Source organism: Mesorhizobium sp. (assembly GCF_004963255.1).
Lineage (GTDB): Bacteria > Pseudomonadota > Alphaproteobacteria > Rhizobiales > Rhizobiaceae > Mesorhizobium.
In genome coordinates this window covers 401,876-514,373 of record NZ_SUGA01000001.1, presented here as the reverse complement: position 1 = coordinate 514,373, position 112,498 = coordinate 401,876, and the positions used below count along the sequence as shown (strand labels likewise).

At 64.0% G+C, this 112,498-nt stretch carries 107 protein-coding genes (2 of these 107 cut by a window edge); 74 read left to right on the top strand and 33 right to left on the bottom strand.

Annotation, left to right across the window (positions count from 1 at the left end; all coding sequences use genetic code 11):
• The 5 genes from E5X34_RS02310 to E5X34_RS02290 all read left to right on the top strand — a co-directional run.
• Positions 1-500 carry the final stretch of a glycosyltransferase gene (locus E5X34_RS02310; RefSeq protein WP_292560466.1) on the top strand. 562 nt of this gene lie to the left of the window's left edge, so only the last 500 of its 1,062 coding nucleotides appear in the window; its start codon lies off the left edge, out of view; its stop codon occupies positions 498-500.
• The gene (locus tag E5X34_RS02305) at positions 500-1,492 is read left to right on the top strand and encodes a GNAT family N-acetyltransferase (protein ID WP_292560463.1); all 993 of its coding nucleotides are present in this window, start codon (positions 500-502) and stop codon (positions 1,490-1,492) included. The genes E5X34_RS02310 and E5X34_RS02305 overlap by 1 nt, the downstream gene beginning before the upstream one ends.
• Positions 1,489-2,403, top strand: coding sequence for a class I SAM-dependent methyltransferase (locus E5X34_RS02300; protein WP_292560460.1), 915 nt, complete (start codon positions 1,489-1,491; stop codon positions 2,401-2,403). Before E5X34_RS02305 ends, E5X34_RS02300 begins: the two co-directional genes overlap by 4 nt.
• A gap of 60 nt (positions 2,404-2,463) precedes the next feature.
• Positions 2,464-2,682 carry a hypothetical protein gene (locus E5X34_RS02295; protein WP_042647226.1) on the top strand — a complete coding sequence of 73 codons (219 nt, stop codon included), beginning with the start codon at positions 2,464-2,466 and terminating at the stop codon, positions 2,680-2,682.
• 464 nt (positions 2,683-3,146) lie between these two features.
• Positions 3,147-3,314 (top strand): hypothetical protein, encoded by a 168-nt coding sequence (locus E5X34_RS02290; RefSeq protein WP_292560458.1) that lies wholly within the window; start codon positions 3,147-3,149, stop codon positions 3,312-3,314.
• A 6-nt stretch (positions 3,315-3,320) separates the two neighbouring features.
• Here E5X34_RS02290 and E5X34_RS02285 read toward each other — a convergent pair whose 3' ends face one another.
• The 3 genes from E5X34_RS02285 to E5X34_RS02275 all read right to left on the bottom strand — a co-directional run bounded on the left by E5X34_RS02285 (position 3,321) and on the right by E5X34_RS02275 (position 5,723).
• A complete protein-coding gene (locus E5X34_RS02285) occupies positions 3,321-3,881 on the bottom strand; it encodes a sigma-70 family RNA polymerase sigma factor (protein WP_042647223.1) in 561 nt (186 codons plus the stop codon).
• Positions 3,882-4,212: 331 nt separating this feature from the next.
• Complete coding sequence (locus E5X34_RS02280; RefSeq protein WP_292560455.1) at positions 4,213-4,743, bottom strand: cytochrome b/b6 domain-containing protein; 531 nt, start codon at positions 4,741-4,743, stop codon at positions 4,213-4,215.
• A gap of 143 nt (positions 4,744-4,886) precedes the next feature.
• Positions 4,887-5,723, bottom strand: a complete 837-nt coding sequence (locus E5X34_RS02275) for a universal stress protein (RefSeq protein ID WP_292560452.1) — start codon at positions 5,721-5,723, stop codon at positions 4,887-4,889.
• 159 nt (positions 5,724-5,882) lie between these two features.
• Here E5X34_RS02275 and E5X34_RS02270 point away from each other — a divergent pair, with 159 nt between their 5' ends.
• Complete coding sequence (locus E5X34_RS02270; RefSeq protein WP_292560450.1) at positions 5,883-6,281, top strand: c-type cytochrome; 399 nt, start codon at positions 5,883-5,885, stop codon at positions 6,279-6,281.
• Between the two features lie 67 nt (positions 6,282-6,348).
• Positions 6,349-7,908: a bifunctional aminoglycoside phosphotransferase/ATP-binding protein gene (locus E5X34_RS02265; protein WP_292560447.1), complete on the top strand. Its 1,560-nt coding sequence runs from the start codon at positions 6,349-6,351 to the stop codon at positions 7,906-7,908.
• A 13-nt stretch (positions 7,909-7,921) separates the two neighbouring features.
• Here the strand turns inward: E5X34_RS02265 and E5X34_RS02260 are convergent, their stop codons facing one another.
• The gene (locus E5X34_RS02260) at positions 7,922-10,603 is read right to left on the bottom strand and encodes a bifunctional acetate--CoA ligase family protein/GNAT family N-acetyltransferase (RefSeq protein ID WP_292560445.1); all 2,682 of its coding nucleotides are present in this window, start codon (positions 10,601-10,603) and stop codon (positions 7,922-7,924) included.
• 141 nt (positions 10,604-10,744) lie between these two features.
• Between E5X34_RS02260 and E5X34_RS02255 the strand changes: the two genes are divergently transcribed.
• The 4 genes from E5X34_RS02255 to E5X34_RS02240 all read left to right on the top strand — a co-directional run bounded on the left by E5X34_RS02255 (position 10,745) and on the right by E5X34_RS02240 (position 13,928).
• Positions 10,745-11,131, top strand: a complete 387-nt coding sequence (locus E5X34_RS02255) for a DUF302 domain-containing protein (RefSeq protein WP_292560442.1) — start codon at positions 10,745-10,747, stop codon at positions 11,129-11,131.
• Positions 11,132-11,139: 8 nt separating this feature from the next.
• Positions 11,140-13,011 (top strand): heavy metal translocating P-type ATPase, encoded by a 1,872-nt coding sequence (locus tag E5X34_RS02250; RefSeq protein ID WP_292560439.1) that lies wholly within the window; start codon positions 11,140-11,142, stop codon positions 13,009-13,011.
• Positions 13,008-13,457, top strand: a complete 450-nt coding sequence (gene trxC / locus E5X34_RS02245; protein ID WP_292560436.1) for a thioredoxin TrxC — start codon at positions 13,008-13,010, stop codon at positions 13,455-13,457. Before E5X34_RS02250 ends, trxC begins: the two co-directional genes overlap by 4 nt.
• Positions 13,458-13,541: 84 nt before the next feature.
• Positions 13,542-13,928: a hypothetical protein gene (locus E5X34_RS02240; RefSeq protein ID WP_292073259.1), complete on the top strand. Its 387-nt coding sequence runs from the start codon at positions 13,542-13,544 to the stop codon at positions 13,926-13,928.
• A 150-nt stretch (positions 13,929-14,078) separates the two neighbouring features.
• On the opposite strand, the gene E5X34_RS02235 is transcribed toward E5X34_RS02240, so the two are convergent.
• Entirely contained in the window at positions 14,079-15,062 is a 984-nt protein-coding gene (locus E5X34_RS02235) for a zinc-dependent alcohol dehydrogenase family protein (RefSeq protein WP_292560432.1), read from the bottom strand.
• A 484-nt stretch (positions 15,063-15,546) separates the two neighbouring features.
• Here E5X34_RS02235 and E5X34_RS02230 point away from each other — a divergent pair, with 484 nt between their 5' ends.
• Both E5X34_RS02230 and E5X34_RS02225 read left to right on the top strand, forming a co-directional pair.
• Positions 15,547-16,191, top strand: a complete 645-nt coding sequence (locus tag E5X34_RS02230; protein ID WP_292560428.1) for a helix-turn-helix domain-containing protein — start codon at positions 15,547-15,549, stop codon at positions 16,189-16,191.
• A 46-nt stretch (positions 16,192-16,237) separates the two neighbouring features.
• Positions 16,238-16,753 (top strand): GNAT family N-acetyltransferase, encoded by a 516-nt coding sequence (locus tag E5X34_RS02225; protein WP_292560427.1) that lies wholly within the window; start codon positions 16,238-16,240, stop codon positions 16,751-16,753.
• A gap of 62 nt (positions 16,754-16,815) precedes the next feature.
• On the opposite strand, the gene E5X34_RS02220 is transcribed toward E5X34_RS02225, so the two are convergent.
• The gene (locus E5X34_RS02220; protein ID WP_292560425.1) at positions 16,816-17,994 is read right to left on the bottom strand and encodes an acetate/propionate family kinase; all 1,179 of its coding nucleotides are present in this window, start codon (positions 17,992-17,994) and stop codon (positions 16,816-16,818) included.
• A 55-nt stretch (positions 17,995-18,049) separates the two neighbouring features.
• Positions 18,050-20,437, bottom strand: coding sequence for a phosphoketolase (locus E5X34_RS02215; protein ID WP_292560423.1), 2,388 nt, complete (start codon positions 20,435-20,437; stop codon positions 18,050-18,052).
• Between the two features lie 290 nt (positions 20,438-20,727).
• Here E5X34_RS02215 and E5X34_RS02210 point away from each other — a divergent pair, with 290 nt between their 5' ends.
• Positions 20,728-20,943: a DUF1858 domain-containing protein gene (locus E5X34_RS02210; protein ID WP_292560772.1), complete on the top strand. Its 216-nt coding sequence runs from the start codon at positions 20,728-20,730 to the stop codon at positions 20,941-20,943.
• Here the strand turns inward: E5X34_RS02210 and E5X34_RS02205 are convergent.
• Complete coding sequence (locus E5X34_RS02205; protein WP_292560421.1) at positions 20,940-21,644, bottom strand: Crp/Fnr family transcriptional regulator; 705 nt, start codon at positions 21,642-21,644, stop codon at positions 20,940-20,942. The genes E5X34_RS02210 and E5X34_RS02205 overlap by 4 nt on opposite strands.
• Positions 21,645-21,849: 205 nt before the next feature.
• Between E5X34_RS02205 and E5X34_RS02200 the strand changes: the two genes are divergently transcribed.
• The 6 genes from E5X34_RS02200 to E5X34_RS02175 all read left to right on the top strand — a co-directional run bounded on the left by E5X34_RS02200 (position 21,850) and on the right by E5X34_RS02175 (position 27,032).
• Complete coding sequence (locus E5X34_RS02200) at positions 21,850-23,046, top strand: NnrS family protein (protein WP_292560420.1); 1,197 nt, start codon at positions 21,850-21,852, stop codon at positions 23,044-23,046.
• A 146-nt stretch (positions 23,047-23,192) separates the two neighbouring features.
• A complete protein-coding gene (locus E5X34_RS02195; RefSeq protein ID WP_126062654.1) occupies positions 23,193-23,639 on the top strand; it encodes a pseudoazurin in 447 nt (148 codons plus the stop codon).
• Positions 23,640-23,893: 254 nt separating this feature from the next.
• Positions 23,894-24,997 (top strand): copper-containing nitrite reductase, encoded by a 1,104-nt coding sequence (gene nirK, locus E5X34_RS02190; RefSeq protein ID WP_292560417.1) that lies wholly within the window; start codon positions 23,894-23,896, stop codon positions 24,995-24,997.
• 65 nt (positions 24,998-25,062) lie between these two features.
• Entirely contained in the window at positions 25,063-25,932 is an 870-nt protein-coding gene (locus E5X34_RS02185; RefSeq protein WP_292560415.1) for an SUMF1/EgtB/PvdO family nonheme iron enzyme, read from the top strand.
• 23 nt (positions 25,933-25,955) lie between these two features.
• Positions 25,956-26,411 (top strand): group III truncated hemoglobin, encoded by a 456-nt coding sequence (locus tag E5X34_RS02180; protein WP_292560413.1) that lies wholly within the window; start codon positions 25,956-25,958, stop codon positions 26,409-26,411.
• Positions 26,412-26,600: 189 nt separating this feature from the next.
• Positions 26,601-27,032 (top strand): ion channel, encoded by a 432-nt coding sequence (locus E5X34_RS02175; protein WP_126079227.1) that lies wholly within the window; start codon positions 26,601-26,603, stop codon positions 27,030-27,032.
• Positions 27,033-27,051: 19 nt separating this feature from the next.
• Here E5X34_RS02175 and hemN read toward each other — a convergent pair whose 3' ends face one another.
• The gene (hemN, locus tag E5X34_RS02170) at positions 27,052-28,431 is read right to left on the bottom strand and encodes an oxygen-independent coproporphyrinogen III oxidase (RefSeq protein ID WP_292560411.1); all 1,380 of its coding nucleotides are present in this window, start codon (positions 28,429-28,431) and stop codon (positions 27,052-27,054) included.
• A 107-nt stretch (positions 28,432-28,538) separates the two neighbouring features.
• Between hemN and E5X34_RS02165 the strand changes: the two genes are divergently transcribed.
• The 10 genes from E5X34_RS02165 (at position 28,539) to E5X34_RS02120 (ending at position 38,340) form a co-directional block, all read left to right on the top strand.
• The gene (locus E5X34_RS02165; RefSeq protein WP_292560769.1) at positions 28,539-29,252 is read left to right on the top strand and encodes a Crp/Fnr family transcriptional regulator; all 714 of its coding nucleotides are present in this window, start codon (positions 28,539-28,541) and stop codon (positions 29,250-29,252) included.
• A 249-nt stretch (positions 29,253-29,501) separates the two neighbouring features.
• Entirely contained in the window at positions 29,502-31,112 is a 1,611-nt protein-coding gene (gene ccoN / locus E5X34_RS02160; RefSeq protein WP_292560409.1) for a cytochrome-c oxidase, cbb3-type subunit I, read from the top strand.
• 10 nt (positions 31,113-31,122) lie between these two features.
• The gene (ccoO, locus tag E5X34_RS02155) at positions 31,123-31,854 is read left to right on the top strand and encodes a cytochrome-c oxidase, cbb3-type subunit II (protein WP_126079230.1); all 732 of its coding nucleotides are present in this window, start codon (positions 31,123-31,125) and stop codon (positions 31,852-31,854) included.
• 12 nt (positions 31,855-31,866) lie between these two features.
• Positions 31,867-32,016: a CcoQ/FixQ family Cbb3-type cytochrome c oxidase assembly chaperone gene (locus E5X34_RS02150; RefSeq protein ID WP_042647191.1), complete on the top strand. Its 150-nt coding sequence runs from the start codon at positions 31,867-31,869 to the stop codon at positions 32,014-32,016.
• A 2-nt stretch (positions 32,017-32,018) separates the two neighbouring features.
• Entirely contained in the window at positions 32,019-32,882 is an 864-nt protein-coding gene (gene ccoP, locus E5X34_RS02145; RefSeq protein ID WP_127875959.1) for a cytochrome-c oxidase, cbb3-type subunit III, read from the top strand.
• Between the two features lie 171 nt (positions 32,883-33,053).
• The gene (gene ccoG, locus E5X34_RS02140) at positions 33,054-34,613 is read left to right on the top strand and encodes a cytochrome c oxidase accessory protein CcoG (RefSeq protein WP_292560407.1); all 1,560 of its coding nucleotides are present in this window, start codon (positions 33,054-33,056) and stop codon (positions 34,611-34,613) included.
• The gene (locus tag E5X34_RS02135) at positions 34,610-35,125 is read left to right on the top strand and encodes a FixH family protein (protein WP_292560405.1); all 516 of its coding nucleotides are present in this window, start codon (positions 34,610-34,612) and stop codon (positions 35,123-35,125) included. Before ccoG ends, E5X34_RS02135 begins: the two co-directional genes overlap by 4 nt.
• On the top strand, positions 35,122-37,407 hold the full coding sequence (locus E5X34_RS02130) for a cation-translocating P-type ATPase (protein WP_292560403.1): 2,286 nt from the start codon (positions 35,122-35,124) through the stop codon (positions 37,405-37,407). Before E5X34_RS02135 ends, E5X34_RS02130 begins: the two co-directional genes overlap by 4 nt.
• On the top strand, positions 37,404-37,574 hold the full coding sequence (gene ccoS, locus E5X34_RS02125; RefSeq protein WP_292073281.1) for a cbb3-type cytochrome oxidase assembly protein CcoS: 171 nt from the start codon (positions 37,404-37,406) through the stop codon (positions 37,572-37,574). Before E5X34_RS02130 ends, ccoS begins: the two co-directional genes overlap by 4 nt.
• A 64-nt stretch (positions 37,575-37,638) precedes the next feature.
• Positions 37,639-38,340 carry a CBS domain-containing protein gene (locus E5X34_RS02120; protein WP_292560401.1) on the top strand — a complete coding sequence of 234 codons (702 nt, stop codon included), beginning with the start codon at positions 37,639-37,641 and terminating at the stop codon, positions 38,338-38,340.
• A 27-nt stretch (positions 38,341-38,367) separates the two neighbouring features.
• On the opposite strand, the gene E5X34_RS02115 is transcribed toward E5X34_RS02120, so the two are convergent.
• The 3 genes from E5X34_RS02115 to E5X34_RS02105 form a co-directional block, all read right to left on the bottom strand.
• Positions 38,368-38,979, bottom strand: a complete 612-nt coding sequence (locus E5X34_RS02115; RefSeq protein WP_292560398.1) for a hypothetical protein — start codon at positions 38,977-38,979, stop codon at positions 38,368-38,370.
• A gap of 103 nt (positions 38,980-39,082) precedes the next feature.
• Positions 39,083-39,343: a DUF6455 family protein gene (locus E5X34_RS02110; RefSeq protein ID WP_292560395.1), complete on the bottom strand. Its 261-nt coding sequence runs from the start codon at positions 39,341-39,343 to the stop codon at positions 39,083-39,085.
• 83 nt (positions 39,344-39,426) lie between these two features.
• On the bottom strand, positions 39,427-40,122 hold the full coding sequence (locus E5X34_RS02105) for a VIT family protein (protein WP_292560392.1): 696 nt from the start codon (positions 40,120-40,122) through the stop codon (positions 39,427-39,429).
• A gap of 257 nt (positions 40,123-40,379) precedes the next feature.
• Between E5X34_RS02105 and E5X34_RS02100 the strand changes: the two genes are divergently transcribed.
• From E5X34_RS02100 to E5X34_RS02090, 3 genes are read left to right on the top strand one after another with little or no spacing between them, the layout of a single operon-like run.
• Positions 40,380-41,168 (top strand): FMN-binding protein, encoded by a 789-nt coding sequence (locus E5X34_RS02100; RefSeq protein WP_292560389.1) that lies wholly within the window; start codon positions 40,380-40,382, stop codon positions 41,166-41,168.
• A gap of 22 nt (positions 41,169-41,190) precedes the next feature.
• Complete coding sequence (locus tag E5X34_RS02095; RefSeq protein ID WP_292560386.1) at positions 41,191-41,913, top strand: FAD:protein FMN transferase; 723 nt, start codon at positions 41,191-41,193, stop codon at positions 41,911-41,913.
• Positions 41,910-43,421, top strand: a complete 1,512-nt coding sequence (locus tag E5X34_RS02090; RefSeq protein WP_292560384.1) for an RnfABCDGE type electron transport complex subunit D — start codon at positions 41,910-41,912, stop codon at positions 43,419-43,421. Before E5X34_RS02095 ends, E5X34_RS02090 begins: the two co-directional genes overlap by 4 nt.
• A 7-nt stretch (positions 43,422-43,428) precedes the next feature.
• Here E5X34_RS02090 and E5X34_RS02085 read toward each other — a convergent pair whose 3' ends face one another.
• From E5X34_RS02085 to E5X34_RS02075, 3 genes are read right to left on the bottom strand one after another with little or no spacing between them, the layout of a single operon-like run.
• The gene (locus tag E5X34_RS02085; protein ID WP_292560382.1) at positions 43,429-44,769 is read right to left on the bottom strand and encodes a HAMP domain-containing sensor histidine kinase; all 1,341 of its coding nucleotides are present in this window, start codon (positions 44,767-44,769) and stop codon (positions 43,429-43,431) included.
• Entirely contained in the window at positions 44,769-45,434 is a 666-nt protein-coding gene (locus E5X34_RS02080) for a response regulator transcription factor (protein ID WP_292560379.1), read from the bottom strand. The genes E5X34_RS02085 and E5X34_RS02080 overlap by 1 nt, the downstream gene beginning before the upstream one ends.
• Positions 45,431-45,742 (bottom strand): PepSY domain-containing protein, encoded by a 312-nt coding sequence (locus E5X34_RS02075; RefSeq protein ID WP_292560376.1) that lies wholly within the window; start codon positions 45,740-45,742, stop codon positions 45,431-45,433. The genes E5X34_RS02080 and E5X34_RS02075 overlap by 4 nt, the downstream gene beginning before the upstream one ends.
• 142 nt (positions 45,743-45,884) lie before the next feature.
• Here E5X34_RS02075 and E5X34_RS02070 point away from each other — a divergent pair, with 142 nt between their 5' ends.
• Both E5X34_RS02070 and E5X34_RS02065 read left to right on the top strand, forming a co-directional pair.
• Positions 45,885-46,151 (top strand): hypothetical protein, encoded by a 267-nt coding sequence (locus tag E5X34_RS02070; protein ID WP_292560373.1) that lies wholly within the window; start codon positions 45,885-45,887, stop codon positions 46,149-46,151.
• A gap of 53 nt (positions 46,152-46,204) precedes the next feature.
• Positions 46,205-46,672: a DUF2231 domain-containing protein gene (locus E5X34_RS02065; RefSeq protein WP_126062676.1), complete on the top strand. Its 468-nt coding sequence runs from the start codon at positions 46,205-46,207 to the stop codon at positions 46,670-46,672.
• Between the two features lie 108 nt (positions 46,673-46,780).
• Here E5X34_RS02065 and mgtA read toward each other — a convergent pair whose 3' ends face one another.
• Positions 46,781-49,459, bottom strand: a complete 2,679-nt coding sequence (mgtA, locus tag E5X34_RS02060; protein ID WP_292560369.1) for a magnesium-translocating P-type ATPase — start codon at positions 49,457-49,459, stop codon at positions 46,781-46,783.
• 10 nt (positions 49,460-49,469) lie between these two features.
• Positions 49,470-50,279, bottom strand: a complete 810-nt coding sequence (locus E5X34_RS02055) for a universal stress protein (protein ID WP_292560366.1) — start codon at positions 50,277-50,279, stop codon at positions 49,470-49,472.
• A 256-nt stretch (positions 50,280-50,535) separates the two neighbouring features.
• On the opposite strand from E5X34_RS02055, the gene E5X34_RS02050 reads away from it, so the two are divergent.
• Both E5X34_RS02050 and fixJ read left to right on the top strand, forming a co-directional pair.
• Complete coding sequence (locus tag E5X34_RS02050) at positions 50,536-52,023, top strand: PAS domain-containing sensor histidine kinase (RefSeq protein WP_292560766.1); 1,488 nt, start codon at positions 50,536-50,538, stop codon at positions 52,021-52,023.
• Entirely contained in the window at positions 52,013-52,624 is a 612-nt protein-coding gene (gene fixJ / locus E5X34_RS02045; RefSeq protein ID WP_127867470.1) for a response regulator FixJ, read from the top strand. Before E5X34_RS02050 ends, fixJ begins: the two co-directional genes overlap by 11 nt.
• A gap of 60 nt (positions 52,625-52,684) precedes the next feature.
• Here the strand turns inward: fixJ and E5X34_RS02040 are convergent, their stop codons facing one another.
• Complete coding sequence (locus E5X34_RS02040; protein ID WP_292560362.1) at positions 52,685-52,900, bottom strand: hypothetical protein; 216 nt, start codon at positions 52,898-52,900, stop codon at positions 52,685-52,687.
• Between the two features lie 393 nt (positions 52,901-53,293).
• On the opposite strand from E5X34_RS02040, the gene E5X34_RS02035 reads away from it, so the two are divergent.
• Positions 53,294-53,830 (top strand): Hsp20/alpha crystallin family protein, encoded by a 537-nt coding sequence (locus tag E5X34_RS02035; RefSeq protein WP_127867472.1) that lies wholly within the window; start codon positions 53,294-53,296, stop codon positions 53,828-53,830.
• 51 nt (positions 53,831-53,881) lie between these two features.
• Here E5X34_RS02035 and E5X34_RS02030 read toward each other — a convergent pair whose 3' ends face one another.
• Positions 53,882-54,058, bottom strand: coding sequence for a hypothetical protein (locus E5X34_RS02030; RefSeq protein WP_189475880.1), 177 nt, complete (start codon positions 54,056-54,058; stop codon positions 53,882-53,884).
• A 235-nt stretch (positions 54,059-54,293) separates the two neighbouring features.
• Here E5X34_RS02030 and hemA point away from each other — a divergent pair, with 235 nt between their 5' ends.
• The 10 genes from hemA to E5X34_RS01980 all read left to right on the top strand — a co-directional run bounded on the left by hemA (position 54,294) and on the right by E5X34_RS01980 (position 64,673).
• On the top strand, positions 54,294-55,571 hold the full coding sequence (hemA, locus tag E5X34_RS02025) for a 5-aminolevulinate synthase (RefSeq protein ID WP_292560357.1): 1,278 nt from the start codon (positions 54,294-54,296) through the stop codon (positions 55,569-55,571).
• Positions 55,572-55,647: 76 nt separating this feature from the next.
• The gene (locus E5X34_RS02020; protein ID WP_292560354.1) at positions 55,648-56,076 is read left to right on the top strand and encodes a DUF2267 domain-containing protein; all 429 of its coding nucleotides are present in this window, start codon (positions 55,648-55,650) and stop codon (positions 56,074-56,076) included.
• Between the two features lie 2 nt (positions 56,077-56,078).
• The gene (locus E5X34_RS02015; protein ID WP_292560351.1) at positions 56,079-56,780 is read left to right on the top strand and encodes a phosphoribosyltransferase; all 702 of its coding nucleotides are present in this window, start codon (positions 56,079-56,081) and stop codon (positions 56,778-56,780) included.
• A gap of 11 nt (positions 56,781-56,791) precedes the next feature.
• Positions 56,792-57,241, top strand: coding sequence for a pyridoxamine 5'-phosphate oxidase family protein (locus tag E5X34_RS02010; RefSeq protein WP_292560348.1), 450 nt, complete (start codon positions 56,792-56,794; stop codon positions 57,239-57,241).
• Positions 57,242-57,332: 91 nt separating this feature from the next.
• Positions 57,333-58,577, top strand: coding sequence for an MgtC/SapB family protein (locus tag E5X34_RS02005; RefSeq protein WP_292560346.1), 1,245 nt, complete (start codon positions 57,333-57,335; stop codon positions 58,575-58,577).
• A 114-nt stretch (positions 58,578-58,691) separates the two neighbouring features.
• Positions 58,692-60,161, top strand: coding sequence for an arginine-ornithine antiporter (gene arcD, locus E5X34_RS02000; protein ID WP_292560343.1), 1,470 nt, complete (start codon positions 58,692-58,694; stop codon positions 60,159-60,161).
• 11 nt (positions 60,162-60,172) lie between these two features.
• On the top strand, positions 60,173-61,387 hold the full coding sequence (locus E5X34_RS01995) for an arginine deiminase (RefSeq protein ID WP_292560340.1): 1,215 nt from the start codon (positions 60,173-60,175) through the stop codon (positions 61,385-61,387).
• An 11-nt stretch (positions 61,388-61,398) separates the two neighbouring features.
• Positions 61,399-62,400, top strand: coding sequence for an ornithine carbamoyltransferase (gene argF / locus E5X34_RS01990; RefSeq protein WP_292560337.1), 1,002 nt, complete (start codon positions 61,399-61,401; stop codon positions 62,398-62,400).
• 1 nt (position 62,401) lies between these two features.
• Positions 62,402-63,328: a carbamate kinase gene (gene arcC / locus E5X34_RS01985; protein ID WP_292560334.1), complete on the top strand. Its 927-nt coding sequence runs from the start codon at positions 62,402-62,404 to the stop codon at positions 63,326-63,328.
• 70 nt (positions 63,329-63,398) lie between these two features.
• Entirely contained in the window at positions 63,399-64,673 is a 1,275-nt protein-coding gene (locus E5X34_RS01980) for an MFS transporter (protein WP_292560331.1), read from the top strand.
• Between the two features lie 101 nt (positions 64,674-64,774).
• Here the strand turns inward: E5X34_RS01980 and E5X34_RS01975 are convergent, their stop codons facing one another.
• Both E5X34_RS01975 and E5X34_RS01970 read right to left on the bottom strand, forming a co-directional pair.
• On the bottom strand, positions 64,775-65,746 hold the full coding sequence (locus E5X34_RS01975) for an alpha/beta hydrolase (protein ID WP_292560327.1): 972 nt from the start codon (positions 65,744-65,746) through the stop codon (positions 64,775-64,777).
• Positions 65,747-65,836: 90 nt separating this feature from the next.
• Complete coding sequence (locus E5X34_RS01970; RefSeq protein ID WP_292560325.1) at positions 65,837-66,346, bottom strand: hydrolase; 510 nt, start codon at positions 66,344-66,346, stop codon at positions 65,837-65,839.
• A 155-nt stretch (positions 66,347-66,501) separates the two neighbouring features.
• On the opposite strand from E5X34_RS01970, the gene groL reads away from it, so the two are divergent.
• A complete protein-coding gene (gene groL, locus E5X34_RS01965; RefSeq protein WP_292560323.1) occupies positions 66,502-68,124 on the top strand; it encodes a chaperonin GroEL in 1,623 nt (540 codons plus the stop codon).
• A 454-nt stretch (positions 68,125-68,578) separates the two neighbouring features.
• On the opposite strand, the gene E5X34_RS01960 is transcribed toward groL, so the two are convergent.
• The 7 genes from E5X34_RS01960 to E5X34_RS01930 all read right to left on the bottom strand — a co-directional run bounded on the left by E5X34_RS01960 (position 68,579) and on the right by E5X34_RS01930 (position 76,275).
• Complete coding sequence (locus E5X34_RS01960; RefSeq protein ID WP_292560321.1) at positions 68,579-71,161, bottom strand: cation-translocating P-type ATPase; 2,583 nt, start codon at positions 71,159-71,161, stop codon at positions 68,579-68,581.
• A gap of 139 nt (positions 71,162-71,300) precedes the next feature.
• Positions 71,301-72,137, bottom strand: coding sequence for a universal stress protein (locus E5X34_RS01955; RefSeq protein WP_292560318.1), 837 nt, complete (start codon positions 72,135-72,137; stop codon positions 71,301-71,303).
• Positions 72,138-72,192: 55 nt separating this feature from the next.
• The gene (locus E5X34_RS01950; protein WP_292560315.1) at positions 72,193-73,020 is read right to left on the bottom strand and encodes a universal stress protein; all 828 of its coding nucleotides are present in this window, start codon (positions 73,018-73,020) and stop codon (positions 72,193-72,195) included.
• Between the two features lie 73 nt (positions 73,021-73,093).
• A complete protein-coding gene (locus E5X34_RS01945; protein WP_292560312.1) occupies positions 73,094-73,519 on the bottom strand; it encodes a DUF3775 domain-containing protein in 426 nt (141 codons plus the stop codon).
• Between the two features lie 37 nt (positions 73,520-73,556).
• A complete protein-coding gene (locus E5X34_RS01940) occupies positions 73,557-73,931 on the bottom strand; it encodes a cytochrome c (RefSeq protein WP_292560309.1) in 375 nt (124 codons plus the stop codon).
• A gap of 15 nt (positions 73,932-73,946) precedes the next feature.
• Positions 73,947-75,755, bottom strand: coding sequence for an alpha/beta fold hydrolase (locus tag E5X34_RS01935; RefSeq protein WP_292560307.1), 1,809 nt, complete (start codon positions 75,753-75,755; stop codon positions 73,947-73,949).
• Positions 75,756-75,822: 67 nt separating this feature from the next.
• On the bottom strand, positions 75,823-76,275 hold the full coding sequence (locus E5X34_RS01930) for a phasin family protein (protein WP_292560304.1): 453 nt from the start codon (positions 76,273-76,275) through the stop codon (positions 75,823-75,825).
• Between the two features lie 309 nt (positions 76,276-76,584).
• Between E5X34_RS01930 and E5X34_RS01925 the strand changes: the two genes are divergently transcribed.
• The 5 genes from E5X34_RS01925 to E5X34_RS01905 all read left to right on the top strand — a co-directional run bounded on the left by E5X34_RS01925 (position 76,585) and on the right by E5X34_RS01905 (position 79,792).
• On the top strand, positions 76,585-77,118 hold the full coding sequence (locus E5X34_RS01925) for a flavin reductase family protein (protein WP_292560301.1): 534 nt from the start codon (positions 76,585-76,587) through the stop codon (positions 77,116-77,118).
• 106 nt (positions 77,119-77,224) lie between these two features.
• Positions 77,225-78,052, top strand: coding sequence for a universal stress protein (locus tag E5X34_RS01920; RefSeq protein ID WP_292560298.1), 828 nt, complete (start codon positions 77,225-77,227; stop codon positions 78,050-78,052).
• A gap of 149 nt (positions 78,053-78,201) precedes the next feature.
• Positions 78,202-78,417 (top strand): hypothetical protein, encoded by a 216-nt coding sequence (locus E5X34_RS01915; protein WP_292560293.1) that lies wholly within the window; start codon positions 78,202-78,204, stop codon positions 78,415-78,417.
• 120 nt (positions 78,418-78,537) lie between these two features.
• Positions 78,538-79,158: a hypothetical protein gene (locus tag E5X34_RS01910; RefSeq protein WP_292560290.1), complete on the top strand. Its 621-nt coding sequence runs from the start codon at positions 78,538-78,540 to the stop codon at positions 79,156-79,158.
• A gap of 157 nt (positions 79,159-79,315) precedes the next feature.
• A complete protein-coding gene (locus tag E5X34_RS01905; RefSeq protein WP_245463186.1) occupies positions 79,316-79,792 on the top strand; it encodes a plastocyanin/azurin family copper-binding protein in 477 nt (158 codons plus the stop codon).
• A 92-nt stretch (positions 79,793-79,884) separates the two neighbouring features.
• Here E5X34_RS01905 and E5X34_RS01900 read toward each other — a convergent pair whose 3' ends face one another.
• The gene (locus tag E5X34_RS01900) at positions 79,885-80,289 is read right to left on the bottom strand and encodes a host attachment protein (protein ID WP_127885326.1); all 405 of its coding nucleotides are present in this window, start codon (positions 80,287-80,289) and stop codon (positions 79,885-79,887) included.
• A 324-nt stretch (positions 80,290-80,613) separates the two neighbouring features.
• A complete protein-coding gene (tssH, locus tag E5X34_RS01895) occupies positions 80,614-83,445 on the bottom strand; it encodes a type VI secretion system ATPase TssH (protein ID WP_292560287.1) in 2,832 nt (943 codons plus the stop codon).
• 331 nt (positions 83,446-83,776) lie between these two features.
• Between tssH and tssA the strand changes: the two genes are divergently transcribed.
• The 17 genes from tssA to E5X34_RS01810 are packed head-to-tail and all read left to right on the top strand — an operon-like array spanning position 83,777 to position 103,842.
• The gene (gene tssA / locus E5X34_RS01890; protein WP_292560764.1) at positions 83,777-84,952 is read left to right on the top strand and encodes a type VI secretion system protein TssA; all 1,176 of its coding nucleotides are present in this window, start codon (positions 83,777-83,779) and stop codon (positions 84,950-84,952) included.
• A gap of 5 nt (positions 84,953-84,957) precedes the next feature.
• Complete coding sequence (gene tssB, locus E5X34_RS01885) at positions 84,958-85,494, top strand: type VI secretion system contractile sheath small subunit (RefSeq protein ID WP_040985731.1); 537 nt, start codon at positions 84,958-84,960, stop codon at positions 85,492-85,494.
• 3 nt (positions 85,495-85,497) lie between these two features.
• Positions 85,498-87,003 carry a type VI secretion system contractile sheath large subunit gene (gene tssC / locus E5X34_RS01880; protein WP_010910844.1) on the top strand — a complete coding sequence of 502 codons (1,506 nt, stop codon included), beginning with the start codon at positions 85,498-85,500 and terminating at the stop codon, positions 87,001-87,003.
• Positions 87,004-87,049: 46 nt separating this feature from the next.
• Complete coding sequence (locus tag E5X34_RS01875) at positions 87,050-87,526, top strand: Hcp family type VI secretion system effector (RefSeq protein WP_126062707.1); 477 nt, start codon at positions 87,050-87,052, stop codon at positions 87,524-87,526.
• A complete protein-coding gene (gene tssE, locus E5X34_RS01870; RefSeq protein WP_292560285.1) occupies positions 87,513-88,265 on the top strand; it encodes a type VI secretion system baseplate subunit TssE in 753 nt (250 codons plus the stop codon). Before E5X34_RS01875 ends, tssE begins: the two co-directional genes overlap by 14 nt.
• A 1-nt stretch (position 88,266) precedes the next feature.
• Positions 88,267-90,141: a type VI secretion system baseplate subunit TssF gene (gene tssF, locus E5X34_RS01865; RefSeq protein ID WP_292560282.1), complete on the top strand. Its 1,875-nt coding sequence runs from the start codon at positions 88,267-88,269 to the stop codon at positions 90,139-90,141.
• Complete coding sequence (tssG, locus tag E5X34_RS01860; RefSeq protein WP_292560280.1) at positions 90,105-91,172, top strand: type VI secretion system baseplate subunit TssG; 1,068 nt, start codon at positions 90,105-90,107, stop codon at positions 91,170-91,172. Before tssF ends, tssG begins: the two co-directional genes overlap by 37 nt.
• Complete coding sequence (tagH, locus tag E5X34_RS01855) at positions 91,169-92,623, top strand: type VI secretion system-associated FHA domain protein TagH (protein WP_292560277.1); 1,455 nt, start codon at positions 91,169-91,171, stop codon at positions 92,621-92,623. Before tssG ends, tagH (E5X34_RS01855) begins: the two co-directional genes overlap by 4 nt.
• 3 nt (positions 92,624-92,626) lie before the next feature.
• Positions 92,627-93,079: a type VI secretion system lipoprotein TssJ gene (gene tssJ / locus E5X34_RS01850; protein WP_292560274.1), complete on the top strand. Its 453-nt coding sequence runs from the start codon at positions 92,627-92,629 to the stop codon at positions 93,077-93,079.
• A gap of 35 nt (positions 93,080-93,114) precedes the next feature.
• A complete protein-coding gene (gene tssK / locus E5X34_RS01845; protein WP_292560272.1) occupies positions 93,115-94,449 on the top strand; it encodes a type VI secretion system baseplate subunit TssK in 1,335 nt (444 codons plus the stop codon).
• A gap of 4 nt (positions 94,450-94,453) precedes the next feature.
• Positions 94,454-95,782, top strand: a complete 1,329-nt coding sequence (gene icmH / locus E5X34_RS01840; protein ID WP_292560270.1) for a type IVB secretion system protein IcmH/DotU — start codon at positions 94,454-94,456, stop codon at positions 95,780-95,782.
• 1 nt (position 95,783) lies between these two features.
• The gene (gene tssM, locus E5X34_RS01835; RefSeq protein WP_292560267.1) at positions 95,784-99,326 is read left to right on the top strand and encodes a type VI secretion system membrane subunit TssM; all 3,543 of its coding nucleotides are present in this window, start codon (positions 95,784-95,786) and stop codon (positions 99,324-99,326) included.
• Positions 99,308-99,850, top strand: coding sequence for a type VI secretion system-associated protein TagF (gene tagF, locus E5X34_RS01830; protein WP_292560264.1), 543 nt, complete (start codon positions 99,308-99,310; stop codon positions 99,848-99,850). The genes tssM (E5X34_RS01835) and tagF overlap by 19 nt, the downstream gene beginning before the upstream one ends.
• Positions 99,850-100,935, top strand: a complete 1,086-nt coding sequence (locus E5X34_RS01825) for a DUF2169 domain-containing protein (protein ID WP_292560260.1) — start codon at positions 99,850-99,852, stop codon at positions 100,933-100,935. The genes tagF and E5X34_RS01825 overlap by 1 nt, the downstream gene beginning before the upstream one ends.
• Positions 100,932-101,942, top strand: coding sequence for a hypothetical protein (locus tag E5X34_RS01820; protein WP_292560257.1), 1,011 nt, complete (start codon positions 100,932-100,934; stop codon positions 101,940-101,942). Before E5X34_RS01825 ends, E5X34_RS01820 begins: the two co-directional genes overlap by 4 nt.
• Positions 101,943-101,953: 11 nt before the next feature.
• Entirely contained in the window at positions 101,954-102,982 is a 1,029-nt protein-coding gene (locus tag E5X34_RS01815) for a PAAR-like domain-containing protein (protein ID WP_224632822.1), read from the top strand.
• Positions 102,983-103,011: 29 nt separating this feature from the next.
• Positions 103,012-103,842: a hypothetical protein gene (locus E5X34_RS01810; RefSeq protein WP_292560252.1), complete on the top strand. Its 831-nt coding sequence runs from the start codon at positions 103,012-103,014 to the stop codon at positions 103,840-103,842.
• 99 nt (positions 103,843-103,941) lie between these two features.
• Here the strand turns inward: E5X34_RS01810 and E5X34_RS01805 are convergent, their stop codons facing one another.
• The 3 genes from E5X34_RS01805 to tssI are packed head-to-tail and all read right to left on the bottom strand — an operon-like array spanning position 103,942 to position 107,782.
• Positions 103,942-105,012 (bottom strand): HEAT repeat domain-containing protein, encoded by a 1,071-nt coding sequence (locus E5X34_RS01805; protein WP_292560249.1) that lies wholly within the window; start codon positions 105,010-105,012, stop codon positions 103,942-103,944.
• Positions 105,013-105,023: 11 nt separating this feature from the next.
• Positions 105,024-105,449 (bottom strand): DUF6484 domain-containing protein, encoded by a 426-nt coding sequence (locus tag E5X34_RS01800; protein ID WP_292560246.1) that lies wholly within the window; start codon positions 105,447-105,449, stop codon positions 105,024-105,026.
• A gap of 8 nt (positions 105,450-105,457) precedes the next feature.
• Positions 105,458-107,782 carry a type VI secretion system tip protein TssI/VgrG gene (tssI, locus tag E5X34_RS01795; protein WP_292560243.1) on the bottom strand — a complete coding sequence of 775 codons (2,325 nt, stop codon included), beginning with the start codon at positions 107,780-107,782 and terminating at the stop codon, positions 105,458-105,460.
• A gap of 308 nt (positions 107,783-108,090) precedes the next feature.
• Between tssI and tagH (E5X34_RS01790) the strand changes: the two genes are divergently transcribed.
• The 3 genes from tagH (E5X34_RS01790) to tssM (E5X34_RS01780) form a co-directional block, all read left to right on the top strand.
• Complete coding sequence (gene tagH / locus E5X34_RS01790; RefSeq protein WP_292560240.1) at positions 108,091-109,173, top strand: type VI secretion system-associated FHA domain protein TagH; 1,083 nt, start codon at positions 108,091-108,093, stop codon at positions 109,171-109,173.
• 398 nt (positions 109,174-109,571) lie between these two features.
• Positions 109,572-111,104: a type VI secretion system protein TssL, long form gene (tssL, locus tag E5X34_RS01785; protein ID WP_292560237.1), complete on the top strand. Its 1,533-nt coding sequence runs from the start codon at positions 109,572-109,574 to the stop codon at positions 111,102-111,104.
• A protein-coding gene (tssM, locus tag E5X34_RS01780) for a type VI secretion system membrane subunit TssM (protein ID WP_292560234.1) crosses the window boundary here: on the top strand, positions 111,104-112,498 show its beginning. Its footprint extends 2,136 nt past the window's final position; 1,395 of the gene's 3,531 nt are visible here — the first part of the coding sequence; the start codon lies at positions 111,104-111,106; its stop codon lies beyond the right edge, outside the window. Before tssL ends, tssM (E5X34_RS01780) begins: the two co-directional genes overlap by 1 nt.

Sequence of the window (112,498 nt, the reverse complement as noted above, 5' to 3'; positions counted from 1 at the left end):
ATCTCGCGCTGGAGGCAGCCAAGCGCGCCGGCGTGTCCTTAGCGATCGCCGGCCAGGTCTATCCCTATGAGACCCATCTGCGCTATTTCGCCGACGAGGTTCGCCCCCGGCTCGACCGCCAGCGGCGCTTCCTCGGGCCACTCGGCTTCTGTGCCAAGCGGCGGCTGCTCAACACCGCACGCTGCCTGGTCATTCCCAGCCTTGCCCCCGAAACAAGCTCACTTGTCGCGATGGAGGCGCTGGCCTGCGGCACGCCTGTCGTCGCGTTCCCGAACGGCGCCCTTCCCGATGTCGTCCAGAACGGCAGGACCGGTTTCCTGGTCAATGACGTCGAGGAGATGGCGAAGGCCATTATCGCTTCCGGAGCCCTGGACCACGAGGCATGCCAGGCCGAGGCGCGCCGCCGCTTCTCGCTCGAACGTATGGTCACATCCTACATGGATGCTTACGAAGCGCTGGCGAAGCTTGGCACCCGTCGCGCCTTGCTGGGAACCGGCTGATGGGCGGTCTGTGCACCGAGATCATTCGTGACGCGAGGGCATTCGAGGACCTGGAGCCGCATTGGTGGCGGCTCTGGCGGCGGAGCATCTCGGCCACGCCGTTCCAGTCTCCTGCCTGGCTCATTCCGTGGTGGCGGACATTCGCGCCCGGCGACCTTGCGGCCATTGCAGTGTGGAGTGGAGACGCCCTCACTGGCCTGGCACCGCTCTATGTCGAAAGGCATGATCGCGGTCAGCGCCTGCTGCCCATCGGCATTTCTCTAAGCGACTACCTCGACATCTTGTGCGTGCCGGAACTGGCGGCGAAGGCTGGCGCTGCCATTGCCGGCGCGGTGCTCTCGCTCGAATGGTCGCAATGGATCCTGCCCGACCTCCCGGCTGATGCCGTGTCGCTGGGCCTTGAGCTGCCGAATGCGCAAGAGTGCCGTTCGATGGCGCACGCCGCCTGTCCCGTGCTGCCGCTCGATGGCGATCGAACCCTGGCCTACTCGGTTCCGGCGAGACGAAGGCGTCAGTTGCGCCGCGCCGAGCGAGCTGCCCGGCGAAGGGGGGCCGTTGTCGTCAGCCGCGGCGAGTCCGATCCGCAGATATTTCTCGACAGGCTGACCCGGCTGCATGGCGCGCGCTGGGCGGGTCATGGCGGGGGCGTGCTGTCCGCCGCGGCTGTGGAATTCCACCGCAGGGCCCTGCCGCGGCTTGCCGATAACGGCCTGGCGCGATGCCTGACGATCGAGATCGGCGATGCCGTCGTCGGCGCCTATTACGGATTTCATCACCGCGACCGGGCCTATGCCTATCTCGGCGGTTTCGATCCAGCCTATGCCGAGGAAAGCCCCGGCGCGATCCTGATCGGCCATGCCATCGCGGAAGCCGCCAATGAAGGCGCGCGCGAGTTCGATTTCCTGCGCGGCCGTGAAGGCTACAAATATGGCTGGGGCGCGAACGACCGCTGGACATCGCAAAAGGTGTGGACGCGGGGCGCGCCGCCGTGACCCCCGCGAGGCAAACCGGCGCGATCGCCAGGCGCCTGCTGGAGGACTACATGGCGGACGGCCTTTCGGTCGACAACGCACTGGCCAGACTGGCCGTCTCTGTCGACAAGACGACCAGCGCGGCGCAACTGGCAGATGTCGCCCTGGACATGCGCCCGAGCCATGTCCCCCGGCGATGCTGGCTGGAAGGCATCGCCACGATGCTGCGTGACAAGGCCGACGCCTTCGACGCCGTCCGCAGGGTCGCCGCCTGCGTGTCGCATGACCCTGCCAACGGCGAAACGGCCGCCATGACCGTCGAGCGGCTGGCCGGCGGATTTGATCGGGCCGCCGCCATATCTCCGGCCGCCAGCGTGCAGCTGTCGTCGCTGGGCGATGAGGACAGGCTCTCGGCCACAACCGGCGAGATTGCCCTGTGGCTGGAACGGCAAGGCATGCTCGCCACCCGCAACCGCATATTGGACATCGGCTGCGGCATCGGCCGCCTCGAACATGCGCTTGGCGCCATGGCGGGACGTATCGTCGGCATCGATATCTCGCCCCGGATGATCGCCATCGCGCGCCGGCGATGCGCCGGTGTCGCCAATGTGGAATTCCGCCTGACCTCGGGCCTCGATCTCGGTGACTTTGCCGATCAAAGCTTCGACGGCGTGCTGGCTCTCGACAGTTTTCCGTACCTGGTGCTTGCCGGTGTTGCCGAGCGGCATTTCGGCGAGATCGCACGCGTGCTGCGGCCAGGAGGAATGGCGGCAATCCTCAACTATTCCTATCGGGCGTCGCCGGACATCGATTCCCGCGATATCAACCGTCTTGCCCATTCATTTTGCATGGACGTCTTGGTCGATGGCGAAATGCCTTTCGGCATTTGGGACGGCACGGTCTTCCTTATCCGCTGTGGCGGCGGAACATAACGCGCGGGCGGCAGTTCGGTCGCCGAACAGTTTTCACGCAGGCAGACCAGGGAGACGAACATGGCGACCGGCGGTAAGAAGCATATGGGCCGCGGCAGCCAGGGCAAGGGCTCCGGAACCGGAGCGAAGACGACGCTCGCAAAGGACATGGTCGGCGAGAACGAGGTTCTGTCCAACCGGGACAAGAAGCAGCATACGGAGCAACGCGGCCTCGACGGCAACCGGATCAAATCCGATCAGTACCAGGACCACGCGGCGAACCGTCTGCCTAAGGAATGAGTGCATGCTCGCGGATCGCGTTTGCCCCGAAATCCGAAGACTGCGATCTCGAAATCCCAGAGCTTGCGTCGAGCGCCTTGCAAAGGCCGGTCGGGTATGCCTCAGTGAGATCTGAAGGGGCCTCTATTGTTAAGAGAATGCGATGTCTCGCCGGAGCCAGCGCGATCTATGCGCCCAGGCAATCCAAAGCTTGGACCAGGAGATCGCGTCCCTGTTGACCGCCATCGAGCGGGAGAAGGTCCCTGACCGGCTGACCAGGCTTGCACTCGAATTGCAGAACGCGCTGATCGAAAAGCGCAAAGGCGAAATGACGGCTGAGCGCGGTTGAAGACGTCGCAGCAAGGATGCGGCATTCCTTCGAGACCGGGCCGAAGGACATTGGCTGTGCCTGCTGTCGCCGTGCCAGGATGATCGGTGGAACATTAACATAAGTGAATCGTTATAGCCGGTTAGGAGTCATCCCGATGGCGCAGGATGGCAGAACTCCGGAAGTGGACGAACTCGTTCGGCGGCTGGTCGCAACGACTGGCATCACCGAAATGCAGGCGCTTGAACTTGTTTCCCTGCTCGGTCTGAATTGGGCCTCGCTGATGAGAGAGGCGAAAGTCCTGAAAGCAACTCAGCGCCGGTAGGCTGCTTTAGCGTCTTGCGCCTTCAGTATCCCAATGGTCGTCCGAAAATTGACGTCGTCGCTCGATCAGCGCCTGCGGCGAGCTTTCCCCGAGGAACTCCAGAACACCGGCACGGGCACGATTGAGACGGCTTTTGACGGTGCCGACAGCGCAACCGCATATCTCAGCGGTTTCTTCGTAACTTACGCCCAGCACGCCGATCAGCACCAGAACCTCACGCTGATGCGACGGCAGTTTCTGGATGGCTCGATGCACTTCCTTGCTTTGAACGGACCAATCCTGCGACGGCTCTGAGATCGGCCGGCTGGAGGCGCAGTCAAGCAGCCCGGGCGCCTCCCTGGCCGCTGCCTTGACACGCGTGTAATGCGTGTTGCGCATGATCGTGAAGAGCCAGGACTTCAGCCGCGTGCCCGGCTCGAACTTGTCCAGGTTGGCAAGCCCCTTGGTCAGCGTCTCCTGCACGAGATCGTCGGCGTCGTCGGGTACCCGACAGAACGTTCGCGCAAAAGCACGCAAGGCAGGAATAAGATCGACGACGGAGACCTCACCGGCGTCAGGGTTCGACAAATGATGCTCTCTGGGTGACAATTTTCCGGGCCCAGCAACAGGAGTGGATGAGATGCAGACTAGGGAAAATGCCTGAGGAAAAGGAACGTTCCTGTTTTCCGTCGCTCGGCCGAAACTTTTGGCCAAGGGCCCCACCCGCTCGCCCTTCCAGACGGTAAAGCTACAGCGTGCAGGGGTGCACCAAAGCGACTGGATGCGCACAGCGGTCGTGAATCGAAGCGATCCACATATCTGATGAGCGGGATCGCTCAATCGCTTGGCCCAATCCAGAGGTCCCCCAAAATCTGGAGGATATTGGACGGATATGGATCCGATAAGCGATCCGAAGCTGTCAGCCGTCTTGAGTCAAATCGGACGGCGCCAGCGGATTCATGCGTTCGAGCGTCCGGTCCTTCAAGGCGAACTGATGCCAGATCGCGATCAGAGCATGCAGGCCCGCCAGCCATAGAATCAGCGTTCCACCGGTTTCGTGCAAATCTGCAATCTCGCCTGGCGCGCCTTGCACCGGGGCCGCCAGGCTCGGCAGGCTGATGCCAAGGAAAGAGACCGGAACGCCCAGCCTGGAGGCGGCATACCAGCCGGTCAATGGCAGCGCGACGAGGAGAAGGTAAAGGACGGCGTGCCCTGCACGCGCCGCGAGATCGAGCCAGCGTCTTTGAGGGTCTTCGACGCGCGGCGCGGCGGCCCATCGGGCAAGCAGACGAGGAACCACCAGCAGCAGCACGGCGAGCCCCACTGTGAAATGAACGTAGGAGGGATCGGTCCGCGCGTCAGGACCGCTCACGGCCGTGAACCACGCGACGATCACGAGCACTGCCGTCAGCCAATGAATTGCGATCGTGACCTGCGAGTAACGATGCATAATGTTGCCTTCGATTTCCTTTCGCGCCCACACTCGCGCGAGCGCTTATATGTTGCCGGCACCGGTACCGCGGCGCCGCTCCAAAAGTAGCTCTGGCGGGCAAGGCTTGTGGGTTCAATCTGGCCTTTCGGTGAATGCGCCTTTCAACGCGCCATAAGAACCGTCAGCCCCGGATCCTCGATCATGGACTTGGTCACGCCGCCGAAAATCCGCTCGCGCAGCCGGGAATGGCCGTAAGCCCCCATGACCACGAGCTCGGCGCCAGTGTCGGTGGCATGCTGGCGAAGAACGTCGGCGACGGAATGGCCCGAACTCGGCAGGCGATCGACCGCGACCTTCGCGCCATGCCGGGAGAGATAGGCCGCCAGATCCGCTCCCGGCTCCGCGCCATGATGCCGTTCGTCTTCGATCGGATCGATCATGGCGATGCGGACCTCGTCGGCGGACGACAGGATATCGAGCGCCTCCCGCACGGCGCGCGAGGCTTCCAGGCTGGCGTCCCAGGCGACAAGGACGCGTTTCGGTTTCAATGTCGCGCGCGCTCCCTGCGGGACCAGCAGGATCGGCTTTCCCGACGAAAACAAGGCGCCTGCAATGACTTTGTCCTTGAGCAAACCGCTTGCGAGCATCTCCGGTCCGACGATGGTCAGATCGGCATAGCGGGCCCGCCGGCCGATGATCTCATCCGTCCAGGATTGCTCCGGGTATTCGCTGCCGAGGTCGGCCGACACGGGGCTTTCCGACAGCATCTTGGATACAACCGAGCTACGCTTCTCCAGGGTTTCCATTTCGGCTTCGCGCTCCGCGAGCCAGGCCGGCGAGACAACCGCTGCGTATTCTCCGCCAGACGGAGGCGCCGCAATGACCATGACGAGCACGGAAAGATGCGCGTCGATTTCCTCGCACAGACCGGCGGCGAGCCTCAGATCACCGTCTCCATGATCAGGCCCTGTAACCGTGAGCAATGTCTTGAATGGCATGGGGGCCGCTCCTTGTTCGAGAACACGGAATGCAGCCTTAGCGAGCCGGTTGGGATCCTTCCTTGCGCTGAATCAAATCGTCCCTCGCAAGATTGATCCCGGTCAACGTGCGTGCGCGTCGCATGGCTTAGCCTGACACCGATGGCTGGAGGCAGATCAATGAGATTACGGACGACGATTGGTCTTTTCGCGCTGACGCTGAGCGCCGCGGCGGCGCAGCAGATGAGCAACGGACAGCAGGAATATCTGAATTCCTGCGCGGTCTGCCACGGCGTGGAAGGCAAGGGCGACGGGCCGATGGCCGATGAACTGCGCAAGCGCCCCGCCGATCTGACGACGCTGACGAAGCGCAACGGCGGGGAATTTCCCTACTGGCGGGTCTACGCGACGATCGACGGTCGCGGTCTCGTCCCGGCGCATGGTGAGCGCGACATGCCGGTGTGGGGCAACCAGTTCCTGCCTGACGACGTGAAGAAGTACGGTCCCTATGGTGGAGAGGCCGTGACCACGGAACGCATCCATAACCTCGCCGGTTACGTCCAGACGCTTCAGCGCTAGCGAATCCCGCGAGACTTCAGTCGGCGGGCCGAATGAGGATGCAAGCAAAGGCCAAGGACACACCCCAATGATCACCGAGAACCAGGATGTCGTGGTCGAGATGCTGAAGAACCCTGCCAGCCATGGCGAGGTTAGTCCGGTCGAGACGATCGAAACACATATTTCCCGGATCTTCCTCGTCGGGCGGCGCGCGTTCAAGATGAAGCGAGCGGTCAAGCTGCCCTATGTCGACTTTTCGACGCCGGCGTTGCGGCTCGCCGCGTGCGAGAGGGAAGTGGAGCTGAACTCCACAACTGCGCCCGGCCTCTATCTCGATGTCCACCGCGTCACGCGCGCGGGCGACCGGCTTGCCCTGGACGAGCCGGGAGAACTGGTCGACGCCGTCATCGAGATGGTCCGCTTCGACCAGTCCAAGCTCCTGGATCGCATGGCCGCGGCGGGGGAGTTGACACCCGCTCTGATGACAGGCGTGGCGCGCATGATCGCGCACTATCACCGCGGCGCCGAAGTGATCCATGCCGGCAGCGGGTCGGCGAATATCGGCGGCGTCCTCGAAATCAATTCGGCCGGATTTGCGACAAGCCATGTGTTCGACCGAAAGGAGATCGAAACGCTCAACGAGGCGTTTCGCGACGTCCTTTCCCGCCACGCCGGCCTGCTCGACCGGCGCGAGGCGGCAGGTCGGGTCCGCCGCTGCCATGGCGACCTGCATCTGCGCAACATATGCGTCTTCGATGGCGAGCCTCGCCTGTTCGACTGCATCGAGTTCAATGATCAGATCGCCACCGTCGATGTCCTCTACGATCTCGCATTCCTGCTGATGGATCTGTGGCATCGCGGTTTTCCGCAATTCGCCAACCTGGTGATGAACCGCTATCTCGACGATGCCGATGACGAGGACGGATTCGTTCTCCTGCCTTTCCTCATGGCGGTGCGGGCGGCGGTGCGGGCGCACGTGACCGCGACGCAGGTCGAGGAAGCCAGCCAGGATTCGACAAAGCTGATTGCCGAAGCGCGATCCTATTTCCAACTCGCGCAAGCCCTGCTTGCCGACACGCCGCCTCGGCTCGTGGCAATCGGCGGCTTGAGCGGCTCGGGCAAGACGACGGTCGCCGAGGCGCTCGCCGCTCAGATCGGCGCGCCGCCCGGCGCCCGGATCGTCGAGAGCGACCGCATCCGCAAGGCCATGCATGGCGTGGCGGCCGAAACAAGGCTGCCGGCCAAGGCCTACCGGCCCGGCGTATCGGAACGCGTCTACCGCCAGATAGCCTGGCTGGCGGAGCTTATCCTTGCCGAAGGCGGCTGTGTCGTCGCCGACGCGGTCTTCGACAGGCCGGAGGATCGCGACAGGATCGAGCGCGCAGCGACCGGGACAAACGTCCCGTTTGCGGGATTTTGGCTGTCGGCGGATCCGTCGGTGCTTTGGCGCCGTGTCAGCGAGCGCAAGGGCAGCCCCTCCGATGCCACGATCGACATCCTTTCGCGGCAATTGCAGCGCGATGCCGGTCCGATGACCTGGCGCAAGATCGAGGCCGACCGCAAAGTGGCCGAAATCACGGCCGAGATGGTGGCCTCGGTCGAGGGCGCTGTTTCATCCGCGGCCGGCTTCAGGAAGACCGGATCATAAAGCTGACCGGCGCTTAACTGATCTCAAGGGTCGCCACGGATAGGCCCGCCTCGCTGGGGTGGCGTGCTATCGAGAAGCCGAACTCCCGGCACATCGCGAGCATCTTGCTGTTTTCGTTGAGGATCGTACCTTCGATGCGGCCGATGCGTTCGGCCCTCGCATAGTCGATGACCTGTTTCAGCAGATCCCATCCCAGGCCATGGCCTTGCAGGTCCGACCGCACGAGCAGCGCATATTCACCGCTCCTGTGATCGGGGTCGCAGGAAAGCCGGCCGATTCCCGCCAGCGCTCCCGTGTCCTTTTCAAGCGCGACGAAGGCGATGTCGCGGTCGTAGTCGAGCTGTGTGAGCCGCTTCAGCATCTGGTCGGGGAAGTTCTTCCGCGGCGACAGGAAGCGCAGTCTGAGGTCGTCGGGAGAAATCCTCGCCAGGAACGCGGGATAAAGCGCCAGGTCCGCCGGCATGATTGGCCGGATATGAAAGGTCATGCCGTCCGACTGGAAATCACGGCTCCATCCCGACGGATAGGGCCTTATGGCAAGCGCCGGGTTGGGTGCCGACTCATCCACCCGCCGCGGGTCGATCTCGATACGCGCATCGAGCGCAACCACGCCTTCGGCATCGGCCAGCAGCGGGTTGATGTCGAGGGAGACCAGGCAGGGGAAGTCGACGATCATTTGCGACAGGCCGTTCAGCGCGGCGATGATCGCGCCGCGGTTGGCCGGCTTGCGATCGCGATAGCCGGCAAGCAGGCGGCCTATCCTGGTCGCGTCGATCGCGTCTCCGGCCAGCACGTCGTCAAGCGGCGGCAGGGCGATCGCGGTGTCGTTCACGACCTCGACCGCCGTGCCGCCGGCGCCAAACAGAATGACCGGGCCGAACATCGGGTCGAGGTTCATGCCCAGGATGAGTTCCTGAGCATGCTTGCGCGCGACCATGGCTTGCACCGTGTAGCCGTCCGCCTTCACCTGCGGCGACCGCGCGCGCAGGCGCGTCTCGATCGACCGGGCGGCCTCCGCGGCCTTGTCCGCGGTCGCGATGTCGAGGACCACGCCGCCAACATCCGACTTGTGCGAGACCACCTTCGACAGCAATTTGACGACCACTGCTTCAGAGCTTTCGAGAAGCTCGCCGGCGGCCTGCGCCACGTCCGCGACGGATCCGGCGACGATGGTTCGCGGCACGGGGATTCCGTAGGCTTCTATCGCCGCCTTTGCTTCCGGCTCCGTGAGCATGCGCCGCCCTTCGGCGGCCACCTTCCGGAAGATGGCGTGCGCCGATGCCTTGCCATCGGCCTGGTTGCCATCCCGGCTCGGGGGAGTCCGCAGCAGCGCCCGCTGGGCGCGCGACCATTCGCCGAGATAGGACGCCGCGATCGCCGCGTCCTCGGGCGTCTCGAAGCTCGCTATGCCGGCTTCCGTCAGGACGCGTCGGCCTTCGCGCGCGGTATGCTCGCCGAGCCAGCAGGCGAGAAGCGGTTTTCCGCCGATCTCGCCGTCGTCGCCAAGCTCGGCGACCTTCCTGGCCGCGTCCGGCGAGGAACCGAGCCCGGTGGGGCAATTCATGACCAGGATAACGTCCGTCCCCGGATCCGCCGCCAGGGCTTCGAGCGCCGCCCCGTAGCGCTCCGGCGCGGCGTCACCGACGATGTCGATCGGATTCGCATGCGACCAGGTCGGCGGCAGCGCGCGGTCGAGCCGCTCGATCGTCGCGGGCGCAAGTTCAGCCAGCTCGCCGCCACGGTCGACGAGCTTGTCGACGGCAAGCACGCCGGCCCCGCCGCCATTGGTGACGATGCCGACCCGTGCCCGCTCGAGGGGAGCGTGACGGGCGACAGTCTCGGCGGCATCGAGCAGCTCGGCGAGATCATCCACACGCAGCACGCCTGCCCTGCGTAAGGCGGCGTCCACTACCCTGTCGGCGCCCGAAAGCGCGCCGGTATGCGTCGCGGCCGCCCTGGCCGCCTGCTCGTGCCGCCCGGGCTTGATCGCGATAACCGGCTTGAGGCGCGCCGCCGCCCGCGCGGCTGACATGAACTTGCGCGGATTGGGTATGGTTTCGAGATACATCACGATGGCGCGCGTGTGGAAATCGCCCGCCAGCATGTCGAGGCAGTCGCCGACATCGACGTCCGCCATGTCGCCGAGAGAGATGATCCGGGAAAAGCCGACATTGTTCTCGGCCGCCCAGTCGATCAGCGACGTGGCGATGGCGCCGGACTGCGAGATCAGCGCAATGTTCCCGGGCCGCGCAGCCATATGGGCGAAACCGGCGTTGAGCTTCGCCGGGGGAACCATCAGCCCGACAGTGTTCGGGCCAATGATGCGCATGAGCGAGGGCTTAGCCGCATCGAGCATCGCCTGGCGCAGACCATTGGCGTGATTGAGCCCCGCGGTGATGACGACGGCAGCTCGCGTCCCCTTCTCGCCCAGTTCCCGCACGATATCGGGCACAGTCTCGGGAGGGGTCACGATCACGGCCAGATCGGGAACCCCCGGCAGATCGGCGACCCTGCCGTAGCAGCGGTGGCCGGCCACCTGCGCATGTTTGGGATTGACCGGCCAGATCTCCCCCTCGAAGCCGCCGCCGACGATGTTGTCGAAGACAACGCGCCCGACCGAGCCAACGCGCTCGGTCGCGCCGACGACAACGACGGATTTCGGAGAGACCGCGTATTCAAGATTTCGGATTGTCATTCTGGAGAACTCCTTGCCGCCACATTCACCGAAGGCGGCTGGCATTCATTGCGCTGGATCAAAGCGTCATCCGACCCCCGCGGCTAGCTACTGCCCTCAAGCTGTCCCTGCTGGCGAAGATCGCCATGGAAGGAGGATCCGATGAGCTATTACTTCAGCAAGAGCCTCGACATGCCGTTCGCGGCGGCGATCGAACACGTCACCAAAAAGCTTGCCGGCAAGGGCTTCGGCATCCTGACGAGGATCGATGTCCAGCACACGATGAAGGTCAAGCTGGGCGTCGACTTCAAGCCATATATGATCCTCGGCGCCTGCAATCCGCATTTCGCATGGCGCGCGCTGCAGGCCGAGGACAAGATCGGCGCGATGCTGCCCTGCAACGTGATCGTGACCGAGACCGCCCCCGGCAAGACCGAGGTGGCGGCGGTCGATCCGACGGTGGCGATGGGAGCGATCGACAACCCGCAACTTGCCGCGACGGCAAAGGATGTCCGGCTTTTGCTGCGGGAAATGATCGACGAGCTTTGACGGCCGTCATGAACGAATCCGTGCTGCGGCGCGCGCTGCTGATCATAGCCGTTCTCGGCCTGGCGCTCGGACTGGGCGTCTGGCGAAACGGTATCGACATCGCCTCGCCCGATATGATCTGGACAGCGGCAACGCTGCCCGTCGTGGCGGCGCTTGCCATCTCCATCCTGCGGGATTTCTGGATCGGCCGGATCGGCGTCGACGCCATCGCGCTGGTTTCGATGTCGGCGGCGCTGCTGCTTGGGCAGGCCTTGGCGGCGGTGGTCGTCGCCATCATGTATGCCGGCGGCACCGTGCTTGAAGATCTGGCGCGCGGCCGGGCGGAGCGGAATCTCAGGGCTCTGACCGACAGGGCGCCGCGTGTGGCGCACCGGAAATCCGCACATGGCACCGAGACCGTCGCGATCGACCAGGTGGCGGTCGGTGACGAGCTTCTGGTGCGCGCCGGCGAATTGCTGCCCGTGGACGGCATCCTGATCGACGCCTCGGCCCAGCTCGATGAGTCAACCGTCACCGGAGAGCCCCTGCCGGAGCGGCGCGGCGCCGGCGACGCGTTGCGCAGCGGCACCGTCAATGCCGGCGAGGCCTTTGTCATGCGGGCCTCGGCTATCGCCGACAAAAGCACCTACGCCGCGATCGTGCGCATGGTCGCCGCCGCGCAAACCGCCAAGGCGCCGTTCATACGCATTGCCGACCGTTTTGCCCTGCTCTTGCTCCCGGCCACGCTGCTGATCGCCGCCATCGCCTGGTATCTTTCCGGTGATCCGATCCGCGCTCTCGCCGTTTTGGTGGTCGCGACGCCCTGCCCGCTGATCCTCGCGGCGCCCGTCGCATTCATCGGCGGCGTGTCGCGTGCCGCCCGCGCCGGCATCCTCATGAAGGGCAGCGCGGCGCTGGAGGCGCTCGCCCAGATACGCACCGCGATCTTCGACAAGACAGGGACCCTGACGCTCGGCGGCGCCGAGCTGATCGAGATCGACGTCGCTCCAGGCCAGGGAACCGATGAACCGCTGCGGCTGCTCGCCTCGCTTGAACAGGCTTCGCACCACGTCCTCGCGGATTCGATTGTCCGCATTGCCCGCCATGGGAACCTTTTGTTTTCCCAACCCTGTGATGTCCGCGAGCATCGGGGAGAAGGCCTCGAGGGTCAGGTGGATGGGATATCGGTCGTGGCCGGGTCGAGGCCGCTTGTTCTTGGAAGCGGATCATTGCCCAGCTGGGCGGAGAGCGGAGAGAGTCGGTATCGCGACACGCAGGTGCTCAGGGTGTTTCTGGCCATCGATGGCCGGCTTGCCGCTGTTTTCACATTCGGAGACGCCATACGCGAGGATGCTCCCGGCACTGTCGAGGCTTTGCGTTCGGCAGGCGTCACCCGGATAGTCATGCTGACTGGCGATGACGGCGCGGCGGCCGAAAAGGTCTCCGCTTCGCTCGATCTCGATGCGGTCTTCGCCAACGCCACGCCGGCCGACAAGGTTGGAACAGTGGAGGCCGAAAAGGCTGCGGCGCCGACGATGATGGTAGGCGATGGCATCAACGATGCTCCCGCCCTTGCCGCGGCGACCGTAGGCATTGCCATGGGAGCCCGCGGCGGGACAGCTTCGTCGGAGGCGGCGGACGTGGTCGTGCTGACCGACAGGCTGGAACCTGTCGCGAACGCATTGCGCATCGCCAGGCGCACGCGCACGATCGCCCTGCAGAGCATCGTCGTCGGGCTGGGGCTCTCGGGCGCGGCGATGATCGCGGCCGCCATGGGGCATATAACGCCGGTGGCGGGAGCACTGCTGCAAGAGGGCATAGACGTCGCCGTCATCCTTAATGCGCTGCGGGCCCTTGGCGATGGGCGTCTCGAACACGATCGAAACGGGAGAAGGTCATGACCCAGGAGAATCTGGTGGTTTGCACCAAATGCGGCGTGGTCAACCGCCTGCCGCCGAACCGAAACAGCGCCGAAGCGCAATGCGGAAAATGCGGCGCCCGGCTGTTTTCCGGAGTTCCGCAGGACATCGACGCGGCGAATTTCGATCGTCAGATCGGGCGCGGCAGCCTGCCCGTCCTCGTCGACGTCTGGGCCCCATGGTGCGGTCCCTGCAAGATGATGGCGCCAGCCTATGAGGCTGCCGCCAAGGCGCTGGAGCCGCACATCCGGCTGGTCAAGCTGAATTCCGACAAGGAGGAGGCCATCGCGGCGAGGCTGGGCATTCGCGGCATCCCCACCATGATCCTGTTTCACCGCCAGCGGGAAATCGCGCGCGTATCGGGGGCGATGAGCGCCGGCCAGATCGTCAACTGGGTTCGCGGCCATGTGCCGACAGGCACCAGTTGAGCCCGCGGCAAGCCGAAGCCCGTTTGACTCTGATCAAGGTGACCCCAGGCCGCCGCGATAGGAATGGCCTCGAAGGAGTTTGCCATGACCAGCTTGCACGACCTCACCCCGAAATTCAGGAACATCCGCCTGCTTCTGGCTCGCGAGAAGGGTCATCCCGAAGGAGAGCGCGAAGAAGGCTATGATGTGTTGGCGCCGCTCACCAACGAGGGACGGCTGGACGCGGAGGAATGGAAATCGCACAAGGCCTTTTGCCGCGTCCGCCGCTTCCGCACCGGCGAGGACGATCTTGTCGGCCGCCTGCGGCGCAAGCCGGGCGGCCAATGGTATTTCGACTACGCCGAGGGCGATCGTGACGATGAGGTCGGCTTTCATCTCGGCGAGGAGCGCTTCGTCACCGGCGAGTACGTCTCGATCAAGCGCAACGGGGCCATGCACACCTACCAGGTGGCCCGGGTCGAGCAGCCATAGCGCAGCTCGGCAAGCCGTCCGAGAGAAGAATGTCGCCCTGCGTGCCTGTTTTTATCGGCCATCCCGACCCATCCTGAGCGACTCTGCCGGCCAGGAACGAACCCGGCTGAAGCAGATAAGACGGCCGTGCGAGCGCGCGCTTCACGACCGTCACGGCTTAAGGACGGCGGCGCCGCTCAGCCGGCCCATGCGCAAATCATCCAGCGCCTGGTTCGCCCGCTCCAGCGGATAGACCTTTGTGTGCGTGCGCACCCTGGCGTCCCTCGCGATCGGAAAGAACTCCTCGGCGTCCCGGCGGGTCAGGTTGGCGACCGACACCAATTCCCGTTCTTGCCACAGAAGCCTGTAGGGCATCGATGGAATGTCGCTCATATGGATGCCGCCGCAGACCACCCGGCCGCCCTTGCGGACAGCCCGCAATGCTGCCGGCACCAGGTCGCCGACCGGTGCGAAAATGATCGCGGCGTCAAGCTCGGCGGGGGGCAATTCGTCGGAGGCGCCTGCCCAGGCAACGCCCAATGAGCGCGCGAATTCCTGTGCCTGGATGTCGCCAGGCCGCGTGAAGGCAAAGATCTCACGTCCCTGCCAGATTGCGACCTGCGTGATGATATGCGCGGCGGCGCCGAAGCCAAAGATGCCCAGCCGGCGGCCATCGCCGGCCTTCTTGAGGCAGCGCCAGCCGATCAGGCCAGCGCACAGGAGCGGCGCCAGCGACACCGGATCGGCGGCGGCATCGAGCTCGAAGGCGAAATGCTCGTCGGCAACGACATGACTGGCGAAGCCGCCGTCGCGCGTGTAGCCGGTGAAGAGCGGCTGGTCGCAGAGGTTCTCGGCGCCGGCGTTGCAATAGGGACAATGTCCGCACGTGTGCCCCAGCCACGGAACCCCCACCCTCTGCCCAAGCCGGGCTCGCGATACGCCTTCACCGACAAGATCGACGATGCCGACGATTTCGTGGCCCGGCACGAGCGGCAGCTTTGGCGATGGCAAGTCACCGTCCACGACGTGCAGGTCGGTGCGGCATACCGCGCATGCCTCCACCTTGAGCCTGATCTCGCCCGCCCCCGGCAAGGGGTCCGGACGGTTGACGAGATTCAGAAGCGTGCCGGGCTTTTCCAGCAGCATTGCCTTCATCACGCTTCCCCGTTTCTCGAAAGACAGACTGGAACGGACCGGCTTTCCCTCGGCACGGACAATGAACCCGCGCTGGTCCGGCATCCTTTCCTATCGCGAGCGCCTTATCCTGTCCGGATACGGCCGGACATGACCATGCCTTGCTCGGACGTGCCTCCTGGCACGGAGCATTTCGAAATAAAGGCCTGCGGCGGCAAGATAGGCAAGGCCGAGTATTCCGGTCCAGATTTCAATCATATCGGAGGTCATGGTCGGTTTCCCTTGGCTGGCTCCGACCAAACAATGCCGGGTCAAATCATGCCGGCCTTGATCGTGGTCAATCGCGGACCCAGTTGGCGCACGGACCAGGTGGCCTGCTCGACACGCCTGCTCGGCAGGGTGATCCCGGGTCGCATTAAGTAGTTTCCCGTAGGGACATAACCGAATTTCGGCATGGCCGGATTTGGGCGATTGCTGTTGTCACAGATTCACTGGGACCACAGCCATGTACGCTCAAGCCTCCGCCAAGATCGAACTGCCGTCCTATGCCCCCCATCAGAGCCCCGCGCCAGCCTTCGAAGGGCCGGCAACGCCGGTCAGCTTCTTCACGGCAGGCGCCGAAATCTATGCCCAGGGCGAAAAGGCCGGCGCGCTCTATCAGGTCGAGTTCGGCGCGGTTCGCATCTACCGCCTGCTCGCCGACGGCCGCAGGCAGATCAGCGCGTTCCACCTGGCGGGAGAGACCTTCGGTTTCGAGGCCGACGCCACCCATCACTTCTTCGCCGAGGCGATCAACGCGACCGGTGTCCGGGTCTTCCGCGCTCCGTCAGGCACGGACATGTCGCGTCAGCTCCTGCCTCTGGCGCTCAAAGGCCTGACCCGGGCGCAGGAACATCTCCTGGTGCTCGGCCGCCAGAACGCCATCGAGCGCGTCGCGGCATTCCTCGTCGAGATGTCGGAGCGTCAGGGTGGGTTGCGGCAGGTGGAACTGCCCATGTCGCGCAACGACATCGGCGATTATCTCGGCCTCACCATCGAAACCGTGTCGCGGGTCTTCACCCGCCTGAAAGAGAAGGGCGTGATCCGCCTGCTCAGCCTGCGCAGCATTGAAATTCTGAAACGCGACACGCTGCTGGCAATGGGTGAATGAGGCCATTGCGCCAATCCCGCGCATCAATCCTGAAAAGGGGCTGAAAATGAAAACCATGCTTACGACCCATACCGGATTTCGCTTCGAGGTGCGTCGGGCGCGTCCCGACGATGAGCCGATCGTCGCCGAGTTCTTCACCCATGTGACACCGGAGGATTTGCGCTTCCGCTTCCTCGGAGCGGTGAAGGAAGTTTCGCATGAGCGGCTGGTGGCGATGACCCGCACCGACGATCCGCATGTCCATAATTTTCTCGCCTTCTCCACCGACGGAATGCTGATTGCGGTGGCGACCCTCGCCGCGGATCCGGCCGATCGGCGTGGCGAAGTCGCCATCTGCATCCGCGAGGATCGCAAGCATCTCGGCGTCAGCTGGGAGTTGCTCGGTTATGTCGCGCGTTATGCCGACGATCATGGGATAGAGACCATCGAGTCGATCGAGAGCCGCGAAAACCGCGCGGCGATCGAACTCGAGCGCGAGATGGGCTTCATCGTCACGACGGATCCCGACGACCCGACGCTCGTCCTGGTTCAGCGGAAGCTCGGCGCCTCGTTGCCGGGCTAAATACGGTTGCATTCGTACGATGATATCGCCCGGAAGCGCCCCGCGCTTCCGGGCGATATCATTTAGTCTTTGCCTTCGAAGCCGAGCAACTCAGCGGCCACCGCACGTTCCTCGTCGGCGGGAATGACAAGCACGTCGACCAGGGAATCCGGGGCGCTGATCAGTTCTTCGCCATGCGCGTTCAACGCCTCGTCGAGCCCGACGCCCAGCCATCCCGCGGCTTCGCAGATGCTCTGCCGGATCGCGGGCGCGTGCTCGCCGATGCCCGCCGTGAACACGAGGGTGTCGAGCCCGCCAATCGCCGCGGCAAGCGATCCGATCTCGCGCCCGACACGATAGACGAAGAGATCGACGGCACGCACCGCCGCCGGGTCTTTCGACGCAAGCAGCGTCTGCATGTTTCCCGAGATGCCGGATACCCCGAGCAGACCGGATCGCTGATAGAGTAGCTCGGCAAGTTCGTCCGAGGACAGCTTCCGGTCCTGCAGAAGGTGCAGGAGGATGCCGGGATCGATCGCGCCGCAACGCGTGCTCATGACGAGCCCGTCAAGCGTCGAGAAGCCCATGGTGGTGGCGTGGCTTACGCCTGCCTTCATCGCGCACAGGCTCGCACCGCTGCCGAGATGGGCAACGATCGTCCGGCCGCCGGCGGCGGCGCCATAACGGTTGTTGAGCTCGCTGGCGATATGGCTGTAGGAGAGCCCATGGAAGCCGTAGGAGACGATGCCTTGCTCCGCCATCTCATGCGGCAGGCCATAAAGCCTTGCGTGCTCGGGCTGCGCCGCGTGGAAGGCCGTATCGAAGCAGCCGACCTGCATGGTGCCGGGCAGGAGGCGGCTGGCCAGGTCGACAAGCTCCAGGTTGATCGCCTGGTGAATTGGGGCGAGCGGCTCGAGCCTGCGCAAGGCCCCGAGCGTGCGCTCGTCGAGCAGCATTGCGCGGACAAACTCCCGGCCGCCATGCACGATGCGATGTCCGACCCGGCCCACCCGGCGCAGGAGGCCCCGGTCCGCAAGATAGGACGCAACGGCTTCGAACGCCGTGCCGATGGAGATCGGCTGTTCGCCAAGGCTCCTGTCGAACGGCGGCGTCATTGCCGTGGGCGCGACGTGGAGCCGGGGCCGCTCGCCGATCGACGAGACGCTGCCACGCACCAGCAGATGGAGCTCGTCGCGCCATTGGAAGACGGCGAACTTCAGGCTCGATGAGCCGCCATTGAGGACGAGAATTGCATCGGTCATGGCCGGCCGGTCCCCGCCGCTTTTGCAAGCCCGATCCTCCCAGCCCGGCGCCTCGTCATCGATTACCGCTCCACTTCCAGCCGAGTATCTCGGGCATGTCCTGCCCGTGCTTGCGGATATAGGCTGCGTGCTCGATCAGCTTGCCTTCCATGGCCTGCCTCAGCTGGATGTGCGCGCCGGCCGGCTCGGGAATGCGGTCGAGAACGCCGAGCACGAGATGGTAGCGGTCGAGCCCGTTCAGCACGGTCATGTCGAACGGCGTCGTCGTCGTCCCTTCCTCATTATAGCCGCGCACATGGATGTTGTCGTGATTGGTCCGCCGGTAGGTCAGGCGGTGGATCGTCCACGGATAGCCGTGATAGGCGAAGATGACAGGCTTATCCCTGGTGAACAACGCGTCGAACTCGTGGTCCGACAGCCCGTGCGGGTGATGTTCCTTCGGCTGCAGCGTCATCAGATCGACAATGTTCACCACGCGGATCTTGAGGTCGGGAATGTGGCGCCTCAGGATCTGAACGGCGGCCAGCGTCTCGAGCGTCGGCACGTCGCCGGCGCAGGCCATCACCACATCCGGCTCGGCTCCGCCGTCGGTCGATGCCCATTCCCATATGCCGATGCCAGCGCCGCAGTGGACTTTCGCCTCGTCGATCGACAGCCACTGCCAGGAATTGGCCTTGCCGGCGACGATGACGTTGATGCGGTTCCACGTCTTAAGCACATGATCGGTCACGCAAAGCAGGCTGTTGGCGTCCGCCGGCAGGTAGACACGCACCACGTCCGCCTTCTTGTTCAGCGCCACGTCGATGAAGCCTGGATCCTGATGGCTGAAGCCATTGTGCTCCTGCTGCCAGACATGGCTGGACAACAGATAGTTCAGCGAAGCGATCGGCCGCCGCCATGCGAGCTTGCGGCAAGCATCGAGCCATTTCGCATGCTGGTTGAACATGGAATCGACGATGTGCGTGAAGGCCTCGTAGCAGGAGAAGAAGCCGTGGCGCCCGGTGAGCAGGTAACCTTCCAGCCAACCCTGGCAGGTATGCTCGGATAGAATTTCCAGAACCCTGCCTTCCCGCGCCAGGTGGACATCCTCGGGAAGGATCTGTTCCATCCAGGCGCGCTCCGTCACCTCGAAGACATCCTGCCACCGGTTCGAGGCCGTCTCGTCGGGGCCGACGATGCGGAAGTTCCTGGCAGCCCGGTTCAACGTCATGACGTCGCGCAAGAAGCTGCCCATGACACGGGTCGACTCCGCCTTGACGCCGCCGGGCCGCTCGACCGCGACAGCATGCTCATCCAGGCCAGGCAGTTCGAGAGACCGGCGCAGCAGGCCGCCATTGGCATGCGGATTGGCGCTCATGCGCCTGTCACCTTGCGGCGCGGTGGCGCGGATCGAGGCCACCGGCGCGCCGGCGGCATCGAAAAGCTCCTCGGGCCGGTAGCTTCTCATCCACGCCTCAAGCATCCTCAGATGCTCGGGATTTTCTGCAAGGCCGGAAAGCGGGACCTGGTGGGCGCGCCAGAACCCCTCGGTCTTCAGCCCGTCGACCTCCTTCGGACCGGTCCAGCCCTTCGGGCTTCGCAGCACGATCATCGGCCATTTCGGCCGCGGCTGCGCGGTCTTCGCGCCGTTGCGGGCCGCATCCTGGATCGCCTTAATGCGGTCGAGCGCATCGTCGAGCACGATCGCCATCCGCTCATGCATCGACGCCGGATCGTCACCTTCGACGAACAGCGGCTCGTAACCGTAGCCGACGAACAGCGCCCGCAGCTCTTCCTCGGGGATACGGGCCAGAATGGTGGGATTGGCGATCTTGTAGCCGTTGAGGTGGAGGATCGGCAGCACCGCGCCGTCAAGCGCCGGGTTGAGGAACTTGTTGGAATGCCAGGAGGTGGCGAGCGGCCCGGTTTCCGCCTCGCCGTCGCCGACGACGCAGGCGACGACAAGGTCCGGGTTGTCGAAGGCCGCTCCATAAGCGTGCGAGAGCGCGTAGCCAAGCTCGCCGCCTTCATGGATCGAGCCGGGCACATCAGGCGCCGCATGGCTCGGGATGCCGCCAGGAAACGAGAACTGGCGGAAGAGCTTCTTCATTCCGGCCTCGCCCAGCGCGATGTCCGGATTGGTCTCGCTGTATGTGCCCTCGAGATAGGTGTTGGCCACCATCGCCGGCCCGCCATGGCCGGGACCGCAGACATAGATGACATTGGCGTCGCGCTGCCTGATGGCGCGGTTGAGATGCGTGTAGATGAAGCTGAGACCCGGCGAGGTCCCCCAGTGGCCGAGCAGCCTTGGCTTGACATGCTCCAGCCGAAGGGGTTCGCGAAGCAGCGGATTGTCGAGCAGATAGATCTGCCCGATGGTCAGGTAGTTGGCGGCACGCCAGTAGGCATCGATGTCTCGCAGTTCCTGCGCGGACAGACGATTGGCGCTGGGACGCTCGGTCATTTCCGACTCCTTCGCTGGGTTGAACCGATGCGGATGAAGCACAACGCATCAACGCTGCCACCGGTTCATGACCGGTCCATGTCAGGACCGGGCGCGCCTTCGATCTATCCGGCAGGGAGCCGGCGGGCTTTGATCCATCGCAAAATGCCGAGGCAGGCCGGCCGCGGCTCTCCAAACAGCATCGCAAAACTGCGTCTTGTAAGACAAGACAGCGCCTTCTTTGCTTCAGAGCAACGAACGCATTGAAGAGGCTCGTCAGGATAGTTGTTCGCAAAATGCGGACAGACAAGATGAAACGCAAATTGAATGACGATGCGACAATGGATGGGATCATGCGCGAGACGCCCGCGGCTGTTCGTGTCATCCTCCAGCACGGAATGTTGTGCGTCGGCTGCCCGATCGCTTCCTTCCACACCGTTTCGGACGCCGCACGCGAGCATGACCTGGACGAGGATCAGCTTCGCTGCGACCTGGAGGCGGCCATCGACGCCGGCGGAGCGGGCTAGCCCTTTGCCGAGCGGCCTTCAGCGATGACGAGGAGGCGGTGGGGTTCGACCACGACCACCCTTTGTCGCCCGCTCTTGACCAACCCCTGGTCTTCCCAGGCGGAAAGCAGCCGGCTGACCGTGTGAAGCGTCGTGCCTGTCATCTCGGCAACGTCCTGGCGTGAAATGGGGAAGTCGATCATGATGCCTGCCTCGGTCTTTTTCCCCGACTGCTTGATCAGCTTCAGCAAGGCATGCGCAACACGCTGCTCCACTTGCTCGGTGGACATCTCGATGACGCGAGCATGAGCGTCCTGCAGCCTTATTCCCACCGCCTTGTAGGCATTGGCGCTGAAGCTCGGGTAGCTCGCCGCGAATGTAGCCCAGAGCTGGCTCGGCCAGGCGAGCGCCACGCAATCGACCGCCGCAAGGGCATTCGCCGGATAGGTCGTCCGGCCCAGCGCGCTGGCGATCCCCATCAATTCGCCCGGGCTTATGTAGCGCACGGTTACCTCATGACCATCCGGAGTCGATTTCACCACGCGCACATGGCCGTCGAGCAGCAGGAAGAACGAATGGGCCTCCTGCTCCTGCTCGAAAACCGGCTGATCCTTGGCGATGCGAATGGACCTTGCCTGTCCGATCATGCGATCCAGGTCCGCAGAGGCGATCCCCTCGAAGACAGGCAGTCCGGCAATCAGCGATCGATCAAGGCTTGCCAACTGCCTTCCTCCCCAACTTCAACGGTGCAATACGTTCAGGCTCTGCCTGACTGTGTCACGGACGACAGCCCGTCGACAAGTGAAGCCTCCCCGTCGGCGTGGCAAAGCGATCATTCCCTTGTTTGCGCTGAGGCAAATTCCGGGCCTCAGAGCCCGGATAAAAGCGGCCAGCAGGCGTCTTGCCTGGTTTTCAACGGGGCATGTCATGGCAATTCCAAGGACGCGACCAAGCGCCTATCCGGCAATTCTCTCCTACGGGTTCCGGCCATTCTTCCTTCTGGGCTCGCTCCAGGCCGCCATTGCGATGCTGCTGTGGCTGCCCCTCTATTACGGCAGGCTGGAAACCTTCAGCACATTCCTGCCCGTGGACTGGCATATTCATGAGTTGCTTTTCGGCTACCTGCCGGCAGTTGTGACCGGCTTCCTGCTGACCGCAATTCCGAACTGGACCGGCCGGCTTCCTGTTCAGGACTTTCGCCTCCTTGCGCTGGTGCTGCTCTGGGTCGCCGGTCGGGCGGCCGTGTTCCTTTCCGCGGAAACCGGGTGGCTGCTGAGCGCGGCCATAGACTGCTCTTTTCTTCTGGCGGTGGTTGCGGCCGCCGCAACGGAGATCATTGCCGGACGGAACTGGCGGAATCTCAAGGTGCTGCTGCCAGTCGCGACCCTATTTGCGGCAAACGTCATATTTCATGTTGAAGCGCATTACCAAGGCATCTCCGACATGAGCCGGCGCCTGGGTCTTGGATCGGTCGTCGTCCTCATCATGATCGTAGGCGGGCGAATAGTACCCAGCTTCACCCGCAATTGGCTGGTGCGCGAGAATCCCGGCCGAATTCCGGCATCATTTGGCAAGTTCGACATCGGAACGATCGCGCTGTCCGCCGTCGGCCTCGCGGCCTGGACCTTATTTCCCGCCAATCTTGCAACCGGCGCGCTTCTGATCGCGGGAGCGGTCTTCAATAGTGTTCGGCTTGCCCGCTGGGCGGGCGATCGGACACTGGGCGATCCGTTGGTGCTGATCCTGCATATTGCCTTCGTCTTTGTGCCGCTAGGCCTGCTGCTTGCCGGACTGACCGTCCTCGCACCAGGTGCCGTTCCAGCGGCGGCAGGCATTCACGCCTTTGCCGTTGGGGCGGTGGCCTGCATGACGCTTGCCGTGATGACCCGCGCGTCCCTCGGCCACACAGGCCGCAAACTGGCGGCAGGCGCCGGAACGCGTGCGATCTTCGTTGCGATCGTCATCGCTGCCATCCTGCGCATAGCTGCGGCCATGGCTCCCGGCGCTCCGATTCTCCTGCATGTCTCGGCGGCGCTATGGGCTACCGCTTTCGTCGGCTACGCCGTGTTCTTTGGCGGAATGCTCACGCGGCCACGCCGGCAAGCGCGTAACAACGCTGAATGAACGCATGGGCCGACACTGACCATCATGCCCGTTCCGCGCCATCACTTTCGTCGCGGCATTTGAGCTAGCGCAAATCGCCACGTCCTCCAACGATCTAAAAGCGCGCGACGGTAGATGCCGTGGTGAAACAAGAAAGGAACTCTCCGATGAAACTGCCCCTCATTGCCGCGGCGGTCGCGTTGCTCTCGATGGCCGGCGCCGCGAATGCCGAAGAACATGTCGTCCAGATGCTGAACAAGGGTGAAAAGGGCGCGATGGTCTTCCAGCCCAACTTCGTCCGGGCGGCCCCCGGCGACACGATCAAGTTCGTGCCGACCGACAAGACCCACAATGCCGAGGTCATCAATGGAATGCTTCCGGACGGCGCCGAGCCCTTCAAGGGCAAGGCGAGCGAGGAGATCACGGTCACCCTCACCAAGGAAGGTGTCTATGGCGTGAAATGCGCTCCCCACTACGGCATGGGCATGGTGGCGCTGATCGTCGTCGGCAAGCCGGTCAACCTGGAGGCGGCGGAAGCCGTCAAACAGATCGGCAAGGCAAAGCCCGTCTTTGCCGAGCTGTTCGCCGAGGCGACCAAAGCCGCTTCGAACTGATCCAACAGCATGGGGGGCTGCCTCCGGCAATGGCGGGCCGGAGGCACGGGCCGGGCAGACCTTGGGAGAGGTCCTGCCCGGCCATCTTTTTGTCGGCCGCGTGTGCGCGGTGTGCCTATCTGGCCTTCCTGTAGAAGCAAACTCCTCAACAAAGAGCAACTGCACCTGTCACAGGTTTGCGCAAGCGCAAAGACGAGATTTTCGAAGTCGCTATTCTGACGATCTCGAAATGATTGAAATGAGGAGAGGTTATGATGCTTACGAGACGCGAAGCTTTGCTGGGTTCTGTTCTTACCGCCGCCGCTGTTGCCGCCATCGGCTCGGCGCCGGCGATGGCGGCCGTGACGGATGTGGCCGAACTGCCGCGCGAAAAGGTCACGCTTGTCGCGCCGCCTTTCGTGCACGCTCACGACCAGGTGGCCAAGGGCGGCCCCAAGATCGTCGAGTTCACCATGAAGATCGAAGAGAAGCCGATGGTCATCGACGCCGACGGCACTCAGCTCAACGCCATGACCTACAACGGCTCCATTCCGGGCCCGCTCATGGTCGTGCATGAGGGCGACTATCTCGAGCTGACCTTGATCAACCCCGACACCAACACGCTCGCCCACAATATCGACTTCCATGCGGCGACCGGCGGGCTCGGCGGCGGTGCGCTGACGCTGATCAACCCAGGCGAGCAGGTGACGCTGCGCTTCAAGGCGACCCGGTCCGGCACGTTCGTCTACCATTGCGCGCCTGGCGGGGCGATGATCCCCTGGCACGTGGTGTCGGGGATGAGCGGGGCGGTGATGGTCCTGCCGCGCGATGGCCTGAGGGACGAAAAGGGCAAGCCCGTACGCTACGACCGCATTTACTATATCGGCGAGAACGACTTCTACATCCCGCGCGACGAGCAGGGAAAGTTCAAGAAGTACGACTCGGCCGGCGACAACTACGACGACACGGTGAAGGTGATGCGCGGCCTGGTTCCGACGCATGTCGTCTTCAACGGCAAGGCTGGATCGCTGACCGGCGAAAACGCCATGAAGGCCAAGGTCGGAGAGATGGTGCTCATCGTCCACTCGCAGGCCAATCGCGACACCCGTCCGCACCTGATCGGCGGCCATGGCGACTTCGTCTGGGAACACGGAAAATTCGGCAATCCCCCCGCCAAGGATCTCGAGACTTGGTTCATCCGGGGCGGATCGGCGGGCGCCGCGCTCTATGCGTTCCGGCAGCCGGGCGTCTACGCCTACGTCAATCACAATCTGATCGAGGCGGTCGAACTCGGCGCCACGGCGCACTTCACGGTGGACGGAAAATGGGACGACGATCTGATGATGCAGGTCGAGGCTCCCAAGGCGATTGCCTCGTAGAAAGCCGATCGGCCCACGACCCGCCGGCGATATCGGCGGGTCGCAGCCGCTAGCGGAGTTCGAGCATGTCCTTCGATCCTGTCTTCACATTGGGAACGATCGCGGCCGCCGCCCTCATCGGTCTCGGCGTCAGCAATGCGATCGACGGGGCGACGCCCTCGCGATCCCGGGTTCCAGCTGCCGTGGCAGAGCTGGTCGCCTTGGCCCCTGGATCACTCGAAAATCCGCAGCCTGGTGAGTTCCTCCGGGACAATCATCCCGTACCCGCACCCGTGGCGAAGGAAACCATCGACACGCCACTGGAAATCATGAAGTTCCAGGTGACGGCGTCAGACTATGACCGTTGCGTTTCGGACGGCGCCTGCAAACCTGCCGACTCGCGTCTCGTCGGCAACGTTCCGGCGACGGGCGTCAGCTTCCTCGACGCGCAGGCTTACGCGAATTGGCTGTCGGCAAAAACGGGCGAAACATGGCGGCTGCCCACCAATGTAGAGTGGGCCTATGCAGCTAGCGAGCGGTTTCGGGCTGACATCGAGGGGGGCGACGGCGACCCGGCGGATCCGGCGAGGCGGTGGCTCACCCAATATCGCACCGAGGCGGCGCTCGGCCGTAAAGCGGATCCTGAACCGCGTCCTCTCGGGGCATTCGGAATCAACTCAAAGGGCGTTGCGGATATTGCCGGCAATGTCTGGGAATGGACATCGACCTGCTACGCCCATGTGACGATGACCAGCGATGGCGTTGCCAGTTCGCTCACCAATTGCGGCGTGCACGTTGTGGAGGGTTTCCACCGCACCTACATGTCGAACTTCATCCGCGACGGCAAAAGCGGCGGCTGCGCGGTCGGAACTCCGCCGGACAATCTCGGATTTCGCCTGGTCCATGAACGCGGCGGCTTCCTGCAGGCCGCGCTTCGCCGATTGGGCTTCACCTGACCGCCCCACAAAAAGGAACTTAAATGATTTCGAAGCCGGCCCTGCTTGACAGAGTTCGCCCCGTCGCCGAACAGCCCCTGGCTCGCCCCGGCGTGGACCGAGCCTCGATCGGGGTGCTGGTGCGCGAGTTCTATTCCAGGGTTAGAAAGGATGAGCGGCTCGGGCCTATCTTCGCCCGGGAAATTGTCGGTGACTGGGAGCCCCATCTGGAGAAGATGACGGACTTCTGGTGTTCCGTCATCTTGAAGAGCGGCGACTACCATGGCCGGCCTGTGCCGGCCCATCTGAAGCTCAAGGACGTGACCGAAGCAGACTTCGGGATTTGGCTGGCTCTCTTCGGTGAGACGGCATCCCGCCTGTTCGCTCCCGAGATCGCGGCGGTGTTCGTCGAGCGGGCGGAAAGGATAGCGACGAGCCTCAAGCTCGCCATGTTCTTCCACCTCGGCCCTGCCGCCAGAGACATTTCGGGAAAAGTGTGAGCGGTCAGGTTCGCACCCCTCGCCATAGCCGTTCGTTCACAATTCTCTAAACAGTGGGATGGAGCGGTTTCGCAGTTTCCTTGCTCCAAGTGACCGGCAAGCAGGGAGCAATCCACCGAGCTGACATCCGGTTTGATTCCGCGCATGGACTGTGATGGACTGTAGCTGTTCGAGCCCTTGATTTCCGCGATGATCCTCAATCTTTTCGTCGGCACGATCGTCATCAGCCTGACGGTCCTGATCCACACTTTCGGCCTTATCGCGATCACTTACGTGATGTCCCGACTCGTTGCGTTGTTCCGGATGCACGGGCGGCGCAGCCGGGTCATCGCCATGATCACGGTCGTGATGGGGCTTTTCGCTGTCATGACGGCGGAAGTCTGGCTGTGGGCCGGGATCTACCGGCTGCTCGGAATCTTCAGCGATTTCGAGACGGCGCTTTACTTTTCGACCATCACCTTTTCGACGGTCGGATATGGCGATGTCGTGCCGGCTCATGGCTGGCGCGTGCTGGCAGCCCTGGAAGGCATCAACGGCTTTCTGCTGATCGGCTGGTCGACAGCCTATCTGATCGCGGCCGGGACCCGTGTCGGGCCGTTCAGGGTGGGCGAGCATTTCTGACCCGCCGCCTGAAGCCTATTCAAACCGCCACCGAATGCCTGCCGGTTCCATTGCTGAGGTATTTGTCGAATTTCGCCGCCACCGTGCGGACAAGCGGACGGCTTGCCGCCGGCACGACGAAGTTCTCGCCTTCCAGCCGAAGAAGCTGGTCCGCCCCGCTGATGGCCAGTCGGCTCGCTTCGCAAAGCAGCCTTTGGCCGACATTTCCAAAGCGGTCGACAAGCTCCACCGCCGAGAAGGCGAAGTTGCACATCAGGCGCTCGATGACCCAGCCGCGCGCCTCGTCTTCGACGCTGAATTCTATGCCGCGCGCTATCGCCAGCTCTCCCGAATCCACGGCTTTCTGGTATTCGCCCGTCGCGACGATGTTTTGTGCATGACCCTGGCGATACCGGCTGATCGACGAGGGGCCGAGACCGATCAGGGTTTCGCACTGGTCCTCGGTGTAGCCCTGGAAATTGCGGCGGATCTTGCCGGCGCGGGCGGCAACCGCCAGCGTGTCCCCGGGCTTCGCGAAATGGTCCAGCCCCAATGCTTCGTAGCCGGCATCGACAATCAGCTGCGCGGCAAGCTGCGACTGCGCAAGGCGCGCGACGGAATCGGGCAGCCAGGCTTCATCGATCATCGTCTGATGCTTCTTGAACCACGGCACATGCGCGTAGCCGAACAGCGCAAGCCTGTCCGGCGCCAAGGTCAGCGCCTGGGCAACGGTCGCCGCGACGCTCTTGCCGGTCTGATGCGGCAGGCCGTAGAGCAGGTCGAGGTTGACGGACGTGACGCCCCGCGCCCGCACCGCATCGACAATGCTCTTGGTCAGCGCGAAACTCTGCTCGCGATTGATCGCCTTCTGCACCTTGGGATCGAAATCCTGGACACCCAGGCTCGCCCTTGTCATGCCGATCGCGGCAAACGCGTCCAGCCGACCCTCGTCCATGTCGTTGGGGTCGATCTCGACGCTGAGGCTGGCATCGTCGAGGAAGTCGAATTGATCCCGCAACGCCTTTCCGAGCATGAGGATGTCGTCGGGCTTCAGCATTGTCGGGGAGCCGCCGCCGAAATGAACGGCGCGGACCCTGCCGCGGCCGCTGACGAGGCCGCCGACCGTTTCGATCTCCTTGTGGAGCGAGCGAAGGAAAGCGGCCACGGGCGCATAGTGTCGTGTCTGCTTGGTATGGCAGGCGCAGAACCAGCATAAACGGTCGCAATAGGGAATATGGAGATACAGCGATATCTCGTCATCGCCTTCGAGCGCGTCCATCCACCCGCGAACCGTGACCGCGTCAACGCCAGGATGAAAATGCGGCGCCGTGGGATAGCTCGTGTAACGCGGCACGTTGTCGCCAGGACTCACGGTCGGAGCTGGGCGCGGCGGATCGATGGAGGCGGCGGGCGGGGTCATGACGGTCAAACTGCCCGAACGACGCCGGCAAAACCTTGATCTCGATCAAGGCGACTCAGTTCAAAACCCGGGCAGATTGCCGCTCCTATTTGACCACGGGCGTCGCAATGGCCGCCAGACAGGATGTTCAACAAGCCGACGTCCCCGCAATTTGCAAATCCTGCGAAGCGCGGCAGGATGGATTATGCGGCGCCTTCAACGCCCGCCAACTCGCCGAGCTGGCCAAGGCTTCGTCCAGGCACGAGGTTCCGGCAGGGACGGAACTGCCCGACGACGGAACCTACTCCAACCTGCTGTCCGGCGTGGTCAAGCTCACGAGAAATCTCTCGGATGGTCGTCAGCAGATTGTCGGCTTCCATTTCGCGCCCGATTTCCTGGGCAGGCCGTTCGAGGCAAAGAAGCCGATCAGGGCAGAAGCCTTGACGAATGTGGCGCTCTGCTCGTTTCCACGGGCAATCATCGACCGGATGGCAAACGAGATGCCGGAGCTTGCGCGTCTGCTGCTGAAGCATACGCTGAACGAGCTCGACGAAGCACGCGACTGGATGGCGGCGCTGGGGCGCAAGACCGCGTCCGAGAAGGTCGCAAGTTTCCTCCTCATGGTCGCCAGAAACACCGATCCCGCGCACCATCCGGCAAGCCCGATAAGCTTCGACCTGCCGCTGACACGCACCGATATCGCCGATTTTCTTGGGCTGACCATCGAGACGGTCAGCCGGGAATTGTCCAGGTTGCGGTCCGACGGCACGATCCGGATCGTCAACAAGCGGCAGATCAGCCTCGCAAGCATGGCTCAGATCGAGGAACGCTGCGGCGACTGAGCGGCGACGATCCTCCTGCGAGCCTTCGCTTGCTTGATCTCACCACCGTCGCAAGGTTCGGCCTTGCAGGTCGTTTCGCCGGCGTCCTTGCCTGAAGCGGACCAGTTTCCAGCGCCCGGCGCGGACGCTCTCCAAAGAAAAGCAGTGCGCGTTTGACCTGGATCAAGGCCGGGGGGCCGGGAAATCTCGAAAAGGTGCCTCGGGCGGGTATTTCCGCCGGAACTTTCGAGACGAGATCGGGGACTTGCGATGAAATTTGGCACGGAGATCGTCCTTCTAAGCCTGTTCGCCTTTGGCGCCCTCGTAGCCGCCGGCTTCGGGGTGGATGAACCTTTTCGCCAGCACATGTGGGTTTTGTTCTTCGCCGTGGCTGGATTCACCGTGGTCCTGCTGCGCACTACGGATTTCAAGCCCGCGGCGCCGATCGACCCATCCGCCTACATGGATGGTCCGATCCGCTACGGCGCCATTGCGACGGTGTTCTGGGGCGTCGTCGGCATGCTGGTCGGCTTGATCATCGCGCTGGAGCTTGCATACCCTCAGCTTAACATCGGGCCCTGGTTCAATTTCGGGCGGCTGCGGCCCCTCCATACCTCCGGTGTGATCTTCGCCTTTGGCGGCAACGCCCTTCTGTGCACATCCATGTATGTCGTGCAGCGCACGTCCCGCGCGAGGCTGTTCGGCGGCAATCTCGCCTGGTTCGTCTTCTGGGGCTACCAGCTGTTCATCGTCATGGCCGCGACCGGCTATCTGCTGGGCATCACCGAAGGCCGCGAATATGCCGAGCCGGAATGGTATGTCGACCTCTGGCTGACGATCGTCTGGGTCGCGTATCTGATCCTTTTCCTCGGCACCATTCTGAAGCGCAAGGAACCGCATATCTACGTCGCCAACTGGTTCTACCTGTCCTTCATCGTCACCATCGCGATGCTGCATGTCGTCAACAACCTGTCGATGCCGGTCTCGTTCCTCGGCTCGAAGAGCTACTCGGCATTCTCGGGTGTTCAGGACGCGCTGACGCAGTGGTGGTACGGCCATAATGCGGTCGGGTTCTTCCTGACGGCGGGCTTCCTCGGCATGATGTACTACTTCGTGCCCAAGCAGGTGAACCGCCCCGTCTATTCCTACCGGCTTTCGATCATCCACTTCTGGGCGCTGATCTTCCTCTATATCTGGGCCGGACCGCATCACCTCCATTACACCGCCCTGCCCGACTGGGCGCAGACGCTCGGCATGGTGTTCTCGATCATGCTGTGGATGCCCTCCTGGGGCGGCATGATCAACGGCCTCATGACCCTCTCCGGCGCATGGGACAAGATCCGCACCGACCCGATCGTCCGCATGATGGTGGCGGCCATCGCCTTCTACGGCATGTCGACCTTCGAGGGGCCGATGATGTCGATCAAGACGGTCAACTCGCTGTCGCACTATACGGACTGGACAATCGGCCACGTCCATTCGGGCGCGCTCGGCTGGGTCGGCCTGATCAGCTTCGGCGCGATCTACTACATGGTGCCCAAGCTCTGGAATCGCGAGCGGCTCTATTCGATGCGCCTCGTCACCTGGCACTTCTGGCTGGCGACGCTCGGCATCGTTGTCTACGCGGCGGTGATGTGGGTCTCGGGCATCATGCAGGGGCTCATGTGGCGCGAATACGACGAGCAGGGTTTCCTCGTCTATTCCTTCGCCGAGACGGTCGCCACGATGCATCCCTACTATGTCATGCGCGCCGCGGGCGGCGCCATGTACCTGGCCGGCATGCTGATCATGGCCTGGAACATCACCATGACCATCCGTGGCTACCAGCGCAAAGAACAGCCTTTGCCGGGTTCCGCCCCCGCCCTCCAGCCTGCCGAATAAGGAGCCAGACATGGGCCTGATAGACAAACACGCGCTGATCGAGAAGAACGCGACGCTTCTTCTCGTCGGATCCCTGCTGGTCGTGACCGTTGGCGGTATCGTCGAGATCGCGCCGCTCTTCTATCTCGACAACACGATCGAGAAGGTCGAGGGCATGCGCCCCTACACCCCGCTGGAGCTTGCCGGACGCAACATCTATGTGCGCGAGGGATGCTATCTCTGCCACAGCCAGATGATCCGGCCGTTCCGCGACGAGGTGGAACGCTACGGCCATTACAGCCTGGCGGCAGAGTCGATGTACGACCACCCCTTCCAGTGGGGCTCCAAGCGAACCGGCCCCGACCTTGCGCGCGTCGGCGATCGCTACTCCAACAGCTGGCAAGTTCAGCATCTTGCCGACCCGCGTTCCGTGGTGCCGGAATCGGTCATGCCGAACTACGCCTTCTTGAAAGACACGCCGATCGAGGTGAAGGATTTCTCGACGCATCTGGTTGCGAACAGGCGCGTCGGGGTGCCCTACTCCGACGACATGGTCGCCAACGCCAACGCCGACCTCACGGCGCAGGCCGATCCCAATGCCGACACGACCGGCCTGGAGAAACGCTACCCCAAGGCCAAGATCGGCGACTTCGACGGCAACCCGCAACAGGTCACCGAGATGGATGCTCTCGTAGCCTATCTCCAGATGCTCGGCACCCTGGTCGATTTCAAGAACTACGACGAAGCAGCCGGCTACCGCTGAGGAGGGCAACCGATGGAATACAACTTGATGCGGGAGTTCGCCGACAGTTGGGGCCTTCTTGCCATGGCTTTGTTCTTTGTCGGCTGCATTGTCTTCGCGCTGCGTCCGGGTGGCAGAAAGCATGCCGACGACGCCGCTAAAATTCCTCTCCAGGACGATTGATCATGAGCAACGAGCATATCGACGAAATCTCGGGCATCACGACGACCGGCCATGAATGGGACGGTATCAAGGAGCTCAACAATCCTCTGCCGCGCTGGTGGGTGATCACCTTCTACATCACCGTGGCCTGGGCGCTCGCTTACACGATTGCCTATCCCGCCTGGCCGATGCTGAGTTCCGCCACCAGGGGCGTCCTGGGCTTCTCCAGCCGCAACGACGTCAAGAACGAGATGGCCGCGGCTGACGCCGCCAAGGCCAAATACGTCACGGCGATACAGTCGAAGACCGTTTCGGAAATCGCCGCTGACGACACGTTGCGCGAGTTCGCCGTCGCCGCCGGCGGCGCGGCATTCAAGGTGAATTGCGTGCAGTGCCACGGCTCAGGCGCGCAAGGATCGACAGGGTTTCCGAACCTCAACGATGACGATTGGCTCTGGGGCGGCAAGGCGGAGGAGATCCAGCAGACGATCACGCACGGCATCCGCTTCGCGGCGGACCCCGACACCCGTCAGTCGGAGATGACCCCTTTTGCTGACGTGCTCAAGCCGGAACAGATCGCCCAGGTCAGCGCCTATGTGGCGAGCCTTTCTGGACCGGTGCAGGACAAGAGCCTGATCGAGCCCGGCGCCAAGGTTTTCGCGGACAATTGCGCCGCCTGCCATGGCGAGAACGCGAAGGGCAACCGCGACCTCGGAGCACCTAATCTGACGGATGCCATCTGGCTCCACGGCTCCGGCGAGGCCGCGATTGCTGCCCAGGTGCGAGCCCCGAAGAACGGGGTGATGCCTGCCTGGGTCGGCCGTCTCGGCGAGACGACGGTCAAGGAGCTGGCTGTCTATGTCCATTCGCTTGGCGGCGGAGAATAGGAGCGGGGCCTATTCTCGGCCCTCAGCCGTTCAAGCGACGAGGCCCGGCCATGCCGGGCCTCGATTTGCTTTTTGATGGCTCAATTTGACCTGCATCAACGCGACGCGCCCGCGCGATTGCGAGATTGCCGGAAACAAGGCGGCATCATTTCGCCGTGATTGGAGATCGTCGTGCTGGATCAGTCGCAGGTAGAACGGCTCGAGGCCGAAGCGGTCAACTCCGCGAAGACGCGACAGCCGCTCTACGCCGCGCGCAAGAAAATCTTTCCGAAGCGCGCCTCCGGTCGTTTCCGCCAGTTCAAATGGCTGGTGATGGCGATCACGCTCGGCATCTATTACCTGACCCCCTGGCTGCGCTGGGATCGGGGGCCTTTCGCTCCGAACCAGGCCGTTCTCATCGACCTGGCGAACCGCCGTTTCTACTTCTTCTTCATCGAGATCTGGCCGCAGGAATTCTACTACGTCGCCGGCCTTCTGATGATGGCGGGCGTTGGTCTTTTCCTGATCACATCGACGGTCGGGCGGGCCTGGTGCGGCTATACCTGCCCGCAGACCGTCTGGGTCGACCTGTTCCTTGTCGTCGAACGCGCAATTGAAGGCGATCGCAATGCCCGCATGAAGCTGGACGCCGCTGCCTGGAGCGCCCGCAAGCTCTTCCTGCGCGTCTCCAAGCACGCCATCTGGCTCGTCATCGCAGTGGCCACGGGCGGCGCCTGGATCTTCTACTTCGCCGATGCGCCGAAGCTGCTTGGCGAAGTCGTCACCGGCACGGCGGCGCCCATCGCCTATGCCACGATCGCGGTGCTCACCGGCACCACTTATGTGCTCGGCGGGCTGATGCGCGAGCAGGTCTGCACCTATATGTGCCCGTGGCCGCGCATCCAGGCCGCCATGCTCGACGAAAACTCGCTGACGGTGACGTATAACGACTGGCGCGGCGAGCCGCGCTCGCGCCACGCCAAGAAGGCTTCGGCCGCGGGGCAATCGGTCGGCGACTGCGTCGACTGCAACGCCTGTGTCGCCGTCTGCCCCATGGGAATCGACATCCGCGACGGCCAGCAGCTGGAATGCATCACCTGCGCCCTTTGCATCGACGCCTGCGACAGCGTCATGGACAAGCTCGGCCGGGAACGCGGGCTGATCTCCTATGCGACGCTGGCGGACTACAACGCCAACATGGCGTTGGCCACCTCCGGGGGCACCGGCCCGGTCAATCCGGCGCTGGTGAGGACGCCGAGCGGCAGCTTCGCCGACGGCTTGGCACATTTCCATCTGGGCAAGATCTTCCGGTTGCGCACCTACATCTATCTCGGCGTGTGGTCGGCGATCGGCCTGGTGCTCGTCTATTCGCTGCTGACGCGCGAACGGCTGGAGCTCAACGTCCTGCATGACCGCAATCCGCAGTTCGTGACGCTCTCGGACGGCTCGATCCGCAACGGCTATACGGTCAAGCTGCTCAACATGATACCCGAGCCGAGGACCGTCGAGATCACGCTGCACGGCCTCGACGGCGGTGAGATGAGCATCGTCGGCGTCGACCAGTCCGCGAGCCGCTCCTTCTCCATCCCGGTCGAACCCGACCGGCTGAAGACGCTGAAGGTCTTCGTCCGGCAACCGGCCGATCAGATCAGGAAGCCGGCACAGAGTTTCGAATTCCACATCGGCGATACGGCAAGTTCCGAAACCGCCGAATACACTGCAACTTTCAATGCCCCGGAGAACAGCAGATGAGCGCCGAAATGCCGAAGCCGCGCGAGTTCACCGGCAAGCATATGTTGGTCTCCATCCTGGCGTTCTTCGCGGTGGTGATCGGGGTCAATGTCACCATGGCCACGCTTGCCCAGAAGAGCTGGACCGGCCTTGTCGTCGAGAACACCTATGTCGCAAGCCAGCAGTTCAACGAAGAAGCGAAGAAAGGCAGAGCGCAGGCGGCGCTGGGCTGGACAGGCAAGCTGACCGTCGCTTCCGGCGAGGTCCGTTACAGCCTTGTCGACAGCCAGGGCAAACCGGTGCCGCTGCGCGGCGTCAAGGTGCTGTTCCGCCACCCGGCCTACGAGGCCGAGGACGAAGCCCTGACACTTGCCGCGGTGGCCGAGGGCACTCCCGGGAAGGCGGACGCATTTGCTATCCGGCACACGCCCAGGAACGGCGTCTGGATCGTGGAGATCGATGCGGATGCCGGGCTGGCGTCGCCGTTCCGCGATGTCCGCCGTGTCATGATCTCGAATGGAGCCCTGCAATGAGCTGCTGCGCGCCTGGGGCTGAAATGGCGTTGGAGGTCGCCGGCGCGACATCTGCATCGCCGTCGAGCGAGGAGATCAAGCTGGCCAGCCGCTCCCTGGGCGGCGACATCCACCAGACCGACCTGTCGGTGCCGACGGTTCACTGCGGAGCTTGCATCCAGGCGATCGAGGCGGCGCTCGGCTCGGTCGAGAATGTCGCGTCCGCTCGCGTCAACCTGTCGACGAAGCGTGTGTCCGTCCGCTGGCGCGGCGACATCGTCCCGCCATTCTTCGCCGTGCTCGGCCGGCTCGGCTATCAGGCGCACCTGTTCGACCCGGAAATTCACGAGAAGGACAGGACGCTCTCGGAGCTGATCCGCGCTGTCGCCGTGGCGGGCTTCGCAGCCGGCAATATCATGCTGCTCTCGGTATCGGTCTGGTCCGGCGCGGAAGGCCCGACACGCGATCTGTTCCATTGGCTGTCCGCGCTGATCGCCATCCCGGCGCTCGCCTTCGCCGGCGGGATCTACTTCCGCTCGGCTGCGAACGCGCTGCGCCATGGCCGCATGAACATGGACGTGCCGATCGCGGTGGGCGTTTCGCTCGCCTATGCGATGAGCCTCTACGAGACCATCAATCACGGCGAGCACGCCTATTTCGACGCCTCGGTGTCGCTGCTCTTCTTCCTGCTGATCGGGCGCACGCTGGATCACGTGATGCGCGAGCGGGCGCGAACCGCGGTCAATGGCCTGTCGCGGCTTGCCGCGCGAGGGGCAGTGGTCTTGCGGGACGACGGAATACGCGAATACGTGCCCGTCGCCGAACTCGCTCCGGGAATGCGCCTGCTCATTGCGGCCGGGGAGCGGATCCCGGTCGACGGCGATATCGTCAGCGGGAATTCCGACCTCGATTGCTCGATCGTCTCCGGCGAGAGCGCGCCGAAAGCCGTGAGCGCCGGCAGGCACGTCCAGGCCGGCACGCTGAACCTGACAGGTCCGCTGACGATGCAGGCAACTGCCGCGGCGAAGGATTCCTTCCTGGCGGAAATGGTCCGGCTGATGGAAGCCGCCGAGGGTGGCCGCTCGCGCTACAGGCGGATCGCCGACCGGGTATCGGCACTCTACGCGCCCGTGGTCCATCTGGCGGCCTTTGTCACCTTCCTCGGCTGGATGATTGCGTCCGGCGATTGGCACCGCGCGATGACCATCGCCATCGCCGTGCTCATCATCACCTGCCCGTGCGCGCTCGGCCTCGCGGTTCCGATCGTCCAGGTGGTGGCGGCCCGGCGCCTGTTCGAGGCCGGCGTCATGGTCAAGGACGGTTCGGCGATGGAGCGTCTCGCGGCGATCGACGCGGCTGTGTTCGACAAGACCGGGACGCTCACTCTGGGGCTGCCCAGGCTCGTCAACGCGGCGTCGATCGATCCGGCCATGCTGGCGATCGCGGCAGACCTGGCGGCGCATTCCCGGCACCCGTTCTCGAAGGCGCTGGCGGCCTATGGCAGCGTTCGCGGTCGAACCCAATTCGACAGCGTGCAGGAGGAGCCGGGCTTCGGCATCGAAGCGTCCGCGGGCGGCGATATCTGGCGCCTTGGCCGGCGCGGCTGGGCCGGATGGAAGGCCCGCACCGGCGGTGAAGGGCGATATGGCGGGTTTGGCGGCACGGTCCTCGCGAAGAATGGCAGGATCGTTGCATGCTTCGCCTTCGAGGATGCCACGCGCGCCGATGCGAAGGCGGCGGTGGGACGGTTGAAGGAGGCCGGCATCTCGGTCGAGATGCTTTCCGGCGACACCGCGAGAGCCTGCGGCGAGGCGGCGGGCGCCTTGGGCATCGAGAATTTCGTGTCGGCCCTGCTGCCCGCGGGCAAGGTCGAGAGGATCGAGGCGTTGGCCCGCGCCGGTCACAAGGTGCTGATGGTGGGCGACGGCCTCAACGACACGCCGGCGCTCGGCGCCGCGCATGTCTCGATGGCTCCGGCGACCGCGGCCGACATCGGCCGCCAGGCCGCGGATTTCGTCTTCCTGCGCGAGAGCCTGCTGGCGGTGCCGCTCGCCCTGGATGTTTCGCGCAAGGCCGGCCGGCTCATCCGCCAGAACATCGCAATCGCGATCGTCTACAACGCGTTCGCTGTGCCGATCGCCATCCTCGGACATGTGACGCCGCTGATCGCGGCGATCGCGATGAGCGCTTCCTCGCTGATCGTGATCGCAAATGCGATGCGGCTTCAGACGACGGCGAAAGCGGCCCCTGAAGCCGCTCCCGCCAGGCGCCGCAGCGACGTCATCGAAGCGGCCCACCCATGACCACGCTCGTCTATCTCATTCCCGTGGCCCTGTTCCTCGGCGCGCTCGGTCTGTCCGGCTTCCTGTGGGCTTTGCGCAGCGGCCAGTACGAGGATCTCGACGGAGCCGCCGAGCGGATACTGATCGAACCCGATGCGCGAGACAAGGAAGCCCCGCGATCAAACTGACGCAGATCAAGGCAGCGTTGCTCTCGACCTCCGAGAGTAAGGCTGACGAAAGCGGGAGACTTCGATGCAGGCTCGGGACATCATGACGACGCCGGTCGTCACAATCGCCACCTCTGCCTCGGTCGCCGAAGCGGCCGATCTGATGCTGACCAGGAACATCCGCTGCCTGCCGGTCGTGGGAGACGACGGATCGCTGGCTGGCATCATCAGCGAAGGCGATTTTCTGCGCCGGGGCGAACTTGGCACGAGACGGGCGCGGCCTCGCTGGCTGGAGTTTCTTGTCGGTCCAGGCAAGCTCGCCGACGAGTATGTCCGTTCGAGCGGCCGCCGGGTGGCCGAGGTCATGACCGCCGGCGTCGTTTCGGCAGCGCCAGGCGCTTCGCTTGCCGAGGTCGTCGAGCTCATGGCGACCCACGACATCAAGAATGTGCCTATCCTTGACGCGGACAAGATCGTCGGCATCGTCAGCCGCTCCGATCTGATGCGCATCCTGCTCCGCACTCTGCCCAAGTCAGGTTCTGCGACTGTCGACGACGAGGTCATCCGCAGGAACATTCTTGCCGAGCTGCGGGGGCAGTCCTGGAGCGTCGGCGGCGACCTTATCGGCGTCACCGTCGACAAGGGAGACGTTGAGCTGAGCGGCGCCATCTTCGACGAACGTCAGCGACAAGCTGCCGTGGTTGCGGCCGAGAACGTTGCCGGTGTCAAGAAGGTCACGGACAAGCTCTTTTGCGCCGGGCCATTCTCGGTGGTGCTTGTCTCTTGAAGCGCGTCGCGCTTCCGGCGCACGCACTCAAGTCGCGGACAACGGCATCAGGGGCCGAACCAGCAGCAGCGCAAAGACAATGAGCGCCGCGCCGGCGATGGCGTCGGCCATCCTCTTGCCGCCGCTCAGCCGCCCGCCCAGCAGCAGCCACATCGATCCGGTCACTGCCGTGATCACGAGCAGCGTAACCCAAGCGATGCCCAGCGCGGCCGCCTCGATGTCCATCGGCACGATGGCCACGCAATAGATGAACGCCTTCGGATTGAGGGCGGTGGTCGCCAGGATGGAGATGCCACCGCCGTTTTCGGTTGCCTCGGCGCGCCTGGCCGCCATCGGGCGAAAGCCAAGGATCACCAGCCACGCGGCAGCAACCAGTTGAACCGACTGGACAGTGGCAGGCGGCACCAGGGAACGCAGCGAAAGCCAGAAGGCCGCCGCGATCCCGTATCCGCAGGCTTGCGCGGCAAGGAGCGTGGTGGCGTTCTGCCGCTTGACGGCGCCTGCCGCCAGAAGAGCGTTGGTCGGCCCTGGCGCGGCAAAGAGCAGAAATGCTTCCAGAAGATGCAGATTGTCCAAACTGCCTGCCTCGTGCACGAACCTGTCGACTGCAGACGTCTCACCGGCGCCGACTGCCGTCAACGCATCCTGTGTTCGTCACACGGGCGAAGCCGCCTGTTCTCGGCTGGGGTAGCCCGGGCGGCTCACAGCGGCAACCTATCAAGGCCGCGGCGTCGTTGCTCGATCAACGGATAGATTGCAGACGCGCGATCAAGTCGCCATTGCGGCAATAGGCCGGCGGATGATCGGCATGCTCGGTTTGGTCGAGCCAGGCCGCGCATTCATCCTGGTGGCCGCAGGAGCGGCACCGGTCCACGGCGCGACTGGTAACGGCGACGTGGTCCGCCACGACTCGCAACTGCCTGTCGACGCCCATTTTCTGCATCATGCGTCCCATCAAGACGGTTCTGGCGTCAGCGCCCATCAGATATTCGAGAAAGCTCATGGCGGCACACTCCTCAGTCGGCAATCATTGCCATGCCGAGCAGCGCGCGACATTGATCTCGATCAAGCCGGTGAACCAGCGACCTAGCCCGTCGTACCGAACATCGCGCCAATGCCAGCCGTCAAGGCCATCGCCAGCGCTCCCCAAAAGGTGACGCGAGCTGTCGCCTTCCACATATTGGCGCCGCCGGCCCTCGCGCCGATTGCGCCCAGCACCGCCAGGAACAGCAACGATGCGACCGAGACAACGGCAACAAGTCTCGAGGGCGGCGAAATCAGCACCATCGCCAGAGGCATGACCGCACCGATTGAAAACGCCGCCGCGGAAGCCAGCGCCGCCAGGATGGGTCGTGCGGCGGTTGCCTCGGAAATGCCAAGCTCGTCACGGGCATGGGCGCTGAGCGCGTCCTTGGCCATCAATTGGTCGGCCACCTGCAACGCCAGGCGAGGCTCCACGCCCCGATCGATATAGATCTGCGCAAGCTCCTGTCTCTCGAATTCCGGCTGGGTGGCCAGTTCCTCCCGCTCACGGGCGAGATCCGCCTTCTCGGTGTCGGCCTGGGAACTGACGGATACATATTCCCCCGCGGCCATCGACATGGCACCGGCCACGAGGCCGGCGACACCCGCCACGAGGACACTGGTCGTGGTGGCGTTGGCGGCCGCAACTCCGATGATCAGGCTGGCTGTCGAAACGATGCCGTCATTGGCGCCGAGCACGGCGGCCCGCAGCCAGCCAATGCGCGACACCAGGTGATTTTCAGCGTGAAGGCGGCTCATGGTCGCGGCGATGAACAGTTGAATATTGCCATTGTATTGCCTCCATCCCGAAACGCGCAGGAATGCAGCTTCATTGCTTGGTGATCGGAGCAAATGCCCTGATCCAAGTCAAACGGCTGCACGGATTTGCCGGCGCGGCACTTTTCGCAAGCCAAGGCGCGCTGACAGCCAGCTGTCAGCTAACTCGTGAGATAGTGCGGTGAGAAGGCATGCGACGGTCCGGCCGTTGCGCGCCCTGAAGCCGGGATGCAATGCTTATGAAAAAGATCGCCCTATCGCTCTTCGTGATCGCCTCGTCGGGTGCCTATGTCTGGGATCAGGCAGGCACACCACCAGCCAACGACCTGGTCGATATGGATGGCGCCCCCGGTACCGCAACGCAGGGCGCTTCGCAGCCATTCGTGCCATCAGCATCGGCCGACCCAGTCACGGCGCCTGCGAAGTCCCAGCGCAAGATTTCCCAGGATGCGCAGCGGGAGCCGGTCCTGCAGAGACCGGCCGAAATCAAAGCGGACACCACGGCATCGATCGCAATCGCACCAAAGCTGGCGCCGGCCATCGTCAGCCCGCCGCAAGCCGCGAAGCTGGCGCCTCCGCCGCCGAAACAAGATCCCGCGCCGCCGGCCGCGAGTGCACCCACACCTAATGCGCCGACATTCGCGGTGACACCTGCGGTGTATATCCCGATCCCGCAGCCGCGCCCCATATATCCGCAAACATCCGCGCGGGTGATTCATACCGGCATGAAGCTCGCGACGCACGGCTATGCCGACGGGGTCTATACCGGCCCCGCGGCCGACGCCTATTACGGCATCATCCAGATCCAGGCGCTCGTCCAGGGCGGCCGCCTGACGGCGCTCAAGGTCCTGAAATATCCCAATGACCGCCGTACCTCCGTCAGCATCAACCGGCAGGCGTTGCCCATGCTGCGCGACGAGGCGATCAGCGCGCAAAGCGCCGATGTCGACATCATCTCGGGCGCCACGCTGACGAGCAAGGCCTTTATCCAATCGCTGGGCGGCGCCCTGAAAAAGGCGTCGACGTAGTTCCATGCGGGAGACGCGGATCATGATGGGCATGCCCATCACCGTCGACCTTGGCGGCGCGTCCGGCGACCTTGTCGCGAATGTCTTCGACTATTTCGACGATGTCGACCGGCGTTTCAGCACCTACCGTGCGGACAGCGAGATCTCCGCCATAAACCGGGGCGACATTCCGGTCCGCGACTGGAGCTGCCAGATGATCCACGTGATGCGGATCGCCGAGCAAACCAGAAGGGAAACCGCCGGCTATTTCGACATCCACAGGCCCGACGGCGCGCTCGACCCTTCCGGCATCGTCAAGGGCTGGGCTATCCGCAACGCGGCCGAGATCGTGCGTCGGGCGGACGTCGGCGACTTCTTCATCGAGGCGGGCGGCGACATCCAATCCTGCGGCAGGAATGCTTCCGGCAGAGATTGGAGCGTCGGCATCCGCAATCCCTTCCACACGGACGAGATCGTCAAGGTGGTCTATCCGCGTGGACATGGCGTGGCCACTTCCGGCACATACGCGCGCGGGCAACACATCTACAATCCTCGCGCGGCTCATGATCCGATCAGCGACATTGTCAGCCTGACAGTCATCGGCTCCGATGTGCTCGAGGCCGACCGCTTCGCCACCGCCGCCTTTGCGATGGGCCGGGACGGCATCCTCTTTATCGAGCAGACGCCGGGGCTCGAGGGATATCTCATCGACAGCAACTGCCGTGCCACGCCGACAAGCGGCTTCGGAGCCTTCTGCCAGTCATGATCAAGACCCTCGACCGTCTTCTCGACCACCTTACAATGTACCGGCTGGTGCTCTACTACCTGGCGGCCCTGCTGATCGCCGCCTTCGTCTTCAGCTTGCTGAAGCTTGTGCCGCATGATCCAACAGCGCTGGGCTTCACGACCGCCCTGGTGCTGGCCACGTGCTGGATTACCAACAAGGTTTTTGCGCGCATCTTCGGGGTTCCGGCCAACGGCGAGTCTGTCTACATCACCGCGTTGATCCTGGCACTCATTCTCGATCCGATTGCCCCCACCGAAGCCAAGGCCATCGGCGCCGTGGCGTTCGCGTCGGTCTGGGCGATCTCGTCGAAATACATCCTGGCCGTCGGCGGGAAGCACCTGTTCAATCCGGCCGCCCTTGGCGTTGCGTTGACAGCGCTCCTGCTCGATCATCCCGCCACATGGTGGGTGGGCGGCAACATCTGGCTCTTCCCCCTGGTGCTTGCGGGCGGCGCTCTTGTGGTGCGCAAGCTGCGCCGCCTCGATCTCGTGGCCACGTTCCTCGCAGTGGCGCTGGCGACGATACTGGCGACCACCGACCCATCCCAATATGGCACCGCTCTCGCGGAGACCTTCAGTTCGTCGCCGCTGCTGTTCTTCGCCTTCGTGATGCTGACCGAGCCGCTGACGGCTCCGACGACACGCTGGCCGCGCATCGCCTGTGCCGGGATCGTCGGCTTTCTGTTCGCGCCCAACATCCATATCGGTTCGTTCTATTTCACACCCGAGCTAGCTCTCCTGGCGGGTAACCTCTTCGCCTACGCCGTGAGCCCGAAGGGCCGGTTCGTGCTGACTTTGGAACGCATCGAGCAAACCGCCATCGACAGCTACGACTTCATCTTCAAGTCGCAGCGAAAGCTCGCCTTCCAGGCAGGCCAGTACCTTGAATGGACACTTGGCCTCGAGCGCTCCGACAATCGCGGCAACCGCCGCTACTTCACGGTCGCCTCATCGCCTACCGAGCAATCGGTGCGGCTGGGCGTCAAGTTCTATCCGCAGTCGAGCGCCTTCAAACAGGCGCTGGGCGGCATGAAGCCCGGCGCCACGATCCACGCGTCGCAACTGGCCGGCGATTTCACGCTTCCATCAGATCCGGACACCAAGATCGCTTTCCTGGCCGGCGGCATCGGCATCACGCCGTTTCGTTCGATGCTGCAATATCTCGTCGATCGCAAGGAGATGCGGCCCATCGTCGTTCTCTACGGCACGGAGGGACAAGACGACATCGCCTATCGAGACGTGCTCGGCCGGGCGAGACGCGAACTGGGAATAAAGACGTTCCATGCGGTAGCCAAGGGTGCTGAGCGCGGGCAGTACCCGGGCTATATCGACGCTCGTCTGGTACGCCTCACCATGCCCGACTACCTCGAACGCACCTTCTACATCTCCGGCCCGCAGGTAATGGTCAAGGTGCTGCGCGGGAAGCTGCTGGCCATGGGGGTTCGCCGTTCCAGGATAAAAGTCGACTATTTCCCCGGATTTGCCTGAACACCGCTCAAGCATGCCGTGGCAGGTGGATGGTCACCGCCAGACCGGAGTTGGCATTGGCCATTTCGAGACGGCCGCCATAGGCTTCGACGATATCCGAAACGATCGCCAGGCCGAGGCCGTTGCCGCCGCCCTTGCTGTCAAGCTGAACGCCACGCACCAGAGCGGCGTGCAGGGCGGCCTCGGGAATGCCCGGCCCATCATCGATGACCTTGATGATCACCTCGCCCGCGCTTGCCGATGCGCTCACATGAACCACGGACCTCGCGAAACGCGTCGCGTTCTCCACCAGATTGCCGAGAATCTCGGATAGATCGCCCTCGTCGACCGGCACGATGAAATCCTCGGCGGCGTCTATGACGAATGAGAGCTGCTTGCCCCTCGGCGTGCGCTTGACGACCGCGACCACGCCGCTCGCCACCTCCCGGATACGGCAGGCGGCATCGCCGGAAACGCCGGGCGCCAGACGAGCGCGTGCCAACTCCCGTTCGACATGGCGGCGAATCGCGCTCGCGCTCTTCTCGATTTCGTCGGCAAGCTCGCTTTCGCCTTTCTTGCGCAGGGTCCGGATGTCGGCGGACAGGACCTGCAGCGGCGTCTTGAGGCCGTGCGCAAGGTCGGTGGCGCGCGAGCGCGCCCGAGAGAGGGCTTTCTCTTGGGCGTCGAGCAGGCGGTTGATCTCGTCGGCGAGCGGCTGCACCTCGCTCGGCGCGGCCACGTCCAGCCGCGCCGTCCGCTGCGCGATCACGTTCTTGACGGCGATCCTCAGGCTTTCCAGCGGCGCCAGGCCGACGGTTATCTGGATGAAGAAAGCTCCCATCAGGGCGGAGGCCAGCACAATGAGGGCCGGCGCAAGGTCACGGACATACTCGCCGACGGAAACTTCCACATTGCGATGGTCTTCAGCCGCGACGGCGCGAAAGGCCCGCCCGTCGGCGTCGGTGATCGTGCGAATGACGGCGACGGTGAGCTCGCCGCCGGGCCCCTTGAGCTCTTCCTTCCGCAACTCGCCGTTGCCGGCCTGTTTGGGCAGGGCCAGCGTCGCATCCCACAGGGAACGCGATCGAACGAGATTGTGGGTGGCCAGATCTTCCACTTGCCAGTAGTGGCCGGACAGCGGATTGGAGAAGCGTTGGTCGGCCAGCGTGGACGCGACCAACAGACGGCCATCGGCCGTGAAGCTCGTCGCGGCGATCAGTTCGTTGAGATCGTCCGTCAGCTCACTGACAACACGCCTCTCGACGTTCAGTTCGAACAGATAGCGAAGACCGACACCGGCGATGGCAAGGGCGATGACGATCGATATCGCCGCAGCCGACCAGAGCCTGAAACGGATCGAATTGCGCATCAATCGGGCCCGTCGGGGACAAAGTAACCGAAACCGCGACGCGTCTCGATGATCTTGCTGCCAAGCTTGCGCCGCAGACGCGCCACGATGACCTCGATCGTGTTGGGATCGCGTTCGTTGTCGGAACTGTACAGATGCTCGGCAAGCTCGGTTGATGCGACCACACGGCCGGCATGATGCATCAGGAACGCGAGAAGCCGATATTCGAGCGGCGAAAGCGCCACCGGAACGCCGCGAAGCGAGATGCGCATCTGGCGCGTGTCGAGCAGCAAAGGGCCTGATTTCAGCACTGGTGCCGCCTGCCCGCTCGAGCGGCGCAGGATGGCTCGCAGCCGCGCCAGCAGTTCCTCCATTTCAAAAGGCTTCGGAAGATAGTCGTCGGCGCCGGCGTTGATGCCTTCGACGCGCTCGGTCCACAGCCCCCTCGCCGTCAGGATGAGGACGGGAAAGCGACGGCCATTGGCGCGCCAGCGCTTCAGCACCGTGAGGCCGTCGAGCTTCGGCAGTCCGAGGTCGAGAATCGCCGCGTCGTAGTTCTCGACATCGCCCGCAAACCAGGCCGCGTCACCATTGTCCACGATGTCGACGGCCATGCCCGAGGCCTTCAGGACCGCTGCGATGTCGGCCGCGATGCGCGGTTCGTCTTCAGCCACGAGGATCTTCATCTGTGGCCGCCTTCATCATCTTTGACACCGCCCGCCTCGGCATCGACGTCAACGATCCGGCGCCGGCCGTCGGCGGCGACCACCTGGAACCGATAAATCCATTTGCCTTCGGCGCGAATGAGATCGACCGAAACAATCTCGCCGGGAGCCTTGGCGCGCACGACGGCCATGATGTCGGCAAGACCCTCGATTTCGCCGCGCTCATGGAGATCGCGCGCCCGATCGTGATCGTCGTCGTCATCCTGCGCCCTGACGGCCGACGGCAGGGCCATCACAAGCGCGGCCACGCCCAGAGCTGCCAGGCTCATCGATACGGTTTTCATGGAAGGGAGCTGTCGCATGCGGAAGCTGTCAAACCGCTGTCAATCATCGTCAGCCGCCGGCAAGGGCCACATCTCTATCAAGGGCCATCGCGCCCGATGACGGGCGCGCGGAGAAGGATACGAAACCATGCGCAACTTTCCTGTCTTGCTTGTCGCCCTCGGCGGCCTGGCCACTTTTGTCATACCCGCCTCCGCGGAATCGGACCATGGATCATGCCGAGCCGCACCCGCCGCTTCTTCCGCAACAATCGACCTCGAGTCCATCCCCGTGATGAGTGTCACCGGTCCCAAGTCGGTCAAAGGTGTCGGCGACGACGAATGCGGCGACGGCAAGACTGTATCCGGCGCGCGCAGTGATCGGGAAGACGAGGAAATCGGCGACAGCGACGACTGAGGGCCGATCGAGCGGCCAACGACCATCACCCATCCTCCTGGAGAATCTCCGCAATGCCCGAAATTCAGCATATCCACCCCATGCTCGTTCATTTCCCCATCGTGCTCATGTACGCGCTCGTGATCATCGACCTTGCCGCGCTCACCCACCGCAGCGCCGTGACGACGCGCTCGGGCATAGGGACGATTTCCACCTTTGCCGCCGTCGGCGCAGGGCTGTTTGCCGTCTGCACCTGGTACTTCGGCGGCATGGCCCTCGACCACGCGGAGGCCGCCGGCTTCAGCAGCGAGATAGCGGAAATCCATGAGGGCCTGGGCGGGATCAGCGCCCTGACCTTCCTGGGCTGGGGCCTGCTCCGGCTCGTCCTGTGGGTGCGAAATCGAGAGCTGGGCACGCTGGCCCCGGCCATTCCCGCGATTGAAATAGCCGGCGCAGCGCTGGTCACTGTGACGGGTTATTATGGCGGGCAGCTGGTCTACGACCTTGGCGTGAACGTCACCAAGGCCGCGGTCGGGGGGTGACGTTTCGATGCTCGACCTCGATACGCCGCCATACAGGAAGCGCGCTCTTCCACTTCTAGACCGGTGCGAGTGGCGCCCAGCGGCGGTCATCGAGCTGCCTCCCCCAGCTTAACCCGCGGCGCGGCCCGGTCTGGTCGTGGCTCGATCCAGATGTGGAGCAACCGCTTTTCGTCTGCGCTTGCCGCGGCTGCCATGGGCGAAGAGCCAGCTCTTGGTCATTTCCGACACAAGCACATAGAGCGCGGTGATCGCGAGCAGCCCGGCCAGCACCGGTCCTGCCAGGGGCACAAATCCGAACCAGCCGGCAAACGGGGCAAAGGGGATGGCGATGGAGATAATGCCGACGCCGAGGGTCAGGCCCGCGAGCAAATGGCTGGGACGGCTGCGCCACAGCCTTTTGTGGGTCCGCACGACGAGCACAATGGCAAGTTCGGTGAGCACGGATTCCACGAACCACGCGGTCTGAAACGTGGCCGCCGTGGCGTGAACGACCAGAAGAAGGAACGCGAAGGTCGCAAAGTCAAACAGGGAACTCACCAGCCCGAAGCTCACCATGAAACGCCTGACGAAACGGATGTCCCAGTGACGCGGCCCGCGCACCTGGTCGGCATCGACATTGTCGCCCGCGATCGCCAGAGCCGGGATGTCGGAAAGGAAATTGTTCAGCAGGATCTGCTTTGCCAGCAGCGGCAGGAACGGCAGGTAGAGCGAGGCCGCGGCCATGCTGATCATGTTGCCGAAATTGGCGCTGGTGGTGATGGAGATGTATTTCATCGTGTTGGCGAAGGTCTTTCGGCCGTCATCGACGCCCCGCACCAGCACACCCAGGTCGCGCTTCAGCAAGATGATGTCCGCAGCCTCACGCGCGACATCCACGGCGGTATCGACCGAGATGCCGATATCTGCTTCGTGAAGCGCCGGCGCGTCGTTGATGCCGTCGCCAAGATAGCCGACGACGTGACCGCTCCGGCGCAGCGCCTCGACAATCCGCTCCTTCTGGTTCGGATCGATCTCCACGAAGAGATCGGTGTGGCGCACACTGGCGAGAAGCCCATTCTTCGTCAGTTTCGACAGGTCTTCGCCGGTCATGATCCTGGCGGATCGGAGGCCCACAGCCTCGGCCAGGTGCGCGGCGACATAGCGGTTGTCGCCGGAAATCACCTTTACGCCAATGCCGCGGTCAGTAAGCGCCGACAGTGTTTTCCGCACCCCCTCTTTCGGGGGATCGAGGAAGAGCAGGAAGCCCGCGAAGGCCATTCCGGTTTCGTCGTCACGACTGAAGCCAGCCTTGTCCTGAAATCTCCGGATCGCCAGGCCGAGAACGCGATATCCTTGCGCGCTCCAGCGCCTGAATTTCTCGTCGATCGCCTGGCGCTCCGCCGCGCCAAGGGGTGTCAAGCCGTGCGGACCTTGAACGAAGCCACACGCCTCGACGACATTCTGGACTGCTCCCTTGGTGATGAGGATCTGTTCGCGCGAGCTGTCCCCCGCGGCGACGGACAACCGCTTGCGGACAAAATCGTAAGGGATCTCGTCGATCTTGGTAAAACCGGACAGATCCTCGTGGTCATGCGGAGCACTCGCAATTGCTTCGTCCAGGGGATTCTTCAGCCCTGTCTGCAAGGTCGCGTTCAGCCGCGCCCAAAGCAGGACGTCCTTCGAAGCGGTGCCCTCGACATCGAACGATCCATCGAGGTGAATGACGCCCTCCGTCAGCGTTCCTGTCTTGTCGGTGCAGAGCAGATCCATGCTGCCGAGATTCTCGATCGCGTCGAGGCGACGCACGATGACGCCGCTGGCGGCCATCGTGCGCGCGCCTTTGGCCAGGGTGACGCTGATGATTGCGGGAAGCAGTTCAGGCGTCAGGCCGACAGCGAGGGCAAGCGAAAACAAAAGGGATTCGATCAGTGGCCGGTTGAGCATCACATTGGCGAAGAACACCATGATGACAATCGCGAGCATGATCTCGGTCATCAGAAAACCGAACATTCTGATGCCTCGGGCGAACTCGGTTTCCGGGATCCGCCGCTCCAGGGCTTCGGCGATCGACGCGAACTCGGTCCGCGCTCCCGTGGCGACGGCAAGCACCTTTGCCGTTCCGCTGCGAACCGAGGTGCCGGTGAACACGGCATTGGTCCGTTGCGCGATGCCGGCTTCGGGCGCGGAGCGGCCGGCGGATTTCACGACGGGAAAGGTTTCGCCGGTCAGAACGGATTCGCTGACGTTGAAATCCCGCGACTCCAGGATGACACCATCGACGGGGATGAGATTTCCCGCCGACAAGCAGATGACGTCGCCAGGAACGATGTTCTCGACATCGACAGTCCGTTCGAAGCTGTCCCGAAGCACGGTGGCCTTGCGGGAGATGCGCTGCTGCAGCGCCTCCATGGCACGAGAGGCGCCATATTCCTGGGTGAAGCTGAGAATACAGCTGGCAAGCACAATCGCGCCGATGATCGCTGCTTCATGACCTTCGCCGACGAACACCGAAACGGCGGCGGCGAACACCAGGATCAGGACCAGCGGACTGCGAAACTGGCGCGCGAGCACAGCCAACGCCGATCGGTTCGACCGAGGCACCAAGGCGTTTCGTCCGAATTTGGCAAGCCGGGCCGCCGCATCCGCGCTCAGCAATCCGGAAGTGGAGGTCTCCAGTTGTCCGACCAGCCGATCTGCTTCAAGCGACCAGTAGGCCTGCTTGGCGATGTCGGGCGCGCGGTCGGTCGGCTGCGGTTCGGCGGGCCGGACCGCCGCCCGTTCCGTCGGATCGGCTCCACCGGTCACCATGGCCGAGCGATCAGTTCGACAACAGGCGATTGATATTGCTCTCGCCGATGAGCGTGCGTGTGACGCCGCCGAAGGCCCATTCCCGCAGCCGGCTGTGACCATAGGCGCCGGAGACGATCAGATCGGCGTGGATTGAGCGCGCGAACGCTACCAGCCTGTCGCCATCCGCTTCGCCGGCGATCACTTCGGTTCGCGCCATGACGCCATGCTGCTCCAGAAAAACCGCGACGTCGGCGTGGCTGTTTCGCACATCTTCCCCGGGCTCGATTTCCATCGTGGCGACGACCACTTCGTTGGCTTTCGCCAGAAACGGCAGGGAATCGGACAAGGCCCTTCGCGCTTCCCGGCTGTCCTTCCAGGCGACAAGGACGGTCTTGCCCAGGAGATGCTCGGCATTGCCCGCCGTGACCAGCACCGGGCGACCGGCGCCAAGCACGAGGCTACCGACATCGACGGCACGGAAGACATCCTCGCCGCCCTCGGCGGTCACGATGAGATCGGCCAAGCGGGCCGCAAGGCCGAGGGCGCGGGTCGGTCCGCAAATGTATTGCGTCCATTCGCTGCTGACCGAGCCGGGGACGAGCTTCTCGAAGATATCGCGCAATTCGGCAAGGCGCTTCTCGATCTCGGTGCGCTGGACCTGCATGACCTCGCCTTCGTAGACCAGGCCCTCGCCCGTGGACACCAAAGGCGGGACGTCCGCGGCGGCAAGGCCGACGAGGTGGGCATCGAAGCGCTGCGCCAGTTCCGCCGCCAGCTTCACGACCGGCGCGGGGTCTGTATCAACGGCCAGATTGACGATTATCGTTTTATAGGACATGCAGGCACCTCGCTCGGAACGCGGAATGCCTTGTCACTTGCATTGTGCGAGCTTGGGGCGCCTTGATACAGATCAAATCGTCGCGGCGGCGCGGCTGTTTGGCGGGCGGAATGATGCGTGCTAAATCGGCGGCCGCTGCTGTTTCTCGATCCGGAGACCGCTCGTGAGCAAGACGGAACAAGGCCGGCCAGAAGCAGCCAAGCCATCGCCGCTGGCCGCCCTCGATATCTTGCCGGAACACGATCTTCTCGCCCTGATGTTCGACCAGGCTCCGGGCTTCATAGCCTTGCTCAGCGAGCCGGACCATGTCTTTCAGCTGACCAATGCCGCGTTTCAGCACTTGATCGGCCAGCGGCAGGTTATCGGCAAGTCGGCTCGCGAGGCCTTGCCCGAGCTGGAGGGCCAGGGATTCTTCGAATTGCTCGATCGCGTCTTCGAAACCGGCGAGCCTTATGTCGGCCGCAGCGCCAAGATCGTCCTGCGCAACGATGAAACCGGCCTTGCGGAGGAGCGCATCCTCGATTTCGTCTACCAGCCCGTCAGGGCCAGGGATGGCCGGATCACCGCAATCTTCATTCAGGGCACCGACGTCAGCGATCTGTCATTCGCCAACGCCGCGCTGCAGCTTCGCGAGGATCACCTGCGTTCGATCCTGGCGACAGTGCCCGATGCGATGATCGTCATCGACGAACGCGCCAAGATCCAATCCTTCAGCACGGCGGCCGAGATATTGTTCGGCTACAAGGCCGACGAGGTCATCGGAAGAAACGTCAAGATGCTGATGCCCTCGCCGTACCGGGAGGAGCACGACGCATACCTGCAGCGTTACCTGACAACGGGAGAACGCCGCATTATCGGTCTCGGCCGAACGGTAACCGGAATGCGCAAGGACGGATCGACCTTTCCGATGGAACTCGCGGTCGGCGAAATGCATCCGGGAACGGGCCGTTTCTTCACCGGTTTCTGCCGCGACCTGACGGAGCGCCACACCACTGAAGCCAGGATGCAGGAGCAGCAGCAGGAACTGCTGCACATGGCCCGTTTCACCGCGCTCGGCGAAATGGCCTCCACATTGGCGCATGAGATAAACCAGCCCCTGACGGCGATCACGAACTATCTCAAAGGCAGCCGCCGTCTGCTCGAGAAAAGCAAGGACGAGAATGCCGCAATGTTGCGGGAAGCCGTCGAGAGGGCCGCCGAACAGGCGTTGCGCGCCGGCGACGTCATCCGCCGTCTCAGGGACTTTGTCGCCAGGGGCGAAAGCGAGCGTCAGGTGGAACGCCTGTCGGGGCTCATCGACGATGCTTCATCGCTGGCCCTTGTCGGCGCCAGGGAAGCGGATGTACGCGTCAGCTACGATCTCGATCCGACGGCCGAACTGGTCTTGACCGACCGGATTCAGATTGAGCAGGTATTGCTGAACCTGATGAGAAACGCCGTGGAGGCCATGCAAGGCGCGCCACGGCGTGAATTGCACGTCGTCACCAAGGCGCGCCAAGACGCGATGGTGGAGGTCGGCGTGATCGACACCGGCCCGGGGCTGGCGCCCGAGGTTTCTGCCCAGCTTTTTCAGCCCTTCGTCACCACCAAGAAGCAGGGAATGGGGGTGGGTCTGTCCATTTGTCGCACTATCGTCGAGTCGCATGGTGGTCATATTTGGGCCGAGTCGATGCCCGGCGGAGGAACGGCATTTCGGTTCACCTTGCGTGCCGTAGAACAGGACGAGGTTGCCCGTGGCCAATGATGTCGTTCATGTCGTCGATGATGACGTCGATGTTCGCAAGTCGCTGGGTTTTCTTCTTGCGACAGCCGACTTTGCCGTGCGCCTGCATGACTCGGCGACCGCATTCCTGGCACCGGAACCGAAGGAGATCGACGGCTGCATCGTCACCGATGTGCGTATGCCCGGCATTGACGGCATCGAGTTCCTGCGGCAGTTGAAGGCACGCGGCCTGAATGCGCCGGTGATCGTGATGACAGGTCATGCCGACGTCGCGCTCGCCGTGCAGGCGATGAAGGAGGGCGCTGCCGATTTCATCGAGAAGCCATTCGACGACCAAGTGCTCATCGATGCCATTCGCTCCGCCCTGGATCACCGAAGTCAGCCCGTTGCGGCGCACCCGCAATCAGCCGAGATTCGAAAGAACCTTGCGACGCTGTCGGAGCGGGAGCGCCAGGTGCTCGACGGGCTTGTTTCGGGACTGCCGAACAAGACGATTGCCTATGATCTAGGGATCAGTCCGCGGACCGTTGAAATCCATCGCGCCAATGTCATGAGCAAGATGGGCGCCAGCAGCCTCTCGCATCTGGTGCGCATGGCCTTGATCGCCGATCCGAAGAGCTAAGGTTCGTCGCGCTGAAATGCGCGCCGCCTGGAAACGCCACACGCCAGCGGGCGGCGCGCATCAGTGCGGATTCTGCAGGAAGCCAAGCTGGTGCTCCTCCGGATTCCAGACACGCCAGTGGGTCGGACGTATGTCGACCCGAGCCCCGGTGGCGACATTCTTCCAGCCCACCGGCGCCTTCTCGCAAGGGAACACGAGCGCGTGCACGCCATCGTTGTCGATGACGGCCAGTTCGAGGTCGCGGCCAGATGGCGCGCTTGCGATCGGATTCCACATTCAGCCAGTGTGATCGAAGATTCGCTCCGCGCTTTGATTTGAGTCACATTTTTTCGGCCAGAAGGCCCCTCGGCGCGAATCAGGGGCCGTTGAACGGGCATGGTTCGGCTCTTTTATCCGAATCGCTCCTTCTTGCGGCTTGTTTGACGCGGATCAACGATGGCTGCTCATACCGGTGCTTTGATGCCGGCCTCGACAGGTCGCGCATGAATTGCAATGCGGTCGCGGTCGACCGTGTCAAACGCGGGACGTCGCGAAGCGGATGGGTCAGTTCAGCGAGGATGCCTGTCGAGCAGGTCCGCCGACCTCTCTCTGGCGCGTGCTGGAAGACCTGCGGTGAAAGAGCGGAGGCGGCGGCACTTGTTGCCCAATCCATCTTTAAGGAGAAAAGCCATGGCTGAGGCCGCTACCAAACTGCCCGTGAGAACCGAGAAGAACGTTCCCGCCCGATCGGATAACTGGGCGGGACCTTTCGAGAGCCTGCGACGCGAAATCGACCGGCTTTTCGATGACTTTCATCCCTTCGATTTCCATCTGCCCGCCACCCGTTCGCTCTTCGGCAGGGACTTCCCCGCGAAGTTGCGCGGTGAATGGCCCGTGGCGCCGGCGATGGACCTGGTGGAAAAGACCAACGAGTACGAGATCACGGCGGAACTGCCGGGCATCGACGAAAAGAACGTCGACATCAAGCTCGCCAACAACGTGCTGACGATCAAGGGCGAGAAGAAGGAAGAAAAAGAGGAAAAGGAGAAGGACTACTATCTCTCGGAGCGCCGCTACGGCTCCTTCCAGCGCTCGTTCCGGCTGCCCGAAGGTGTAAACGCCGACAAGATCGACGCCAGTTTCACCAAGGGCATTCTGACTGTGAAGCTGCCCAAGACGGCCGAAGCGCAGAAGGCCGAGAAGAAGATCACCGTCAAGGCTGCCTGAAGCCACAGATCGTCATTTCCTCAGTGCATCGGGCCGGTGCACTGAGGAGCCTCATTTCTTTGGATCCGAAGGTTTCCCTGCGGCCTCGGCTTGATGCTCCGCGATTTCGAGCTTCTGTCTCTCACGGGCAAGCAGGTTCTCGATCACCCGGCGCTTCTGCGGGTCAGTTTCCGCGGCAAGCAAGTCTTCGAAATGGGCAATATTAGCCCGTGCAATGAACCGGTCCACGACTACCCTCAATGCAGGCTGTTGATCATTCCTACTCCAAATATCGCGGTCATCCACTTTTTTTGTGAAACACAAGCCCGCTGGCTGAAGCCGCCTCCAGTCGCATTGTCTCGACCGCGGGAGGCATCCCGGAATTGACATAGCTCAAAGTGAGATCCTCGCATGCCTCGTATGGTGTCGGCCAGGTAGATCAACGCGCTACCCAAAACGAATTTCGGCTGCACAGGAGCTCGACATGAATTACCAGCGGTTCTTCGAGGATGCGATCGACCAGCTCCACGCGGAGCGGCGCTACCGCATCTTCGCCGACCTCGAGCGCATGGTGGGCAAGTTCCCGCGAGCCATCTGGCGGTCCAACGGCCGCGCCCAGGAAATCACCGTCTGGTGCTCCAACGACTATCTCGGCATGGGCCAGAACGAGGATGTGATTGCCGCCTTCCAGACCGCGGCCGGCAAGATGGGCTCGGGCGCCGGCGGCACCCGCAACATCTCCGGCACCTCCAACCCGCTGGTCGAGCTCGAGCAGGAGCTCGCCGACCTGCATGACAAGGAAGCAGGGCTCGTCTTCACCTCCGGCTTCGTCTCCAACGAAGCCTCGATCTCGACCATCGCCCGGCTGCTGCCCAACTGCCTGGTGCTCTCCGACGAGCTCAACCATGCCTCGATGATCGAGGGCGTGCGCCGCTCCGGCGCGGAAAAGAAGATTTTTCGCCACAACGACGTCGCGCATCTGGAAAGCCTGCTGCAGGCGGCGGGACGCGAGCGCGCCAAGCTGATCGTGTTCGAGAGCGTCTATTCGATGGACGGCGACATCGCGCCGATCAGAGAGATCGTCGAGCTGGCCGAGCGCTACAACGCCATGACCTATATCGACGAGGTGCATGCGGTGGGCATGTACGGACCGCGCGGCGGCGGCATCACCGAGCGTGAAGGCCTTGCCGACCGCATCGACATCATCGAGGGAACCTTGGCCAAGGCCTTCGGGACGCTCGGCGGCTACATCACCGGCACCAGTGCCGTGATCGACGCGGTGCGCTCCTATGCGCCGGGCTTCATCTTCACCACCGCGCTGCCGCCGGCGATCGCGGCCGCCGCCACCACCTCGATCCGGCACCTCAAGCGCTCGCAGGCCGAGCGCGACGCGCAGCAGCGCCAGGCGGCGCGCACCAAGCAGGTGCTTGCCGCGGCCGGCCTGCCGGTGATGGAATCAGCCACCCATATCGTGCCGCTGCTGGTCGGCGATCCCGAGCTTTGCAAGATGGCCAGCGACCGGCTGCTTGGCGTGCACGGCATCTATATCCAGCCGATCAACTATCCGACGGTGCCGCGCGGCACCGAGCGGCTGCGCATCACGCCGACGCCGTTCCATTCGGACGCGCTGATCGCCGAACTGCAGGACGCCCTGGTCGAGACCTGGGATGCGCTCGGCATCCCTTATGCCGGCTCAGGCCGCCCCGCCGTCGCCAAGACCGACCGGATCATTCCGCTGCTGGTGAACAAGGCTGGCGGCTGAAATCCGGGACGTTGAACTTGTCCGGAGCGATGCGCCGTTCCCAGCAAGGGAGAACCAAAGTCGAAGGATTACGAGGATGACACACGCAGTTTCACACACTTCGATCACGCATGCCGCCGAGCAGGCGCAGCAATGGGTGAACGAGCTTGCCAGGGACCTGGATTGGAACGAGCAGAGCGCGTTCCGCCTGCTGAAGGCGGTCCTGCATACCTTGCGCGACTGGCTTTCGCCGGAGGAAATGGCCGACCTGTCGGCCCAGTTGCCGACGCTGATCAGAGGCATCTATTTCGAAGGGTGGAACCCGGCCGAACCGACGTGGGAACGCAAAAAGAGCGACTTCGTCATTTGCGTCCGCAACAGCTTTGGCTACGAGCCGGAGATCGATGTCGACAAGGCGATCGGAGCGGTGTTCAGGCTTCTCGACCGGCATATTTCCCACGGTGAGATCGTCCAGGTCCGAAACTCGATGAAGAAGTCACTGCGCCACCTGTGGCCGGAGGAATGACGATGTTTCGCGATCGCCAGGAGGCGGGGCAGAAGCTCGGAGCATCGCTGGACCTGCTTCAGCTGAAGGACCCGATTGTGCTCGCCTTGCCACGAGGCGGCGTCCCTGTGGCCGCCGAGGTAGCCAAGGCCCTCAGGGCGCCACTGGATTTGGTGATCGTTCGAAAGGTCGGAGCGCCGGGCAATCCGGAACTGGCCGTGGCCGCCATCGTGGACGGCGAGCCTCCCGACGTCGTTCTCAACCGGGAGATCGTGGAGGCATACGCCCTCGACGACGGTGCGCTTCGTGTCCTGATCGCGCAGGAGCGCCCCGAACTGGAACGGCGACGGGCGGTATATCGTGGGAAAGACCTGCCCCTGTCGGTGACGGGCAAAACGGTGATCCTCGTTGACGACGGGGCGGCGACCGGAACGACGATGAAGGTCGCCATTCGCGCGTTGAAGCGACGTTCGCCCCGAAAGATCATCGTCGCTCTTCCCGTGGCGCCGGTGGACACCGCGGACGAGCTTGCGCGGGAAGCGGATTTGATCTGCCTCAATCAGCCCGCACGTTTTCGGGCGCTGAGCTATTATTACGGCAGCTTCCCGCAGCTCTCCGACAAGGAGGTTCTGGATATGATGGCCCTCGCCCGCGGAAATGCCGACGAAAGAAGGCGCTCCGGCCAGCACACCGCGAAAAGATCGCGGCGCGAGACCGGCAGCTAGGAGTCCCGCCGATGCAGATCCGCGCACTGTCCACTCTGGAATGCTCCAAACTGCTGACGGCCAATCGCGCCGGCCGCCTGGCCTGTGCGAAGGACGGGCGGCCCTACGTGGTTCCGTTCCACTACGCCCACGCGGACAACCACCTCTATGCCTTCTCGATGCCAGGCAAGAAGATCGATTGGATGCGCGCCAATCCGCTCGTGTCCGTGCAGGTCGACGCCCCCGGCACGGGTCACGGTTGGAAAAGCGTCATCGTCACCGGCTGTTATGAGGAACTTCCCGATCGGATCGGACAAGAGGCGCAGCGTGACCATGCATGGTTTGTGCTGAGCAAGCACTTCGACTGGTGGGAGCCGGGCGCGCTCAAGCCGGCCGCCACCTCGGATTTGGAGCATCTGCCCCACGTGTTCTTCCGCGTCTCCATCGCCGAAGTTTCGGGCCGCGAAGCGTTGGAGAGCTAGCCTTACATGGCGAGGCCATGCGGAAGCCGCGCCAAGCCGACCGCTGGCCGAAGCGGCTGGCAGCGTATGCCGTCAATCTGAGGTAGCCGCCATGGACACGCTCATTGCCCGGCTCGGGGTCGCCTTGGCAATAGGCCTGCTCGTCGGGTTGGAACGCGGCTGGAGAGAGCGCGATGCGCCCGACCGCAGCCGGACAGCCGGCATTCGCACCTTCGGCATCGCCGGGCTTCTCGGCGGCCTGGTTGCGGCATTGGCCGACGCGCTCAACACAATTTCGGTGCTGGTTGCAGGCTTCCTCGCCTTCGCTGGCATTTTCGCCTGGTACAAGGCACGCGAAGCCGCGCATGACGAGGATTTCAGCGTCACAACCGTTATCGCGGGCCTGGCCGTCTTTACGCTTGGCGCGCTCTGCGTGGCAGGCGATTTTCGCGTTGCCGCCGCGGGAGGCGCAGCGCTCGCGGCGCTCCTCGCCAGCCGCGAAATCCTGCACGGGCTTCTGAAACGTCTGACCTGGATCGAGCTTCGCTCGGCATTGGTCCTGGCGGTGATGACCGCCATAATCCTGCCCCTGCTGCCGGACCGTCCATTTGACCCATGGGGCGGCTTCAACCCGCGGGAGATCTGGCTCCTGACAGTGCTGATGGCCTCGATTTCCTTCGCCGGTTATGTTGCGGCGCGCGTCCTCGGAAACGCCCGCGGTCTGATTGTGAGCGCGCTCGCCGGCGCCGTGGTCTCGTCGACCGCCGCCACCCTGTCACTGGCCCGCACCGCCAATGCGTCGGACAATTCCTTGTCTTTCGCGGGCGCGGCTTCGCTGGCCGCTATGATCTCGATCTTGCGTGTCTGCCTCGTGGTTCTGATACTGGCGCCACCGGTGACCGCTTACATGGCCATACCCGCGCTCGCAGCCGCGCTGACACTCGGCGTCTGCGGAACGATTGCGCTGGCAATTCGCGGCAGCACGCCAGAGAGCCCCGGCGCGACGCGCAATCCATTCGAACTGGTACCGTTGCTGATCTTTGCGCTGCTGTTCGCGGGCGCCTCGACAGCGAGCGCCGCGTTGGCGTTCCAATTCAAGGAACAAGGCCTGCTGGCGAGTTCCGCGATCGCGGGCGCCTTTGATGTCGACGCTTCGGTGCTCAGCGCCATACGGCTGATCAAGCAGTCGATGCCGATCGAAACCGTTGGACATGCGGTGCTGACGGCGCTGGTGGCCAACGCGATCGGGCGCCTGTTCCTGGCCGTATTCGCGGGTCCGGTGAGATTCTGGCTGCCCTTGGCCGGCATGACCTTGACCGCCGCTGCCGCGGGCTACGGCGCCATGCTGTTCCGGTAGTGTTGTCGCTGCCGTGACGCTGGCGCTGTGATCATTCTGATTTGACCCGTGTCAAAGCTGCCTTCCCGCTTTCCTGTTGAATGGCCCCCATCATTGCAAAGGTGGGAGGGCCTCATGGCCACAACAGACATCAACGTCCCTATCCGGGAAAGAACCGCGACCCCGGCTTCGGCGAAGCTCCGGCTGGGGTCGCTGACCGCGCTCGTCATCGGCTCCATGGTCGGCTCGGGCGTCTTCAGCCTGCCGCAGAACATGGCGGCCGGCGCCGGTCCGCTGGCGATCCTGATCGGTTGGGCCATCACGGCGATCGGCATGCTTGCGCTGGTGTTTGTCTACCAGTCGCTGGCGGTGCGCCGTCCCGACCTCGACGCCGGCCCCTATGCCTATGCCAAGGCCGGCTTCGGTCCGTTCGTAGGCTTCAACAGCGCCTGGGGCTACTGGATCAGCGCATGGGTGGGCAACGTCTCCTACGCGGTGATCGTTTTCAGCGCACTGTCCTATTTCTTCCCCGCCTTCGGTGACGGAAACACGTGGCAGGCGGTGCTCGGGGCCTCGATCCTGCTGTGGCTCATCCACATTCTGATCCTGGCGGGCATCCGTCAGGCGGCGGTCGTCAACACCATCGTGACCGTGGCCAAGATCGCGCCTGTCGTCCTGTTCGTCGGGATCGTGGCCGTCACGTTCAAGCTCAATGTCTGGACACTCGACTTCACCGGGCTCGGCAACGCCTCGCTCGGCACCCTCGCCGCCCAGGTCAAGAGCACGATGCTGGTGACGCTGTGGGTGTTCATCGGCATCGAAGGCGCCAGCGTCTTCTCCGCCCGGGCGGAGCGCCGCAAGGACATTGCGACGGCAACTGTGCTCGGCTTCTTCACCTGCCTCGCGCTCTATGCGCTGGTCTCGCTGCTTTCGCTCGGCATCCTGAGCCAGCCCGAACTTGCCGCCCTGAAGAACCCGTCGATGGCAGGCGTGCTCGAGGCGGTCGTCGGACCCTGGGGCGCCGTGCTCATCAATCTCGCGCTCGTCATCTCGGTCATCGGCGCCTTCCTGAGCTGGACGCTGCTTGCGGCGGAGATTCCGCATGTCGCCGGCAAGGACGGAACCATGCCGAAGTTCTTCAGCCGGGAAAGCGAGCGTGGCGTTCCCTCGACGTCGCTGCTGATCACCAACCTGCTCGTCCAGGCCTTCCTGGTGATCACGCTGTTTGCCCAGAGCACCTACCAGGCGCTCTTCTACATCGCCTCGGCCGCCATCCTCGTGCCCTACATTTTCTCCGGAGCCTTCGCCGCAAAACTGGCATTGACCGGCGAAAGCTACCAGGGCAGCGAGCGGCGCACCGGACCGCTCCTCGCCGGCGTGCTGGCAACGATCTACGGGCTGTGGCTCGTCTATGCAGCGGGGCCTGCGTACCTTTTCATGTGCGCTATCCTCTATGCTCCCGGCATCATCTTCTACGTCTGGGCTCGCCGCGAGGGCAACCAGCGTGTCTTCCACCCGGTGGAAGCCATCATCGCCGTCGCCCTCGTCGCGGTCGCAATCCTTGCCGTCTACGAGATGTGGACCGGCGCCGTCAGCGCGCTTTGAGAGGCCATGCGATGACAAGTCTGGGAGTGCATTCGGAGGTCGGTCGCCTGCGTGAGGTCATGGTCCACAGACCGGACCTCAGCCTGCGCAGGCTGACGCCGGACAACTGCAAGGCGCTGCTGTTCGACGACGTGTTGTGGGTAAAGCGGGCGCGCCAGGAACACGACGTCTTCGTCGACGCGTTGCGCGAGCGCGGCGTGGTGGTGCATTCGTTCGGTGAGCTGCTTGCCGAGACAATGGCCATCGGCAAGGCCCGCGACTGGCTTCTCGACCGCCGGGTGCATGCCGGCGTGGTCGGCCTCGACATGGTCGACGAGATGCGTGGCTGGCTGAACGAAATGTCGGCCGGCCTGCTGGCAACCTGTCTCGTCGGCGGCATTGCGCGCGCCGAACTGCCGTTCGAGCCCAAGGGGCTGACCGGAAGGACGCTCGCGCCGCAGGATTTCGTGCTGCCGCCGCTTCCCAACCAGCTGTTCACCCGTGACAGCTCCTGCTGGATCTACCGCTCCGTGTCGGCCAACCCGATGTATTGGCCAGCCAGGCGGCCGGAGGCGGCCAATGTCGAGGCTGTCTATCGCTTCCATCCAAGGTTCCGTGAAAGCGGCATCCCGTTCGTCTCGCCCCAGGCCGGAACGGGCGTCAGCCTCGAAGGCGGCGACGTCATGCCGGTCGGCGGAGGCGTCGTTCTGGTCGGCATGGGCGAGCGCACCACGCCGCAAGCGGTCGGCGATCTTGCGCGAAGCCTGTTCGCCGCCGGAGAAGCCACGCGCGTGATCGCGGCTCTGATGCCGCGTGACCGTTCCTTCATGCATCTCGACACCGTCTTCACCTTCTGTGACCGGGACCTCGCGACCATGTATCCGCCCGTGGTCGAAAGGCTGCGCACCTTCTCGATCCGGCCGGGAGACGGCGATGCGGCGGTCGAGGTCAGGGAGGAGAAGGAGCCCTTCATATCGGTGGTCGCGGAGGCTCTCGGGCTGAAATCGCTGCGGATCATCGCCACTGGCGGCGACCGCTACGAGGCCGAGCGCGAGCAGTGGGACGACGGCAACAACGTCGTCGCCGTCGAGCCGGGCGTCGTCATCGGCTACGACCGCAACGTCTACACCAACACGCTTCTGCGCCGGGCGGGAGTCGAGGTGATCACCGTCGAGGGTGCCGAGCTCAGCCGCGGCCGCGGCGGCGGCCATTGCATGACCTGCCCCATCGCCCGAGACCCGCTCTGAAAGGACCCCCAATGTCGATCAACCTTCATGGACGCTCGGTGCTCTCGCTGGACGACCTCTCGGCGGACGAGATCCGCTTCCTGCTGAAGCTGGCAGCCGATCTGAAGGCGGCCAAGCAGGCCGGGCACGAGATACCGCGCCTCGTCCGCAAGAACATCGCGCTGATCTTCGAAAAGGACTCGACCCGCACCCGGACGGGATTCGAAGTGGCCGCCTACGACCAGGGCGCCCACGTCACCTATTTCGGCCCCAGCGGCAGCCATATCGGGCACAAGGAGTCCATGAAGGACACCGCGCGCGTGCTCGGCCGCATGTATGATGCGATCGAATATCGCGGCTTTGCGCAACATCAGGCCGAGCTGCTTGCCACGCATGCCGGCGTGCCCGTCTACAACGGCCTGACCAATGAAGCGCACCCGACGCAGATCCTCGCCGATTTCATGACCATGCGTGAATTCACGCACAAGCATCTGTCCGACATGACGGTCGCCTTCGTCGGCGAGGGCCGGGACAATGTCGCGCTATCCCTGGCGGTGGGCGCCGCCAAGGTCGGCATCGACATGCGTATCTCCTCACCCAAGGAGCTTTGGCCGGACGGCGAGTTCTGCGCCCATGTCAGAACCCTGGCGGAGCGCAGCGGCGGCCGCTTCAGGCTGGACGAAGATGTGAAGAGCTGCGTCGAAGGCGCCGACTTCATCTACACCGATGTCTGGCTGTCCATGGGTGAGGACAAGTCGGCCTGGACCGAGCGTATCCGCCTGCTGACGCCCTATCGGGTGACGAGCGAGGTGATGTCGGCCAGCGGCAATCCGCACGTGAAATTCATGCATTGCCTGCCGGCGTTCCACGATACCGAGACCGAGGTCGGCGCCTCGGTCGCGCGCGAATTCGGCATCGACTGCATGGAGGTCACGGATCAGGTCTTCGAATCGGGCGCGTCGATCGTGTTCGACCAGGCGGAGAACCGCATGCACACGATCAAGGCGCTGCTCGTCGCCACGATCGGCAATTGAGATGCTGATCGTTGCGGCTCTCGGCGGGAATGCGCTGTTGCGGCGCGGCGAGCCCATGACCGCCGAAAATCAGCGCGGCAATGTCAAACATGCGGCATCCGCCCTGGCGGCGCTTATCGGCCAAGGCCATTCGCTCGTCATCACGCATGGCAACGGCCCGCAGGTCGGCCTGCTGGCGCTCCAGTCGGCGGCCTCGACCGACGGCGCTTTCCCGCTCGACGTGCTCGGCGCCGAAAGCGCCGGCATGATCGGCTACATGATCGAGCAGGAGCTCGGCAACCTCCTCAGGAACAGGTTGTTTGCAACCCTGCTGACGCAGGTGAAGGTGGACCCGCGCGATCCGGCCTTCGCGCGGCCGACGAAGCCGATAGGCCCGGTATACGATGAAGCAACCGCACGCCGGCTTGCCGCGGAACGCGGCTGGCAGGTCGCGCCCGATGGCGACAAATGGCGCCGCGTTGTGCCCTCCCCCAGGCCACTGGAGATCCTGGAGGCTTCCGTGATCTCATTCCTCACCGAACGGGAGGTTATCGTCATTTGCACGGGAGGCGGCGGCGTTCCGGTTGTGGAGGGCACCGACGGCAGCCTTTGCGGTGTCGAAGCCGTCATCGACAAAGACCTGGCAAGCTCGCTTCTGGCACGTCAATTGAAGGCTGACATGCTGCTGATGCTGACGGATGTCGATGCGGTTTATGCCTGCTTCGGCACGCCGGAGGCCCGCGCGCTCCGGCACGTTGCCACGACAGATATATCCGGACGGAATTTTCCGGCCGGATCCATGGGGCCGAAGGTCGGTGCCGCGATCGAGTTCGCCGAAGCAACCGGCAAGCCTGCCGCGATCGGCAAGCTCGACGATGCCCTGGCAATCGTCAGGGACGAGCGCGGCACCTGGTTGGAAGCCCCGGCCAAGGAACCGCAAAACAGCTGATCGCGGTGTACTTGCGCGCCGCGAGTTCGCTATGTTGAACGTGCCCAATGTCGGCATGCCGAAGGGATCAATGAAGCAGCTCGAGACCGCGGAGACCACTCGCACCCGCCTTAGAACCATCCCCGCGGGGATTTGGGCGTTGGGCTTCGTGTCTCTGCTGATGGACGTCTCTTCGGAGATGATCCACGCCTTGCTGCCAGTCTACCTCGTCGCCGTCATGGGAGCGCCGATGGTGACGGTCGGCACCATTGAGGGCATTGCCGAAGCGACGGCCGCCATCACCAAGGTGTTTTCGGGCGCGCTGTCCGATTGGCTGGGAAAACGCAAGCTGCTGGCGGTCATCGGCTACGGCCTCGCCGCTCTCACCAAGCCGGTGTTCCCGCTGGCTTCCTCGATTGGCTGGCTGGTGGCGGCGCGATTTGTCGACCGTGTGGGCAAGGGGATTCGCGGCGCCCCGCGCGATGCCCTGGTTGCGGACATCGCCCCCGCCGACGCGCGCGGCGCAAGTTTCGGGCTTCGCCAGTCACTCGACACGGTTGGCGCGTTTGTCGGGCCGCTGCTGGCGATCGGCCTCATGTGGCTGACCGCCAATCAGTTTCGGACCGTGTTCTGGGTCGCGGTTGTTCCAGGCCTTCTGGCGGTCGTGCTGCTGGTTACCGCCGTCCGCGAGCCGGCCCGGCCCACGGGGCTGCGCGAAGTGCGCGCTCCCTTGAGCCTGCCGGAGCTCAAGCGCCTGGGCTCATCCTTCTGGCTGGTTGTCTGCGTGGCCACCGTGTTCACCCTGGCCAGGTTCAGCGAAGCGTTTCTAATCCTGCGCGCGCAGGGCATGGGCCTGCCGGTCGGGCTCGTCCCGCTGGTGCTGGTGGTCATGAACGTTGTCTACTCGCTCTCCGCCTATCCGGCTGGCGCGCTATCGGATCGCGTCAATCGCCTGACGATGCTTATTCTCGGCTTCCTGGTCCTGATTGCCGCGGACATCGTGCTGGCGTTCCCTGGAAATCTTGCGGGCGCAGCGCTCGGCGTGGGCCTGTGGGGCCTGCATCTGGGGCTTACGCAGGGCCTCCTGGCAACGCTCGTCGCCGATACGGCCCCGCCGGAACTGCGAGGCACGGCCTTCGGGATGTTCAACCTGTCGACTGGACTTGCGCTGCTGGCCGCCAGCCTGCTGGCGGGCACGCTCTGGGATTTTTTCGGACCGAGGATGACCTTCCTGGCGGGCGCGGGCTTCACGGCGCTGGCGCTCCTCGGCCTTGGCCTCGTCCGTTGGCTGACGCCGACCCTTGGCCAAGACGCAAAGGCCCCCGCGGCGGTCGTCACGCCGACAATCACCGGTTCCGCGGGCTAATGCATGTCGCCCAGAAGTGCGCAGCGGTTCTGGGACAACGACATGCATCAAACCAAAGACTTTAAAGCGCGTCACCTGAATCCGTTTCAGCGCGACGCGCTTTAATGGTTTGACGGGACCAGTCCCGCGCCGGCCAGAAAGGTGCGGATTGCCATGCGGACCTCCTCCATCCGCCCGACGAGAAAATGGCCGCCGGTATCGTAGACCACCAGCTTGGCGCGGGGAATCCTGGCCGCCGCGAACTCGGCTGCCGGCAGCGTGTTGAACAGGTCGTCGCGCGCCGAGACGATCAATGTCGGTGCAGCGATTTCCGCCAACGGCTGTTCATGCAGCTCGGGGGCGCTGTCGATGTTGATGCCGGAGAAGCGCAGCGACAATGGTTCAACGCCTCTGACGAAGCTCATCACACGGTCCCTTTCGGCTTGGGGCGCGGCCGCTACCAGCGCCGGCCGAACGCCGAGGAAGCGAATGAGCACCGATGGCGCGATGTTCTCGGCTGCCCACCAGGCGAAATCGCCGCCGGCGTTGACAGCCCAGAACGCAAAGCTGTTACCCGGATCCACGTCGACCGAAACCGGACTGGTGGGCGAATAAAGGGCTGGGACGACCAGAATGAGAGCGGCGACCTTGTCCGGGTGCCGAAGGCTCAGCTCGACCGCCGACCGCGCGCCAGCCGAAACGCCGACGACCACCGCCTTGGAAACGTTCAGTTTGGTGAGCAGCGCCGCGAGAGCATCGGCCTGAGCGGCCGGAGAAGGGTCTTGCGGAACAGGCGTGCGCAGATAGCCGTAGCGCGACGGCGCGATGATACGGAAGCCCTCCCCCACTAGACCGGAAGCAAGGGCAAGGCCTTGATCAAAGCCGCCGCCGGAGCCGTGGATCGAAAGCAGCGGAATGCCCGCGCCGCTGTCGGCGTATTCAACCGGGCCAATGTCGAGCTCGGCGACCAGACTGCCTCGGCTGACGGCGTCGCGCAAGCGACCAAGCTCGTTCCTGTAAAGCGCGAAAGCCACACCGGCCGCGGTCGCCATGGCGATAAGCATGACCAGCAGGAAACCGCCAATTCGACTCATGCAAGGGCTCCATCAGGGTGAGCGCATAATGACCTGCCTCGCTCGGGGGCAAGTCCATCTATCCAAACTGACAGCGCGTCGCGTTGTGGGCTAGCCCACGGCCGTTACCCCAACGACATAGTTCTTTCCGTAGGCTTCGGCGCATTTCGGGCAGGTCGTATAGAAGAAATAGACGTCGCCCGGCTCCGATTTCCGATCACGCGCCATCTGCAGCATCTCTTCGTGCCACTGCCTTGCCTGACTGAAGGGGCCTTCGAACACTTTCGTCACGAAGTCCCCGCTCAGCGTCGTCATCTCTTCCTCGGGGACAGATTTCGAAACCGAGAAGAGATGTTCGCTGGTCCAGGGCGAGAGATCGCGGCTGAGAACGATGGACTGGCCATCGGCCGAAGCGCCGGCATCGTCGATGTGCCGATTAACGCGCGTGAAAACGCTGCCCATGTTCACGGGGACATGCATGACGCTGTGCGTCACCGCTCTCACGAACGGCTTGTCACGGAAATGCAGCTCCTGATCGTCCCAACCGCCGGGGTTGAACTTCGGGCAGCAACCGGTCGTGTTCACGCTGGTATCGTAGTGTGGCGTCTCGTTCGTTCGCATCGTCGTCTCCTGGCCTGAGAGCCCCATCAGACCAGCTGGCGAACCGGTCCTCATTGATTCCGGTCAAGGCCGCCAGGGATGCACAATTGACGCGCGTCAAGGCTGATCGGGGCCAACGCGGCTATGGGAATCGGTCGGATAGTCTGGAGACCACCATGGCCCACAAACAGGTATTGTTCCGCTCGGCGGCGCGCGAAAAAATCCTGCGCGGCGCGACCCAACTTGCCGACGCCGTGCGGGTGACGCTCGGTCCTCGTTCGAAGTCGGTTCTGATCGAGAAAAAATGGGGCGCGCCCATCGTGTGCAACGACGGTGTGACGATCGCCAAGGAATTCGACGTGAGGGATCCGGAGGAAAATCTCGGCGCCCGCATGCTGAGGCAGGCGGCCGAGAAGACCGGCGACATGGTCGGCGACGGAACGAGCACATCGACCATACTTGCCCACGCGATGTTCGCCGACGGCGTGCGCAACGTGGTCGCCGGCGCGAGCGCGATCGACATCAAGCGCGGCCTCGACCGCGCGACGAAGCGGGCAATCGAGACGCTCAAGCAGATATCGCGGCCGGTCTCGACCAGGCGCGAGAAGGAACAGGTGGCGACGATCTCAGCCCATAACGATCCGCTCATCGGCGAACTGATCGGCGAAGCCATGGAGAAGGTCGGCGGCGAAGGCGTCATCACGGTCGAGGAATCGAAGACCACCGAAACGGTCCTGGACGTGGTCGAAGGCATGCAATTCGACCGCGGCTTCCTCTCCCCCTATTTCGTGACCGACACCGAGAAGATGGAGGCGGTGCTGGAAGACGCGCTGGTACTCATCGTCGAAAAGAAGATCTCTTCGCTCAACGACCTCATCAAGCTGCTCGAGGCGGTGGCGAAATCGGGTTCGCCTCTGCTGGTGATCGCGGAGGACGTCGAGGGCGAGGCGCTGGCCACGCTCATCGTCAACCAGATCCGCGGCACCTTCAAGAACTGCGCCGTGAAGGCGCCAGGCTTCGGCGACCGCCGCAAGGTGATGCTGCAGGACATCGCCGTCCTGACTGGCGGACAGGTCATTTCAGAGGATATCGGCCTCAAGATCGAGAATGTGACGATGGCTCAGCTGGGGCGCGCCAAGCGCGTGGTTGTCGACAAGGACAACACCACGATCATCGGCGGCAGCGGCGACCAGAAGGCGATCAAGGGGCGTGTCGAGCAGATCCGGCGAGAGATCAGCGATACGACCAGCGACTATGACCGTGAGAAGCTCCAGGAGCGGCTCGCCAAGCTCGCCGGCGGCGTGGCCGTCATCAAGGTGGGCGCGCCGACGGAAGCCGAGATGAAGTCCAAGAAGGAAGCGCTCGACGACGCCATCAGCGCCACCAAGGCGGCCGTCGCAGAGGGCATCGTGCCTGGTGGCGGGCTTGCCCTGTTGCGTTGCATCGGCGCGGTCACCGAGGAAGAAGCACAGTGCGAAGGCGATGAACGCACAGGCGTCCAGATCCTCAGGCGCGCGCTCGAAACACCTGTGCGCCAGATTGCCGAGAATTCGGCCGTCGACGGCGGCGTGGTTGTCGCCAGGATGATCGAAGGCAAGGGAAATTTCGGTTTCGACGCCGGCCGCAAGGAATATGTCGACCTGGTCGAAGCCGGCATCATCGACCCGACCAAAGTGGTCCGCATCGCCCTGGAAAACGCCGTCTCGGTCGCCAGCGTGCTGCTCCTGACGGAGGCGACCATGACGGAGATATCCGAGCCGGCAAAGGAGCGCGCGCTTGAGCCGGAAATGCCGATGTAGTCAACGCGGAGGATGGTGAAAGCAGGAAGCGATATCGCACGATCGCGCGGAGAGAAAGGGAGTTCGAGATGGCAAGGAGAACTGACAAGATCGAGGTCGGCATGGAGCTGGCCGCAAGATGTCGCGTCACCGACACCTGGCAGGACGATCTGGGGGACCCGGTGGGCAACGGTGCGCATCGAGGGCTACGACACGCCGGTCAAGTTGAAGGCGGTCCACTTCTATCCATTTGACGATGGCGACCAGCGCATGTCAGGCTGAAGGGGAACCCTGGAATTTGTCCTCACGATCGGCGTCCATGCGTATCGTGGGCACTTGCGGCAAATCCAGGGAAAGCGTGAACGGTTTTCCGTCCGCCTGCAAACCGCCGAGCAAGAGGTGGAAAACTCAGCGGTGCAGCCGCCGATCCCGGCGGTCGCGGCCACAGGCCGAGCAAAATCCACCGCTGGGCCCGTCAAGCGCTCACTCGCCCTGCCCAGCGATATTTGAGGAACTCCAGCAAAGCGACCAGCCCGACTGCGCCCGCCAGAACGGCGGCAAGATCGATCAGTCTCGGCGGTCCGAATTGGAAGAGGAGGTTCGCGGACGGCCACAGAAGCACCAGGGCGAGCACGACAGAGTCCACGGCGATGACGGCAGCGAGGGCGCGATTGGGTCTTGATAGGGCCGAAATCAACGAGGCGCTGAAAACGCGGTTGACCAGAACCAGGCCGATGATGCTCACCACCAGGGCGAAGAACGTCAGGGCTCGAAGTTCATTTTCCGGAATTCCGGAGTTAAGGCCGAGCAGGAAGATCGCTGCGACGACCGCCAATGTGAGCAAGCCCTGAGTCAGGCTCCATGCCACCAATGGGCGGGTAAACAGCGCCTCTTCCGGATCGCGCGGCGCCCGCTTCATTATGTCCTCTTCCTCGCCTTCCGCTTCGAAGACGAGCGAGCAGACCGGGTCGATGACCATCTCCAGAAAGGCGATGTGGATCGGTCCGAACAGAATGGGCAGGCCGAACAGCAGAGGCATCAGAGCCAGCCCCGCGATCGGCACGTGCACGGCGATGATGAAACTCATCGCCTTTCGCAGATTGTCATAGATGCGCCGTCCCAGCCTGATTGTCTTGACGATCGAGCCAAAGTCGTCGTCGAGGAGGACGATGGAAGAGGCTTCGCGCGCAACGTCCGTGCCGCGCCCACCCATGGCGACGCCGATATCCGCAGCCTTCAGCGAGGGAGCATCGTTGACCCCGTCGCCGGTCATCGCGACAACGTCGCCGTTCGCCTTCAGGGCATTCACGATCGCCAGCTTCTGGTCAGGCATGATCCGCGCGAACACGGTCGTCGTCTTCACCGCTTTGGAAAGGCTCGCCGGGCCTAGTGCCCTCAGCTCTTCGCCGGTGATGACGTCCCCGACATCCAACCCGGCCTCACGCGCTATGGCTTTCGCCGTTGCGGGATAGTCGCCGGTGATCATAAGCACGCGGATGCCCGCCGACTGGCAAGAGGCAACAGCATCCTGAACCCCCGGCCGCAGCGGATCAGCCAACCCGACCAGGCCCAAGAATTCGAAAGCAAAGCCAGTTTGCTCGTCGGCTAATCCGCTCTCGGCATGGCTCGCGCGCGCCACTCCCAAAACCCTTAGCCCCTCGGCCGCCATGGCATCGGCGTCTTTCCGGATCGACACGGCCTGATCCGCGCCCAGGCGGCAAAGCTTCAGGATCGCCTCCGGCGAGCCTTTGGCGGCCACGAGGCAATCGCCATCGCCCGCGTTTGTCCGCCAGACATTGGACATCGCCAGCAGTTCCGGTCGGAGTCCGTAAGAGCGAATGAGCTGCCGGTCGCTCGCGCCCGGACGCCCCGGCAGTCTTTCAGCCGCCAGCTCGTAAAACGCCTTTTCCATTGGATCGAAAGGCACCTCGGCGCTTGCAAGCACGCCAAGCTCGACCACTTCGCGGAATGCCTCGGGAACGACATCCGAGCTATTTAGAAGCGAGAAGACCCCGCCAGGCGTTCTCAGCTCCGCAACGGCCATCTGGTTTCTCGTCAGCGTTCCCGTCTTGTCGGTGCAGAGCACGGTCGCGGACCCAAGCGTTTCGATTGCCGCGGCCCGACGGGTCAGCACCCGCACCTGGGATATGCGCCAAGCGCCCATGGCCATGAAAATCGTCAGCACCATCGGAAATTCTTCCGGCAGCATCGACATGCCGAGGGCAATGCCCGCCAATATCCCATCAAGCCATCCGCCTCGCAGCAAGCCATAGAGCAGCATCGCCAGCGCGCTGACGACAGCGCCGCCCAAGGCAAACAGTCTTACAAGATGCCTGGTCTGCTTTTGCAGACGAGGCGCCTCGCTCTCCAGGCTGCTCAGCGCCAGCCCGATCGATCCAATTTCCGTTCGTGCTCCGGTCGCCACCACCTCACCGATGCCCGAGCCGCGAGCGATAAGCGATCCCGAAAATACAGCCGGAACGTCATCGCCGCCCGGTCGATGTTTCCCCGCCCGATTTGCCGGCGTGGCGGCTGCTTTTCTCACCGGAACGGATTCGCCGGTGAGCAAGGATTCGTCGACCTGAAGATCATGACTCTGGACCAACAGCAGATCGGCGGGGACACGGTCTCCCTCGACAAGCAAGACGATGTCGCCGCGCGCCACCTCGCGGCCGGCAATCCGCCGGCGTTGGCCATCGCGCACGACCAGGGCGCGAGGGCTTGTGAGATCGCGGAGGGCTTCTAGAACCCGCTCCGTGCGCGCCTCCTGGATAATGGTTATCGCAATCGACAAAGTGGCGAAGCACAGCAGGATCAACGCCTCCTGCAGATCGCCAAGCAGGAGATAGACCGCGCCGCCACCAAGCAGGAGCGCAAGCATCGGCTCGCGCATGACCTCGACGGCAATTCTCAAAGGTGTGCGACGCCCAGATCTGGGCAGCTCGTTCGGCCCCTCCGCCAGCAGTCTGGCTTGCGCTTCGGCCTCGCTGAGGCCGCAAGGGGGCGAGGCGCCCGGTCGACTCTCGATGGCTTGATGCCCGGTTACGGCCCTCGGCATTCGCTCAGGTCCAGATGTTCGAGGGTGGATCTGCCTGGCGCGCGTCGCGCCGCAGCGGAATCAGGCGACGCGCCGCAGGCATCTGTCTTGCCGCATGCCGTTCTCCCAAACCCGCCGAATGCCTTTTGGACGGCTTGCATCAATGCGACATCAAGACCGGCAGACGCAGATTCGACAAAATCCCCTCCGTCGCCCCGCCAAGCACAAAGTCCCTCAGGCGGGAGTGGCCCCAGCCACCCATGACCAGCAGGTTGCCGCCGACTTTAAGGGCATGCTCCTGCAGGGCGACGCCAATTTCACTGTCGCCGGTTTGAATGGACTGGGCCTTCGCACGCAGCCCGCGCGCCGCAAGTCCATGCGCAAGGCGTTCAGCGATATCCTTGCCCGGCAGCACCTTCTCATCGGTCACACTCACGATCGATATAGCCGATGCGCGTTCCAGGAACGGCTTGGCGTCGGCCACCGCCCTTGCAGCCACGCGGCTGCCGTCCCAGGCGATCACCACGTTGTCGAGCGTACCGACATCTTCGTCACCCGGGAGAATCAAGGCCGGCCGGCCGGAGCTGAACACGACCTCCTCCGCGGTCATGCGGATGGACTCGGTGTCCCTCGCCCATCCCACCATGCAGAGGTCGAAATAGCGGCCCTCCCGGGCGGCGGCTTCCCCTATGAACGCGGGCTGCGCTTTCAACTCCTGAGTGGTCAGGGTAACTTTGCACCGCGCGGCTTCGGCCGCGACATTCTCCAGCAGGGCCTTGCCGCGATTCCTGCTGGCCGTCTCGACCTCACGGATCTTGGCGGGGAGGTCGAGCAGGAAGCTGGACAGTGCGTTGGAAACGTCCGGAATGTCGACATTGATGACCGCCGCATCCAGCGTGGCGCCAAGCTGCTTGGCCACGGCCACCGCATTCGACGCGATCTTCGGGCCCGGCGGGTCCGGATAAGTGGGCATGAACAGGGATGCCAGCATCTGCATAGCTTGTCTCCTTGGATCTTATGCCCGCCTGGCGGACATGGAATGCAGTGGCTACTCAGTTCGACAGCAGCCTGTGGAACGAGCCCGATCCGAGCAGGGATCGCGTCGCGCCCCCGAACGCCCATTCGCGGAACCGGCTATGGCCATAACCACCGGCCACAATGAGATCGGCCCCGATACGATCAGCTCCAGCGATAATCGAGTCGCCCACCGAGCTTCCCTCGCTTTCGAGCAGTTGGGACCGGGCTTTCACACCATGCCTCATCAGGAAGCGCGCCACGTCCGCCGCGCCATCCCGCGCGACGAGCGTTCCTTCCTCGGCCGCATTGAAAACGGTCACTTCCTTGGCGTTGCGCAGGAAAGGCATCGCGTCGACCACGGCCCGCCGCGCTTCGCGGCAATCCTTCCAGGCGACCATGATCCTCTCACCCTTGAAGGAGGCGAGATCGTCGGCCGCAAACAGAACCGGCCTGCCCGCGGAAAGCACCAATGCTCCCGGATCCACGGTCCTTCGGAAATCGCCGGCGGCAGCCGCGGCCGGCGCTCCGGTGATCACCAGATCGGCCGCCCGCGCGTGCAGCGCCACGGCGCGCGTAGGGTCGTCGAGTTCCGCACGCCAGGATGCGCGCTCGTTGTCACCGGCGACGGCGAGGAACTCCTCCTTGAGCTTGCTGATACGATCCTCGATCTCAAGCGTCCGGTGACGCAACACCTCGGCCACAGCCGGAGAAGACTCGCTCGGCGACACCAATGTGGAGGGCTCGGCAGCCGCCAGCGCAATCAGATCCGCCTCGAACTTCCTTGCGACCTGCCGCGCGAAAATCAGCCGCGGCGTTGCCGGTGCGTCGATATCGAGCTGGACCAATATCGTCGTGTAGATCATATCCGGGCTCCATCAGAGACGGGTAGACCAGCACGGCCGAAAGTGTCCCGCTTTGATGTGCATCAACTTCGGTTCAGCCGGAACAGGACAGGCCGAGAGCATCGAGCCCGGCCGCAAGGTGATCGCCCAACAGCGGATTGCCGCAAAGATAGTCGGCCGTGTGCCTGTTGTGAGCGTAGGCGGCCTGCTGGCGAACCTCGTCCCAATCGGCCGCCTTGCCGTCATCCCTGCCGAGCCATGTCAACGCCACGAGGTCGATCTGCTCGTCGACAGAGAGATCCGAGATCAGCGACCCAAGCTCTTCGCGCACGGGGTCATCATCATGGTCCTGAAGCACCGCGACTTCGCCGTCGTCCGTGGGATTGGAGCCCGAATCCGGCTCGGTGATGGCGACCTTGACATCGAATCCATGCGCCTTGGCAATTATGAAACAGACCTTGCCGGCGGAGATCGCCAGCTCAGGAGACTCGGTGTCCTCACTACCGATTCCGCGTTTCATCCGATACCTCCTCTTGCACCGTCAGCGCTCTCCTCCGTCATTGGCCGAGGCTCCCGATATAGGCGATGATCGCCTCGATCTGATCCGGAGAGGCCACAAACTCGGGCATGTCCGGATGGCCGGTGGAGATTCCCTCGGCCAAGGCTTCCTGCAGGTCCTGGATCGGATAGCGGCGGTGCAATAGACGAAAAGGCGGGGCATCAGGATGGGTGCTTTCGCCAGTCCGGCCGACAGCGTGGCACCGCGCGCAGTTTGTTTGGACCAGCCTTTTGCCATAGGCGACCTGCAGATTATCGCCCGCCCAAGCCGACGATGCGAAAACGATAGCAAACGGCAGAACCTTGAGCGCTGTTCGACGTTTCATGGCTGCTGAATACGTCTTGAGCGGCCGCCGCGCCTTGACCTCGCTCAAACGGCTGGAACGCAGCTACCGCTCGAGGACATACGTGCCGGGCGCCGCGCAAACCGTCTTCAAGGCGCCCAGGGCATGGCCCCGGTCGGCCGCGACCTCACGGCTGGAATGACCGGCCAGCCATTCGACCCAGGCCGGCCACCAGGAGCCATATGTCACGGCCGCCTCTTTTGCCCACTCGTCCGGGCCGGGACGAAGGGCGGCATGGCGGCAACTGAGCCTTTTATAGGAACGGTTCGGGTGTCCGGGCTCCGACACGATACCCGCATTGTGCCCGCCGGTGGTCAGGACGAAGTCGATGTCGGTGTCCAGGAGATAGGTCAGCTTGAATACCGAACGCCACGGCGCGACGTGGTCCGTCTCGGTGCCGACCGCGAACACCGGGGCTCGAATGTCTTCCAGATGAACAGGCCTTCCCTCGACGCGAAAGCGTCCCTCGACAAGGTCGTTGTCCAGATAGAGCTGCCGCAAATATTCCGACTGCATGCGAAACGGCATACGGGTTGAATCGGCATTCCAGGCCATGAGGTCGGTCATCGGAGCGCGCTCGCCGAGCAGATATTCGCGCACCATGCGTGACCAGATCAGATCCTGCGAGCGAAGCATCTGGAAAGCGCCAGCCATGCGCCGTTGGTCGAGGGTGCCTTCCACCCACATCACGTCCTCGAGCAGCGTGATCTGGCTCTCGTCCATGAACAGTCCGAGCTCGCCCGGTTCTTCGAAATCCACCTGCGCCGCGAAAAGCGACAGGCTGGCCAGGCGGTGGTCGCCGTCACGGGCCATTGCCGACGCCGCTATCGACAGCAGCGTCCCGCCAAGGCAGTAGCCCACCCCGTGAATCCGGCTGCTTCCCGTCGCTGCCTCGACCGCGTCCATGGCCGCCATCGCGCCGAGCTGGCGATAGTCGTCCAGCGACACTCCGGCCTGATCGCTGCCCGGATTGCGCCAGGAGATGCAGAAAACCGTATAGCCGCTCTGGACAAGATAGCGGACCAGCGAGTTCTCCGGTGAAAGATCGAGGATGTAGTATTTCATGATCCAGGCGGGGACGATGAGGATCGGCTCCTCCTTCACGGTGTCCGTCACCGGCGCATAACGGATCAGCTCGATCAGTTCATTGCGGAAGATCACCTCGCCCGGTGTGGCGGCAACCTCGATCCCCGGCTGGAAGTTTTCCACGCCAGCCGGCGGCTTGCCGTCGGCCAGACGCAGCAGGTCGTCGACCAGATTGCTGGCGCCGTTGACGAAATTGGCGCCGTTTTTCCGCAAGGTCCCGTCGATGACCTCCGGGTTAAGCGTCGGGAAATTGGAAGGAGAGACGGTATCCAGGATCTGCCGGCTGTAGAACTCGACGAGGCGCTCATGCCTTCTGGTAACGCCTGGAAGTCCGCTGGTCGCGTTGTGCCACCATTGCTGGGAGAGCAGGAAGGCTTGCTGCATGGCGTTGAACGGGAATGTTTGCCACGCTTGGTGCTGGAACCTTCTGTCTTGCGGCAGGGGTGTGATGGTCGGCGCAGCGGTCCCCATTCCAAGCCCGCAGCGAAAAAGAAAATCATTCAACCTGACGAGCTTCTCGACCGCCTTGGTGGAGACCTCCGCCTGCTTGCCCGGCGATGTGGACAAGTGCAGCAGCCAGTCCTGCCAAGCCTGCAGGAGGCTGATCGGCGAAATGCCGGCGGTGAAGGCCGCCACCAGAGCGTGCGAGAGCCTGTCGACGTCGCGATAGACGCTTACGCTTTCTTTGTCCGGCAATAGCGGCGCCGGGGCCGCGGCCATCACCTCGGTGCCCATGGAGCCCTGCGGCGTCCCCGGATCTTCCGCCATGTCATGACTGCTCCAGGCGGAGGACCGATCGGCGGCTGGCTTCCAGCTTTTCCCTGACGGCGACATTTCAGGCGGGAAGCGTTGCCGCGGCCATGTCGTTCATCGTTGCTTTCGCCTCCTTGCGGACTTGCCCGGCTGTCTCCGAAGCCAGCTTGGCGCCGATGGAAGCGAATTTGCCGGCTTCCTTCGCATAGTCGGATGTGGCGTTCTGGACGAAATTCACGAACACGTCGAACGCATCGACGAACTCGTCACCGGCGGTCAGCTCCTCTACAAGCTTCAGGTCATCCTCGAACCGCCGCTTGAGGAAGGACACGCCTTCGATCTGGTAGCGCAGCAGCGCGCGGACCGAATGCGCCTGCATCGCGGCGGTCGCCCGCATGAATTTCTGACCGGTTTGAGCGAAAGGGAGCAACTCGGGCGCCCGAAACTCTTCTGGATTCCACATCATGGTGTCTTTCCCTTCGCTTCTCGGTTCAATTTCCTGATTTTGGCTGATGCGGCCGTGAGCGGCGTCCAAAGCCGTGGCTTGCGGACAAGCCTTTGCTTCGCCGGAACGACGCGTGCTCGAAATAGATCGCGGCTCCGGCGATGAAGCCGAGGCAGAGCACGGCGCCCCATAGCAGGGAATCTCCAGTGACCATCAACGAGCCCCTTTGGCCGTCCTGCCCAAACATCGCAGGTGCCGCGCAAGCTGGCATTGATCATGATCAATCCGGTCCGGCATGCCCGCTTTGACCCTGATCAAGGCAAGTGACGGCAATGCCCGCGACAAGTCCGGGACAACAAGCCCACAAGCCCACCCGCAGACGCAAAGCGAGGGACGGATATGAAGGAATTGCCGCTTGCCGATGTCTACCGGCTGATTGAGCCCGGTCCGGTCGTCCTCCTTTCGACGCGGTCCAGGCAAGGCCGCTCGAACATCATGACGATGTCCTGGCACACGATGGTGGAAGTCGCGCCGCCTACGATCGCCTGCGTGGTGTCAAGCAATGACCTCTCCTTCTTCGCCTTGCGTCAAACCAGGGAATGCGTGATCGCGATTCCTGCCGTCGGCCTTGCGGAGAAGGTCGTGAAGGTCGGCAATTGTTCCGGCCGGGATACGGACAAGTTCGCGACCGCATGGTTCACGCCGCTTCCCGCCGAACAGGTGTCGGCGCCGCTGGTGGCCGAGTGTTTCGCCAACCTAGAGTGCCGCGTGGTCGATACGCGCCTGGTCAACAGATACAATCTCTTCCTGCTGGAAGTCGTCAAGGCTTGGATCGATCCGCAACAGCCGAGGCCGAAAACCATCCATCACATCGGGCATGGCACCTTCGTGGTCGACGGCGAGGTAATCCATTTCGAATCCCGGATGCCTTGAACGTCGGGGCGCGGCTTAGAAGCGACTTTGATCCACATCAAGGCGCGCATGCTCGTCGGACATAGGGTTTGGTTCATCGAGAAGGATCAAATCGAAAGCGCGTGCGATGGGCTACAAATCAATTCTCCTGAACCTCAACATCGACGGTCCGATCGAACCGATCACGCGGATCGGCGTGAATCTCGCCAAGCGCTTTGACGCCCGTTTGATAGGGTTCTGCGCCGCGGATGCGCCGTTGCCGGTGACGATGGCGCCTGAGGGCGCGGCGATCGCCGCCGATATCTGGGAACAGTCGCGGGATGAGATCCGACGCCGCCTGACCAACCTGAACGGCGAGTTCGACGGCCTGGTGGCCGGAGCGGTCAAGACAGACTGGCATGGCGATATCGAAAATCCGAATCACGCCGTGGCCCGGAGAGCCCGCATGGCCGACATCGTCGTCACCAGCGCTTCCCAGGGCGCGTCGACGGGCGACTCCTACCGCACGGTCGATCCAGGATCGCTGGTGCTGCGCGCGGGCCGGCCGGTCCTGGTCGCGGCTCAGGGCGCGATGGATTTGCCGGCTCGCAGGATCGTGGTGTCCTGGAAGGACACGCGTGAGGCCAGGCGGGCGGTGGCGGACGCTGTACCGCTTATGGCCATGGCCGAAGAAGTCACCATAGTCGCGGTCGATCGCAATCCGGACGACTGGACCAGGGACAGCGTCAAGGACGTGGCGAGCTTCCTGGCCGGCCACGGCATCAAGGCGCGCACCGAGCTCATCAAGACGGCCGATGATGAAGGCAATCGCCTCGTCGATTTCTTCGCCTCGATGAACGCCGAGCTGATTGTGTCGGGCGCCTATGGGCATAGCCGGTTGAGGGAGTGGGTGTTCGGCGGCGTTACCCGCTCCTTGCTGGACGAGGTGTGGCTCACTCGGCTGATGTCGAACTGATGCCGTCGCCTAAGGACACACCTGCATGCAGGGGAATGCGTGGGGGTCGCTGTAGGCGACTAATTTTCGACGCATTGACCGAAATCAAATTCTTCGCATCGAAATCCTTCATATGTGGCGCAGTCAGGCACTTAAGGTAACGCCGCTCAATGAGAAATGCCGTCGCCAGGCTTGTCGACACCTGCAATGCTGAGAGAAGCAAGGGATCGGACTTTCCAACCATCTGGAGAGATGTGCTGAAGGCGCATCCCTGCGTGCTCGGGCAGCCGGTGCAGGACAGCGGAGAGGACGGTCCGCTGCTGAGGATTCCCTTGATCACCGGCCAGTTCCTCGTGTTCCTGGGTTCGCATTTTTCTCTCTGGTGAGCTTCCCACTGCCGGGTGGTCCTGACGGTTGGCCGCATCCTGTCCAACTTGACGAGGATCAAGGTCGTTGCGTCCCCGACCTGTCTTGATGCCGCCAGCAATCAGCTGGAGACGCTAGAAATGGTCGGTATCACCCTGAGCCCCGAGCAGATCCGAACCGCTCCGCCGGCGGTCCGGCAATGGCTGGAACATGAGATCGCGCATTCGCTGGGACTGGGTCCGTCAGCGGAACCAGCTCCGCCGGACGCGCCGCATCTGGTTGCCTGCAGTCCGCAGGAAGCAGCGGCGATCTATGCCTCGATCCGCAGCATGCTCCCCGTCGTCGCCGTTTTCTTCGAGCTTGGCCGCGAGGGGACCATGGTCGGCGACCAGGGCCTTGTCGCCTTCAGGCTTGCCGACATGCTTCGCGACACGCGCCTGCCCGATGCGCGGCACCTCGCCACTTGCCTGGACGTGATCGACCGGGCCTTCCGCCTGGCGCGCCGCGACGATCACGCCGTGCTGTCGATCCTCGACCCCTCAGGCTACTGCATCGTCGTCGAGGCGACCCGTCGAAGCGTGCTCGCCGTATGGTCGCAGGAAATGGCGGTGCAGCAATTCCCGGACAGTGCGACGCCTGAGGGCGCCGAGATTTCGCCGGCCGAACCTTTCTCGACCTCGGGCGCGCTTCCGCCTCAGTCGATCCACCTTGGCCAGGCCCTTGGCGAGCCGGTCGCGCAGCCGGACGGCCGACAGAATTAGGAGGCGGCCGTCGACTGTGATGTTGATCGCCAACCGACCGAGCGTCGGAACCGTCAGCGGGTTGTCAGGCTGGGCTTGCTAGACAGCGCTCGCGACCGATCATCTTTCCAAGCAGTCCGCCTTTGTGGTCGCCGGACGGCAGACAGGAGCACATTCGATGCAGTTTCTGAGAATTGGACTGGCGTTGACCACGCTGGCCGTTGCGGCGCCGGCGTTCGCGGATTCCACGGTCAACGTGAAATTGTGGGACAAGAACGGCGACATGAACGCCGACGCCAAGATGGGGATGGGCATGCCGGCGAATATGAGCATGGCGATGATGAAGGTTCAGGTCGACAAGAAGGTCGTGCCGGCCGGCAAGGTGACCTTCGATGTGACCAACACCTCCAAGGCCACGGTCCATGAAATGATCGTCGTTCCCGTGGCGGACCCAAAAAAGACGACGCTGCCCTATATTTCGAACGAGAACCGTGTCGATGAGGATGCGGCCGGCCATCTGGGCGAGGTCTCGGAACTCGATCCGGGCAAGTCGGGTTCGCTGACGCTCGACCTCAAGCCAGGCTTCTACGCGGTCTTCTGCAACATCCCCGATCATTTCATGAACGGCATGTGGGCCACCATCAAGGTTCAATAAGACGACACCGAGCACGCCCGGCGACGAACCGCGGCGTGCTCGCCAAGCCAAATGTGGTTGTGCCAATCGGGGCGAACCGCGTGTCGATCGCCTCAGGCGGTTTCTATGGCGCCTTTGATCGATATCACCGAATGCTTGACGAAGTCCTTGGCGATCTCGCCGACGAGTTTGGCGCTCAGTGACGGCTGATAATGCCTCCGCATCTCGCCAAGCGTGCGCGGATCGGCGATCACCAGTATATGCTCGCAGGCTTTCTCGTGGGCCTTATGATTGAGATAGCTCGCGATCGACGCGGCAAAGTCGTCTTCGCCCAGCCGGGACTCGTCCGGATTGGCGGTTGAACTGCGATGCCTGCCGCCGGATCCGGCGTGGGCCACTTCAAGGACCGAATCCTCGACTTCGATCAGGTCGAGATGAGGTTCGTGCCCCTTGTTGTGAAAAAGTCGCAGGCTCTCGCCATCCGTAACCGCGACGAGGGTGCCGTTATTCAGAATCATGTGTTTCTCCGAGGTCGGATCAGCCGAGCACTCCAGCGCCGTCCGATCATTTCACTGCCATTGCCAGACAGGTAAGCCCTGATCGCCTCGCGTCGCTTTGACCTCGATCAAAGCCGGGCACGGCCATTCAATGACGGGCTAACTCGGGCAGAAGGCGGAATGCAGCGCCTCGATGACAGTCAGCACCTCCGGGCGGCGGGGCGGATCGAACCCGCAGAAGCGCCGCCCGCGGCGTAGATCACACCGGAGGGATCAACGCCGGCGAACCTCGCATCATGCCGGACGGGGGGGCGCCGTCGAAGCTTGACCCGCCGCGGCAAGGTCCTATTCGAAAGAGTAGGTGAATCCTTCCGGCGACGCACCCACGATGACTTTCGCCATCTTCTTGCCCTCGAGCGAGCGGTTGAGCACGCCGCGGCTGAGTTCCGGCAGCAGCGTGTTGGTCAGGATGGCGTCGATCATGCGCCCGCCGGACTCGATCTCGGTGCAGCGCGCCTTGACCAGATCCATCACGCCATCGCCGATCACCAGCTCGGCGTCGTTGGTGGCCTTGAGGCGCTTGGCGATCTTGCCGAACTGGTGCCGGGCGATCGCCTCGATCATCGCGTCCGACAGCGGATAATAGGGAATGGTGACGACGCGGCCGAGGAAGGCGGCCGGGAACACTTTCAGCAGCGGCGGGCGCAGGGCCTGGTCGAGATCGTCGATGCCGGTCCGCACGGTGCCGTTCCTGGTGCGGTCCATGATGACATCGGAACCGACATTCGAGGTGAGCAGGATCAGCGTGTTCTTGAAGTCGATGCGCCGGCCCTCGCTGTCGTCCATCATGCCCTTGTCGAAGACCTGGAAGAATATCTCATGCACGTCCGCATGCGCTTTCTCGACCTCGTCGAGCAGGATCACCGAATAAGGTTTCCTGCGCACCGCCTCGGTCAGGATGCCGCCCTTGCCGTAGCCGACATAGCCGGGCGGCGCGCCCTTGAGCGTCGAGACCGTGTGGGCTTCCTGGAATTCCGACATGTTGATCGAGATGAGGTTCTGCTCGCCGCCATAGAGCGTCTCGGCCAGCGCCAGCGCGGTCTCGGTCTTGCCGACCCCGGAGGGGCCGCAGAGCAGGAACACGCCGACCGGTTTTTCCGGCGCGCCGAGGCCGGCGCGGCTGGTCTGCACACGTTTGGCGATCATCTCCATGGCGTGATCCTGGCCGACGACGCGTTCGGACAGGGTGGCGGCGAGCTTCAACGCCTTCTCGGTCTGGCTGGAGAGCATGCGTCCGGTCGGAATGCCGGTCCAATCCTGCACCACGGCCGCGACCGCATTGCGATCGACCGACGGCAGGATCAGCGGCGTCTCGCCCTGCGCGGCCGCAAGTTCCGCCATCAGCTCGCGCAGCCGCGCCAGATCAGCGGCGGCTTCATCCGCGGGCTCGGCGGAAACTGTTTCGGCCTTTGCGGCCTTTGCCCCTTTGGCCTTCGGGGCCTTGGCCTTCTTGGCCCCGGCAGCCGCGCCGTCGCCAGTCTTCTTCTCAGGAGCCTTTTGCTCGGGCGCCTTCGCCGCGCTCTCCGCACTCTCGCCCCCGGCAGCAGCCTCCTCAGCCGCCGCCTCGTCGAGCGGCACGCCCTCGCCGCGCAATTTCGCGCGCAGGTCGAGGATCTCGGCGACCAGGGCCTTTTCCCGGTCCCAGCGCGCCTGGGCGGCGGCCAAGGCGGTCTCGGTCTCGACCAGCCCGGCATCGACGCGGGCCTGCCGGTCGGCCACGTCGATGCCGATCGCCGCCTCGCGGCCGATGATGCCGCTCTCCACCTCCAGCGTCTGGCGGCGGCGCAGTATGTCCTCGACCTCGGCCGGCGTCGCATGCTGCGAGACCGCGACGCGGGCGCAGGCGGTGTCGAGCAGGCTGACCGCCTTGTCCGGCAGTTGCCTGGCCGGGATATAGCGGTGCGAAAGCGACACAGCCGCCTCGATCGCCTCGTCCAGGATCTGCACCTTGTGATGCTGCTCCAGCACGCCGGCGACGCCGCGCAGCATCAGCACGGCCACGGCTTCCGACGGCTCGTCGATCTTGACCACCTGGAAGCGGCGGGTCAGCGCCGGGTCCTTCTCGATGTGCTGCTTGTACTCGGCCCAGGTCGTGGCGGCGATGGTGCGAAGCTCGCCGCGCGCCAGGGCCGGCTTCAAGAGATTGGCGGCATCGCCGGTGCCGGCCGCGCCGCCGGCACCGATCAGCGTGTGCGCCTCGTCGATGAACAGGATGATCGGCACTTCGGAGGCCTGGACCTCGTCGATAACCGCCTTCAGCCGCTTCTCGAACTCGCCCTTAACGCTGGCGCCGGCCTGCATCAACCCAACATCGAGCATGCGCACGCTGACATTTTGCAATGTTGGCGGCACGTCGCCCTGGGCGATGCGCAGGGCAAATCCCTCGACCACCGCCGTCTTGCCGACACCGGCCTCGCCGGTCAGGATCGGGTTGTTTTGCCGGCGTCGCATCAGGATATCGACGATCTGCCTGATTTCGGGATCGCGGCCGACGACCGGATCGATCTTGCCGTCCCGGGCGCGCTGGGTGAGGTCGGTGGCGTATTTGGCGAGCGCGGAATCCCCGCCCGGGCCCCGCTTGACCGGCGTCTCCGCCACGGACGCGGCGGGAGGTGAGCCGGCTTCGAGCGAGCCTTCCGTGACATCGGCGAAGCGGGAAACGACATCATCGGCGTCGATCTTGTCGAATTCGGCGCTGATCTTCGACACCAGGCCTTCCAGCGCCGGCGTCTTCAGGCAGGCGAGCAGGATATGGGCGCTGCGCACCTCCTCCACCCCGAACTCCAGCGTCGCCAGGTTCCAACCCTCCTGGATGGCGTGGAAGATGTGGTCTGAGAATTCCTCCACCGAAGTGGCGCCATAGGGCAGCTTGTCGATGGCGCGGGTCATGTCGGCCGTCAGCCGGCTGACATCCAGGCCGGCGTCGGCGACGATCATCTGCACATCCGAGCGTTCCGACAGCACCAGCTGCTGGATGAAATGGGCGAGCTCGACATAGGGATTGCCGCGCAGCTTGGCCGTGTCGGCCGCGGCCTTGAAGGCGCGCACCCCCGTGGCGTTGAGCTTGGCGACCAGTTCCTTACGCTTGAAGCTCTGCGATGACCGGCGCTGTTCCATCGAACCTGCTCCCGCAACCTGCCGACCCATACCCTGCCATATAAGCGGCTGCTTGACAAAGCCGTGCGGCGGATAGGGCCTTTGAATCTATCCGGGCGGCACCGCCCGGTTACACAAGCCTTGCAAACTCGTGGCAACAAACATGGATTGCCGTCCGGACTATGCGAGCCATTTCACATACCGGGTCCGACAATCGCGCAATGGGTTTCGCCGAGAAAGCGGCTGCGTTTAGCTTCCGTTAGTTTTTGCGCAGGTGCTCAATTGTCGTCGCGTGAGGCCAGTGATAACGTCACGTCACATGGGGTCTCAGGGCCGCTGGCTGGGGGTTGGTGTGATTGATCTCGCACTCTGGCTGAATCCTCTGAACGGTGCGAATCCGTCAGGAGAGGACTTGCGCAACGACCCGGCCTTTCATGAGCTGGAGCGCCTGACCGAGCCTCAGGTCAAAGTCGTTCATGACGGCAACAGCAAGCCCACTTCGCAATCCAGTCCGGTCGACTGGACGGCCGTGCTGGAAAAAGCCGAGGAATTGCGCCCGCGCGGCCGGGATCTGCGCCTGCTGGTCATCGTTGCGCGGGCCCTGGCCAACGAGGAAGGGCTGGCCGGCCTTGCCCAGGGCCTGACGCTCATCGCCAGGACCTTCGAACAGTACTGGGACACGTTGCACCCTGCGCTGCGAACAGGTGCGCCGCGTGAGGCCGCCTTGCGCCGCATCAATGCGCTGCTCGATCTGCAAAACGGCCAGGAAGGCCTGCTGGCGAACCTCAGGCAGGCGGTGTTCTTCTCGCCGCGCGCGATCGGGCCGATCAGTGGCCGGGACCTGGAACAGGCGGCGCTCGACGAACGCGTCATGCTCCAGGAGGCAGCCTCCGGCCTCGGGACCGCCGAAAAGGCGGCGCTGACGAGCGCCCACAACCAGCTGTTGAACCGTGTGCGCACAGGATGCGCGGCGCAGGTCGATCAAGCGGTGGACGCGGTGACGTCGCTGCTGGCCGACGCGCGTGCCGCGATCGCCGCTCTCGAGGCGGTGGATGTCGCGCTCAACGCCCGCATCGAAGGCAATGGCGCCACCATCCCGGAATTGAAGAAGTTCCTGCAGCGTTTGCTGACGACGCTGGAGCGGAATTCCAGCGCCGGCACGCAAGTTGCGAATGGCGCCGCGAAAGCCTCCCCACAGCCGGCGCAGCCGGCATCGACGCCCGCCCGAAACGGTCATGGAGCCGAGCCGATGGCAAGTGTGGCAAGCCCAGTGGAAGCGAGCGCCGGCCTGCCGGACCGGATCAACTCGCGCGACGAAGTCGTCAAATGCCTGGACCTCGTCGTCGCCTTCTACGACCGCACCGAGCCGTCCAGCCCCATCCCGCATCTCGCCCGGCGGGTGCGCCGGATGGTGCACATGGATTTCGTGGAACTGATGGAAGATCTCGCCCCGTCGGGGCTGAAGGAATTCCGGCTGCTTGCCGGTGTCCCGGATCCCAAGAAGCCGGCCCAGAAGGATGAAAGGTAACAAGCATGCCAGCAGAGAGCAAAGCGAAGGTCATCGAAAGAAACCGCGCGCCGCGCGTGCAGATCGCCTACGACGTCGAAACCTACGGCAGCCCGACAACGATCGAACTGCCGTTCGTCATGGCCGTGATGGCCGACCTTGCCGGCGCTTCACAGACCAAGGAAGCGTCGAAATCGGTCCTCGACCGCAACTTCGTCGAAACCGACGCCAACCGCTTCCCGAAATTCATGGAGGCGATGGGGCCGCGCGTGAAGGCGCGGGTGAAGAACACCTTGCCGCAGGCCGAGGGCCAGGAGCGGGACGAAGAGCTCGCCATCGACCTCACCTTCTCCAAGATGGGCGACTTCGCGCCGGACAAGATCGCCGAGCAGGTCCCGCAGCTGGCCGAGATCCTGAAGATGCGCCGTCAGCTCGAGGAGCTGCTGGGCTTCATGGACGGCCGCGTCGACGCCGAAAAGCGCATCGCGCAGCTTCTGAACAACGAGCCGCTGCTGAGCAAGATCGCCAGCCAGGCGATGGATGACGGCAAGGGCGAGGAGTAAGTCATGGCCGAACAGCAAAAGACCGCAGCCGCCACCGCCGAGGCGGAAGCCATCGATCTCGGCGAATTCAGCGGACTCCTTGAAAAGGATTTCAAGGTCAAGAAGGACGACAGCGAGAAGCTGCAGCAGTTGGTGCGCAACCTGGCGCTGGCGGCGCAATCGCGCTCCGAGACGACGACCATCTCGTCCAATGCGATCAAGTCGATCAAGTCGCTGATCGCCGGCATCGACAAGATGCTGACGACGCAGGTCAACGAGATCCTGCATGCGCCGGAAGTGCGCGAGATGGAAGGCACGTGGCGCGGCCTCTGGTACCTGATCAACAACACCGAGACCGATACCAAGCTGAAGATCCGGGTGATGAACATCTCCAAGGAGCAGCTGGCCGACACGCTGGAAGACTATGAAGGCCAGATGTGGGACCAGAGTCCGATCTTCAAGAAGGTCTACACGGACGAGTATTCGATGCTGGGCGGCGAACCGATCGGCTGCATCATCGGCGCCTACGAGTTCTCGAACCATCCGCGCGACGTCGGTCTGCTGCGCAACATTTCGGGCGTCTGCGCCTCGGCGCACACGCCGTTCATCGCCGCCGCCTCGCCGCGGCTGTTCCGCATGGACAGCTGGCAGGAACTGCCCAACCCGCAGGACCTGCAGATGATCGTGAACAACCCGGCGTATGCGTCATGGCAGTCGCTGCGCGAAAGCGAGGACGCCCGCTATATCGGGCTGACCATGCCGCGCGTGCTGGCGCGCCTGCCCTATGGTTCGGAAACCGTTCCGGTGAAGGGCTTCACCTTCGAGGAGGAGGTGGGCGGCGACCACAACAAATATGTCTGGATGAACGCCGCCTTCCCGATGGGCGTCAACATCAACCGCAGCCACAAGCTCTATGGCTGGGGCACGCAGATCCGCGGCGTCGAAAACGGCGGCACGGTGCTCAACCTGCCGGTGCATGCCTTCCCGACCGACGACGGCTCGATCGCGATGAAATGCCCGACCGAGGTCGCCATCGACGACCGGCGCGAAGCGGAGCTGGCCAAGCTCGGCCTGATGCCGATCCTGCACCGCAAGAACACCGATCTTGCGGCCTTCATCGGCGCGCATTCGCTACAGGACGACGAGACGCGGGCCGGACGCCTGGTCGATCCGGACGCGCAGTCGAACGAGCGGCTTTCCGCCAACCTGCCCTACCTCTTCCCGGTCTCGCGCTTCGCGCATTACCTCAAGGCGATCGCGCGCGACAAGATCGGCTCGTTCAAGGAACGCACCGATATGGAGATCTGGTTGACCGAATGGATCAACCGATACGTGCTGGCCAACCCTGCCTTCGCCGACGACAAGGCGCGCGCCAAGCGCCCGCTTGCCGCGGCCGAGGTGCAGGTCGACAGCGTCGAAGGCCGGCCCGGTTACTACAATGCCCGTTTCTATCTGCGTCCGCACTATCAGTTGGAAGGCATCAACGCCTCGCTCCGGCTGGTGTCGGAACTGCCGTCGGTGAAGGGCTGAACTCGTTAAGCAAAGTCATCTTGTTTCGTAGCGGTGGAGAAAGACAATGCCAGACAGAACCGATGCGCCCTCGACGAAAATCGACGGCTTCCTGAAAGTGCCGGACATCAAGGGCCCGAGCAAACGCGACGGCCATGAAGACGAGATCGAGATCCACGGCGTCGACTACAAGATGATCGCGCCATACGACCCGAACTCGCTGTCGCGACGCGGCCGCGTGTCGATGGGAATGATCAAGTTCTTCAAGCACTACGACAAGTCGTCGCCCTACCTGAAGAAGGCGCTGTTCGAGAACAAGGCGCTCGACGAGGTTGTGTTCTCAGCACGCCGCACCATCGACGGCGAGACCAGCGACTACCTGGTCGTGACGCTCACCGACGCCTCGATCATGGAATACGATATGCGGCAGGCGCAAGACGAGCCAGACCTGATCGAGGAAGAGGTCAGCTTCGCCTACAAGAAGATCAAGTTCGTCTACGACAAGGACGACGAGATCGAAATGGACGTCTATGTCGGCAAGTGAGGCCAAGCGGCCCGGCGCGAAGGCGCAGCTTGCCGGCAGCTCCCGGGCAAAGCGCGAGGCGGTTCAGCCCTCCCTCTGGGACCGCCTCGTCAACGATTTGCCCGGGCTGACGTCGGAGATTGATGGGCTGCGTCGCCTGCTGGATGAAGAACTCGGCGCCGAGCGCGTCGAGGCTCTTCTTGCCGGCAGCGCGCGGGCTATCGATGCCGATGCCGAGCTTACGGCCGAGCAGAAACGGCGACTGCACAGGCTGATCTTCCAGACCGAGCATCGCGCCGAAATCGAAAGCCGCGGCGTGGTGGTGTCGGCGCGCGTGCTGCGCGAAGCCGTGCGGCGCGACATAGAGGCGCTGTTCAACACCGAGCGTTTCGAATCCGTGCCGATGCTGTCCGACGCCGAGCACGAACAGCCCTTGGACGAGTTGCCGCCGCTCGCCGATTTTCCGGAAGTGCGCCGCAGCGTCGTCAATTACGGCGTGCCGTCCTTCTCCGGCCGCTCCTCGCGGGATTTCGACCGCGATACCCTGGCGCGCGAGATCCGCGCGGTGCTCGCCACCTTCGAGCCGCGTCTCAAGGAAAGCGCGACGACCGTGAACGTCACGCTCGGCGACAAGAGCGTCGGCCTCAAGATCGAGATCGACGCCGTGCTGATCATGACGCCGACGCCGGAACGCATGCGGCTGCGCACCACGATCAATCTCGACAACGGCCTGGCGCGAACCGAATTCCGGGAGACCTGAGATGGATCGGGTCTTCGTGGAGTATTACGAAGAGGAACTGACCCACATCCGGGCGCTTGCTGCCGAATTCGCCGACATGCATCCGGCGGTCGCCCGCAACCTTTCCCTCGATACCGTCCCCTGCCCCGACCCCTATGTCGAAAGGCTGCTCGACGGCGTTGCCTTCCTTGCCGCACGCACGCGGCTCAAGGTCGACGCGGAGCGCTCGCGCTTCTCGCGTGCCGTGCTCGACGTGCTCTATCCGGACCTGGTGACGCCGGCGCCGGCGACGGCAATGGCCGTGCTGAAGCCTGGACAGCAGGTGCAGTCGATGATCGCCGGTCACGCCGTCGCGCGCGGCACGCGGCTGGTCTCAGGCCTGCATCCGGGGCTCTCGACGCGCTCGACCTTCACCACCGCGCAGGAGGTCACGCTGTGGCCGATCGCGATCGCCTCGGTCAGCTACTTCCAGGACCGCAGCGCGCTTGCCGCCGCCGGCATCGCGCCGGTCGGCGGCGTGCGCGGCGAGGCTGCGTTCCGCATCACGCTGGCGCGGACCGGAAAGGGCAAGCTCAGCGAATTGTCGCTCGATCGTCTCGACCTCTATTTCGCCGGACGCGCCAAGGCGCCGCTCATCTTCGACGCGATCTTCGGCGCCTGCTCGGCCGTCGGCGCGCGGGCGGAAGGCAAGACCAATCCGCTCACCGCCCTGCCCGAGCCCGAGATGATCGGCATCCACGACGACGAAGCGCTGATGCCGCGCACCCGCCCGACTTTCGAGGGATACCGGCTGCTGCGCGAATATTTCATGATCCCGGAGCGCTTCCATTATGTGCGGGTTGCCGGCCTGCAGCCGGTGATCCGCAAGTGCGATGGGGCAATAGAGATCATCTTCCTGTTCCGGCGTCCGGTGCCGGAACTCGCCGATGTGACGGCCGCCGATTTCGAGCTGTTCGCGACGCCGATCATCAATCTCTTCGAACGCGAGTGCAACGTCATCGAGATCGATCCGCGGCGGACGCGCCAGGTGCTGCATGCCGATCGCACGCGGGCGCGCGACTTCGAGATCTTCCGCGTCACCCGGGTTGAGGACGCCGACGCCGAAGGCGGCGAAGCGGTCATTCCAGAACTGTTCAGCCTGGGACAGAACCGCGGCAGCGGCTGGGTCTACTCGACGGAGCGGCGCCCGCGCCGGGCGACGGAGGACGAGCGGCGCGACGGCCTGACCCGCACCTCCTACACGGGCGACGATGTCTTTATCGCGATCTCGCGCCCAGCCGGAAGCCCGGCGAACCGGCCGCTCAAGCGGCTCGATGTCATGGCGCTCTGCACCAATCGCGACCTGCCGATCCTGGACGACACGCCGACGCTGACGCTGGACACCGCCGATCCAGTGGAAGCGGTGCGGCTGCTAGGTGCGCTGCGGCCGCCGCAGCCGGCGATTCCGGCAGCGCTGCCGGCGGGCGCCGAAGGCGAATCCCGCGCCGACAATCTCGCCTGGCGGCTGGTGGCGCAGCTCTCGCTCAACTTCCTCAGCCTCGCCAAGGAAGGCCGCGGCGTCGACCCGCTGCATGCCTTGCTCGACCTCTACGCCGATCGCGGCGATCCGAGCCTTGCCCGCAACGTGCATTCGATCACCCGCATCGAATCGCGCCCGGTGATTGAGCGGCTCCAGATCGACGGGCCGATGTGTTTCGGCCGCGGCACCGAGGTGACGCTGCATGTCGACCAGTCGGTGCTGGCGGGTCAGAGCACACTGCTGCTTTCGGCCCTGCTGGCGCGGCTGTTCGCCCGCCATGCCGGGATAAATGGTTTCGTGCGGACCCGCACGCGGTTGCTGCAGAAGCAGGAGGATGTGCCATGGCCGATGACGCCCGGCAATCGCTACCTGATCTAGCGCGACCGGCCACAACCGAAGCGGAGCCGCTGTCGGAGGGCTACGACTTCTTCGAGCTGCTGCGCCGGCTGGAGCAGCGGCGCGGCCTGTTCGGACATTCCGGAACCGCGGAGCGCGAGCCGGCAAGGCTCGGCCAGCATGTGCGCCTGAGCTTCTCGGCCAGGGACGTGGTCAAATTCCAGGATGCGGGCGAAAAGGCTCCGGCGCGGGTGACCCTCGCCAATCTCGGCCTGCTCGGGCCTGAAGGGCCGATGCCACTGCATCTGACGCGCTGGGTGCTCGACCGGCTGTCGCAGCGCTGGTTCACCGGCGCCGACGCCGAGCAGACCAGCGACACGACCTTCGTCGACTTCGTCAACATCCTGCAGCACCGCATGATCGCGCTCTACTACCGCGCCTGGGCGGACGCGCATCCGGCGGTGCAGGTCGAACGTTCGGTCGGCGGTCGTGTGCGCGCCATGCTGGAAGCCATGGCCGGCATCGGTCTGCCCGGAACGCAGGACCCCGAGCTCGACACGGTTCGGCTGCGCCAAGCCGGATCGCTGGCCAACCAGGTCGACGGCGCCGAGCGGCTGACGCTGTTCCTCGCCACCGCCTTCAAGGTGCCGGTTGAGATCAAGGAATTCGTCGCCGCCTGGATCACCATTCCGAAGGCGCTGCAGAGCCAAGTCGGCAAGGCCTATGCGGCGCTGGGCAGCGGCGCGACGATCGGCCCTCGCGTCTTCAGCCGGCAGAGCCGCATCGAATTGCGCGTCGGTCCGCTCAGCCTCGATGATTTCAAGTCGTTCCTGCCCGGAGAACGGAGGCTTGCCCTGTTCAAGAAGGCGGTGCGCGACATGATCGGCGAAGCCCTTGATGTCGACCTCAGGATCGTGCTGGCGCGCGACGCCGTGCCGGCGCCCAAGATGGGAACCATCCAGCTCGGCCGAACTTCCTGGCTCTCGCGCCCAGCTGAGAAGGGCGACGCCGACGATCTCAGGCTGCGCACCATCGTCGGCTGGCGGCTGGACATGGCGGAGGCAGCCGCATGAGCCTGCTGCTGACCCTGGAACAAGGCCCGCGCTCGCAACTGGTCAGGCAGACCCGGCTGGACGAGGGCGAGTTGGTGATCGGCCGCAGCGCCGATGCCGGCTGGCAGATCGACGACCCGGACATGTTCGTTTCACGCGCGCACTGCAAGATCAGCGGCGGCCGCGACGGCTATTTTGTCACCGACACGTCGAGCAGCGGATTGTTTATTGACGACTCCGACAGCCCGCTCGGAACCGGCAGGTCGACCCGCCTGCAAAGCGGCATGCGGCTGCGCATGGGCGACTATGTGCTCCATGTCGAGATCCAGCCGGGCACCGGCCACACCTCGATCGGCCAGGCGCCGATCGCCAACGCCGCGCCGGCATGGCCGTCGCCACAGGCGCGGACGCCAGCCAGTATCGGCGGCGACGATTTCTTCTCGGCCAAGGTCGAGGAGGAGCCGCAGCGGCCGCGCCCGGCCGGGCTGCCCGATCCGTTCGAGCAGCCTGTGCCCGGAGCTTACGATCGCGCTTCGAACCAGCGCAGCTCGCCGGCCTTCGACGACCCGTTCAGCCTCGATCCGGTGGCGACGCCCGCCTCGAACGACGAGCCCGCCGCCGGCCGAGCTGACCCGTTCGGCTTTGGCGACATGCCAGCGCGCAACGACATGCCCGAGACCCCGCCCAAAACCGCCGGCTTCGACGATTTCAGCTTCGGGCCAGCCGCGACGCCCGCTTCCGGCCACGGTGCCGATCCAGCCGATCGCATCCAGCGGCCGGCCGAGAAGCCGAAGGCCGCCCGTCCCTGGGAAATACCGGCGCAGGTCCCCGAGCCCCCTGTCCCGTCGCCTCGCGCCGCTCCCGCGCCGCGGCCGTCGCGTGCAGCGCAGCCCGCGCCGAGCGACATGGCGCTGCGCGCGGCATTCCTGCGCGGCATGGGCGTCGAGGAGGCCGACTTTCCCGGGCGTGACGCGATCGCCGAGATGGAGAAGTTCGGGCGCGAATACAGGCTGATGCTCGACGGCCTGATGCAGCTCCTGCGCAAGCGCGCCGAAGAGAAGGGGAGCGCGCGCGTCGCACAGACGGTGGTCGGTTCTTCGGAAGTCAACCCGCTCAAATTCCTGCCGACGGTCGAGGACGTCATCGTCACCATCATCGCCGAGCGCAGCCCCGGCTTTCTCTCCGGCGAGGCGGCGATCAGCGATGCTGTCAAAGATCTCGCGCAACATCACGTGCGCGCCTGGCGCGGCGTGCAGGCGGCGCTGCGGCGCATGATCGACCGTTTCGATCCGGCCGCGATCGAAGAAGAGCTCAAGTCCAATTCCGCGATCGGCAATCTGCTCGCCGGCGGGCGCAACGCCAAGCTGTGGGAGCTCTACCAGAAACGCCATCGCGACATCGCCCAGAGCGCGGAATCGAGCTTCCTGGGCGAGATCGGCGCAGACTTCAGGGACGCATATGAAGAGGAGTGAAGCATGATCGACAGACGCGAATTCATCGTTGCCCTCGGCGCGACGGGGCTGCTTGCGGCTTGCCAGAGCGGCCCGCCGAAACCATCGGTGATCTCGGTCAACGTGACCGGCGGCGCCGGCATGAATCCGGGACCGGGCGGCGGCGACCGGCCGGTGACGGTTCTGGTCATGCGGCTTGCCAGCACCGGCAAGTTCAACTCGGCCGATTACTTCGCGCTGCAAGGCGACGCGGGCTCGGCGCTGGGCGCCGACCTGATCGGCTCGGACGCGATCTCGGTCGCGCCGGGCAGGACGGCGGCCAAGACCATCACGGTCGAGCCGAACGCCACGGCGCTCGGCTTCGTCGCGCTGATCCGCGAACCCGGCGGACGCAACTGGCGCACGACCAAGTCGGTTTCGCCGGGGTCGAAATTCACCATCAATGTCAGCCTCGGCAAAGGCGGCATATCCGCCTAGCGAAGCGTCAACAGGGCAGTGCAGAGAGTGGCAGCATGAGCGACGCAAACAGGGTGCTGTGGTCCGAGGGGCTCTTCTTGAGGACCCAGCATTTCCAGCAGCAGGACCGGTTCTTCGAGGGGATGGTGCGCGGCGCCTTGCAGGCGGGCCAGCTCCATACGTTCGGCTTCCAGCAGCTGACGCTCGACCAGTCGCTGCTCGACGCCGGCCAAGTGTCGATCGTATCCGCCCGGGGCATCTTCCCGGACGGCACGCCCTTCTCCATCCCGGAGCTGATGGATGCGCCTAAGCCGCTGCCGGTCACGGCCGACACCGGCGCCGGGCCGGTACTGGTGGCGCTGCCGCTCGAGCCGCCCGGCGGCGTCGGCTTCGATCCGGCGCATGCCGCATCGACCGGCGCGCGCTACCACGGCAAGATCGTCCCGGTGCGTGACGCCGTGCACGGCGGCGCCGATCCGGAGGAGATCGAGATCGCCCGGCCGCAAGCGGTGCTGCTGGCGCCCGGCAAGTCGGTCGGCGGTTACACGGCGCTGCCGGTCGCCGACATCACGGGCGTGCGCGCCGATGGCGGCGTCTCGCTCGACCAGTCCTTCCTGCCGCCGACACTGATCACCGGCGCCGTGCACTGGTACCGGCAATTGCTGCAGGAGGTCGTCACCGGCCTCGACCAGATCGCCGAAGCGCATGGCAAGATGGTGATGGGCGGCGCCGGCCGCAGCGTCGAGGACCTTTTGATGCTGCACCTCGCCAATGCCGCGCGGCCGCGGTTGGCGCATATGCTGGCGCAGGACGTCTTCCATCCGGCCGAGCTTTATCTCGAGCTTGCCGGCCTCGCCGGCGAGATGGCAACCTACGGCTCGAGCTCGCGGCGGCTCGGCGAATTGCCGGCCTACGACCACATGGCGCCCGGCCCCGCCTATATGGCGCTGGCCGACGCCCTGCGTTCGCTCATCCTCAGCCTGCGCTACATCGAGCCGAAGTCGCGCGCGCTGCCGGTCATGCGACACGCGACCAATGTCTGGAAGGTGCGGATCGACAACCCGAAGCTGCTGGTTGCCAGCCGCATCGTCATCCGCGTCGGCTCCGAGCTTTCGGAAGACGCGCTGCGCAAGATCTTCGTCAACCAGGCGACGGTCGGCTCGGCCGACCAGTTCGAGGGCCTGTGGAAATCGCGCCTGCCTGGCATTCCGCTGAAGCCGCTGCACTCGCAGCCCCGCGAGATCCCCTATGACGGCGACCGGCTGTGCCTGGAGCTCGACCAGAAGAGCGAGCACTGGGCCTCGCTGCTCGACGCTCCGGGCTTCGTCATCGGCGTTTCCGGCGTGCTGCCGAGCGAGCCGCAGGTCGACTGCTATTCGGTGAACAGGTGAAGTCATGAGCCGGGATGATCCCTTCGGACTGTCGGAGGATCGCGAGCGCACACGCATCCGGCTGACCGGTGCGGCGCCCCGGCCGATGGCGCCGCTGGCGCCGGGCGCGCCGGTCAAGCGGGCGCGCGCCCATCCCAATACGCTGATCAACATCTTCGCGCCGCTGCTCGAATTCGCGCCGGAGCTCGAAAGCGCGCTGGCGCCGGAGAACCCGGAAGTGATGCGCACACGCCTGCTCGACGAACTGGTGCGGGCGCGCGACGCCGCTGTTGCCTCGGGCGCCTCGCTGGAGCGCGCCGACCAAGCGGCCTGGGCCGTGGCGGCGCTGCTCGATGACCTCGCGCTCAACACGCCATGGGGCGGCGCCAGCGCCTGGCCGCGCCAGCCGCTTGTGGTGATGCTGCGCGGCGACGTCGATGCCGGTACCCAGTTCTTCACCCGTCTCGACGAGCTGGAGCGGCATCCAAACCGCGACCGCGAAATGTTGGAGCTGCAATATTACTGCCTGGCGCTCGGCTTCCGCGGCAAGTACCGGGTGCCAGGCCGGGCCGGCGACCGTTCGCTCAACGCCGTGCGGGTAGCTGCGGCGCGCTTCTTGCGCAATGCGGATGCCGAGGATTCGCCGCTGTCGCCGAACTGGAAGGGCGTGATCGCGTCCGACGAGCCGCAGCGTTTCATCGTGCCGATCTGGGTGATGGCGCTTGCCGCGATTGTCGTCGCCGCTGCCGCATATGCCGGCCTGTCGATGGGCTTGAGCAGCCAGGCCGTCGAGCTTTCCGCGCTGGTGCGCACGCTGCCGCCGGCCTCGCGCGGCGACGTCACCCGCGCCGCGCCCAAGCAGGATGCGCCCGAACCCGAAGCGCCGCAGCCGGTCGATTTCGCGCTGCTGCCCGAGTTCAAGGCCGCGGCGCCGGATGACCTCAAAGGCGCGCTCAGCGGCACCGAGAGCGTCTCGCTGGCGAAGCTCATCATCCAGTCCTCCAATCCCGAGCTGTTCCAGTCGTCGCGGCCGACGCTGACCGAGGGTTACGAGCCGCTGATCGCGTCGATCGCCAAGGTTATCCTGGACAACAAGGAGCTGATCGGAAAGATCACCGTCGTCGGCCATACCGACAATGTGCGCCTGCAGAAGTCGAACCCGCTTGCCAGCAACCAGCGCCTGTCGGAAGCGCGCGCCGAGACCATAGCCAAGCTTCTGGTGCAGGCCGGCGTGCCGCCGGAGAGCATCTCATCCGAGGGTCGCGCCGAAACAGATCCGGTGGCCGACAATTCCACTCGGGAAGGCCGCGCGCTCAACCGGCGCGTCGAGGTCCTGGTCGAGAAGAGGCTCTGAGATGTTCATCCTGCGCTTCCTCTGGGCCGTCATCACCTCGCGTTTCCTGTGGACGCTGATCGGCATCGCGCTGCTTTCACTGCTGATCTGGGTGTTCGGGCCGATCGTGCAGGTTGGCCCTTACGCGCCGTTCGAGTCCGACAATGTGCGCATCGCCATCATCGCCGGGCTGATCATCCTATGGCTGATCTGGCTGATCATCGCGCAGCGCCGCGCGATCCGCGCCAACCGCATGTTCGTCGCCGAGATCGCGGCGCCTGTCCAGGAAAAGCAGCTCACGCCCGGCGAGGAGAGCGTCGCGGCTGTCGGCGCCAAGTTCGGTGAGGTGATGGCCGAGCTCAAGCGGCGCAAGCTCGGCGGCCGGAAATTCCTGCGCGAGATGCCCTGGTATGTGATCGTCGGTCCGCCGGCCACCGGCAAGACCACGGCCTTGCGCCAGTCGGGACTCAATTTCCCGATCGACCTGACCGACGACCTGCAAGGTGTCGGCGGCACGCGCAATTGCGACTGGTTCTTCTCGGAAAACGCGGTGCTGATCGACACGGCCGGCCGCTATGTCCAGCAGGAGAGCCAGCCGGATGTCGACGCGACGGAATGGCTGGGCTTCCTCGACCTGTTGAAGAAGCACCGGGGCCGCCGTGCGCTCAACGGCGTCATCGTCGCACTGTCGATCGACGTGCTGTCGGAGGGCGACGAGGCGATCAAGGCGCATGGCCGAAAAATCCGCCGCCGGCTGGCGGAGCTGAACGATCGGCTGGAGATCCGCCTGCCCGTCTACCTGATGCTGACCAAGGCCGACCTGATCAAAGGCTTCGAAGCTTTCTTCGGCGGCTTGTCGACGACGGCGCGCGAGCAGGTGTGGGGGACGACTTTTCCGCTCGACGCCCGCGTCAACGCCGGCATGATCCAGACCGAGCTTGCCAGGCTCGCCTCCGAGCTGGAGCGGCGGCTGGTGCCGCGGCTGGAGGACGAGGACAAGCTTGGCCAGCGCGCCGAGATCTTCCGCTTCCCGGCGCAGCTCGCCAGCCTGTCGGAGCCGATCCAGGTGCTGGTCGAGGCGATGTTCGGCGAGAGCCGCTACGAGGAGGCCGCATGGCTGCGCGGCCTTTACCTGACCTCGGCGACGCAGGAAGGCGCGCCGATCGACCGGCTAACCGCGGCGCTGTCGTCCTCCTTCGGGCTGCCGCCGCGCCGCGCCATGCCGGCGGCGCGTGTCGAGAAGCGCAGCTTCTTCCTGCGCAATCTGCTCACCGAGGTGATTTTCAAGGAGGCCGGCCTTGGCACGTTCGATCCGCTGGCGCAGCGCCGCCGCGCCTGGATCTGGCGCGGCGCGGCAGCGGCCTGCGCGCTCGCGGCGCTGCTCGCTGGCGGGCTGTTCACCTGGTCCTATCTCGACAACCGCAACGCGATCACCGAGCAGGCTGGCCAGTTCGAAGCTTTGCAGCAGCCGCTGACCGACGTCGCCGCCATGCCGGCCGCGGTCGAGCAGCCGACCATGGACGGCGCGCTGGCGGCGATGGATGCGGTGGCAGCGGCCCGTACGGCACCGCCGGATGCCGTCCACAATTTGCTCGGCCCGACCGCTTCGGCCGAACTCATCCGCGCGCAGACCGACACTTACGACCATGCGCTGCGCAACGTGCTCGAGCCGCATATGGTCGCGTTGCTCGAAGCCACGATGTGGCGGCAGATCCGCGATCCGGATTTCATGCTCGGCGCGCTGAAGACCTATCGCATGATGACCGGCCTGTCGCAGATGGATACCGATTTCGTGCAGAACTGGTGGGTGAACAGCCTGCCGCAATTCGCGCCCGCGCCGCCCTTCCCGACCGCGGACGCCGAACAGCACCAGCTTGCCGCGATCGGCCGCATGGCGGTCGACGACAGCTATATCGCGCCGGACAAGGAACTGGTCGCCGAGGCGCTGAAGACGGTGTGCACGATCTCGCTGCCGGAGCGCGCCTATAAGCAGTTGCTGGCCGATCCGGAAGTCGCCGCCGTCAAGGAATGGGTGCCGGCCAATTTCGCCGGACCGAACGGCGCCAAGGTGTTCGCGCGCCGCTCCGACAAGACGCTGAGGGTCGGCGTGCCGGGCCCATACACCTATGCCGGTTTCCATGACGCGATCCTCGACCGGGTCGAAGATGTCGCCGGCCAGGCCGCGCTCGACCGCGCTGTGTTTGCCGGCGGCTGCTCGGAGAATTCGGAGACCTCGGTCTCGGCGCTGTCGGAAGACATATTGAAGCTCTATTACGACGACTATATCGCGCAGTGGGATTCCTTCCTGCGCGATATGCGGCTGGCGCCGCTGACCGATCTCAACGTCGCGAGCGAGAACCTCAAGGATCTGTCCAGCGCCGACTCCGCGCTGAAGCGCCTGCTGACCGCGGTGGTGCAGGAGACCGACCTCACGCGCTCCGACGACGCAGCCGCCGACGACAAGAGCGGCGGCGCCGCCAAGACCGGCTCGAAGCTTTTGAGCAAGCTCGGCAAATTGGGCAAGGTGGTGAAGACCGGCGCGAAACTGCTGCCGCGCGCGGGCTCGGCCGATCAGGTCGACATGACCGGCAGCCTGGTGGCCGAGCATTTCAAGCCGCTCAAGGGCACGATCGCGCAGGTCGACGGCCAGCCGCCGGCGCTCGACGCCGCCGTCGTGGCGCTGACGGCGCTGTCCAATGTGCTGCAGACGGTCACCGCAAACCCTGACCCGCAGGACGCCATCAAGAAGCAGGGCGGGCTGGCCGAACTGACGGGCGCGGTCGCGAGACAAGCGCAGATCCTGCCTTCGCCGATCAACGACTGGCTGGGCGGCATCGCCGGCGACACCAGCGGCCTGTCGCAGAAGGCGGTCACCAATGAGCTCAACGCCATCTGGCGGGCCGACATCCTGCCCTTCTGCCAGGCAGCGCTCAACAACCGCTATCCGTTCAGTCCGGAAAGCGCCGTCGACGTCAATGTGCGCGACTTCCAGCGTCTGTTCGGGCCGACCGGGCTGATCGACGCCTTCACCAACGACCATCTGATCAACTATGTCGACACCGCCAGCGAGCCGTGGAAATGGCGCGCCGATTTCGGCCTCGATCCGGCGGCGCTGGCAGCCTTCGAGCAGGCGCGTCACATCCGCGACGATCTCTTCCCCGGCGGCACCGGGCCGGTGATGAATTTCACGCTGGAGCCGAAGGACCTGTCGCCCAACGTGGCGCGGGTGACGCTCAACCTCGATGGCCAGAACCTCGTCTATTACAACAACGCGACCCGGCCGCAGCCGATGACATGGCCCGGCAAGGACGGCACCGGCGTGATCTCGCTCGCCTTCCAGCCGGTCGACGGCTCGCCCGAAGTGATGCTCAACGAAACGGGCAGTTGGGCGTGGCTCAGAATGCTGCGCGGCGGCCGCTTCAACGCCACCAAGCTCACCGACGTCTACAGCCTGCGGCTCGGCACCAAGGGGATGTGGGCCGACTTCGAGCTCAAGGCGGCCAGCGTCGAGAACCCGTACACGCTAGAGATGTTCAAGAAGTTCACATGTCCGCCGCAGATCTGATCCTGCCCGGCTTCTACGGCAAGATGCCCGCCGCCGGCGACTTCGTGACGCGGCGGCTGCCGGGCGATTTCGTGCGTGTGTGGGACCGCTGGCTGGCGCAGCACATCGTGCCGTTGTTCGGGCTCGAGACCTGGCCAATGGGCACGGCGCTGCGCTTTCTGGCCGGCCCCGCTTCCTTCGGCGCCTCGGCGGGCATCGTGCTGCAAAGCGCCGACCGGGTTGGCAGGCAATTTCCGTTGAGCGTCGTCGCAAGGCTCCCGGAGGCGCCCCTCAAGCTGGCTTATGCCGACGCATGGTTTGAAAGCATCGAGACCCCGGCCCTGGCCGCGCAGCGGGGCGAGCTGGCGTCCGACGAACTCGACGCCGCGCTGGCTGCCCTGCCGGTTCCAATTGTCAGCGGCGAAGGCGATGTCATCGGCGACCTCGTGGCGTGGACGGCGCATACGGATATTTTCGACGTCGATCCGCAGGCGCCGCAACCGACGCTGGAGCAGATTTTTGCGGCGAGTTGGGAGACCAGTTGATGTTCGTCAGCCAGAACACTACGCCGTTTCTCGCCGAGACTTTTCCCTATCAGGACAAGCATTGCGTCAAGTTTTGCGTCGCGGTCGTGCGCGCGACATACGATGTCGATGAGCAAGGGAACTGTACGCCCAGCAAAGCGCAGTCGCCTTTCGTGTACGCCGATACGCATTACGGCGATCCGGAATCCACCTCCATCCGCGTCGAGACTGACTTCGCTCCCGTCAAGCCCAAATGCGAGGTCCTGCTCGATGCGGTGGCGATGGCGCCGCCTGGACAACAGGCCGAATCGGTCGAAGTGCGCCTGGTCGGCCCGGGATTGGACAAGCGGGCGGTGGTTACCGGCCAGAGGCGCTGGTTCAGGGGCGGGCTTGGCATCCAGGCTTCCCGGCCGACACCCTTCGTTTCGATGCCCCTGGCATGGCACCTCACCTTCGGCGGCACCGATCGAACGGATCCAGACCCGGCAACGCATCGCAGCGACGCGGTCAACCCCATCGGCAGCGGCTATCTTGCCGGCCAGGGCAATATTGACGGCACACCTTTGCCATGCGTCGAGCACCCCCAGTCGCGGATGCGCATCTGGAACGACCGGCCGCGCCCGATCGGCTTCGGCCCGGTGCCGCGCTTTGCCAAGGACCGTGCGCGCTATGCCGGCACCTATGACAAGCACTGGATGGAAAACGTCCTGCCCTTCCTGCCGCAGGATTTCGACGACCGCTATTTCCAGGCCGCGCCCGAGGACCAATGGCTCGACAAGCTTTCCGAAGGCATGATGTTCGGCTGCGCCGGCATGACCAAAGGCGGTATCTTCAAGGTCAAGCTGCCTGCGCTGTCGGTGCCGGTGCGCTTCATGTACGACGACAGGACAGAGCACAAGATGGTGACACCGGACACTCTGACCATCGTGCCGCATGAAGGCAGGATCGTCCTGGTGGGGCGGGTAAGCACGAAGCTGCCCAGGAAGTTTGTGAAGCTGCAGCAGGTGCAAGTAGGCAGGGAGCCGAAACCCGCCGATCCCAAGCCACATTACGCCGGCTTGAAGGAAGCGGTCGCAGCATTGGCCGGGAGGCGCAAGAAGAGATGACGGCCATTGCCTGCGCCAGCATCGTGTGCCCAGTCGGCTACACGCCGGCAAGCGCCGCTGCCGCGATGCGGGCGGGCATCCCGGTCTTTGAGGAATTGCCTTACCGCGACCGCGGCGGCCAATCGATTCGCGGAGCCAGGGTCGACGGCGTCCCGCCGGAGGCGCATGGCCGAACGCGCCTTGCTACGCTGGCCCGGCTTGCCGTCGAGCAAATCGATGCCAGGTTTGCTGCCATGCTGCCCTGGGGCGAGATGCCTTTCCTGCTGTGCGGTCGTGACGCCGGCATGCCAGGCGCGCGCATCAATGGAATTCTGTCCGGGCTCACGGTTGCCGGCGGCAAGCCATTGGCTGGACCACGAACCTTCCAAGTTGCTCATGGCCAGATTTCGGCATTCGTCGCCATTGAACAGGCACGCAAGCTGCTTGGCGAGCGCGACGTGGAGGCATGCCTCGTCATGGCGATCGACAGCCTAATCGACGCGCGCGCGCTGAGTTGGCTCGACAATCGGATGCGGCTGAAGACCAGCAAGATCACCGATGGCCTCATCCCCGGCGAAGCGGCCTGCATTCTGGTGGTAAGCAAACGTCCGATCGTCGAGGGGTCCCTGCGGCTGCGGGGCCTAGGCCTCGCCGTTGAGACCGCAACAGCCAGCAACGAGGACCCTTTCCGGGCCGACGGCCTCAGCGCGGCACTGAAAGCCGCGCTCGGCGAGGCCGGCGTCCAGTTGCACGAGGTTGCGTTCCGGCTCAGCGATGTCGGGGGCGAATCATATTCATTCGAGGAACTCGTGCTGGCGCAGATGCGCAACACGCGCAAAACGCGGCCGGCGCAGCCCGTTTGGCACGCGGCCGACTGCATGGGTGACTGCGGGTCGGCGGCCGGCCTGATCCAGTTCGCCTGGGCGGAACAGGCTTTCAAGCGCGGCTATGCGCCCGGCGAACTCGCGGCTCTGCACGGAAGTTCGATGGCGTTTGGCGGCCGCGCGGCCGCCGTGGTTTCTGCGTAGGAGGTTTCCGCATGACGAAGAAAGTCTTTGCAGGAATGTGGGAAATCGCCGCCGAAAACGGCATGAACAAGTCCATCGCACGGTTTCCGGACGTCTGCATGTCGCCGCCTTCGCCGCCAGCCGGCCCGATCCCTATCCCGTACCCCGACACCTCGTTCTCCAACAACCTGAAGTCCGGTTCCAGCACGGTGCTGATCGGCGGCAAAGGCGCCGCGCTGGCGCAGCAATCCTACTACCAGGAACCGGTCCTTGGCGACGAGGCGGCGACGCGCACCTTCGGGGCGAATGTCGTCACCCATCAAATCACCGGCAAGACCTATTTTCAGGCCTGGTGCATGGACGTGAAGTTCGAGGGCAAGAACGTCTGCCGGCACTTCGACATCACCACCAGCAATCATGCATCGAGCGGGACCACCACAGCGCCGCTACCGCCGATCGAATTTCAGAATCTTGCGGATGCCCAGGATGTTATCGACGCCGGAATTTGTCCCTGTTGCGGCGACGCGTTGCACGAATGGCAGAAGGACCCCGCAACTGGAAGGCCATTCAGGGCCGTGACGTCTACTCAATTCTGGCAGTCGCGAATCGACCGTCTCCCGCCAGGTCCCGACCAGACGGCGCTGTACAACACGCTAAGAGATTTCACGCTTGCAAAACAGCAAGCGCGGGCGGCGCGCGATGCTGGCGGGGCCGGATGCAACAACGTTCATCCGTCGAATACTTCCGGCTGTGCCATACATTTCGAAATTCCATCCGGGGTGCGATATCCACCTCGGGGTGCCTCGGGGCCCAGAACCGTGGCGCAGGTGTGCGACGACGCTTTCGGCAGGCGAGCGAAAGCCAAAGTCGACAGGCAGTGGGGTTCCACCCCGACAACGCGTCCGACCATGACAAAGCGAAATCACATGACACCGAAACAAGCAGGCGGATGCAACGATCCAGACAATGTGGTGCCAGACAACAAAATGGGCGGCCCCGAGTGCGACGACATTGAAGACCTCCAAACGACACTCGAACAGGGAACCAGAAGTTTAATCTAGCCGCCTCGTGATCGAGATTGGAATCGAATATGCCCATCGAAAGAGACTTTGACGCACTCGCGCTGGGGTTCTTTCTGCCTCAGGAAGATCCTGTCAGTTCAAAATACTCCCTGAGCCTCAAGGCAAACACGGCTTGGGAGGATCTGTACACGATAAACCTGCACTGTCGGGAGGGAGATTTTTCGAAGCTGACCCATGTAAGAGAGATTCTCCTGCGCAGCCAAGACAGCCTAATCTGGTACGCTGGTGTCAATATTCTTGGTTGCGCTGGTGGGTGGACCGAGATGACAGCCGCGCTGAGTCATCTTCAAAAATTGCAAAACGAAGAGTGGGTTCGCTTTCATTTATCGGCACTAATCGGCCTGTCATGCGACATCCGCGCGGTTCCCTTGCTGGTAAAACTCTATTCCATTGGGACGAACCCCGATGAGGACCGCGATCAGACACTTCGCGAACTCTCTTACCTGCTGGAGTCCGACGACGGGCCAATCTTTTATTCGCGTGACGATCAGCCGACTCCGGAGATCCTGGCGGAGCGGGTGGACTCCATTCGATCGTCAGTCGCCGACGGTCTCGTCGGTATGAAGGTTTTTGAGGCGCGGACATTGGACGTGGTGCAACTGGCAAAAGGCATGCTAGCCAAATTGGAGGCTGAAGACGCACAGAGCGAACGATTCCACCGCGGTTTGCTCATTTTTGAAGCTGCAACTGGCGTCAATTGCACGGGGCTTTTCAACGAGAAGGGTCGTGACCGCCGGCTCGATGCGGTGGCCGTTCTGGAGGAATTCCTGGAGAGCGATCAGTTGAACCGGTTCGTTCCCGGCCAACGCTATTTCTTCGGACACCCCATACCAGACTGAAGAACAGCACCTGGGGTGGTTCACCGTTTCACGGAAAGGACGGACCCCCTATCTCTTTGATTTTAACGGGGCACTTTTCCTGGAATTGCTCCTGCGGATTTACCGCTGCGGCACGGTGCCCTTCTCCGACCACCACGCTTGCACCCGATCGGGCAACGCAAGCTTTACCACGTCGTTCTCGAAGTGTTGGGCGAAGGCCGGGCCCAATTCCTCCGGGCCGACCGTGAACAGCTTCGTCTCCAACCTGGCTTCGGGAAAAAGCTCGAGAAATGCCGCGCAGGCCGCGACGGCCACATAAGGCTCGCGCATACGCTCGATGAGCCAGGCCAGAACGGACCTGTCGCCCAGCATGCCGATGCCGCGGACGGCAAGCGGCGCTGTCTGCTGGGCCTTCATCAGCCCTCCCATCCAGGCGCGAACGTCCTTGTCAGGTCCCGCCTTTGCCAGTGCGCGCAGCGCGACCATGGCATCCGGGCCGGCGGCCGCCGCGATCTTCCTGAGTTCCTGCCGCGTGAGGTCTCCCGACCCCAATTCGACGAGCGCCCAGCCGGCCCAAAGCCGGACGCGCTCATCCTCGTGATCGAACGCGTCATGGACGTCGCGTACCAGATCGAAGCGTCGCAGTTGACCGGCAAGGCGCAAGGCCGCAGTGCGCACCCTGGGATCATGATCCTTAACCAGCCTGGCCAAAGTCGCGCCTGGGTCAACGGTGTGCTCCGCGCATGCCGAAACGGCTAGAAAGCGCAGGAAGGCATCCGGCTCGCCTATCCACTTGCGAACAACCGGCCCGATGACCGCTGGCTTATGCCATGCCAGCGCGCCAACCAGGCCCTTAGCGTCGTCACTTGTCAGACGCCCGAATTCTACCGCCTGGGCCACTTTCTCGCCGTCGGCCAGCTCCAGAGCCATCCACGCGAAAGCGAACAGTTCGCCCTTGTCTGGGAAGTCCTCGTGCTGCGCGATCAGAAACGGCCAGGCGGAGGCGGCGGCGATGCGCAGGGCGTCCAGGTTTATCTCGAGTCGCTGGTCGATCCCGGCGATGACCCTGGCGTCGGGCGGATCCTCAGCTGACCAACTGTCACGCTGCGCCCACAGGAAGGCGACAAGCTCCGCGTGCTGGCGTATGACTTCCGCCGCAATGCGGGCCGGCCGTGGACCCTGTGCCTTCAACGGAGTCTGCATCAATTCAGGTTGATCGAGCCGCCGCGAATGCGCTGAGCGCCACTGGCGTGGCTGGTGATATGAGCGCCGCGAATTGTGATGCGGCCGTCCGCCTCCATCAGGATGATCGCCTTGCCACATCTGAGCTCGAGGCGTTCCTCAGCGATGATCTGCACACGCTGCCCGTCACGGATGACTTGCGGAGCCGTCTTCGAGCGGTTGGGATCGACGATCCGACCGACGATCAAAGGCCTGCGAGGGTTGCCTTCCTGGAACAGCAAGGCCACCTCACAGCCAATCATATTGGAAGACAATTCGCACAGGCTGTGCGCGGGCAACGCTGTTTTTTCCGGATTGCCGGGGAAAACGACGAGCGGCGCCTCCTCACCGAAACCCAGGAAGGCACCGATTACGACGCCGTCTATCTTAGCCCTGACCTTGCTCATCGCCACCCTCAATTCTCATTGATCGTCGAGCCTTTGATGATCACGTCGCTGGAGGCCTTGATGTTGATCTTGCCCGAGCCCTTGACGGTAATATCTTTGCCCTCGATGATGATCGTCCCGTCCTTCTTCATCACGATCTGCGCGCTGCCCGTCTTCAGGGTGATGCTCTCCTTGGCGTCGAGCGTGAAATTCTTGCCGACCTCGATAACGCCGCTCTCACCGACATCGATCTTGCTGCCTTTGGCAATCTTGAGCATGTGACCGCCGCCGATATCGGTGGCGTCGTTGGATGCGATGTTGGTGGCTCGGGAGGCGCCTATGTCGGTAGCTTGTGACGATGCGATGGTAACAGTCTGCCCGGCGCCGATGCTGATGTCTTGCCCCGCACCGATGGTCCACGAGTCGCCGGCGCCAATGCTGTGGCTTTGGCTGATCCCTACGCTCACCGACCGCGTCGCCCCAATCGTGTTCGTCTGCGAAGCGCCAACAGTTCTCGCCTCGGCAGCGCCCACCGTATCGACACGCGCCACCCCCACCGTGACCGTCTGATTGAGCCCCACCGTCTGCGAATGGTTGGCGTCGATGTTCTCGGTCGAGTTGGCGACGACGTGGATCGTCTCATTCGCCATCACCGTCAGCTTGCGGTTCGCGCCCACCGTTTCGGTGTCGTTCGAGCCGATGTTGGTGGTCTGGTCGACGCCGATCTTGACCGTCTTGTTGTTGCCGACGTCCTCGTCGAGGTTGTGGCCGACGGAGTGCTTGGCGTCGTGGTCGATGCGGTCGGACTGGTCATGCTGAACCGTCTTGTTGCGGTCGTGCTTGATCAGCAGGTGGTGGTCCTTCTGCGCCTGGAAATTGACCAGCTCGGAGCCGGCCTTGTCCTCGAACATCAGCTCGTTGTAACCGCCGCCACCCTTCGAGGAATTGGACTTCCAGCCCGACTGGGTGGCGTTGCCCGGCAGCCCGTAGGGCGGCATCTGCGAGGCGTTGTAGACGCGGCCGGTGATGATCGGCAGGTCCGGGTCGCCTTCGATGAAGTCGACGATGACCTCCTGGCCGATGCGCGGGATCTGGATGAAGCCCCAGTTGCTGCCGGCCCAGGTCTGCGAGACGCGCACGAAGCAGGACGAGTTCTGGTCCTTCTTGCCGAGCCGGTCCCAGTGGAACTGCACCTTCACGCGGGCATATTTGTCGGTGAAGATCTCCTCGCCCGAAGGGCCGACGACGGTCGCCGTCTGCGGGCCGCGCATGATCGGCCGCGGCGTGATGCGCGGCGGGCGATAGGGCAATTTGGTGGGGGCCACGCCGAGCACCACCTTGAAATTCTCGTTGTGGGCCTCGTTCTGGGTCCGGTAGCCAGGGTCGAACAGGCGGTATTCGGCGCTGACCACCAGATAGTCCTGGTTCTGGTCGTCGCGCGGAAAGCTCTCCAGCGTAAACTTGCAGCCGGAAAAAAGGCCGCGCACCGTGCCAACCGCGGTGCTGTGCTGGTGCACGGCCTGAAGCTCCTCGCGGCGGATCCCGGCGATCTTGTCGCCGCGCCCGACATCGAGATGGGCGCCTGGCTGGCGATAGTTCTCGCCGGACGCCTCCTTGTGGGCGAAAGGCTGGGCGGATTTCGCCATCAGATCGGCGCCGGGCTTCTCGAAATCATAGTCGGTGTGGGCATAGGCGCCCGGCCGAACCGCGCTGCCCGGTATCCATTCGGTGATATATTCGACATCGCGCCGCGAGGCCTGGCCCTCGAAGTTGTAAAGCACCTTCTCGTAACCGGGCGCCGGCTTCAGCTTGCTCATCGCGTCGCAGAGGATGAGCGTGTGCTTGCCCTCGTCATGCTCGAAGAAATAGAAAATGCCTTCGTGCTCGAGCAGCCGCTGCACGAAATCGAGATCGCTCTCGTCATACTGCACGCAATATTCGCGCTGGGGATAGGAGCCCTGCAGCCGCTTCTCGAATTTGGCGATGCCATATTTCGAGAAGATCTTCTCGACGATCTCCACCGCCGTCATGTTCTGGAAGATGCGGCAATCGGTGGTGTTGCCGAGGAACCAGAGCCACGGCCTGACGGTCGCCTCGTAGAAGGCCAGCCGATCCTCGATGCGGGTCAGCTTGAAATCCGACACGAGGCCACTGAACCAGCGCTTGGGATCGGACTCGCCCTCGACCGAAACGATGCCGCCAAGCATCTTCAGCGGGTCGACGTCGCGGTTCTTCGAGACGAAGCCGACCGTATAGGCGAAGCAGCGGCTGATCTCATCGCGCCCGACGAGATGGGTGAAGGTCAGGTCGGCGCCAGCCGGCGTCTGTACAACCGTGGCACGTTCGTTCGGCATGGGTCGTGCCCCTCCTCGACGCGGCCGCCAGTGTGACGGTTTGAAGCCCCCGCTCTATTAACTGCATCACGTTCGGGAGCGTTCGAGTTCACCGCACCGTATCCGCGTCAGCCTAGCACATGTTTGAGGGAGGCCAAATAATAGCGATGGCTAAAGCGTGCCCATACGCCGGTGTGAAACGCTCCTCTCCCGCTCGGCTTGCAAGCTGCTAGAATAGCAGAGCAATTCCGGAAGGGCGCTCAACGGTTTTCCGCCCGGAATTGCGCGCAAGATAAGCATTTGTTGACCAAGTTCGGCGACGCTTCCGGATGTTCATCTCTCTCCAGATCAGCAATGTCGACAGGCTGCCAGCCGGCACCGCCGCCAGCTATACCGCCCGCGACCGCAGCTTCGAGATCGGCCGCGAGAACTGCGACTGGACGCTGTCCGATCCGGACAAGTTCATCTCGGGCCGGCATTGCGAGGTCCGCTACCAGGCGGGCTCATTCTGGCTCTACGACCTCTCGCGCAACGGCACCTTCATCAATGGCTCGAGCCAGCGCATGGCCGGGCCGCACCGGCTGGCACAGGGCGACCGGCTGCTGATCGGCCGTTATGTCGTCGGCGTTTCGATCGAAGATGAGAGAGCCGCGACCGGACATCCGCAGACCAGGACCGGCTCCACGCAACGCGAGCTGCCGCCCTCGACCGGCGCCCCCCTGGATTTCGGCCATGAGCCGCTCTTCAATCCGACGGATCAGCGCTCGGCCGGGGCGGCGCGGGTGTCGACATCCTCGGCGTTGCAACAGCCAGGGCCGGCAGCCCCACCCAATCGGTCCGCGGAAGCGGATGCGATATTGCGCGAGATCGCCAGGGCGGCAGGCATCGCGCCCGACTTGCTGCAGGCGCGCAATCCTCACGAGGTCGCGGCCGAGATCGGCGCAGTGCTGAGAACCACGGTCGAGCAACTGTCCCTGCTGCTCAAGGCGCGCGCGGCGGCAAAGGTGCTCGCCAAGAGCGCGAACCGCACGATGATCGGCGCCGAGGACAACAACCCGCTGAAATTCGTGCCGGGCGCCGACGACATATTGGAGATCATGTTCGCCAAGCGCAGGGCGGGCTATCTCGATGCCAGGCGCAGCGTCGAGGATGCGTTCCGCGACCTGAAAGCCCACGAAATCGCCACCTACGCCGCCATGCAGGCGGCGCTGTCGCGGCTGCTCGACGACCTGTCGCCGGAGGCGATCGCGAAGAAAATCCCGCCTGCGTCCTTCTCGTCCAGGAAGAGCCAGGCCTGGGATGCGCTCGTCGCGACATGGCGGACGATGGAAGATAAGCATGAGAACGGCATGCTGGATGTCTTCCTCACCTATTTCGCCGAAGCTTACGCCAAGGCCGACAAGCAGAAATAGACGCACGGGCCCAAGCGCATTTCACCGTTTCACGGAAACGGTGAAATGCGCCATCTTCTTGTTTTCACGCAATTCCAGACGGAAAACCGCTCACACTTTTCCTGGAATTGCTCTAACCGCGCCGGCCGTATGTGACGGGTCTCATAGAAGAAGACGCCGCTTCGAGCATCTTGCTTCCGGATTTCAATCGGCGGCCCGTTTCAATTGGGTATCCGGGCGACTAGAATGCACAGGGACGCCAGCCCGGCGGGCAAGGCGGCGAGGCTTGGGGCGTGTGCAGCAATGTCATGTTTCGGCGAGATGAGCCTTTCCAAGCGGCCCGCCGCCGAGGTTCAGCCTGAAACGCGTTTCCCCGATCGAGAACATGCCCCTTGCGGCTTGAACGCGGGGCGCCGCCGATGAGCTCGAAGGACCACCCCTCCGGGCCGGCGGACAAGACCGTCATCCGCGCGCCGCGACCGAAGCAGAAACCCCTTGCGGCTGCCGAGGGATCCGGTCCGGAAAGCGTGCGGCCAGCTCTATCGCCTTCCCGCGAAGCGACGGTGTTCGATCCCGGTGGCGGCCGGCAGATGCCTACCGGCTGGTCGTCCGGAACCGTGCTCTTCCAAGGGCCAGCTCCGGGAGCGGCCGCAAATGCGGCGCCGGGGGTGCAGCAGGATGCCCTGCTCGACGCCGCCTCCAGCGTGAAATACGCTGCCGCCAATCCGATCCTTGCCGCGGCGGCCCCGCTGTTGATGCTTCTCGGTCAATTGCGGCTGATGCCGGTCGACCGGCAAGCCGCACCCTTGGCGGAGCATATTGCCGACGCGATCGAGACCTTCGACCTTTCAATCGCGAAGGCAGGGGTAGCCGAGGAAGACGCACGCATCGCCAAATTCGCCCTTTGCGAAACCGCCGACGACCTTGTCGGCAATCTGCCCTGGCCGAGCAAGGACAGTTGGCTTCAGCACGCCCTGGTGGCGCGGTTCTTTCACACCCAACCGACCGGCGCCGGTTTCTACGGAGCGCTCAACAACATCCTCGCCACGCCGGAAGCGCATTACGACCTGCTCGAACTGATGCATGCCTGCCTGTCTGTGGGCTTCGAGGGCCAGTATCGCGGGCTGGCCAAGGAACGAGATACGCTCGAACGCGTCCGGCGCGACGTCTACGACACGCTGCGCTACTTCAAGCCGCGCGCCGGCGAAGACATCTCGCCCCACTGGCAAGGCATGGCGGCGGCGCTGCCGAAGCCGAGGGCGCGGCTGCCGCTCTGGGCGGTCGCGGCCGCCGCGGCGACGCTGGTCACGGCGGCCTTCTTCGGGCTGCGGGTGCTGATCACCGATGAAGGCGACGCGACCGCTGGCGAGTTGCTGGCGCTCAATCCATCGACGCCCGTCACCATAGAGCGCGCCAGCGTGGCGGCGCCCACTGAGCCGGAGCAAGCCGCCCCGCCGCCGCCCGCTGTTCCGGACACCGCCCAGATCGACCGCATCCGCGCCGCCCTTGCCAAGGAGATCGCCGGAGGCGGGCTGAGCGTCGGCGAGAAAGGCGCTTTCATCGTCATCGAGATCAACAACCAGCTTCTATTCGCGCCCGGCCAGGCGGAGCCGAAGCCGCAGTTCCAGCCGATCGCGACCGACATCGCCACCACGCTTGACGCCGAATCCGGGCCGATCCGGATCGTCGGCCACACCGATAATGTGAAGCCGAAGAAATCGAGCCAGTTCAAATCGAATTTCGACCTCTCGGTCGCTCGCGCCAAGGCCGTCCAGGCAATAATGGCCAAGCAGGTGAAGGACCCCTCGCGGCTGAGTGCCGACGGCAAGGGCGAGGACGAACCGATCGCCGACAACGGCACGGCGGACGGCCGCGCCAAGAATCGCCGCGTCGACGTGATGATCCCGAAACAGGAGAGCTTGCAGACCAGTGCTGTGGAGAACGGCGGCTGATGCGCTGGATGCTGCGGATCTTCAGCCTGGCTGCGCTTGCCGGTTTCTCGGCGGCGGTCTGGTATGCCGGACCGCTGATCCGCTTTGCCGATACGCGCCCGCTTGGTCCTGTGTGGCTGAGGGCCACGATCATCGGCGTCAGCGTTGCGGCGCTCGCGCTGTTCTACGGGATCCGCTTCTGGCAGCGGCGCAAGGCGCAAAAGGCGCTCGAAGCGGCCATCGCGCGCGGCGACGAGCGCAACGACGATTCCCAGGTGCTCGAAGCACGCATGAGCGAAGCCATCGCGACGCTGAAGCGGACGAGCGGCAAGCGCAATTTCCTCTATGACATTCCCTGGTACATCATCATCGGCCCGCCCGGCGCCGGCAAGACGACGGCCCTGGTCAATTCCGGGCTGAAATTCCCGCTTGCCGGCTCTGGCAGCGCGCAGCCGGTGGCCGGCGTCGGCGGCACGCGGTCCTGCGACTGGTGGTTCACCGACGAAGCGGTGCTGATCGATACAGCTGGCCGCTATACGACGCAGGAGTCCGACCGCGAGCGCGACAGAGCGAGCTGGCTCGCCTTCCTGGGCTTGCTCAAGAAACACCGCACCAGGCAACCGATCAACGGCGTCATCCTCGCCATCAGCCTCTCGGATCTCATCGGCTTCGACGACCGGCAGCTCGACGCGCATGTCACCGAGATCAGGAGCCGCCTGCGCGAATTGCACGAGACGCTCAAGATCCAGTTCCCGGTCTATCTGCTCTTCACCAAAGCCGATCTCGTCGCCGGCTTCATGGATTATTTCGGCGATTTCGACGAGGCGCGCCGGCGCAAGGTGTGGGGCGCGACATTCCAGACTGCTGACCGCACCAGGAATATGGCCGGTCAAGCGCCGGCGGAATTCGACGGGCTGGCGACGCGGCTCGCCGAAGAGGTCGCCGACCGTCTGCAGGAAGAGAACGACCCGGTGGCGCGGATCGCGCTGTTCGGCTTCCCGGCGCAGTTCGGCGCGCTGAAGAACCGGATAACGCAGTTCATCGGCAGCCTGTTCGACACATCGCGCAGCCAAGTCAATGTCAGCCTGCGCGGGCTCTATTTCTCGTCGGGCACGCAGGAAGGGACACCCTTCGACCAGGTGCTGGGCGCGATCGGCCGCAGTTTCGGCAGCGCTTCGCAGGCGCATCTTTCCGGCGTCGGCAAGAGCTTCTTCCTGCACGACCTGCTGACCAAGGTGATCTTCCCGGAATCCGGCTGGGTCTCGTTCGACAGGGCGGCCGAGCGCCGCATCCGGCTCGCCAGGTTCGGCGGCCTGGCCGCGATCGCGCTGGCTGCCTTGTCGGCGCTCGGCGTGCTGGGCCTCAGCTTCTTCGCCAACAGAGAGCTGATCGCCTCCACAAGGCAAGCCATGGCG

Excerpts from the sequence above, each read along its gene's own strand:
- E5X34_RS02305 (WP_292560463.1), top strand. The coding sequence starts at position 500 with ATGGGCGGTCTGTGCACCGAGATCATTCGTGACGCGAGGGCATTCGAG.
- E5X34_RS02295 (WP_042647226.1), top strand. The coding sequence starts at position 2,464 with ATGGCGACCGGCGGTAAGAAGCATATGGGCCGCGGCAGCCAGGGCAAG.
- E5X34_RS02290 (WP_292560458.1), top strand. The coding sequence starts at position 3,147 with ATGGCGCAGGATGGCAGAACTCCGGAAGTGGACGAACTCGTTCGGCGG.
- E5X34_RS02280 (WP_292560455.1), bottom strand. The coding sequence starts at position 4,743 with ATGCATCGTTACTCGCAGGTCACGATCGCAATTCATTGGCTGACGGCA.
- E5X34_RS02275 (WP_292560452.1), bottom strand. The coding sequence starts at position 5,723 with ATGCCATTCAAGACATTGCTCACGGTTACAGGGCCTGATCATGGAGAC.
- E5X34_RS02270 (WP_292560450.1), top strand. The coding sequence starts at position 5,883 with ATGAGATTACGGACGACGATTGGTCTTTTCGCGCTGACGCTGAGCGCC.
- E5X34_RS02265 (WP_292560447.1), top strand. The coding sequence starts at position 6,349 with ATGATCACCGAGAACCAGGATGTCGTGGTCGAGATGCTGAAGAACCCT.
- E5X34_RS02260 (WP_292560445.1), bottom strand. The coding sequence starts at position 10,603 with ATGACAATCCGAAATCTTGAATACGCGGTCTCTCCGAAATCCGTCGTT.
- E5X34_RS02255 (WP_292560442.1), top strand. The coding sequence starts at position 10,745 with ATGAGCTATTACTTCAGCAAGAGCCTCGACATGCCGTTCGCGGCGGCG.
- E5X34_RS02250 (WP_292560439.1), top strand. The coding sequence starts at position 11,140 with ATGAACGAATCCGTGCTGCGGCGCGCGCTGCTGATCATAGCCGTTCTC.
- trxC (WP_292560436.1), top strand. The coding sequence starts at position 13,008 with ATGACCCAGGAGAATCTGGTGGTTTGCACCAAATGCGGCGTGGTCAAC.
- E5X34_RS02240 (WP_292073259.1), top strand. The coding sequence starts at position 13,542 with ATGACCAGCTTGCACGACCTCACCCCGAAATTCAGGAACATCCGCCTG.
- E5X34_RS02235 (WP_292560432.1), bottom strand. The coding sequence starts at position 15,062 with ATGAAGGCAATGCTGCTGGAAAAGCCCGGCACGCTTCTGAATCTCGTC.
- E5X34_RS02230 (WP_292560428.1), top strand. The coding sequence starts at position 15,547 with ATGTACGCTCAAGCCTCCGCCAAGATCGAACTGCCGTCCTATGCCCCC.
- E5X34_RS02225 (WP_292560427.1), top strand. The coding sequence starts at position 16,238 with ATGAAAACCATGCTTACGACCCATACCGGATTTCGCTTCGAGGTGCGT.
- E5X34_RS02220 (WP_292560425.1), bottom strand. The coding sequence starts at position 17,994 with ATGACCGATGCAATTCTCGTCCTCAATGGCGGCTCATCGAGCCTGAAG.
- E5X34_RS02215 (WP_292560423.1), bottom strand. The coding sequence starts at position 20,437 with ATGACCGAGCGTCCCAGCGCCAATCGTCTGTCCGCGCAGGAACTGCGA.
- E5X34_RS02210 (WP_292560772.1), top strand. The coding sequence starts at position 20,728 with ATGAAACGCAAATTGAATGACGATGCGACAATGGATGGGATCATGCGC.
- E5X34_RS02200 (WP_292560420.1), top strand. The coding sequence starts at position 21,850 with ATGGCAATTCCAAGGACGCGACCAAGCGCCTATCCGGCAATTCTCTCC.
- E5X34_RS02195 (WP_126062654.1), top strand. The coding sequence starts at position 23,193 with ATGAAACTGCCCCTCATTGCCGCGGCGGTCGCGTTGCTCTCGATGGCC.
- nirK (WP_292560417.1), top strand. The coding sequence starts at position 23,894 with ATGCTTACGAGACGCGAAGCTTTGCTGGGTTCTGTTCTTACCGCCGCC.
- E5X34_RS02185 (WP_292560415.1), top strand. The coding sequence starts at position 25,063 with ATGTCCTTCGATCCTGTCTTCACATTGGGAACGATCGCGGCCGCCGCC.
- E5X34_RS02180 (WP_292560413.1), top strand. The coding sequence starts at position 25,956 with ATGATTTCGAAGCCGGCCCTGCTTGACAGAGTTCGCCCCGTCGCCGAA.
- E5X34_RS02175 (WP_126079227.1), top strand. The coding sequence starts at position 26,601 with ATGATCCTCAATCTTTTCGTCGGCACGATCGTCATCAGCCTGACGGTC.
- hemN (WP_292560411.1), bottom strand. The coding sequence starts at position 28,431 with ATGACCCCGCCCGCCGCCTCCATCGATCCGCCGCGCCCAGCTCCGACC.
- E5X34_RS02165 (WP_292560769.1), top strand. The coding sequence starts at position 28,539 with ATGGCCGCCAGACAGGATGTTCAACAAGCCGACGTCCCCGCAATTTGC.
- ccoN (WP_292560409.1), top strand. The coding sequence starts at position 29,502 with ATGAAATTTGGCACGGAGATCGTCCTTCTAAGCCTGTTCGCCTTTGGC.
- ccoO (WP_126079230.1), top strand. The coding sequence starts at position 31,123 with ATGGGCCTGATAGACAAACACGCGCTGATCGAGAAGAACGCGACGCTT.
- E5X34_RS02150 (WP_042647191.1), top strand. The coding sequence starts at position 31,867 with ATGGAATACAACTTGATGCGGGAGTTCGCCGACAGTTGGGGCCTTCTT.
- ccoP (WP_127875959.1), top strand. The coding sequence starts at position 32,019 with ATGAGCAACGAGCATATCGACGAAATCTCGGGCATCACGACGACCGGC.
- E5X34_RS02135 (WP_292560405.1), top strand. The coding sequence starts at position 34,610 with ATGAGCGCCGAAATGCCGAAGCCGCGCGAGTTCACCGGCAAGCATATG.
- E5X34_RS02130 (WP_292560403.1), top strand. The coding sequence starts at position 35,122 with ATGAGCTGCTGCGCGCCTGGGGCTGAAATGGCGTTGGAGGTCGCCGGC.
- ccoS (WP_292073281.1), top strand. The coding sequence starts at position 37,404 with ATGACCACGCTCGTCTATCTCATTCCCGTGGCCCTGTTCCTCGGCGCG.
- E5X34_RS02120 (WP_292560401.1), top strand. The coding sequence starts at position 37,639 with ATGCAGGCTCGGGACATCATGACGACGCCGGTCGTCACAATCGCCACC.
- E5X34_RS02110 (WP_292560395.1), bottom strand. The coding sequence starts at position 39,343 with ATGAGCTTTCTCGAATATCTGATGGGCGCTGACGCCAGAACCGTCTTG.
- E5X34_RS02105 (WP_292560392.1), bottom strand. The coding sequence starts at position 40,122 with ATGAGCCGCCTTCACGCTGAAAATCACCTGGTGTCGCGCATTGGCTGG.
- E5X34_RS02100 (WP_292560389.1), top strand. The coding sequence starts at position 40,380 with ATGAAAAAGATCGCCCTATCGCTCTTCGTGATCGCCTCGTCGGGTGCC.
- E5X34_RS02095 (WP_292560386.1), top strand. The coding sequence starts at position 41,191 with ATGATGGGCATGCCCATCACCGTCGACCTTGGCGGCGCGTCCGGCGAC.
- E5X34_RS02090 (WP_292560384.1), top strand. The coding sequence starts at position 41,910 with ATGATCAAGACCCTCGACCGTCTTCTCGACCACCTTACAATGTACCGG.
- E5X34_RS02085 (WP_292560382.1), bottom strand. The coding sequence starts at position 44,769 with ATGCGCAATTCGATCCGTTTCAGGCTCTGGTCGGCTGCGGCGATATCG.
- E5X34_RS02080 (WP_292560379.1), bottom strand. The coding sequence starts at position 45,434 with ATGAAGATCCTCGTGGCTGAAGACGAACCGCGCATCGCGGCCGACATC.
- E5X34_RS02075 (WP_292560376.1), bottom strand. The coding sequence starts at position 45,742 with ATGAGCCTGGCAGCTCTGGGCGTGGCCGCGCTTGTGATGGCCCTGCCG.
- E5X34_RS02070 (WP_292560373.1), top strand. The coding sequence starts at position 45,885 with ATGCGCAACTTTCCTGTCTTGCTTGTCGCCCTCGGCGGCCTGGCCACT.
- E5X34_RS02065 (WP_126062676.1), top strand. The coding sequence starts at position 46,205 with ATGCCCGAAATTCAGCATATCCACCCCATGCTCGTTCATTTCCCCATC.
- mgtA (WP_292560369.1), bottom strand. The coding sequence starts at position 49,459 with ATGGTGACCGGTGGAGCCGATCCGACGGAACGGGCGGCGGTCCGGCCC.
- E5X34_RS02055 (WP_292560366.1), bottom strand. The coding sequence starts at position 50,279 with ATGTCCTATAAAACGATAATCGTCAATCTGGCCGTTGATACAGACCCC.
- E5X34_RS02050 (WP_292560766.1), top strand. The coding sequence starts at position 50,536 with ATGTTCGACCAGGCTCCGGGCTTCATAGCCTTGCTCAGCGAGCCGGAC.
- E5X34_RS02040 (WP_292560362.1), bottom strand. The coding sequence starts at position 52,900 with ATGTGGAATCCGATCGCAAGCGCGCCATCTGGCCGCGACCTCGAACTG.
- E5X34_RS02035 (WP_127867472.1), top strand. The coding sequence starts at position 53,294 with ATGGCTGAGGCCGCTACCAAACTGCCCGTGAGAACCGAGAAGAACGTT.
- hemA (WP_292560357.1), top strand. The coding sequence starts at position 54,294 with ATGAATTACCAGCGGTTCTTCGAGGATGCGATCGACCAGCTCCACGCG.
- E5X34_RS02020 (WP_292560354.1), top strand. The coding sequence starts at position 55,648 with ATGACACACGCAGTTTCACACACTTCGATCACGCATGCCGCCGAGCAG.
- E5X34_RS02015 (WP_292560351.1), top strand. The coding sequence starts at position 56,079 with ATGTTTCGCGATCGCCAGGAGGCGGGGCAGAAGCTCGGAGCATCGCTG.
- E5X34_RS02010 (WP_292560348.1), top strand. The coding sequence starts at position 56,792 with ATGCAGATCCGCGCACTGTCCACTCTGGAATGCTCCAAACTGCTGACG.
- E5X34_RS02005 (WP_292560346.1), top strand. The coding sequence starts at position 57,333 with ATGGACACGCTCATTGCCCGGCTCGGGGTCGCCTTGGCAATAGGCCTG.
- arcD (WP_292560343.1), top strand. The coding sequence starts at position 58,692 with ATGGCCACAACAGACATCAACGTCCCTATCCGGGAAAGAACCGCGACC.
- E5X34_RS01995 (WP_292560340.1), top strand. The coding sequence starts at position 60,173 with ATGACAAGTCTGGGAGTGCATTCGGAGGTCGGTCGCCTGCGTGAGGTC.
- argF (WP_292560337.1), top strand. The coding sequence starts at position 61,399 with ATGTCGATCAACCTTCATGGACGCTCGGTGCTCTCGCTGGACGACCTC.
- arcC (WP_292560334.1), top strand. The coding sequence starts at position 62,402 with ATGCTGATCGTTGCGGCTCTCGGCGGGAATGCGCTGTTGCGGCGCGGC.
- E5X34_RS01980 (WP_292560331.1), top strand. The coding sequence starts at position 63,399 with ATGAAGCAGCTCGAGACCGCGGAGACCACTCGCACCCGCCTTAGAACC.
- E5X34_RS01975 (WP_292560327.1), bottom strand. The coding sequence starts at position 65,746 with ATGAGTCGAATTGGCGGTTTCCTGCTGGTCATGCTTATCGCCATGGCG.
- E5X34_RS01970 (WP_292560325.1), bottom strand. The coding sequence starts at position 66,346 with ATGCGAACGAACGAGACGCCACACTACGATACCAGCGTGAACACGACC.
- groL (WP_292560323.1), top strand. The coding sequence starts at position 66,502 with ATGGCCCACAAACAGGTATTGTTCCGCTCGGCGGCGCGCGAAAAAATC.
- E5X34_RS01960 (WP_292560321.1), bottom strand. The coding sequence starts at position 71,161 with ATGCCGAGGGCCGTAACCGGGCATCAAGCCATCGAGAGTCGACCGGGC.
- E5X34_RS01955 (WP_292560318.1), bottom strand. The coding sequence starts at position 72,137 with ATGCAGATGCTGGCATCCCTGTTCATGCCCACTTATCCGGACCCGCCG.
- E5X34_RS01950 (WP_292560315.1), bottom strand. The coding sequence starts at position 73,020 with ATGATCTACACGACGATATTGGTCCAGCTCGATATCGACGCACCGGCA.
- E5X34_RS01945 (WP_292560312.1), bottom strand. The coding sequence starts at position 73,519 with ATGAAACGCGGAATCGGTAGTGAGGACACCGAGTCTCCTGAGCTGGCG.
- E5X34_RS01935 (WP_292560307.1), bottom strand. The coding sequence starts at position 75,755 with ATGGCGGAAGATCCGGGGACGCCGCAGGGCTCCATGGGCACCGAGGTG.
- E5X34_RS01925 (WP_292560301.1), top strand. The coding sequence starts at position 76,585 with ATGAAGGAATTGCCGCTTGCCGATGTCTACCGGCTGATTGAGCCCGGT.
- E5X34_RS01920 (WP_292560298.1), top strand. The coding sequence starts at position 77,225 with ATGGGCTACAAATCAATTCTCCTGAACCTCAACATCGACGGTCCGATC.
- E5X34_RS01915 (WP_292560293.1), top strand. The coding sequence starts at position 78,202 with ATGAGAAATGCCGTCGCCAGGCTTGTCGACACCTGCAATGCTGAGAGA.
- E5X34_RS01910 (WP_292560290.1), top strand. The coding sequence starts at position 78,538 with ATGGTCGGTATCACCCTGAGCCCCGAGCAGATCCGAACCGCTCCGCCG.
- E5X34_RS01905 (WP_245463186.1), top strand. The coding sequence starts at position 79,316 with ATGCAGTTTCTGAGAATTGGACTGGCGTTGACCACGCTGGCCGTTGCG.
- E5X34_RS01900 (WP_127885326.1), bottom strand. The coding sequence starts at position 80,289 with ATGATTCTGAATAACGGCACCCTCGTCGCGGTTACGGATGGCGAGAGC.
- tssH (WP_292560287.1), bottom strand. The coding sequence starts at position 83,445 with ATGGAACAGCGCCGGTCATCGCAGAGCTTCAAGCGTAAGGAACTGGTC.
- tssB (WP_040985731.1), top strand. The coding sequence starts at position 84,958 with ATGCCAGCAGAGAGCAAAGCGAAGGTCATCGAAAGAAACCGCGCGCCG.
- tssC (WP_010910844.1), top strand. The coding sequence starts at position 85,498 with ATGGCCGAACAGCAAAAGACCGCAGCCGCCACCGCCGAGGCGGAAGCC.
- E5X34_RS01875 (WP_126062707.1), top strand. The coding sequence starts at position 87,050 with ATGCCAGACAGAACCGATGCGCCCTCGACGAAAATCGACGGCTTCCTG.
- tssE (WP_292560285.1), top strand. The coding sequence starts at position 87,513 with ATGTCGGCAAGTGAGGCCAAGCGGCCCGGCGCGAAGGCGCAGCTTGCC.
- tssF (WP_292560282.1), top strand. The coding sequence starts at position 88,267 with ATGGATCGGGTCTTCGTGGAGTATTACGAAGAGGAACTGACCCACATC.
- tssG (WP_292560280.1), top strand. The coding sequence starts at position 90,105 with ATGGCCGATGACGCCCGGCAATCGCTACCTGATCTAGCGCGACCGGCC.
- tagH (WP_292560277.1), top strand. The coding sequence starts at position 91,169 with ATGAGCCTGCTGCTGACCCTGGAACAAGGCCCGCGCTCGCAACTGGTC.
- tssJ (WP_292560274.1), top strand. The coding sequence starts at position 92,627 with ATGATCGACAGACGCGAATTCATCGTTGCCCTCGGCGCGACGGGGCTG.
- tssK (WP_292560272.1), top strand. The coding sequence starts at position 93,115 with ATGAGCGACGCAAACAGGGTGCTGTGGTCCGAGGGGCTCTTCTTGAGG.
- icmH (WP_292560270.1), top strand. The coding sequence starts at position 94,454 with ATGAGCCGGGATGATCCCTTCGGACTGTCGGAGGATCGCGAGCGCACA.
- tssM (WP_292560267.1), top strand. The coding sequence starts at position 95,784 with ATGTTCATCCTGCGCTTCCTCTGGGCCGTCATCACCTCGCGTTTCCTG.
- tagF (WP_292560264.1), top strand. The coding sequence starts at position 99,308 with ATGTCCGCCGCAGATCTGATCCTGCCCGGCTTCTACGGCAAGATGCCC.
- E5X34_RS01825 (WP_292560260.1), top strand. The coding sequence starts at position 99,850 with ATGTTCGTCAGCCAGAACACTACGCCGTTTCTCGCCGAGACTTTTCCC.
- E5X34_RS01820 (WP_292560257.1), top strand. The coding sequence starts at position 100,932 with ATGACGGCCATTGCCTGCGCCAGCATCGTGTGCCCAGTCGGCTACACG.
- E5X34_RS01815 (WP_224632822.1), top strand. The coding sequence starts at position 101,954 with ATGACGAAGAAAGTCTTTGCAGGAATGTGGGAAATCGCCGCCGAAAAC.
- E5X34_RS01810 (WP_292560252.1), top strand. The coding sequence starts at position 103,012 with ATGCCCATCGAAAGAGACTTTGACGCACTCGCGCTGGGGTTCTTTCTG.
- E5X34_RS01800 (WP_292560246.1), bottom strand. The coding sequence starts at position 105,449 with ATGAGCAAGGTCAGGGCTAAGATAGACGGCGTCGTAATCGGTGCCTTC.
- tssI (WP_292560243.1), bottom strand. The coding sequence starts at position 107,782 with ATGCCGAACGAACGTGCCACGGTTGTACAGACGCCGGCTGGCGCCGAC.
- tagH (WP_292560240.1), top strand. The coding sequence starts at position 108,091 with ATGTTCATCTCTCTCCAGATCAGCAATGTCGACAGGCTGCCAGCCGGC.
- tssL (WP_292560237.1), top strand. The coding sequence starts at position 109,572 with ATGAGCTCGAAGGACCACCCCTCCGGGCCGGCGGACAAGACCGTCATC.